The sequence below is a fragment of the Francisella frigiditurris genome (assembly GCF_001880225.1).
GTDB classification, from domain to species: domain Bacteria; phylum Pseudomonadota; class Gammaproteobacteria; order Francisellales; family Francisellaceae; genus Francisella; species Francisella frigiditurris.
Genome location: NZ_CP009654.1, coordinates 288358 through 403700, shown reverse-complemented (window position 1 = coordinate 403700; position 115343 = coordinate 288358). Strand labels below are relative to the sequence as shown.

Below are 115343 nucleotides of genomic sequence, written 5' to 3'. Positions count from 1 at the left end.
CTAAAACGTAGTGATATTTCAGAGATTATATTTAATGCTTGTGGAAATATGGATGTAAGGTTTGGTTGTTATATTAGTTCTATAGAAAAAGCTAAAGATGGAGTTGTTGCACATTTGTCAAATGGCGAAAAAGAAAAATTTGATCTTATAATTGGAGCCGATGGATTACATTCACAAATTAGAACATTAGCTTTTAAAAACAGCTCATATGAAGAGTTTGATTTAGATACATATGTTGTAGCATTAACCCTACCAGATTATGAGCCTAGAGAAGAGAATGCTTATGTTGTCTCCATAGATTCTAAAAAACAAGTAGCAAAAGCTGCGATAGAAGATAATAAAACTTTATTTTTATTTACATTCAGATCTGAGTTAGTTGAAAAAATACCAACCTCATTAGAGGAAAGAAAAGAAGTTCTTCGTTCGGTATTTAAGGATATGGAGTGGGAAGTTCCTAATATATTGGAGCGTCTTGATGATGCTGAAGATATTTATTTTGATAAAGTTTGTCAAATACGTATGGAAAGTTGGAGCTCCGATAGAGTTGCTCTTATAGGAGATGCAGCAGCGTGTCCTTCGCTTCTAGCCGGTCAAGGAAGTATGTTTGCCATAATGGAAGCATATGTATTAGCAGGAGAGTTATATAAGGCTAAAGGAGACTATAAAGTAGCTTTTGAGAATTATGAACAGATATTGAAAAAGTTTATAGAGAATAAGCAAAAAGCTGCTTTAACCAATTTGGCATTTTTTGCACCTAGAAATAATTTTCATAAATATTTAGCTAGTATATTTCTAAAAATGACTAAGGTACCAATATTATCAAAATTTATAATAGGAAGTATGTTTAAAGAAGATATAAAATTACCTAGTTATGATAACTAGGAGATATTTTAGTAGAAACCCATTTTAATAAATAGCTAGCCTATCTATAATAAAACTAACAATTCAAATTATAATTTATCTATGTCTAAACTTAAGTTTATTTTAAATAAAAACCTTATTTATTTATCTTTATTTAGTTTGATACTTATACTTTCAATTTTTTTAAGATTTTGGCATCTAGATACTATCTCAGGACCTGTTTTTGATGAGGTATATTTTCCGTTGTATGGATATGATTATCTTGTTGGTAAAACATTTTTTCATGTACATCCACCTTTGGCTAATTATATTTTTGCTAGTAGTATTTGGCTGTACTATCATTTCCCTTGGGTCTCGACAACAGATTTTCATACTATTCCTTATGAGCAAATTCCAGCAATGAGTTATCGCTGGATCAATGCATTTATGGGAGTTATTTTGACCTTAGTTGCTTGGTTAACAGCTTATATAATAAGCCAAAAGAAATGGTTTGCATTGATAGTTTTTTTCCTGATAAGTATAGATGGATCACTATTAGTAGACTCTCGTCATGGGATGAATAATATATACATAGTCTTATTTGGGCTCTGTTCAATCTTATTTTTGTCAAAAGCATTGCAAGCTAAAAATAGACATATTTGGCTTATTCTATGTGGGATATTTATTGGTTTAACTATTTCCGTAAAGTGGAATGGTTCAGGCTATTTATTAGCTATATTAATGTTTTTAACCCTATATAAAGTGCTTTTTTTATGTGATAAATATCGTCCAGTTTTACAACAATCATCAACTCATAATTCTGTTTTAAAATTTAATGTAGCGATTTGGGAAATGTTGGTTTATTTATTAGTTTTACCTTTTATCGTCTACTGTTTGGTTTGGATTCCTGATCGATTATTTAATACAGAATATAGTTTTGTAGGTATACATCAACAAATTATGATGTATCATCAAAACCTTGTTACCGCAGATGAGCATCCATATTGTTCAAAGTGGTATACTTGGCCATTTATGATTAGACCAATTGGCTATAGTTTTAGTACTGAAACTATCTATAATGCACTTGGGCAAAAGAGTATTATTTATACAGATGTTCATTTATTTCCTAATCCTGCTATTGCTTGGTTTTCAGCTATTGCTATTATTTGTATGGTGATACATTGGCTTGTGCTATTTAGAAATTGGTTTTTAAATGGTGTTATAACACGAGCATTTATGGTAATGTCACTTTTACTAGCTGGATATTTTGCTAATTTTTTACCTTGGGTGTTAGTGAAACGGTGTCTCTTTCTTTATCATTATCAATCAGCAGCGACATTTGGAATATTTATTTTAGCTTGGTATATCGCTTACTTATCATCTGCAAAAGCTAAAGGTTTAAAACTCATCGCCATATTTATCTTTGTTTGTATATTAGCCTCTTTTATTTATTGGTTACCTATTCAATTAGGTATTCCACTAGAGCAATCACAATTTAACCAACGAATGTGGCTAAGTTCATGGATATAGTTGATTAATTTATCTTTTTAATTAACTCAAGCACATATTTTAGGTATCATAAGTTTATACTTAAGCTGTGAATAGGCATAATGTTAAATTTTTTAAAATCATTGGCAGTAAGATTTGGTCTACTTAAAGTAGAGCCAGCTCCTATTAACGAAGTTGATAGCTTAGCAAAAAAAGCACGTGAAGCATGTGAAATTTCTAAGAGAGAAGAGAAAGAAACTTTAAAAGCTAAACCAACAAAAAGTGTAGAAGAATTTATTGAGTTAATGCCTACAATAGATGTAAAAAAGGAAATAGACAGCTTAGGCTTTTTTAAAGCACTTTATCCTGATACTAAAAAGAGAATAAAGAAAGGTGATGGTAAATTACTTACTGTGGATCAAAAGAAAAAATTTGAGCTAAATGTCAGAAAGAAATATGGCTGGGATTTTATAAATCTTATAAAAGATGAGCATATAAATAGAGCTGATGAAATTGATGAATCAATTAGTAACTTATACTCATCTAGTGATTATATGAAGAAGAGAAAGGCTAGCATAAAACAGCTTTTAGCCTCTTCTGAAGAGTTAATATGTGTGTCAACAAGTAAAGATTCTTGCTCTTGTGCTAAAAAGTTAGAAGGGCAGAATTTCAAACTAGCGGAGCTTCCTATACTACCATTAGCAAACTGTGACAAACCAGTTTGTAAGTGTAAGTATGATATACCTTCAAATGCGCAATAAGAAAACTATCTTACTAAACTTTAATATCGCATTCATTTTTTGCAAAGTATATACCTCTATTTTCTACTTAATAAAATCATTATCAAATATATTGCCATTGAAGTAAAAAGAGCTTTCTCTTGATAGTTTATAAAAATTACTGCGCCAACTATTGATCCAAGTAAGAAAGATAAGATAAGTAATATATATAATCTTATTTTCCAAATAGCTATATTCTTTCGCTTTATCCAATGAGCTAGTAATATACCAAGATCAGTAGCTGTTCCTGTCATATGGGTTGTTCTTATAAGTGTAGAACCATAATGTGTAGTCATGGCATTTTGTAACCCCATAGTCATAGCAAGAAAGTATTCACAATATTTAGAGTTGTTGCTAAGTAGGTAAAAAGCGATGCTAATAAGTACAAGTTGAAGAAATAAATTTGTTCTATAGCGATAATCCTTATTATAAAAACCATTCTTTATTATTAAGCCACTAATTATAGAACCTATTACGAATGCTACTACTAGCATTAACATATCAATAAACATAATATAGTCATGCTTAGCAAAATAAGTCCCAGCATAAGTAATATTTCCTGTTACATATCCAACAGGGTTATGTAGGAAACTAATTAACATAGCAGCGTTAATATATCCTCCATTGAAGGATAATAGAATCACAGCTAGATAAATCCATAAAGAGGATTGGGGTATAGAGTTTTTCATAAATACCAGGCCTTAAACAAAACCAAAAGAAGACTGGATTTAAACAATATATGCAAAAATCTCAATGTATTTTAAAAAAGATTTATTGCACTATCAAGGTTTAATAGATCTAGATATTTAAGTTTATTGCCCCTGAGCTCTAAAATATTACTATATAACATTTTGGATGAGTTGGGGTTTAAGTTTGGTGGGGTACCTACTTTCTATAGCCTTAGTAGCTAGGTTTAAGAATATATACTCATCTTGATATTTTTGTTTCTCTCTTTCTATCTTAGGGTCTTTACCATTGGATAGTAGTTGTTTAGCTCTAAATGCTTCTTCTCTAGCAGCTTTAAAAGATATTGTAGGATAACTACCTAGAGGCTCCCATTTATTCTTATATCTAAATTGCCAAATCTTGTTTCCTTTAGTATCGACTCTAATATATAAGCCATTACCATCACATAATTTATAATCTTTACCAGTTGCTTTTAAGCTCTATAACTTTGATGTAGTAAGTTTTCCAGCCATGTAGGTGTATACGAGAGTGAGAAATTAACTAAATTTTCTATCTCGTATACAGTTTTGTATACACTTTTATGCGGGATTTTATGACATGATTTAGGACTACTTGGGACAACAAATCTTCTGAAACGTTCTATTTTATTGGCTTTGTGGGTCTATTTGGGATGAGTTGGGATTTAAGTTTGGTGGAGGCGGCGGGATTTGAACCCGCGTCCATAAACTCTCTATCTTTGGATCTACATGCTTAGACTAACTTATTTAAAAGTTTGACTTGACCTATCCCCAGTTAGTCAGGGTAGAGGTAAGCGAGTCTGATATATACAGCTCTTACTCTCAGACGGAAGCAAAAACCGTCTTATGCAAAATATGAACAGATGTATAGATAAGTCCATAAGATAACTTATCATATCTGTGCGTATCTAGGTTATTAAGCTAGATTAAGCAGCTTTTGCAACAGCAGCAAAGTTGCTGTCGTTAGCTACTACGCGATTTGCTTTTTTATTGCCAGTTATTATTGGCATTTGTACTGTTATTTACGAGGTACTGTACTTCCTCGACATGCACCTAGGACTTTGACATTCATGTCGAAACCATATTCGCCCCCAGTTAGGGTGTATATAATCTATAGATAATAATTATAGTTGTCAATATTTTGTGTATTTGCTAGTGATTAATTGTTACTATATTTTTTAGAATTCTTTAATAAAAATAATAGCTGATGATTGAAGATATAAGTGTGACGATCTTAACTAAAAATTCTTCTTTACACATAAGAGAATGCTTGCTTGCTTTGAAAGAATTCTCTGAAATAATAGTTTTAGATAATGGCTCTACAGATAAGACTTTAGATATAGTCAAGAGTTTTAAAAATGTTAAACTTTTTGAGTATGATTTTATAGGTTTTGGTCCTTTGAAAAGACTAGCTACAGGATATGCGACAAATGATTGGATACTTTCTGTAGATAGTGATGAAATAATAACAGAAGAGTTACTTAATAAGCTTAAAAAATTAGAAAAAAATAAAGAAACTGTTTATAGCTTTAAAAGATTAAACCATTATAATGGCAGACCTATAAAAGGGTGTGGATGGTATCCAGATGAAGTGAAAAGACTTTTTAATAAAAAGTTTACCAACTTTAATACTAATATGGTTCATGAATCAGTAGAGTCAAAACATGTAGAGTTAATACAAGGAGATATAAAACATTATTCATTCAGAAATATATCAGATTTACTGCAAAAATTAGATAAATATACTGAGCTATATGCTAATGCAAATATCGGTAAAAAAATATCTCTTTCAAAACCTTTTCTTAGTATGTTTACAATGTTTATAAAATCATACTTTTTAAAAAAGGGTTTTAAATATGGTTTAGATGGATTTTCTATAAGCCTATGTAATGCCTTAGGTGCTTTTTTTAAACATTATAAATTGATCGAGAAAAATAAAAATATAACGATTTCTTTAGTTATAACAACCTATAACTCTCCTCAGTATCTGAAAAAGGTTTTAGAGTCGGTTTTATATCAAACCTTACCTCCTATGGAAATAATAATAGCAGATGATGGTTCGACAGATGATACTAAAAAAGTAATAGAGGAGTTTGCAAAACAAACTAAGATACCAGTTATTCATTCTTGGCAAGAGGATAAAGGTTTTAGAGCTGCAAAGTCAAGAAATGAAGCATTTATAAAAGCTACAGGCGAATATTTAATTTATATAGATGGAGATATTATTTTAAGTAAGAATTTTATTAAAGATCATAAAATCTTGAGTGAGAGAAATACTGTCTTATATGGTAGACGAGTATTTTTAACAAAAAAATTAACTGATTTAATTCTCTTTAGTAAGAAAAGGATAAAAATTAACCTATTTACTAATGGTATAAAAAATAGGCTAAAAGTTATTAGAAGTATTTTTTTGGCTAAAAAAATATCTAAAAGTGTAAGAAACTCTAGAGGGTTTCAAACATGTAATTTTTCCTTTTTTAGAAATGATTTTATTAATATAAATGGCTTTAATGAAGATTTTGAAGGGTGGGGTCTTGAAGATACAGAGCTTTGTGAGAGGTTTTTAAACTCAAATATTAAATTAAAAAAAGTTAGATTCTCTATAATAAATTATCATCTATGGCATAAAGAAAATTCTAGAGACGCATTACAAAGAAATAAAAATATCTTAAATAATACTATTAAAAATAAAACAAAAAGATGCTGTAATGGACTAGTTAAAGATGAGCTTAATTAATCGTTATTAATTTTGTTAAGCTAATGATATTATAATAAATAATAGTTAATTTATTAATAATATTGGTGAATAAGTTTTATTTAAGAGCCTATTTTATAGTAATGTACTCTTATATGTTAGCAATTGTTGCTATACCTATCGCTACAAGTATTAGTGTAGTTTCATTATTAATCCTGTTTTTATTAAGCAGTGATTATAAAGCTAAGCTATTAGTAATCAAGGAAGAGCCTGTTATATGGGCTTTATTTTTATTAGTAATGATAAGTGTTTTTAGTTTATTTTATGGAGAGGGTAATCCTAAATACATTTTTTCTTTAATAAAACTTTTAATTTTTTTTACAGTTATTTTATATTTTATAAAAAAATATTTTATCGCAAAAGAACTACTTATCATATTCGTCAGCTCGGTTATACTATTAGCGCTTTTTAGCGTTTTAAATCATCTATTTTTAACTAAGGATTTTTTTATACATTTTGCTAAAGAGGACGCATACCCTATGGCCTCATCACAAAATGAGATGGCGATAGCTCTAGTTACAGCAAGTATTTTACTTATTGTTGAGTCTCAAAAGCATTTAGGTTATAAAAAATATGTATATATATTACTATCTATGTTTTTAGTTTATTGTGAATATTTTCTTAATCAAAGTAGAACTGGATACTTAATGGAGTTTGTTGTAATTCTATATTACTGTTTTATATTTTGTTTTCCTTTAAATAGTCCTTTAAATAATAGAAAAATTAATTTTAAAAGAACTTTTATAGTTATATTAGTATTAATTGTTTTGCCTTTAATTATATATGAGAAATCATATACGTTTAAATTTAGAGTTGATGCATCTATTAAAGAAGTTAAACAGTTTTTTTATGAAAAAACTGATATAGATAAAAATATAACTAGTTCAGGAATTAGGCTTGGATGGTATTATGCTAGTTATAAGACTATAACTAGTTCTCCAGAGAAGTTTGTTTTTGGCTGTGGAACAGGATATTTTAAAGATTGTGTGCAGAAGGTTATTAATAAATCTCCAAAAAATCAACAGTTAAAAATGGCAGCACCAGATCAAAATCCACATAATCAATTTATATTTTTCCTTCTGCAATCAGGAATGATTGGCCTTATAGTATTTTTGTATTTTCTAATTTCTATAGTCTTGCAGGCAAAACAGACTAATTATAAAAATACGTTGTGGATGCTTGTTACTGTTTTTTGTATAGGGTGTATGTTTAATAGTTATATGCTTGATTTAAGGACTGGGCCAATAACCTTTTTACCTATTATTTTAATTTTAGCAACAAAATATAAAAGGATTAACTAAGTTAATTTGATAGTGAAAATTGCACTAGATTTTATAAAGAGTTATATGATATAAGTATATTAGTTAAAGCACTCATTTATTTCATCAAAATTAAATCCGTTATAGGCAAGATAATTAATAGCCCTTTGTCTAAGCTTTAGATCTTTCTGAAGTTTAGGGACATCTTTATATTTTTTATTTAAACATTTTTGACATTGATCATACCAGTCAATCTCAAGAGTGTTTAAATATTCCTCTACTAGCTCTGCAGATAGCCCTTTTTGATATATTGCAGTATTTACTATTCTTTTTTTTCCTCTGAGTTTTGCTACTTCACTTTGGATAAAGGAGTGAATAAATCTTTCATCAGAAAGCCATTTTCTATTTTCAAAATCATTTAATAAATCCTCTATTTCTTGATTTGAAATACTAGCTCTTTTATAGAGTTTATCAGTGAGTTGCTTTCGAGAATAATCTTGTTTAGATAGGAGATAAAGTATATATTGTCTTTCTTTAGATAAGCTCATCTTGAGAGTTATTTTCTTTTTTATTTGAGTCTTTTTTTGCATACTTTTGAGGTAAAAGTAGTTCAAGGACTGCTTTCTCTATCTCATCTCTTTCATCAGTATGCTCTTTTAGATAGTCTTTAGTTTTTTCTTTACCCTGACCGATCTTTTTACCTTTATAACTATACCAGGCGCCAGATTTTTCAATAATATCGTGTTTTGCACCAAGGTCAACAAGCTCTGCTTCTAGAGATATGCCCTCTCCATAAACTAACTCAAATTCAGCTTGTTTGAATGGAGGAGCAACTTTATTTTTTACTACTTTGACCTTTATTTCATTTCCAGATACTTCAGTACCATCTTTGATAGGGCTGCCTTTTCTTACCTCTAATCTTACAGAAGAGTAGAATTTTAGAGCATTACCACCAGTAGTTGTTTCAGGGTTTCCAAACATTACTCCTATTTTCATTCTTATTTGGTTAATAAACATAACCAAAGTGTTTGAGCGTTTGATATTAGCTGTTAGCTTTCTTAAAGCTTGAGACATAAGCCTAGCTTGTAAGCCCATATGAGAATCTCCCATATCACCCTCTATTTCAGCCTTGGGAGTAAGTGCTGCTACAGAGTCTATAACAACTACATCAACACCACCAGAACGAACTAACATATCAGCTATTTCTAAAGCTTGTTCTCCAGTATCTGGTTGAGAAACAATAAGATTTTCAATATCAACACCAAGTAAAGCAGCATATTTAGGATCTAAAGCATGTTCAGCATCTATAAAAGCAGCTGTTCCACCTTGTTTCTGACATTGGGCAATAGCTAATAATGTTAAAGTAGTTTTTCCAGATGATTCATGACCGTAAATCTCTATAATACGCCCTTTAGGATAACCACCAATACCAAGAGCAACATCAAGGCTAATTATTCCAGAAGGAATTACTTCTACATCCGTGCTAGCCTCTTGATCACCAAGTCTCATTACTGAGCCTTTACCAAATTGCTTTTCTATTTGCGATAATGCTGATTTTAAAGCTTGTTCTTTACTCATTCTTAAACCTTATTAATGCTGTTTATTATCAGCTGTTTTTTTTAATGAATCTTGATACATAGCATCAAAGTTAACAGGAGAAAGACAAAGTTGAGGAAATCCTCCGCTAATGACTAAGTCAGAAATAGCTTCTCTTGCATAGTGATATAAAATATTTGGACAGAAAGCATTTTTTGCATGTTCTATTTGCTCATCAGTCATATTCTGAACTGTAAAAATACCGGCTTGTTTTACTTCGCAGTTAAAAGCTTCTATTCCATTACTTTCTACTTTAATATCTAAAGTTATTACTGTTTCATAAGTGTTATCCTCAGGAAGTTTTGACGCAGAAACATTTAAATCTGTTTTTAACTGAGGTTTCCATTCAGACATCCAAATTTTATCAGCATTTGGAACTGAAAAAGAAGCATCTTTAACGTAAACTTTTTGTATTTGAAATTGAGGTAAATTATTTTCATTACTCATAGTTTAATCCTTATTTATTTGAATCTTCAGATTTCACAGGATAACCAGCTTGTAACCAAGCACTAAAGCCACCTTTTAAAGAATATGCTTTTTCGAAACCATCTTTACGAAGAATATTTCTTGTTTTATCTGAATGGCTATTTCCATAAATAACCACAGGCTTATCTTTATGTTTGTGTAATTTTTTTAAGTTTTCTTCAATTTTTTCAGAAGGTATATTTATAGCGCCAATAACGTGAGCTTTTTTATACTCTTCTTGATCTCTAATGTCTAGATATATCCCTTTATGTCTATTAACTTCTGCCACGGCATTTTGCACGGTTAAGCTAGTTTGGCTCTGCTTTGACTGAGTTAATTCAAAAACAATATAAATGGCTAAAAGCAGGATAAATGACAGACAAAAAACTAAGTTTTGTGAAACAAAATAAGATAAATTTTCCATGTTTTTATATTATTACATATTTAAAGCTATGTAGATTATACATAGCTTTAGGAATAAAAAAAAGTTAAAAGGGATTGTAGAAAAAAAGAAAAGATTTAGATTATTTCATTTTAGCAATGATGTCATTAGTAACATCTAAGCTGTCTGCGTTATATAGGCTCATTTCAGTAGGTAAGATAGCATCTAAGTTTTTATCTTTAGCTACATCTTGAGAAGCTTTAGTTAAAGAGTCTTTAAACGCATCAGCATCATCACTAGCCATTTGTTGTACTTGACCCATTAAGTCTTGGTAGTCCTTCATAGCTTGTTGTAAGTCTGCTTTAGCTTGAGCTTTATCAGCAGCTTCTTTTTGGTCAGCAGCTTGAGCATCTTTTGTATCGCCTTTAGCATTATCAGCTTCTACCGCATCTTTATCAGACTCATAAGCATTAATTTTTTCTTGAAGAGCTGTAATATTTTTCTTAAGAGTGTCCATTTGAGGCTTAAGCTTTTGCTCATCAGCAGTTACTTTAGCTTTACCTAAAGAAGATTTTTCGAAAATATCTTGAACGTTAGCAAAACCTACGCCACCAGCAAGAGCTGAAGTTGCAGATAACATTAAACCACCAGCGATTATTGTACCTAGGATAGTTTTTTTCATAATTAAATTCCTTATTTGTTTATTAATTAGTGAAACTATATTACTATCGATTATAGCGATGTTTTTCTGTGTTTCAATAGAATTTACCCTATTATTTTAAGCTAACACCACTTTCAGACAAAGCTTTATAATATACACCATTACCTATTTTATTTGATAAGTTAGTGAAAAAATCTAAAGTCTGAGTGTAATCAATAATAGGCAAATCATCAAGCTTATTTCTTTTTAGTTCTGAAACAGAAGCAAAGCCATCAATAAGTCCTAAATCTTTAGCTTCTATACCACTGAAAGGCTCACCAGAGAAAGTTGTTTCTAGAGATCTATCTTTTAATCTATCACCTCTAGATTTTTCAACAGCATCCATAAAGACACGATGAGTTTGTTTTAATATTTTTTCAAACTCTTTCTTTTGTTCGGGATTTTGAGGAGCAAATGGGTCTAAAAAACCTTTATTTTTTCCAGCGGTATAAGTTCTTCTTTCTACACCAATTTTGTCCATAAGACCTGTAAACCCAAAACCGCTTCCAATAACACCAATAGAGCCGGTTATAGTCATTTTATTTGCATAAATCTCTTTAGCACCAGTTGCGATATAGTAACCGCCACTAGCACATAGATCAGTACAGACTGCATATAAAGGGATGTCAGGATGTTTTTCTTGTAAGTATCTCATATGAGAATATATATCATCAGATTCAACAGGAGATCCTCCTGGACTATTTATTTGAACGATAACTCCTTTTACATTACTGTTTTTATAAGCATTATCTAGGCTTTCTATAATTCTAGATGAATTAGCTTCTGAGTCTTCAGCAATTATTCCAGAAACTTTTATTAGGGCTATATGTGGAGATAGGTCATCCGATTTGCTTAAAAAAGCCGATATTATAAAAAATATAACTACTAAAACTATAATAATACGAGATATCAATCTCCATCGTCTTTTGCTTTTTACATCTCTTATATGAACTTTAGCTAATTCCTCTAAAGTTTCTTTGCTTATGTTATCTGCCATTATTTATGAGTTTTTGTTATGATATTTCTAAAAGATATTTTAATATTTTAATCAGTTAAAAACACCAAAATATTTCGGAGATTTTTGCAATGAGTAAGTCACTAGATGAAAAAGCTGAAAAGCTTGGATTAAATAATATAAAAAGGCATATTTTTATTTGTTGCGACCAAGAGAGACAAAAGTGCTGTAAAGGTAAAGAGTCTTTAGAGTCTTGGGAATATTTGAAAAAAAGACTACAAGAATTAAAACTTTCTCAGAATGGTGATGTATATCGTTCAAAAACTTATTGTTTAAGAGTTTGTCAAGATGGGCCTATAGCTGTAGTTCATCCTGATAATGTTTGGTATCATTCTTGTACACCGAAGGTTTTGGAAAAAATAATACAAAAGCACCTAATCGGCGGTGAAATTGTAGAAAAATACGTTTTTAGTAAGCCTAAATAAATTTAATTTACTATTCATTTCCTAATAGATTAATACAAAATTCCGGTTGTTCATTTGAATAATATCTGTTTATATATAATAAAAATATTTTAGATGGAAGTTTTTATGAAAAATATAAATGGTAAAAAAATTTTTAATACAGCAAGTAATGCTTCAAATACTGCTGAATATGTAGTTTCTAGATTAGTGGATTTAGGAATAGATCATTCTTTTTCAGTACCTGGAGATTTTGCCTTTGCATTAGATCATGCTCTTATTAATAATCCAAAACTTAATAATATAGTAAATGCTAATGAGCTTAATGCTAGTTATGCTGCAGATGGATATGCAAGAGTTAATGGAGCAGCTATTTTATGTACTACTTATGCAGTTGGTGAGCTAAGTGCATTAAATGGAGTTATGGGGTCAAAAGCTGAAAACTTAGTTGTTTTTCACTTAGTTGGTAGTCCTAACGATGCGGCTGTAGGAAAGAAGAAACAAGTTCATCATACCTTGGGTGATGGGGTTTTTGGAAATTTTTTTGAATTATCAGCCTCAGCTGCTTGTGTTTCAGCTGTTATTACACCAGAAAATGCTCGTAGAGAGATGAACAGGGTTATAGCTGAAGCATTTAAATATCGTAAGCCAGCTTATATAAGTGTATCTTTAGATGGTGGAAATCGTCCTGTAACGGATATAACACCAGATGATATAGATTGTAGTTACTTAAAGAGCAACTCTCATCAGCTTGAATTGGCTGTGAACCTAGTATTAGAGCGCTTAAGTAAGGCTAAAAAAATTGTAGCTATTCCAGCTGTGAAATTAGACAGGTTTGGAGTGACTGAAAAGGCAATTAAGCTTATAGAAAAGCTAAATATACCTTTTGCTATCATGCCTCATGATAAAAGTGTTATATCTGAAACACACCCTAACTATATAGGTTTTTATGCAGGCTTATTATCAGCCCCAAATACTGCTGAGATAATTGAGGGAGCAGACCTTGTAATTAATTTAGGTGATGCTTTATGGTCAGATTTTAACACGTCTGGGTTTACTAATAATTTAGATATAAACAAAGTATTAAATTTAGGACCTTTATTTGTTGAGGATAAAAAGACTTATCTGGTAGATGTTTATTTATCAGAACTACTTGAGGCTTTATTAGAAAAGGTTGAAAGTATAAATTATCGTCCTGATTCTTCTAGAGTGAAGATACAAGATTTGCCAGTAACGAAAGAGAGCTTAACCTTAAGAGTTTTTTATAATCAAGTTTTAAAATTCCTAAAAAATACAGATAGTCTTGTAGTAGAAACAGGCTCATCGTCACTTAATATGCCTAAGTTACCATTACCTGAAGGTGTAAAGTATTATAATCAAACCTTATGGGGATCTATCGGTTGGGCTACTCCTGCTACTCTAGGGGTGGCATTAGCTAATCCAGAGACTAGGACTATATTAATCACAGGTGAAGGATCTCATCAATTAACGCTTAATGAGCTAGGTGTAATGGGAAGATATAAGATAAATCCTATTATATTTTGTATAAATAATGATGGCTTTATGGTTGAAAGGGCATTAGAGCTAGACCCTGATCCAAGCTATGATGATCTTGCTCAGCTAAATTATAAAGATTTGCCAAAAGCCTTTGGGTGCAATGACTGGCTAACTATAAAAGTTAAAACAGGTGAAGAATTAGCTGAAGCATTGAAAAAAGCTAGAGAGCATACAAGTGGTGTTTATATAGAGGTTATAACTGGGAAATATGATTATTCTGATACATTAGAATTCTTTAATAAACATCTTAAAGAAATGTATGGTTAATATAAATATGATCTATTAAATACTATCTCATAAAAACTAATATGTTATAATTATCGATAATCTTCAGGGCAGGGCGAAACTCCCTACCGGCGGTAACTATTCTTATAGAAGCCCGCGAGCGCTTTTTGTTAATTCAAAAAGGTCAGCAGATTTGGTGAGAATCCAAAGCCGACAGTATAGTCTGGATGGAAGAAGGTTATTTAAATGATATTTTTTGGATTTTGCTATAGGGTAAAATCCGCTTATTATTTGCTGCTCTTCCCTATTTTCCTGAGCTAATTAATAGTTAAGAAAAACTAGATGAAAAATATTGATCATTATTACATGCAACAAGCTTTAATCCTAGCTAATAGAGGTAGGCTGACAGTATCGCCTAATCCTATGGTTGGTTGTATTATTGTTAAAAATGGTCAAATAGTTGGTGAAGGCTGGCATCAAAAAGCAGGGCAGCCGCATGCTGAGATTTACGCTATCAAGATGGCAGGAGAAAAAGTCCATGGTGCAACAGTTTATGTAACATTAGAGCCGTGTTGCCATACTGGTAGAACTGGTCCATGTACTGATGCTTTAATTGCTGCAAAAGTTAAAAGAATAGTTATAGCAACTTTTGACCCCAATCCTAAAGTTGCAGGAAAGGGTATTGCTAAACTTCAAGAGGCTGGATTAAAAGTAGAAGTAGGTATCCTTGAGAAACAGGCAAAACAGTTAAATAAAATATTCTTTCACTATCAGCAAACTAGAAAACCATATGTTTTTGCTAAATGGGCTATGTCTTTAGATGGTAAGATATCTGTTAATAATAGTGACAGTAAGCAGATAAGTTCAGAAGCGTCTAGAGAATATACTCATCAGACTCGTAATATCTGTGATGCCATAGTAATAGGTAAGAATACTTTATTAAGAGATAACCCTAAGCTTGATGTAAGAGTTGGAGTTTCAGAAATTGTAAACCCTATAAGATTTGTAGTTTTCTCCAAATTAACAAAAATAGACTCTAATTGGCATATATTAGATCAAAAAATAGCTAAGACTATATTCGTATGTACTGATATTTCTAGTGAAGCAGAGGAAAAGCTAAATTCTTTAAATATTGATTTCTGGCTATTGCCAGCAGCCGGGGATGGTAGGAAAGTATTTTTAGAAAAATTTTTGGAAAAAGCTGGATCTGTACGAATCTCAAGTGTTTTGATAGAAGGCGGCAAAGGACTTCTAAATGATTTTATAAACCAAAAATTAGTTGATGAATTTATGGTATACATATCACCGGTTTTGATAGCAGATTTTGAAAATAAGCAAAAGTTGATTTTTAATTCTGTTGGTAGGCTTGATAAAGATATTTTAGTAAGTGCTAAAGTGAAGGGAGATAATTAATGTTTAGTGGTATTGTTCAGGGATTAGGAGCAGTAAAAAAAATAAATATTAAGAATAAGGTTAAGACTTTTTATATAGCTTTTGAAAACTGTCATAAGTGTAGTATTGGTGATAGTGTGTCTATAAATGGTACATGTCTTACAGTAACTGACTTTAATGCAGATCATTCAATGGCAAGCTTTGATGCTGTGCCAGAAACGTTAATAAAAACAAATTTAGATAGTTTAGAGATTGGTAGTTTAGTAAATACAGAAACAGCTATTAGATACGGAGACCTTGTTGGTGGGCATATGATGCAAGGCCATGTTGATGAAAAAGGTATTATAAGAAATATACAAGATGTTGGCGGTGCATGGATAGTTGAGATATCTGCTTCCAAAGACTTTATAAACTATCTTATACCTAAAGGCTTTGTAAGTATTGATGGTATGAGTATTACAGTTGTAGAGGTATTGGAAGATAGCTTTACTGTGACCTTAATTCCTCATACTGTTGAGGTAACCATAGCAAAAAACTATAAGAAAGATTCAGCTGTGAATTTGGAAGCAGATGCGACAGGTAAATATATTTATAAATATGTTAAAGGATTAAAAAATGTTTAATCAAATAAAACAAAATGTAGAAACAGCGATAGAAGCGTTAAAAGTAGGTAAGCCTGTAGTTGTGCTAGATGACTATGATAGAGAAAATGAAGGGGATATGATATTTCCTGGGCAAATGGCAACAGCTGAAAATATTGCTTTCATGTTGGAGCATACTAGCGGTATTGTTTGCTTAGCAATGGACTCTACTCATGCAAAGAAATTAAACTTAACTCCTATGGTTGCGGCAGATCAAAACAATAGTACTTTTACTACACCATTTACGGTTACTATAGAGGCTAAAGAAGGAGTTACAACGGGAGTTTCTGCTAAAGATAGAGCTCATACTATACAAGTAGCTTCGAAAATAGATGCTAAAGCAGAAGAGCTAGCAAGACCTGGTCATATTTTTCCTCTCATTGCTAATGATAAAGGGGTTATTGGACGTAATGGACATACTGAGGCAACTGTAGATTTAATGAGACTAAGTGGCTTTAATAGTGCTGGCGTTCTATGTGAGCTAATGAATAGAGATGGTACTATGATGAAGGGCGATCAACTAATAGAGTTTGCTAAAAAGTATGATCTATCACTATTAACTATAGAAGAGCTATATCAGTACAGATTAGCAACAGAGATTTTTGTTGAAAAAGAAGCTTCATCAATAATTCCTTTGAAAGATGTTGGTGATTTAGAGATGTCTGTTTATAAAGATAAATATACTAAAGAAGAAGTAGTGGTTTTATCTAAAGAGTATAAAGGAAATAATCCTTTAGTTAGAATGCATTCATCTTGTATCACAGGAGATTTATTTGGTTCTTTAAGATGTGATTGTCAGTCACAGCTTCACCATGCTTTAAAAAGAATAAGTAATGAGGGTGGTTTTTTAATATATCTTGAGCAAGAGGGAAGAGGTATTGGTTTAATCAATAAATTAAAAGCATATAACTTACAAATGCATGAGAACTTAGATACGATAGATGCAAATCTTGCATTGGGTCTTCCTATAGATTCTAGAAAGTATGATTTAGCTGTCCAAGTTTTAAAATTTAATAATGTGGACAGATGCCGTTTGCTTTCTAACAATCCCAAAAAGAAAGAAGCTTTAGAATCGGCTGGTATAACGGTAGAGCTTACAGAAAGTGAATCTTTTATTAATAAGCATAATGAAAATTATTTAAAAACTAAAATAGATAGAATGCAGCATAAAATTAAGGGTCTTTAATATGAATAAATTAGCAATAGTAGTAAGTGAGTTTAATTCTTTAATTACAGATAAAATGTTAGAAGGTGCTTTAGAAGAAGCAAAGGCTCAGGGCTTAGCAGATAGCCAAATTGAAGTTAGAAAAGTTCCTGGTGCAGTAGAGTTACCTTTTGTTGCAAACCTTTTAGCAAAAACAGGTAAATATGATGCGGTTGTACTACTTGGTTGTGTAATTCGTGGTGAAACAGACCATTATGATTATGTCTGTGATCAAGTTAGTTATGGTACTCAAGAGGTTATGCTCAAGTATGATCTGCCAGTTATATTTGGTATTTTAACAACTCATAATAAAGAGCAAGCTTTAGAAAGAGTGGGAGGTAAAAAAGGACATAAGGGTAAATACTGTGTACAAGCAGCTATTACAATGGCTAAAATAAAAGAAGAGATAATAAAAAAATAGAGGAAAAAGATGGCTTTAGAAATTTTAGAGTATCCTCATCCTTTTTTGAAAGAGGTTGCAGAACCTGTATCAAAAGAAGAAATAAATGATTCATTGAGAGAAATTTTTAATGAAATGGCTGGATTGATGGATGATGCTAGAGGCGTTGGGTTAGCGGCTATTCAGGTTGGTATAAAGAAAAGATTTTTTATAATGCTTGATAATATAGAAACAGATTCTCCAAATATTGTTGTGGCTATAAATCCAGAAATTATAGAAAAAGAAGGAACAATAATTGATGAAGAAGGTTGTTTATCATTCCCTGGCGTTTCAGCAAAAGTTAAAAGAGCTACTAAAGTAAAGATGAAAGCTTTAAATGAGTTCGGTGAAGAATATATTATGGAACAAGAGGGCTATTTAGCTCGTTGCATTCAACATGAAATAGATCATTTAAATGGCATTACATATTTTGATCATCTAGGTCCTTTAAAGAGGCAAATGATAGAAAAAAAATATAAGAAACTAATGGTAACTAACTCTTCACTATAAATAATAGAAATTCTTTATCCTAAAATTGGTTTTTTACTTTACTTTTGCTTTTTACTAGGCAAAAATTATGGGGCGCGTCTCACTTTTTGTAAGAGGAGAATTTTATGAGAAAAATGCTCAGAGGTTTATTTATATTATCCTTAATGTTAGGGCTAACCTCTTGTGGAAATTTATTAACCAAAGATAAGTTTGTATATCTTGGTCATGGGGTTAATACTCCTAATTATCAATTGTATTATGACAAAACAAGAAAAATGTTTATGTTAGTTGATAAGAGACATGGATGTTTTGAGAAGGATTATTCAGGTACTTGTATTGCCTTTACACTAGAAGAGGCTGAGCAATTTAGAGAGCAAGCTTTAGCTAAGATGATAGATATAGATACTAAACTGTCTCAAGATAATTATGGTAATAATAGGATAGGTGATCTTGATAAAGCTGGTATTACAACTATCAGAAAATCTATAGATATAGGAACAATTAAAGCAACTCCTATTAAACAAGTTGTTGTAGATAGAGAGAAAGAATATGCTTTAGTTAAAGATAAATATAAGCTAGCTGCAGACTTGGTTGGTACAATAGTTTCAAGTAACGGACATAGAGAAATTAAAGTATTCTATGTTGTGAGTTTCCCAGCTATTGCTGAAAGTAGTAATGCTAACACTATTCTTGAGCCATTTATAGTTGATCCAGAATATTTATATTTACATATGACTAACTCAGCGGTTAAGCAAGTTAAAAAACTTCAGACAAAAATAGAGAAGAAAAATACTGTTGTGAAAAAAGAAGTTACTAACTATTTAGGAGAAATCGTAGATGGTAAGCCAGCAAATACTAATGAAACAGAGTCGGAGAAAGCTGCAGCTAACCCTTAAGGTTTCAACTGCGCAAGCAAAAGTAGTTTCGAGTGGAAGTAGTGAAGAGGTTGTTCAATCTTAATTTTTTTAACTCTTTTCTGAATTAGTCAGTTATTATTCCACCACCTAAGCAAATATCTTTATCATAAAATACTATAGATTGACCTGGTGTAATAGCCCTTTGAGGTTCATTAAATTGAACGTTTACAGAATTATCATCATTTAATATAACAGAACATTTTTGATCTTTTTGTCTATATCTAATTTTTGCAGAACATTCGAAGCTTTTTGCTGGAGGATGACCAGCTACCCAGTTTAAGTTAATAGCATGTAAATTTTGTTTAAATAGTAAAGGATGATTATGTCCTTGAACAGCTATAAGAATATTGTTTTTTAAATCTTTACTTGCTGCAAACCAAGGTATCTCTGGACGATTCTTGACTCCACCAATACCTAAACCTTGTCTTTGACCTATGGTGTAGTACATAAGCCCATCATGCGAGCCTATTTTGATACCGTTTTCATCATGTATTTCACCAGGTTGCGCAGGAAGGTATTTAGACAAGAATTCTTTAAACTTTCTCTCACCTATAAAACAGATGCCAGTACTATCTTTTTTGTCGAAAGTAACTAGGTTATTCTCTTTAGCAATTTCTCTAACTTTATCCTTACATATCTCGCCAATAGGAAATAATGTTTGAGAAAGTTGCTCTTGTCCTAGAGTGTATAAAAAGTAGGTTTGATCCTTATTATCATCAAGCCCTTTTACTAATTGATAAGTTCCATCTTCTGCTTTTTGACATCTTGCGTAATGTCCAGTAGCAATATAGTCTCCACCAAGTAGTTTCACGTAACTTAAAAATGCTTTAAATTTAATTTCTTTATTGCATAAGATATCTGGATTTGGAGTTCTACCAGCTTTGTATTCAGTTAGGAAATGCTCAAATACATTATCCCAGTATTCTGCAGCAAAATTTATTTTCTTAAAAGGAATGCCAATAGAATTACAAACAGCTTCAGCATCTTTTATATCTTCTGATGCAGAACAGAATTCATCTGTATCATCTTCTTCCCAGTTCTTCATGAAAACACCAGTTACATCGTAACCTTGCTGTTTTAATAAAAGTGCTGAAACGGAAGAATCTACGCCTCCAGAAATTCCTACTATTACTTTTTTTGTCACAATAATAGTCCTATTATTTTTTTAGTACAGATAAGAAAGCCTCTTGAGGAATTTCTACTGAACCAATATTTTTCATTCTCTTTTTACCTGCTTTTTGCTTCTCTAAAAGTTTTCTTTTACGAGAAACATCTCCACCATAGCATTTTGCAAGTACGTTTTTTCTAAGCGCTTTTACAGTACTTCTTGCGACAACTGTGCCTCCGATGGCAGCTTGTATAGCAACTTCAAACATTTGCCTTGGGATTAGCTCTTTAAGCCTCTCTACTAATTCTCTACCTTTATATTTAGCTTGATCTTTATGAACAATACTAGCCAAAGCATCAACCTTATCTCCATTAATAAGTACATCTAGCCTCACCATGTTTGCCGGTTCATAACGATGTAATTCATAATCTAAAGAGCCATAACCTTTTGTTACAGACTTTAAAGTATCAAAAAAGTCTGAAACTACTTCAATCATAGGGAGGTCATAAGTAATAGATACTTGGCTACCTACATAATTCATATCAACTTGTATACCTCTTTTCTCTATACAAAGAGTTATAACGCTTCCTACTTGATCTTTAGGCACAAGTATATTTGCTCTAACAATAGGCTCTTGAATTTCATCAATTGAACCAGGATCAGGGAGCTTTGATGGATTATCAACTTGGATAACTTCACCATCTTTCTTAACAGCTTTATAAACGACTGTAGGTGCAGATGTTATAAGGTCTAAATCATATTCTCTTTCAAGTCTTTCTTGGATAATCTCCATATGAAGCATTCCTAAGAAGCCACATCTAAATCCAAAACCTAACGCTTGAGATGTTTCTGGTTCAAAAAATAAAGAAGCATCATTTAAGCTAAGTTTCTCTAAAGCTTCACGGAAAGCCGGATAGTCATCTGAACTTATAGTAAACATCCCAGCATATACTTGAGGTTGAACTTTTTTAAATCCTGGTACAGGTTTATCTGTTGGGTTATGTGTTAAAGTCAAAGTATCTCCAACTGGCGCGCCATGAATATCTTTTATTCCAGCTACTATAAAACCAACTTCACCAGCCTTTAAATGATCTAAATCTTTCATTTTAGGGGTGAAAACACCGAGTCTATCAACTTGATGAGAAACACCTGTTGACATGACCTTTATCTTGTCACCAGCTTTTAATGTACCATTTTTAATTCTAACTAATGATACTACTCCTAAGTAGTTATCGAACCATGAGTCGATAATAAGAGCCTGTAATTTTGCATTTACATCACCTTGAGGTGGGGGCACTTTTGCAACAATAGTTTCTAAAACATCCTCAACACCAAGTCCTGTTTTAGCACTACATGTTGTAGCACCAGTCGCTTCAATACCTATTATTTCTTCTATTTCTTCAGAAACTTTGTCAGGATCTGCTGATGGGAGGTCTATTTTATTTAATATAGGAATGACTTCTAAATTTTGTTCTATAGCTGTATAACAGTTAGCAACTGTTTGAGCCTCTACACCTTGAGCGGCATCGACTACTAGCAGAGCTCCTTCACACGCAGCCAAAGATCTAGATACTTCATAGGAGAAATCTACATGCCCGGGAGTGTCAATAAAGTTTAATTGGTATGTTTCACCATTTTTTGCAAGGTAATCCAAGGTCACTGACTGAGCTTTTATTGTAATCCCTCTTTCTCTTTCTATATCCATAGAGTCAAGAACTTGCTCTTTCATCTCTCTTTCTGAAAGTCCATTACATACCTGTATAAACCTATCAGAAAGTGTAGATTTGCCATGGTCAATATGTGCAATAATTGAGAAGTTTCTAATATTTTTCATTATGTATAATTTTATATGTAGCCTAATAACTAATTAGTTATCTATTATGCTATAAATCGTAATTAAAATGTAGGTGCTAAGCTTTAATAAAATAAAGTGATTAATGAATTAGGATAAATATATATGAACTAAGTTTTACAAGTTGTCTGGATTTCTATAGCAAAATGATTACTTTCCTGCTGTTTGGAGAGAGAAATACCAAGCTTTAGAAAAAAGTTATATAATAATCAGATGTGTTTTTAATTTGTAAAAAAATAATGTTAAATTTTTTTAATCAGCCAAAAGCTTTCTATACTATTTTTATGCTAGAAATATGGGAAAGATTTGGTTACCAAGCTTTAATCTCTATATTAGTAGTGTATCTTCAAACTGGCAACATTCAGTTAAGTGAAAGCCATGCAATAGCGACTTATGCAACGTTTGCTGCTTTAGTGTATGCATTTATTGTAATAGGCGGTTATATAGGTGATTTAGTACTTGGAGCCAAAAGGACTATAGTTTTTGGACTTATTCTACTTTTATGTGGTTACCTTTTATTAATATTACAAACTCAAGAAGCAACTTTTTGGGGATTATCATTTATTTGTATTGGTACAGGACTTTTTAAATCTAACCCAACAAGTTTGTTATCAAAGTGTTATGAAGGCTATGACTATGGCATGATTAGCAATGCTTTTACTCTATTTTATATGTCTATTAATATAGGTTCATTGCTTGGGATAATATTTATTCCAAACTTAGCTAAGAGCTTTGGCTATTCAGCAAGTTTTATTGTTATAGCATTGGCTCTTGTTCTTGCTATTACTACATTTGTGGGTTTTTATTTTACAATGAAGAATCTTTCCACTTATGCGGGCAGTAAAAAGTTAAATTATAAATATCTATTTTGGGTTATAGTGGGCGTGGTAATAATGATATGTATTACTAAGTATTTATTAGGCTATTTAATTATTGCTAAGTTAATAGTAACGGTAACATTCCTTATATGTTTGTTAGTTTATTTATATATAGCCTTTTTATATAAGAAAGAAGGCTTCTTCTATAAGATGATGTTGGCTTTGATATTAATGGGAGAGGCTATCGTTTATAAGATTTCATATATACAAATGGCTTCATCTATAAATCTATTTACGATTAAAAATGCTAGTCATTCTGTTTTTGGTGTTTCTATTGCTCCAGAGACATTTCAGGCACTTAACCCTTTATGGATATTTATATTAAGTCCATTATTGGCTTTTTACTATGTTCGCTCAAATGAAACTAAATTTAGCTTAACTTTATATAGTAAGTTTTCTACGGGATTATTTCTGATAGGATTTTCATATGTTTTATTGTATGCTTCAAAATTTGCAGCTGTAGACGGCATTGTATCAGCTTACTGGTTGATTGCAAGCTATGGCTTTCAATCTTTAGGAGAGCTTTTAATATCTGCAATAGGACTATCTATGTTTGCAAGATTGGCTCCTGCAAAATTTAATGGTTTTATGATAGGCGTATGGTGGGTTTTCTTAGCGTTTGCTTCAATACTTGGTGGATTAATAGCTCAATTAACAGCAGTAGATAAAAGTAAGGTTGCTGTAATGACACAACAAATGTCTTTGATAAATTATACAAACTTTTTTCTTTATATTGGTTTGGCAATTATTATTTTCTCACTTGTTTCATTTAAGCTTTCTCCTATAAAAAGAAAACTTATGACTCTGTAGAGGCTTTAACTTATACACATTTGAGTATTTATTGTTGACAAAAAAAAAGATTATATGCAAAATAGTGGAGCTATTTATAATAAAAAATTAGTTTCTTGTTATATATTTCCCAAGAAACGATATATAGAATTAAATATTTAAGAATAAATTGGAGAAGAAAATTGGCTAACTCAAAACAAGCAAAAAAAAGAATAGTTCAAGCTGAAAAAAACCGTCAGCATAATGTTGCTCGTCGTTCTATGATGAGAACTTTTTTAAAGAAAACAGCATATGCTATTGAGAGTGGAAACTTAGAAGTAGCAAAAGAGAACTTTGCAAAAGCAGTTCCTTTATTAGATAGATATGCAGCTAAAGGTCTTATTCATAAAAATAAAGCTGCTAGACATAAAGCTCGTCTAAATGCTAAGATCAAAGCTCTTTCTGCAGCAGCTTAATTTATTTATATTTTCAATTAGAATACTGGCTCTTTCGTAGGAGGAGCATAGTTTCCTGAAATTCCAACTAGTCTATCTTCATTATTGAAAGTTAGAACAAGCTTTAATTCATTAAATTCAGAATACTGCATGCGTTCTTTATATGTATTAACATATATAAATTGATTTGGGTTGAAGCTATCAACAATATCTGGTGATCCAAGTAAATATTTGACTTCATCCTTAGTCATATTTGGCTTAATTTCTAGCATTTTATCATTGTCTATGTCTTTGCCTTGAGGAACAGGTGCTGTATAAGCAGGAACCCATGAGCAACTACTTAATGTCAGTGATGAAAATCCTGTTAAAAGGCATAAAATGAAGAGCTTTCTTTTCATAATCTGTTTATTAATCTTCTAAGCCAGCAAATAGCTTTTGGTCGATAATATCACAAAGGCAGTGAATTATTAGTATATGGTTTTCTTGAATTCTCGCAGTAACATCAGAAGGAACTCTTAGTTCAATATCTCCATCTTTATACATAGTGCGCATAACTCCACCATCTTTTCCTGTCATAGCTACTATTTGCATATCTAAGTCATGGGCTTCTTCTATTGCTTTAACAATATTGCTTGAGTTTCCACTAGTTGAAATAGCAAATAAAATGTCACCTTCATTACCAAGAGCAGCTACTTGTTTAGAAAATATTTGTGAATAGTCATAGTCATTACCAATTGATGTAATCGTTGATGTATCAGTGGTTAAGGCAATAGCTGGAAGAGGAGGTCTCTCCATTTCGAAGCGGTTTAGTAATTCTGCAGAAAAGTGTTGAGCATCAGCAGCTGATCCACCATTTCCACAAACAAGAATTTTACCGCCATTCTCTAAGCAAGAAACCATGGCTTTAGCTGCTTGTACAATTGCTGGAGGTAATATATTGGCAGTTTCAATTTTAGCTTGGATGCTATCTTCAAAGTGTTGATTTATTCTATCTAAAGAGCTCATTTTTTTAAAACAACCTAAACGAATTTTAAGAAAATTTTACTACATCTGAAAATCAATATCTAATCTTTATTATTGGGGAGTATGTCTAAAGATAAGTTAATATTTGTGATTTATAGGAATTGGATATATCTATTTTGGAGCATATAGTTAGCTACTAGCTTAGAAAAATGATTATAATTTACTAAAGTCTAGATAAAAGTTTAGTGAGAATGTCAGTAAATAAAAACTCTAAAGTTTTAGTAACGGAGATCCTTAGTAAAAATTGTTATTGTTTAGATCGACATGGAGGACTTAAGGATGTTGATATTAGTATTGGTGCGAACTTTACTAAAACTAAAGATTTAATATGGATAAGATTAACTCCTAGAGAGGTGAAACCGTTCTTTGAAAAATTTCTTCCAGATGAGCCAGACTTTGTAAAAGATTCATTGTCAGCACTTGAAACAAGGCCTAGGGTATTAGTTTATAAAGATGCTTTATTGGCGACTTTTCGAGGCATAAATTTAAATAAAAAATCTGCACCAGAAGATATGATCTCAGTGAGATTGTGGATGAAAGATAATATTATTATAAGTGTTCAGAGAAGAAGCCTATCAAGTATTAATAATATTCTAGATAATTTGAAGCAAGGTGCTGGTCCAGTTAGCTCGGCAGATTTTTTAGAAGATCTTTTGGCAGAGTTAATAGATAAAACTTCTGAAACAATAAAAGAGTTAGACGATCAGTTGGATAAGATAGAAGATCATATCTTGAGCATCAAAAATGCTGATCGCATAAATCTTAATGTTATTCGTCGCAGAGTTATTGTATTAAGGCGCTATCTAATACCTCAGCGAGATGCTATTAACCGAATCCCAGTAGATAAAATAAGTTGGTTAGATGAGAAAAATTTAGCACATCTTCGAGAAATAGCAGATAGTTGTACTAGAGTTGTTGAGTATCTTAATGCTGAGTATGAAAGAGCTAATATTATTCATGAAGAGCTCTTTGCTTTAGTGCAGGAGAATATAAATAAGAAAATGTATATTTTATCTATAGTGGCAATAATTTTTATGCCTTTAACTTTTATTACTGGTTTGTTGGGAATAAATGTAAATGGTATTCCGGGAGCTGGTTATAAATATGCTTTTTTAATAGTGTGTTTAATAATTTTTATAATAAGCTGTTGTCAGATTGTTTATTTTAGAATAAAAAAATGGCTATAACCTAATATTTGAAAAATAGCTAAAATAAGGAGAAAAGTATGAAGTTTATTGTAAGAATGATAAGCGTATCTTTAGTGTCATTAATATTAATTAATATATCTATGGCTAATGATACTGAAGGAGCACAGACGCAACCGAGTACTATTAATGAGGCTACTCAAAAAGTCACAGGAGAAACTCATAAAAGTCAAAGAGATTATGTATTACCTTTTAAGGAAGATAGAGTTGAACATAGAAAGGATAGAAGAGATAGAAAAGAAAATAAAAGGAGTAATGCTAACACTACAGAAAACAATAGTTAATTTTGAGAAGCTAAAAGGTATAGTAAAGACATTCTTATAGGAATACTGTACTTCACCTGATCAAAATGTTTTGCGCATGGAAGATTATCTATTGATCTATCCATTTCATCTACACGAGGTAGTGGGTGAAGGATTATTAATTTACTCGGGTCAGATATGTGTTTTCTATCTAAAAAGCACAGATCTTTATTTTTTAGATAATCTTCATAGTATGTAAATCTTTCCTGCTGGACTCTAGTTACATATAGAACATCTAAGCTGTTAATAACTTTTGGATCTATTTTTTCATGCTCATTAAATTCATTACCATTTCTTTCTATGAGCTCTTTAATATCATTTGGAATCTTAAGATCTTCTGAAGAAATGAACTCAAAAGAACAGTTATAGTTTGATAATATTTTTACTAAAGAATGTACTGTACGACCATATTTAAGGTCTCCTAATACGCCGACCTTAAGATTATCAAGAGTATTTATTTCAGAATATATAGTATATAGATCAACAAGTGATTGAGTAGGGTGCTCATTTTCTCCATCTCCCGCATTTATAACAGGGGAGTTAACATATTTAGAAAATTCTTCAACGCTATTTGGCTGAGGATGTCTCATTACTATAATGTCAGCATATTGATCTATAACTCTGCCAGTATCATCCAAGGTTTCCCCTTTTTTGATTGAGCTTGAAGCACCATTTTCTAAAGATATTACATTCCCACCAAGTCTATACATCGCTGATTCAAAAGAGAATCTTGTTCTTGTACTAGGCTCAAAGAATAAAGAGGCTAAAATTTTTCCATCTAAATCTTTAATTCTTTCTGAGTTGGCTAATTTGTCTTTATATATATCTGCTTGGTTAAAGAGTTTTTTTAAATCTTCTTTGCTGATTTGTTCACCTTTTAAAAGCTTTTGAAATGATAACATTGTTTGTCCTCAATAGATTTATTAAATACTAATCCATTCATCAACAGTTTTTACATTGAAAGAATTTCCTATCTCTTTCATGTCTTTCACTGCAGTTGTAAAAGCTTCAAATCCACCAATAGTAGTTATATATGGCACTCTATTCATTACCGCAGCTCTTCTTAAGGCTAAGCTTATTTTTAGCTCCTCTCTTAGAGATGTATTTATTAGTAAATCGACTTCTCCAGACTCAATAGCTTTAACAGTGTTTTTTAGAGAGCTATTAGCTATATTGTCAGATGCTTTATCAAACAATTTACATTCTATTCCATTATTTTTTAAGAAAGCTTCAGTTCCTTTAGTCGCAAAGATATTGAAGCCATATCCTATTAATTCTTTTATAGGTTCAATTATTCTAGATTTATCCTGGTCTTTTACAGAAATTAGGATGTTACCTTTTAGTGGTAGTTTATTAAAAGCCATTTCTTGAGCTTTGTAAAAAGCTACTCCAAAAGTCTTATCAATCCCCATAGCTTCACCAGTGGATTTCATTTCTGGTCCTAAATAACAGTCTACGTCCTCAAATCTTCCGAAAGGAAACACAGCTTCTTTTACAGAGAAATGTTTTGGTATAGGACTGTTTAATTTAAATTCAGATAGTTTTCTTCCAACCATTAGTTTCGTAGCTATATTTGCTACGCTATTTCCTGTTGATTTAGCAACAAAAGGAACAGTTCTAGATGCTCTTGGGTTGACCTCAATTATATAAAGCTGCCCGTTTTGATAAGCAAATTGAACATTCATTAGTCCAACTACTTCAAGTTCTTTAGCAAGTTTTATTGTACTTTGTACAACTTCATCTATTTGTTCTTTGCTTAAAGAACGAGTAGGTATAGAACATGCAGAGTCTCCAGAGTGGATACCTGCCTCTTCTATGTGTTCCATAATTCCAGCCACAAACACCTCTTCACCATCTGCTAAAGCATCAACATCTAGTTCAATAGCATTCTCAAGGAATTTATCTATTAATATAGGGCCTTCTAATATGCACTTACCATTATTTTTAATATAAGCATCAAGCTCTTCTTTAGAGTGGACTATTTCCATTGCCCTACCACCCAATACGTTTGATGGTCTAACTACAACAGGATAGCCAACTTTACTTATATTTTTTTCAAGCTCATTGATGCTATATGCGATAGCATTTACAGGCTGTCTTAGCTCTACTTTTTCAAGCAACTCTTTAAATCTTTCTCTGTCTTCTGCTAAGTCAATCTTGTCTGGATCAGTACCTAATATAGGAATATTATTTTCATATAGTGCTGAAACTAATTTTAAAGGAGTTTGTCCACCAAACTGAACAATAACACCTAAAAGCTCGCCTTTTCTCATTTCATTCTTGATAATGTTTATTACATTTTCAGCACATAGAGGCTCAAAATATAACTTATCGGAAGTATCATAATCTGTAGAAACTGTTTCGGGATTACAGTTAATCATGATTGTTTCAATATTTTCTTCTTTTAGAGCCTTAGCTGCATGTACACAAGCATAGTCAAACTCAATACCTTGACCAATACGGTTAGGACCACCGCCAAGGATTACAACTTTTTTGTTATCTGTGACGTCAGATTCACATTCGCGAACTATTTCTTCATAGCTGTAGTGTTCATAAGTTGAATACATATAAGAAGATTTTGATTCAAATTCGGATGCACATGTATCAACTTTTTTGTAAACAGGATATATCTCTTTTCCAAATCTAAAGTTTCTTATGTACTTTTCAGTTCTTCCTACTAGTTCAGCAATTTTTGCATCCGAGAATCCAAGGTTTTTGTATACAGAAAACTCTTCTTTACTATTTGGTAACCCAGATCTCTTAAGTCTTTTCTCTGCAAGTACAATTTCTTTTATTTGCTCAATAAACCAAGGATCTATTTTAGTAGCTTCATATATTTCTTCTTCTTTTAATCCATATCTTATAGCTTGAGCAACTCTTAGTAGTCTTAGAGGAGATAGCTCTTTTAAAGCTTCTATGATGGACTCTTTATTTTCTTCTTTAGATTTCTTACGATCATATCCAGGTATTTCTATTTCATCTAAGCCTTTCAGCCCAGTTTCTAGAGAGACAAGCCCTTTTTGTAAACTCTCAGCAAATGATCTGCCGATAGACATAGCTTCACCAACAGATTTCATTTGTGATGATAATTTTGTAGAAGTAGCTGGGAATTTCTCAAATGTGAAGCGAGGGATTTTTGTAACAATATAATCTATTGTAGGTTCAAAAGATGCTGGCGTAACTTTTGTTATATCGTTATCAATCTCATCAAGAGTATATCCTACAGCAAGTTTAGCTGCCACTTTAGCAATAGGGTAACCAGTTGCTTTTGATGCTAAAGCAGATGATCTTGATACTCTAGGATTCATCTCAATAACTACTAATTTACCTGTTTCTGGATTTACTGCGAACTGAACATTTGAGCCGCCTGTTTCAACACCTATTTCTCTTAGAACGGCGATAGAAGCATCTCTCATTATTTGATACTCTTTATCTGTAAGAGTTAGAGCTGGCGCTACTGTAATACTATCACCTGTATGGACACCCATAGGGTCTATGTTTTCTATAGAACAAACTATTATAGAGTTATCTGCTTTATCACGGATTACTTCCATCTCATACTCTTTCCAACCTAGGATAGATTCATCAATAAGCACTTCATTCGTAGGTGATAACTTTAATCCATTTTTTACAATTTTTTCAAACTCTTCTTTAGTGTTAGCAATTCCACCACCACTACCACCTAGCGTAAAAGAAGGTCTAATAATAGCAGGCAATCCAATATCGTCTAATGCTTTATAAGCTTGTTCCATTGTTTGAACGACGACGTTTCTAGGGACATCTAAGCCTATTTTTGCCATTGCTTTATTAAATCTTTCTCTATTTTCAGCTTTGTCTATAGAGTCAGCATTCGCACCAAGCATTTTCACATTGTATTTTTCTAGGATGCCTGACTTATTAAGATCTAGAGCACAGTTAAGAGCAGTTTGACCGCCAACAGTGGGTAAAATAGCGTCAGGTCTTTCTCTTTCTATTATTTTTCCAACGCTTTCTACCGTTATAGGTTCTATAAATATTTTATCTGCAGTAGTCGGATCAGTCATGATAGTAGCAGGATTTGAGTTTACAAGGAAAACCTCATAACCATCTTCTTTTAATATTTTACATGCCTGAGTTCCTGAGTAGTCGAACTCACATGCTTGACCTATAACTATCGGCCCAGCACCTAGGACTAAAATACTTTTTATATCTGTTCTTTTTGGCATATCTATTAAATTCCTTTCTTACTATCTTTAATCATGTCAGCAAATTCTTTAAATAGGTATTTACAGTCATGTGGACCTGGTGAACTTTCTGGATGGTACTGTACGGCAAAAGCGGGTCTATCTTTAAATCTAATTCCTTCAACACTACCGTCAAATAATGAGCTCATATTAACTTCCATATTATCAGGAACAGCTCCATCAGTTACGCAGAAACCATGGTTTTGGCTTGTTATATATACTTTTTTAGTATTAGCATCTTGTACTGGTTGGTTAGCTCCTCTATGCCCTTTATGCATTTTTTCTGTAGTTAAGCCGCCCGCAATAGCCATGAGCTGATGCCCTAGGCAAATACCAAACACAGGCATTTTATCTTCTAATAATTTTTTAATAACAGGTACAGCGTAGTCAGCTGTAGCAAATGGATCTCCAGGACCATTGGATAAGAAGACTCCATCTGGATTGTGTTTCATAATGTCTTGATAGGTACTATCTGCTGGAACTACTATAACTTTAAAACCAGCATCAACAAGATTTCTCAAAATATTGTATTTAACTCCATAGTCAACAACTACAACTGTATAGTCATAACTTTCTTGTTTTTTATATACTTCTTGTCCTAGTGAGAATGTATGCTCATTCCACTCGTATTCTCTGTTTGTGGTTACGCTTATTGCTAAATCTCTACCACCTAGAGTTGATTTGTTTTTTATACGGATTTTTGCATAGTTAGCATCAAGGAATTCTCCAGGTTTTACTGATAGAATCGCAACCCTTACAGCCCCTTCTTTGCGAATCTTTCTAACTATAGCTCTCGTATCTACACCACATATTCCTACGATGTGTCTATTTCTTAGCCAAGCATTTATGCTTTTCTTTGCTCTAAAGTTTGATGGGCTTGTTAGATCTTCTCTAACAATTAAACCTTTTGCAAATACACCTAATGATTCATTGTCCTCATTGTTTATTCCTACATTTCCGATGTGAGGAAAGGTAAATGTAATAATCTGTCCAGCATAGGAAGGGTCAGTTAAAGTTTCTTGATAGCCTGTCATGCTTGTGTTAAAGCATATTTCGCCATCTGTCCAGCCGCGTACGCCTATGGATCTACCTAGATAATATGTTCCGTCAGGGAAAACCAATATCGCGTTAGTCATATCGTTAGCTAATATCATAAAAACAACCTTATTAATGTAGTAAAAGAGATTTTGAGAAAGAGTGTGTGAGATAGTTTTTTTATCATTGCCTTCTTGTAAAGCTAATGGACAAATTGAAAGTATTGTAGGCTTTTGATCTCTCCCTGTAAAGGGTGATTACTTAAGTTTTATATAAATTATGTTTTAGGGTAGTTTTGATAGCATTTTTATAATAAAATTACTTCCTTAGTCCTTAATTTTTAGAATGATCTTTTTATCGGTTCTGTTGCAAACTTTGACTAATTTTAAGAATTTTCCTACACTTTGATTATATTGTATCTGATTTTATCTCTTTATGAACGAATTTAAATATAAGCATTTTAATGGTGTAGTAATTTTATGGGCAATAAGATGGTATTTAAAATATGGCATAAGCTATAGAGATTTAGAAGAGATGTTAAAAGAACGAGGTGTAAATGTTGATCACACCACTATCTATAGATGGGTTATTCAATATGCTCCAAAACTAAAGCAAAAGCTAAGCTGGTATCGTGGTAAATTCTTTTATCAATCACTAAGAGTAGATGAGACCTATATCAAAGTAAAAGGTAAGTGGAAATACCTATATAGAGCAATAGCTAAAGATGGTTCTACAGTAGACTTTTATTTATCACATACTAGAAATACTAAGGCAGCTAAACGTTTTCTATCAAAGACATTGAAGAGTTATTATAAATATGATTCACCTAGCAAAATCAATACAGATAAGAATCCTGCTTATAATGATGCTATAGCCCAACTTAAAAATGAGAATAGTAACTATAAAAATATTGAACATCGTAAAGTCAAATATCTCAACAATATAATTGAACAAGACCATGGAAAAATAAAACGGCTAATAAAACCAATGCTTGGCTTTAAGTCTATGAAAACAGCTAATGCTACTACACAGGTTATGAATGGATGAGAATGTTCAAAAAAGGTCAATTTAATATTTGGACTAAAATGAGAAATAAATCTGAAGCTATTTTGATAAATGAATTATTTGATGTTTACTGCCCTAAATTTATCTAATGAATAGCAGAAATAGCTTTTCTGTAAATTATTGAATAGTTGCAACAGAGCCTTTTTATCTAATAAAAGGTATAGAGAATGGGATCTTACCAAGATTTTGTGTTTTTCAAATATTTAAAAATAAATAATTTTACTACTCTCTAATTTTTTAACAAATTTTATAAAAGTGCTAATATTACAGAAATTAAATGCTTATCAAGTAACTATATAATGAGAAAGTTTATCGCCATATTTATGATATGGGTATTTTTGGTGCCTATAATAGGCTATTCGCAGGGTAAGTTAGTTTTTGTATCAATGATAACTCGTCATGGAGATAGAGCTCCTTTTACTAATATTCAGAACGCTAATTATGATTGGGGCACATCTTTGTCAGAGCTTACTCCTATAGGTATGAATGAGGAGTATAACCTTGGCCAGAAGCTTAGAAAAAGATATGTGGAAGATCTTGAACTATTGCCAGAAAATTATGAGAACCAAAGTATCTATGTATTATCAAGCCATACGAATAGAACTGTAACTAGTGCACAAAGTCTTTTGATGGGGCTTTATCCGTCTGGAACTGGCCCGGTTTTAGAAAATGGTGAGGCTGCTATAAAAGGAAGATTTCAGCCGATACCTATTATGACTCTATCAGAAGATTCTAAACTTATAGGTTTTCCATATGAGCAGTATTTGGGCATTTTGAAAAAGTATGTTTACAATTCACCAGTTTGGATTGAAAAAACAAAAGAAGTGCAGCCAAACTTTGAAAAATGGCAAAAAATTCTAGGAAATAAAATAACAGGATTAGATGATGTTCTTACAATTGGGGATGTCCTTATTGTGGCTAAAGCTCATAATAAACCTTTACCAGAGGGCTTATCTCAAGAGGATGCTGATAAAATAATTCATTTAACAGACTGGGGACTCGCTCAGCAATTCAAATCTCAACAAGTTTCTTACATAATGGGTGGACAACTGACTAATATGATGATTCAAGACCTAGCAGATGTGGTTACAGGTAAGTCAAAATATAAAATGACATATTACTCTGGCCATGATCTTACATTGCTAGAAGTTATGGGAACATTAGGTGTACCGTTAGAAGAGGCGCCAGGCTATGCAAGTAATTTACAAATAGAGCTTTATAAAGATGATGATATGTATAAAGTTAAGCTTAGATATGATGGTAAATATATTAGATTGCCTATAATGGGCGAAGATAAGACGTGTACTTTAGATGAGCTAGTGAGATACATACATGGTATAAATCATAAGTTTAAAGAGTAGGTTATCTCATGTCTAATCACCATCTTTGTTTAACTTATAGATATTGTTATACTCTCTAATAGGAAAAGAATAGGAGAAAACTGGATATGTCTAATCAAAGTATACTTATAAAAAATGCTACTGTTGTGAATGAGGGCAAAACGTTCAAATCTGATGTTTTAGTAGAGAATGGCAAGATTGCTCAAGTTGCTGCAAATATAGATAAATTAGCAGATAAAACTATCGATGCAACGGGCTTGCATTTATTGCCGGGTATGATAGATGATCAAGTGCATTTTAGAGAGCCTGGATTAATGCATAAAGGAGATATCGAGTCAGAATCTCGTGCTGCTGTAATGGGTGGTATCACATCATATATGGAGATGCCAAATGTAAATCCAGCTACTACAGTAGTTGAACGTTTAGATGAGAAAAAAGAGCGCGCTGCTGCTAGATCACATGCAAACTATGCTTTTTATTTAGGTGCGACAAATGATAATGTCGAAGAACTAAAGCGACTAAAGCCAAATGATGCTTGTGCTATCAAGATCTTTATGGGTGCTTCAACTGGTAATATGTTGGTAAATAATAAAGAAACTCTTGAAGGCTTCTTTAAAAACAGTCCATTACTTATAGTAACTCATTGTGAAGATACTCCAGTGATCACCGAGAATGAAAACAAAGCTCGTGAGAAATATGGTGAAAATGTACCTTTTGATTTACATCCAGAGATTCGCTCGCGTGAGGCTTGCTTTAAATCATCTGAGCTTGCAGTAGGCTTGGCAAAGAAATATAACTCAAGATTGCATGTACTTCATCTAACTACAGCTGAAGAGATGGTGCATTTTGATAATACTATTCCACTTGAAGAAAAGCGTATTACAGCAGAAGTTTGCGCCCATCATTTATTTTTCTCACGTAAAGACTACGCTGATAAAGGTTCACGTATTAAGTGTAATCCAGCAGTTAAAGAAGAGAGCGATCGCTTAAAACTTCTAGAGTGTGTCGCAAATGATACTATTGATGTAATCGCTACAGATCATGCACCACATACTTGGGAAGAAAAACAAGGTACTTACTTTAAAGCGCCAGCGGGTCTTCCACTTGTTGAACAGGCTCTTATCTCAGTATTGGAGCATTATCACAAAGGTTTTTTAACTCTCGAGCAGGTCGTGCAAAAGACAGCTCATGCTCCAGCGATTGTATACAAAGTTAAAGACCGTGGCTTTATCCGTGAAGGATATCATGCTGATTTAGTGCTTGTAGATTTAAACAGTCCTCATACTGTTACAGATGAATGTTGTCACTATAAGTGTGGCTGGACTCCATTTAACAATGTTACTTTCCAATCAAAGGTTCAGACTACAATTGTAAATGGCATAGTGAAATATCACAAAGGTAAAGTTGTTAGTGATCAAAGAGGACAGTGTTTAGAGTTTAATCATGAGTTTTAAGTAGTTTTATACTTCATATATATTTTTATTAAATCTAAGCTCAGTAACGTTCCTATTATTAACAAACTTAACTTCATAAATCTCTATAATTTTGTCAACTGGACAGTAATTATGGCGTACTATAATTTCTATTAATGAATTAAAAAGAACTGTTTGTTTAATATGTTTATTGATACCAGAATAAGTTTTTGTATAATCAGGGTTGTTTTTGTAGTCCTCATAGTTTTTTAAAAAGTGAGCCATATAGTTTAAGAAAGCTTCATTTTTAAAATTTGGAGATGTTAAGGAAATAGTAAGTTGATCTATAAAATTGTTAGATAGTTTATATTTTGGAAGAACTTCGTTATCCTGAAATTGAGAGTTTCTAAATAAATCATAGAAACTAAACCCTCTGCCAAGAATAGAGGAAATGTTACGCTCCCTTTTTTTATCAAGCAAAAATTTATAATCAAATAGACAGTTTTTGATATATGATTCTCTACTTGTGCAGTATAGGCGTGCTTTCTCATCTAACTCTTCAAGCTGCTCTATATTAAACCTAATGGTTGTTTTTGTAATTTCTAAATCTTCTTTAGAGGGTAGCTTGTTGCTTTTGCATTTTTCTTCAATATAAGCTTTTAAAGACTCTTCATCCCCAGCAGTAAGTTTAAGAACTTCAAGAATCTTTTTAGGAGGTGATCCTAATTTATATAAATACTTAATATTATTGAAATCATTATCATAATAGCTTTCCATAAAGCCTCCTTTTTAATTTTAGATTATACGGCAATATGACAGCAATTTGGAGAATCAATACTAAAAATTAGCATCTTAAAAACAGCCATAAAATAAATTTACTATTAATTTAAAAGGAGAGATTAGATGTTTAAGATGGTAATAACTATACTACTAACATTAGGTTTAGTGATGACTATAGCAAAAAGCGATATCAAAAATGTAAACATTGATAACTTTAATATTATTAAGTTATAAAATGTAATAATTTTCGCCACTTACTATGCAAAACTGCCGCTATCGTAACTTAAAACAAATGGAAAATAAAACAACAATGAAGGCTATGCCTATGAAGATATTTTATCTCCATCTAGCATTTCTATAATATATTAAAGTCTTTATCGTATAAAAGTTGCTGATAAAAAAGAAATTCTTAAACTATTTTCCCAAAAGTAATGCAACAGCATTAGAAGAGCCAAATATTTGGCTCACAGTAGAAAAAAGCCATATAAAAATCTTAATAATATTGCATTTCTAATAAAAATTAATAATTATAGATTTATAAACTATTTTTCTTTGAATGAAAATTTATGAAAAAATTATTAGTCCTTTTAGCGAGTTCTGCTGAGTGGTATGAATTTACAGTATATTCTTTTTGCGCAACTTATATAGGGGCGACATTTTTTCCTTTTCATACCCCATTTGCTAACTTTTTAGCGGCTTTCGGCGCTTTTGCTGCAGGTTTTTTAGCAAGACCTTTTGGTGGCATTATCTTTGGCTATATAGGTGATAAAAAATCTAGATCATCAGCACTTGCATGGGCAGCATTTTTTATGGGTGCCCCAACTGTTGGGATAGCATTTTTACCATCTTATATGACTATAGGCATTTTAGCTCCTTTGATGTTAGTTGCTCTTAGGATTATACAAGGGATTGCCATTGGTGGTCAGTATAGTGGCTCGGCTGTTATACTTGTGGAAGCTGAAAGCACTATTTTTGGTAAAGCTAAAGCTTCTGCAAATGTTATCACCAGTGCTTTTGGTGGGATATTGCTAGCTATAGTGAGCTTCCAAGTTATCAGATTTTTTATCCCAGAAGAGTTTATGGCAAACGGTGGTTGGAGAATCCTATTTGCAATAGCTATTTTATTAGTTATTTTATCTTTCTTTATCAAACACTCAGGCGAAGAAGAAGAGAAAAAGCCTAGTAGTAATATTAAGCTAGCATCATTGATTATGCAGAATAAGGCTAACATTCTATTTGTTGTTCTACTTTGCTTCCCAGGTGTAGTTGTTGCATATTTCCAAATAACTATTTTGCCAAATATTATTAAGAAAATCTTACACCAAGATGTTAATGTGGCCATTCTTACGACTATCAGTTTAATTATATTTATAGGATCATGTATTCTTTCAGCAAGGCTGACTAAATACTTTAGTATTAAAACTGTAACTTCTGTTGGTCTTATTTTAATGATTATTCTGCCATTGCCGATGTATGCTATTTATAAAGCAAATCATGAGTTATTGATTTTATTCTTTGTTGTTATGGGTGCTATTTTTGGAATATTCTATGGTTCAATTATGGTTATCTTTGCAGAGAGTTTTCCAAAAGAGATGAGGTATAGTGGCTTTGCTCTAGCTTATAATATAGGTTTTGGAGTGTTTGGGGGCTTGCTACCTTTCTTATGTTTTTACTTGGCTCAGGAAATTTCTGATTACATGGCCGTCTTGATTATTTGTATTAGTGCTGTTGTTGGGCTTTTTGCTTTGTATAAATTTGAACCAAATTGTTATAAAGAGTTTACTTCAAGAGAAGAAGTCTTGTAAAATATAGCTAGAGTTTGAAAAAAAACCTCTTATGAATAATTATTTTTTAAGCACTTCGTGTTTTGTTTGTAATTTTAGCGATAAGCTATCTATTGAGGATAATTCTAAAGTCTTAGCAATATATAGAAGTATCCTGTCAGATAAAGATTTTCTAAATAAGCATAGTATCTACGATGTTGTTCCAACTTATAACTCTATAGCTTTTCATTTTGATAACTTTGATTATCAAAGCATCGAAAAAGCAGTTTTAGAAAAAGTTAGTCAAATTGATTTTAATCAGGCTTTTGAAAGCAAAACTCATTATATAGAAGTTCAGTACAATGGTATGGATTTAGAAGAAGTCTCAAAAAATATTCAATTAAGTGTTCCTGAGATAGTTAGTTTACATACAAAGAATACGTATCACATAGCTATGCTAGGGTTTAAGCCATATTTTCCATATTTATTAGGTATGGATAAGAAGCTAGAGGTTCCAAGGTTAGCTAAGCCAAGAAATAGGGTGGGTGTTGGTTCCATAGGAATTGGTGGCGCTCAAACAGCTATATTTACAACTGAGACGCCAAGTGGGTGGAATATTATTGGAAATACTGATTTCAGAGATTTTAGTCAGTTTAGCGCTGGTGATAAAATAATTTTTAAGGAAGTTAGATAATATGCTTTTGATAAACTGTGACTTAGGTGAAAGAGGGGTTGCTAACGTTATAGATGATCAGCTGGTCAAATATATAGATATGGCTAACATTGCCTGTGGAGGTCATGCAGGATCTAAAGAAAGCGTTGATTATTATCGAAATCTTTGTAAAAAAAATAATGTGAAAATAACGGCGCATATTTCTTATCCTGATAAAGAAAACTTTGGAAGAAAAGTTATATCAATAGAGGATTCTAAATTATTAAAATCATTTGATGAGCAATTTGCTCTTTTTGATGATGTCAAAGCTATTAAGCCGCATGGAGCTTTTTATAATGAGCTTAATGTTAATCAACCTTTAGCCAAGCTTTTCATAAACTGGTGTGTTAAAAATAATATTAAAGAGCTTGTGCTTAGTCCTTTTGGTATAGTTAAGAAAATAGCTGTTGAGAATGATATTCAGGTGCTTGGGGAGAGTTTTGCTGAAAGGGGCTATATGCTTGATAATTACGGTAATCCAACCCTTATCCCAAGAGGGCAACCTCAAGCGGAAATTCATGATGTTGGTCTAGCAGCTATGCAGTATGATCAGCTTAAAGAGGGATTTTTAAATATAAATAGTAAAAAAATTGAATTTATTTCTGATACTATATGTATACATTCTGATAGCAAGATATCTTTGGAACTTGCTAAAGAGTTAAAAAGGCGAAATAAAAAAGATGACAAGTAATTTATTTTCAGTATCGGGAGGATTGTTTTTTCCTGTTTACCTTAGAAATTACGGTTATCAAGATAAAGGTATCTCTTTAATGGGAGCCCAAGATCAAACTAGTTTTATCACTGCATATAATTTATTTAATAAACCTGAGACTTTTGAAGCCATAGAGATGCTCTATAGTGGTAAGGTAGTTGCTAATAAAGATATACTATATGTTTTGTGTGGAGCTAGCTATCAAGAAACTATTAGAAATGTTTCAGAGAGTATTCAAGAAAAAGTTGAATACAATAAAATAAATATACTAAAAAAGGGTGAAAATTTAGAATTCAAAGGCGAGAAAAAGGGCTTTAGAACTATGGTTTTTGCTGTTGATAATCTAGAGTTTAATAGTGATTATCTTGATATTAAACGTCCAAAAAAATTAGCTGAATTTATTCAAGAAAATTCAAAAACTAAAACTATAAGAGTCATAAAGGGACCAGAATTTAATGTTCTCGAAGATGACGCTTTCTTCAATCAGGTGTGGCAACTATCTTTGCAGTCAAGCCAGATGGGGATATCCTTAGATGGAGAGTCTATAAATTCAAGAAAAATGCAAATGATATCTCAACCTGTTGCGGATGGCTGTATTCAGTTGTCGCCATCGGGACCTATTGTTCTTATGAGGCATAGGCAAACTGTTGGAGGATATCCAAGAATCGCTACAGTAGTTGAACCGGATGTAGACAAATTAGCTCAAATGCCTTTGGGATCTAGAGTGAAATTTAAATTAATAACGTTAGAAGAGAGTTTTGAAATAATAAAAGTTTATAAAGAATTGTTAGATAGTATTTGTTTAGATAGAGGGAGATAGGATAGATGTTAAGAAAAATCGTGAAGACATTAATACCCAATAATGATGATATATTTTTTGATTTGTTGGTAGAGGCTTCAGAGAATGTTGAAAAATCTGCTATGACATTAGATAAGTTGATGAAAGAAAGAGATAAGTTAACAATAGCTGAGCTTGTGGAAGATTTAAGATCTATGAGACATTTCGCAATAGAAAATGCATCAAATATGGATTTTCAATTAAATAAACATTTTGTCACGCCTATAGATAGAGGAGAGCTTCATAATATTTCGACACAAATTCTTAAGTTAAATAAGAAGATAGTGAAAATTTATAGATATATCCAAATTCTTTTAGAAGAAGAAAGAGATAATGTTAGTCTGTATCTAACAAATTGTGTAGAAACTCTTAGAAAAATGACTAGAGTTTTGAATGAAATGATCAAGGCACTTAGAGATGGCGACCATAAAGAGCTTAAAAAACTGAACGTTAAAATAAATGAACTAGATGAGAATGTCTTAGAAGATTTGGGACATGCGCTGAAGAAGTTCTCGGACTATGAAGGCGATATCTTGTTGATTATGAAAATAAAGGATATATATAAAGCTATAGAGAGTGCTATAGGGAATTGTAGCTCTGCTGGCGAGTCTATAATGAGAGTACATGTAAAAGAAGTTTAAGAGGACTTTTATTATGGTAACAACAGTTTTAGTAATGATAATATTGGTAGCTCTATTCTTTGAGTTTACTAATGGGTTTCATGACGCTGCCAATGTTGTAGCAACACCAATAGCCACAAAATCATTAACAGCTATTCAAGCAATTGGGTTAGCCGCTTTCTTTAACTTCTTAGGAGCTTTCTTTGGAACAGCCGTTGCTGCAACCATAAGTAAAGGTTTGGTAGATGCTAATGTTGTTACAGATATTATTTTAGTATCAGCACTTCTAGGAGCAATTAGTTGGAACTTCTTTACATGGAGTTTTGGAATACCTTCCAGTTCTTCTCATGCACTTATAGGTTCCTTAGTTGGTGCAGTTGTAATAGGAAGTAGTTATAAAGATGTTAACTATATGACTCTTATTCAAAAGGTTCTTATTCCAATGGTCACTTCACCATTAGTTGCATTTTTTCTGGCTCTGTTTATCTGTATTATTCTTATAAACATTTTTATAAGAATAAAAAATGTTAGAACGACTAATAGGTATTTGAGAGAAGTTCAAATATTATCTATGGGTCTATTATCATTTTCTCATGGTTCTAATGATGCACAAAAAACAATGTCGATCATAACTTTGGCTTTATTAAGTGCGGGATTGGTCGATTCTACTAATGTCCCAACATGGGTTATCATAATCTGTGCCACTGCTATGGGGTTAGGTACCTTATCTGGCGGTAAGAAGATTATAAAAACGTTAAGCTCTAAAGTTGCAAACTTGCAACCAGCTAATGCCGTGTCTGCTGAACTTAGTTCTGGGATATTGGTGCTTGGAGCTTCTCATATAGGTCTACCTGTGAGTACTACTCAAGTTGCTTCCGGCTCGATCATGGGTGCTGGTTATACAAATTCAGGAGTAAACTGGAAGGTGGTTAAAAGAATGGTTACTGCTTGGCTCTTGACTGTGCCAGCATGTATAATTTTGACATTTATGATCTATACTGTGTTGCTTCATACTGTTGGCGCTTTTTAATATAATAAGAAAATGCAAAGAAATAAATTTGCCATCATTATTGTTTATATACACTGGTTAGTGGTGTTGCTTATTTTATTTTCTTTTTTTTCTATAGAAACAAGAAGCTTCTTTGGGAAAGCTTGTTTGTATCATGATCTGATGAAAAACTCTCATTTCTATGCAGGGGTTTGCATTCTATTTTTAACTATCTTAAGATTAGGAATTAAGCCTTTTGCGAGTTTTTTGAGTGTGAGTGTAAAGATTGATAAGTTTCATATATATATAGAAAAAATTGCTCATTGGTGTCTATATGTATGGCTTATCGTTATGCCAGTGTTGGGTTGGCTGATTTTAAGTGCTAAAGGCTCTGGTATTCCTTTTGGATTGCCGCACCTTATGGCGCCAACATCTAAGGGTGTGATAATTATTTTAGAGCAGATTCATGAAATATTAGCATATATTGGTTTATTTATTATTTTTATCCATGCTTCAGGTGCGTTATATAGCCACTATATTTTAGATAGAAAAAGCTTCAAAAAAATGAGTTTAAAGTTTTAAATGTTAGTCCTAATAAAAAAACCTAAAAAAACTAAAAAAAGGTATTGCAAAAGGTTAATTGAGGGCGTATTATATGTTTTCACCGGCTGACGGATGATGTTAGTTGGGAGGTCCTGAGGGGCTAGATATTTAAGAGATATATTATATACAAACACTCTTTAATAAATTTGAGTAAATATCAGTAGTTAGAGTCAGAATAGATTAAAACTGAAGAGTTTGATCCTGGCTCAGATTGAACGCTGGTGGCATGCTTAACACATGCAAGTCGAACGGTAACAGGACTAGCTTGCTAGTTGCTGACGAGTGGCGGACGGGTGAGTAACGCGTAGGAATCTACCTATGGGAGGGGGATACCAACTGGAAACGGTTGTTAATACCGCATAATACCTAAGGGTTAAAGGTGGCTTTCGGGCTGCCGCTCATGGATGAGCCTGCGTTGGATTAGCTAGTTGGCGGGGTAAGGGCCCACCAAGGCTACGATCCATAGCTGATTTGAGAGGATGATCAGCCACATTGGGACTGAGACACGGCCCAAACTCCTACGGGAGGCAGCAGTGGGGAATATTGGACAATGGGGGAAACCCTGATCCAGCAATGCCATGTGTGTGAAGAAGGCTCTAGGGTTGTAAAGCACTTTAGTTGGGGAGGAAGGTCAATATGTTAATAGCATTTTGAATTGACGTTACCCAAAGAATAAGCACCGGCTAACTCCGTGCCAGCAGCCGCGGTAATACGGGGGGTGCAAGCGTTAATCGGAATTACTGGGCGTAAAGGGTCTGTAGGTGGTATGTTAAGTCAGATGTGAAAGCCCAGGGCTCAACCTTGGAACTGCATTTGATACTGGCAAACTAGAGTACGGTAGAGGAATGGGGAATTTCTGGTGTAGCGGTGAAATGCGTAGAGATCAGAAGGAACACCAATGGCGAAGGCAACATTCTGGACCGATACTGACACTGAGGGACGAAAGCGTGGGGATCAAACAGGATTAGATACCCTGGTAGTCCACGCTGTAAACGATGAGTACTAGCTGTTGGGTTCGGTGTAAAGGGCCTAGTGGCGCAGCTAACGCGTTAAGTACTCCGCCTGGGGACTACGGCCGCAAGGCTAAAACTCAAAGGAATTGACGGGGACCCGCACAAGCGGTGGAGCATGTGGTTTAATTCGATGCAACGCGAAGAACCTTACCTGGTCTTGACATCCTGCGAACTTTCTAGAGATAGATTGGTGCCTTCGGGAACGCAGTGACAGGTGCTGCACGGCTGTCGTCAGCTCGTGTTGTGAAATGTTGGGTTAAGTCCCGCAACGAGCGCAACCCCTATTGATAGTTACCATCATTAAGTTGGGTACTCTATTGAGACTGCCGCTGACAAGGCGGAGGAAGGTGGGGACGACGTCAAGTCATCATGGCCCTTACGACCAGGGCTACACACGTGCTACAATGGGTATTACAGAGGGCTGCGAAGGGGCGACCTGGAGCGAAACTCACAAAGGTACTCTTAGTCCGGATTGCAGTCTGCAACTCGACTGCATGAAGTCGGAATCGCTAGTAATCGCGAATCAGAATGTCGCGGTGAATACGTTCCCGGGTCTTGTACACACCGCCCGTCACACCATGGGAGTGGGTTGCACCAGAAGTAGTTAGGCTAACCGCAAGGAGGCCGATTACCACGGTGTGATTCATGACTGGGGTGAAGTCGTAACAAGGTAGCCGTAGGGGAACCTGCGGCTGGATCACCTCCTTAAAGGAAATACGAAAATAAAAAATTATCTAATTACTGATTTTAAGTTTGTTTTTGAGTGTTTGTAGCTAATATATTTTAGTGTAAATAAGATACGGGTCTGTAGCTCAGTTGGTTAGAGCGCACCCCTGATAAGGGTGAGGTCGGTAGTTCAAGTCTACTCAGACCCACCATTTTTTTGGGGCCATAGCTCAGCTGGGAGAGCACCTGCTTTGCACGCAGGGGGTCAGCGGTTCGATCCCGCTTGGCTCCACCAATATTTTATTTATGCGAATAGAGATATTTAACAATTTAGTATAGAGATAGACTTAAGAGAATAAGTGCAAGCGGTGGATGCCTTGGCATTCAGAGGCGATGAAGGACGTGGTAGTCTGCGAAAAGCTGCGGGTAGTTGACAAACAAACATTGATCCGCAGATGTCCGAATGGGGGAACCCAGCTAGAGTAGTCTAGTTACCTGCTCGATATAGAGTTAGGAGCGAACGAGGGGAACTGAAACATCTAAGTACCCTTAGGAAGAGAAATCAATTGAGATTCCCATAGTAGTGGCGAGCGAAGTGGGAAGAGCCTGGTATGATTTAGCATGATATATAGTAGAACAAGTTGGGAAGCTTGACGATAGAGGGTGATAGTCCCGTATACGAAATACATCATGTGGAACTAAGCATACGAACAAGTAGGACGGGGCACGTGGAACCTTGTCTGAACATGGGGGGACCATCCTCCAAGGCTAAATACTACTGAATGACCGATAGTGAACTAGTACCGTGAGGGAAAGGTGAAAAGAACCCTTATAAAGGGAGTGAAATAGAATCTGAAACCGCTTGCATACAAGCAGTAGGAGCATGATTTAGTCATGTGACTGCGTACCTTTTGTATAATGGGTCAGCGAGTTACTTTTAGTGGCGAGGATAACTGAATAAGGGATCCGTAGCGAAAGCGAGTCTTAATAGGGCGATAAGTCGCTAGGAGTAGACCCGAAACCGGCGCGATCTATCCATGTCCAGGTTGAAGGTTGGGTAATACCAACTGGAGGACCGAACCCAATACTGTTGCAAAAGTATGGGATGAGGTGTGGATAGGAGTGAAAGGCTAATCAAGCACGGAGATAGCTGGTTCTCCCCGAAAACTATTTAGGTAGTGCCTTGTGTATAACTCATTGGGGTAAAGCACTGTTTCGACTAGGGGGCTTTTACGAGCTTACCGACTCGATGCAAACTCAGAATACGATGAAGTTCGAGCACAGGAGACACACTGCGGGTGCTAAGGTCCGTAGTGGAGAGGGAAACAGCCCAGACCGCCAACTAAGGTCCCCAAGTCATAGCTAAGTGGGAAACGAAGTGGGAAGGCCCAGACAGCCAGGAGGTTGGCTTAGAAGCAGCCACCCTTTAAAGAAAGCGTAATAGCTCACTGGTCGAGTCGGCCTGCACGTAAGATTTAACGGGGCTAAGCTATGCACCGAAGTTGCGGAATATATATAGTATATTGGTAGGGGAGCGTTCTGTAAGCCGATGAAGGTGTGTTGAGAAGCATGCTGGAGGTATCAGAAGTGCGAATGCTGACATGAGTAACGTAAAATAAGTGAGATTCTTATTGGCCGAAAACCCAAGGATTCCTACGCAATGTTAATCAACGTAGGGTAAGCCGGCCCCTAAGGCGTAGCTGAAGAGTGAAGTCGATGGGAAACAGGTTAATATTCCTGTGCCGCTTATATAAACGAAGGAGGGACGGAGAAGGCTAGGTAGGCCCGGCGAATGGTTGTCCGGGTGAAAGTATGTAGGTAGAGTTATTAGGTAAATCCGGTAATTTGTTAATCTGAGATACGAGACGAAGTCAAATTTATTTGACAAAGCTATTGATGCCAAGCTTCCAGGAAAAGCTTCTAAGTATATTGTATAAGTGACCGTACTGTAAACCGACACTGGTGGGTAGGTAGAGAATACTAAGGCTATGAGATAACTCTGGTGAAGGAACTAGGCAAAATGACACCGTAACTTTGGAAGAAGGTGTGCCCTTGATGGTGAAGTACTTGCTACGTAAGCTGTTGAGGGTTGCAGATACCAGGTGGCTGCGACTGTTTATCAAAAACACAGCACTCTGCGAACTCGAAAGAGGAAGTATAGGGTGTGACGCCTGCCCGGTGCTGGAAGGTTAATTGAAGGGGTTAGCGCAAGCGAAGCTCTGGATCGAAGCCCCAGTAAACGGCGGCCGTAACTATAACGGTCCTAAGGTAGCGAAATTCCTTGTCGGGTAAGTTCCGACCTGCACGAATGGCGTAACGATGGCCACACTGTCTCCACCAGAGACTCAGTGAAATTGAAATCGCTGTGAAGATGCAGCGTACCCGCGGTTAGACGGAAAGACCCCGTGAACCTTTACTATAGCTTTGCACTGGACTTTGAATATTTATGTGTAGGATAGGTGGGAGACTTTGAAGCATGGTCGCTAGATCATGTGGAGTCGACCTTGAAATACCACCCTTGAATGTTTGAAGTTCTAACTCAGCCGGAAGGCGAGGACAGTGTATGGTGGGTAGTTTGACTGGGGCGGTCTCCTCCTAAAGAGTAACGGAGGAGTACGAAGGTGCACTCGGCACGGTCGGAAATCGTGCCAAGAGTATAAAGGCAAAAGTGCGCTTGACTGCGAGAGTGACGGCTCGAGCAGGTACGAAAGTAGGTCTTAGTGATCCGGTGGTCCCGTATGGAAGGGCCATCGCTCAACGGATAAAAGGTACTCCGGGGATAACAGGCTGATTCCTCCCAAGAGTTCATATCGACGGGGGAGTTTGGCACCTCGATGTCGGCTCATCACATCCTGGGGCTGAAGCAGGTCCCAAGGGTATGGCTGTTCGCCATTTAAAGTGGTACGCGAGCTGGGTTCAGAACGTCGTGAGACAGTTCGGTCCCTATCTGCCGTGGGCGTTAGAGATTTGAGAAGAGTTGCTCCTAGTACGAGAGGACCGGAGTGAACGAACCACTGGTGTTCCGGTTGTTTCGCCAGAAGCATTGCCGGGTAGCTACGTTCGGAAGGGATAACCGCTGAAAGCATCTAAGCGGGAAGCCTCCTTCAAGATTAGATCTCTCTAGCTTTGAGCTAGTAAGGAACGTTGGAGACTACGACGTTGATAGGCTGGATGTGGAAGCGCAGTAATGCGTGTAGCTTACCAGTACTAATGATCCGAGAGACTTAAGTCTATTTCTATGCTAAATTGTTAAATATTTTTATAAAAGATATATAACCCAAAACACAGTTTTGGCGATGATAGCTTGTAGGAACCACCTGATCCCATTCCGAACTCAGAAGTGAAACTATAACACGCCGATGATAGTCTAGCATTCGCTAGGTGAAAGTAGGTAGTCGCCATCTTTTTCCATTTAAAGCCCCTCTAAGTAATCCTTAGCGGGGCTTTCTTCGTTCTAAAAGACTCTTAAATTATTGTTTGTGTTTGCTTTTAATATAAAATTAAGTTTTATGTTTAATAAAAGGATATTTTATATGAGTAATTATAAGAGTATGGATGAGTCTACTACAAGTGATATTGAGAATGTTTTAGAAGGTTTGAATAAGTATTGTGACTCAGACTATTTAGTTGGAATATATTAAAATCTTTTATTAAAGTTGAAGGATTTAAAAGAAGGTTTTCCAGTAAATAGGTTTGAGCATTCTTTACAGTCAACAACATTAGCTTATAAAGATGGAAGAGAGTTGGATTATGTTATCTCAGCTCTTTTGCATGATGTAGATGAGATATTTGATCCTTTCAATCATGATCATATCATAGCAGAACTTTTAAGAAACTATATTTCAGATAAGTGTTATTTTATATTAAAATATCATACAATTTTTCAAGGTTATAATTATTGATAAGGTTGTTTTAAACAAAAATCTTAGAGATGAATTTAAAGATAACCAGTATTATTATGATGCTGTTGATTTTATAGCTAAATATGATGATAAAGCATTTAGCGCGACTTACCAAAACACGACTCTTGATGAATTTAAGCCGTTGATAAAAATGCAAATATATTTAATGTTAATCAATAGAGAGTTAAATAAATTTTATTTTAAATTTTTATATATTCAGATGTATATTAGATAGCTAGTTACTAATAGTAAGATGTATGCTAAAGGGAATAAATATCTAAAAATATTATCTATTTTAATTGCTAGCTGTTTTTTATTATTACGTATTAATCTTGAAACTATTAGGCTTTCTAAGATTGTTGAAAATAGTATTATGAAAGAGATTAATAAGAAGCTATCAGTAAAAGTAAAATAATCTATTCTAGGCATTTCTCCTTCAACTAGAAATTGATAAGCAATGACAGATAGTATCCCTATAAAAGAAATGTTTAGACGATCTGATAGAGCTTCTTTATCCATCCAAAATATTGCCCACATCCCTAAAACTAGTAAGGTTAGAGGTAGTAATACTTTCCACAATATATTGCTCGGTTTGCGGTCTAGGCTAATCTCTAGGATTAGCCTAGAGATTTCTTTTGCGGGTCCATAATATTCTTTTATTGGCTTATCTATGATTAGTTTATAGTCTTTAAGGTTCCATTCAGCAATATTAATGTTGGGATTATTTTTCACATATTCTTTAACCATCATTTTTGCATTAGGGCTAACAGATAGCTTAACTTCATCAATATCGTATCCAAAAGGGATCATATATATTTTTAATTTTTGCTTGTCAAAAGGAAACTTATCTAATTTCATAGGAGTTTCAAGTGTGAGAGATCTATGTTCTTTTAATGTAACATCACCATCATAATTTACTCTTAATTGTATGGCTTTAATTTGAGGACTGCCTATCTCATTAATTATTGAAACTTGAGGTCGCCATCCTTGGAATACTTCAGCAAGTTGAAACTCACCTTGATAAAGTTTATAGTTAGCATTTTCTTTTTGCGGGTCAAATTTTAAACGTTGATCGTTCCATTCATATTTAAATATTGCATCAATTTGTAATTGTTCATTTAACTCATCAACGTTTATTATGTCAGTAACGAATGCTGTAGTTTGTACATTTGTAGGGCTTGAAGGTGGCGTGTTTGCATATGTTTTGATGAAGCATATACTGCTACTTAGGATAAGAAAAAATATTAGCTTTTTAAACATAGGGTTCATTATAAAAAATTATAGTATTTTAAAGATTTTACTGAATTAGTGTAGATTCATCAAATTTTAAGATAGTTTTATAGATTTATATTATTTAGAAAAAATAAATTAAGATTATAGATTACGACTAGTCTCTCCTATGTATAGCTGTCTTGGTCTACCAATTTTCTGAGAAGGATCATTTCTTAGCTCAATCCATTGCGATATCCATCCTGAAGTTCTAGCAAGAGCAAAGATCGCAGTAAACATTTCTTCAGGAATTCCCATCGCTTTTAATATTATTCCAGAATAGAAATCTACATTAGGGAATAACTTTCTTTCAATAAAATATTCATCACTTAGAGCTATTTGCTCAAGTTTCTTAGCAATAGAAAGTAGAGGGTTTTCATTGTCACCAAGCTTTGCCAAAATTTCTTCGCAGTTTTCTTTCATTGCTGTAGCTCTTGGATCCATGTTTTTATAAACTCTATGACCAAATCCCATTAGCCTAAATGGATCATCTTTATCTTTTGCTTTATCAATAAATTTTTCAATATTGTCAACACTTCCAATTTGGGAAAGCATCTTTAGTACAGCTTCATTTGCTCCACCATGAGCTGGTCCCCATAAGGCTGTGATGCCTGCTATAATAGCAGCATAAGCAGAAGTTCCAGTTGATCCTGATAATCTAACAGTAGATGTAGAAGCATTTTGCTCATGATCTGCATGTAGTATGAATATTGTATCCATAGCTTTCACTTCTAGAGGGTTGGGCTTATAATTTTCATCTTCGGCAAAAGTCATGTATAAAAAGTTTTCTGTATACCCAAATTCTTTTTTTGGCTCTAAGAATTTTAGCCCATTGTTATGTCTATACGCCATAGCTGCAATAGTAGCTATTTTAGCAATTATATTTTTAGCAATTTCTTCTTGAGATTCTTTTTTACCATTTTTAACATGTTCAGCAGCAATAATATTTACTCCTGCTATCAAAGAAGACATGGGATGAGCAAAACTTGGTAAAGCGTTTATGGAGTCTTTTATGTGGTTACAAACGCTCATTTTTTCAGTTATTTCTGCTTGGAATGCTTTGTTTTCTTCTTTAGATGGTAGTTTGTCATATATTAAAGCTTGGCAAAGAGTTATATAATCAGATTTTTTTGTCCACTCTTGTATAGGATATCCTCTATGTAAAAGGACACCCTCATCTCCATCAATATAGGTAATAGTTGATTTACAAGCAGCTGTAGACATAAAGCCAGGGTCGTAAGTAAACACACCATGTTTTACGAGTGACGAAACATCAATACAATCATTTCCTAAACTTGGAGAATAAACAGGTAAATCAATTTCAATATTTTTGTCAGAATATTTAAGAGTAGCGAACTTGGACATTATATAAAGCCTCCAGATATTAATTAAAAATTTAAATACAATTAAAAATCATAGGTGTTTTTACAAAAAAGATACCTTAACTAGTTAAATAGCTAGCATCTGATAAAATAATAAGCTAAGAGAGTTATTTTTGCAAACAAAAAGAATTCTTATTCGTTGTTTAAATATGTTAAAAATAGGTGTAAAAGATGTATTAAGTTTGAATTTCATTTTGCAAAAATATATCATTACAACGGTTATATACTATCAAAAATTATTTATATAAGTTGCTTCGGAGGACAAAGAAGTGAAAAGTATTAGAAATATTGGCTTAATGTCTATAATATCCTATAAATTTCCGATAACAGCGATAAGTTCTATACTACATCGTATAACAGGGGTGGTTTTGTTAATAGCGACACCTTTGTTGGTTATAGGACTTGGATATTCTTTAGCAGGCCCTCATGGCTATGATGAAATTGTGAGTTTATTTACTTCTACATGGGTAAGTTTCTTTTTTTGGGTGTTTTTATCATCTATAACCTATCATATATTTGCTGGTGTAAGGCATATGATTATGGATATGGGTTTTGGAGAAGGTATGGGTGTTGCTAAAGCTACATCACTTTTAACTTTAGTTTTAGGAATTTTATTTGCAGTTCTTTGGGGGTGTTATTTATGGCTGTAATATCATTAACGTCAACAGGGCTTAAAGACTTTTTTGTACAAAGAGTTACAGCAGTAATAATAGCTCTATATTTTGCATTTGTTTTGATAAAAGCGGTTATGTTATCTTACCAAGGCGAACTGAATTATATGAGTTGGCATGACTTATTTATAGGGGGCTCTGCAATATCCTTTTTTAAAGTGGCTACGCTTATAACTTACTTGGCAATGTTTTTACATGCTTGGGTTGGTATATGGATTATCTGTGGAGACTACGTTAAGTGCGCTTGGATATCTGCGACAATAATGCTTAGTTTTATACTGGTATATGTTGGGTGTTTCTTTTGGTTATTCGCTATTTTATTTTTTTATTAAGAGGTTGGTTTTATGAGTATAGCTAAACAAGAGTTTGATGCTATTGTAGTCGGAGCTGGAGGGGCTGGTCTTAGAGCAGCATTTCAATTATCTCAATCTGGATTCAAAACAGCTGTTGTATCAAAGGTTTTTCCTACAAGATCTCATACTGTTGCAGCACAAGGCGGTATTGCAGCGGCTTTAGGTAATATTAAGTTTGATGATGATTTACCTTCAGATGATTGGAAATGGCATATGTATGATACCGTGAAGGGTTCTGATTATCTTGGAGATCAGGATGCTATTGAGTATATGTGTGAACATGCGCCACAGTCTATTATTGAATTAGAGCATATGGGTATGCCTTTTTCTCGTTTGGAAGATGGTAAAATTTATCAAAGAGCTTTTGGTGGAATGTCTAGAAATTATGATCCAGCAAATCAAGCTAAAAGAACTTGTGCAGCATCAGATAGAACGGGACATGCTCTTTTGCATACGCTTTATCAAGGTAATTTAGCTCATGATACAAACTTCTATACTGAATGGTATGCGGTTGATTTAGTAAAGGCTGATGATGGTAGCATCGCTGGTGTTATAGCTCTTTGCATAGAGACTGGAGAAACAGTTTTTCTGCAAGCAAAAATTACAATTTTAGCAACTGGTGGAGCTGGACGTATTTATGAGTCTAGTACAAATGCTTATATCAATACGGGTGATGGTTTAGGTCTTGCCTTAAGAGCAGATATACCTCTTCAAGATATGGAGTTTTGGCAATTTCACCCAACGGGTATTGCTGGAGCTGGTGTGCTTGTTACTGAAGGATGTCGTGGAGAAGGTGGGATCCTTAGAAATAAAGATGGTGAGAGATTTATGGAGAGATATGCTCCAATGGCTAAAGATCTTGCTTGTCGTGATGTGGTTTCTCGTGCTTCTCAACAAGAAATTATGGAAGGAAGAGGAGATACTTTTAGTGGTTCTAGCTGTGTATGGTTAGATCTTACTCACTTAGGTGAAGATGTTATTGATGAAAGATTGCCAACAGTTAGAGAGTTAGCTAAAACATTCGCTGGCGTTGATCCTGTTGAGAAGCCTATTCCAGTTGTACCAACATGTCATTATCAGATGGGCGGTGTACCAACTAATAAGTATGGTCAAGTTATAACTCAAATAAATGGCGAAGATAAAATTATTGGTGGATTATATGCTGTTGGCGAGTGTGCGTCTGTATCTGTTCATGGTGCAAATAGGCTAGGAAGTAACTCGTTACTTGATCTTGTTGTGTTTGGTAGAGCTGCGGGAATGCATGCGGAAGAAAGCTTGAAGCATGGTATGAAGCGAAAGGATGCTTCAGAAGAGAATGTGCAGAAAGCTTTAGAAAGATTAAATAGATGGGACTCTTCTGAACAGAGAGGTTGTAAAGAAAAAATAGTTGATCTTAGAAAAGAATTGCAACAAATAATGCAAAAATATTTTTCTGTATTTAGACAAGAAAGTACTATGAAAGAAGGTTTAGAAGAGCTTCTTAAGTTAAGAGAAAGATTAGAAAATGCTGTATTAGAAGATAATAGTAGAATCTTCAATATGACAAGAATTGAAGCTTTAGAGCTTGATAATCTAATGTTAACAGCAGTTGCAACAGCTAAATTAGCTTTAGAAAGAAAAGAGTCTCGTGGAGCTCACTCAAGAGTGGATTATCCAAATAGAGATGATGAAAATTGGATGAAACATACTTTATACTTCCTAGATGGAGATAAAACTTCTTCAAGAAGTGTTAATATGTCGCCTACAAAAGTTAAAGCATTCCAACCAGCTGAACGTAAATACTAATAAGGGATTTTTATCATGGAAGTAAAATTTAAAATTTATAGATACAATCCAGAAGTAGATACAAAGCCATATTACGATGACTATACAGTTAAAGTAGAAAATGAAGGGGTAAAAGTATTAACTGCTTTGGAATTAATTAAAGAGCAAGATCCTACTTTAGCGATGAGAAGGTCTTGTCGTGAGGGTGTTTGCGGTTCTGATGGAATGAATATAAATGGTAAAAACCGTTTGGCTTGTGTTACATCTATAGGAGAGCTTAGACAGCCTATTAAAGTAAATCCTTTACCAGGTCTTCCTGTTGTTAGAGATTTGATTGTAGATATGAAACAGTTCTACAAAAACTATGAAAAAGTTAAGCCGTATTTAATTAATAATGATGAAGCTCCTATAAAAGAGAGATTACAATCTCCAGAAGAGAGAGCTAAATTAGATGGTTTATATGAGTGTATTCTTTGTGCGTGTTGTACTACCTCTTGCCCATCTTTCTGGTGGAATCCTGATAAATTTATTGGACCATCAGGATTGTTGCAAGCATATAGGTTTATAGCAGATTCAAGAGACACTGCGACTGATGAGAGACTAGAAGCTCTTAAAGATCCATTTAGCTTGTTTAGATGTAGAACTATCATGAACTGTGTTACTGTTTGCCCTAAAGGCTTAAATCCTACTGAAGCTATTGGTAAGATCAGATCAGCTATGCTTAAGAAGAGTGTGTAAAAAGCAAAAAAATGGAAAATCATAAGTTATGACAAAAAAACACAATGATTTTGAAGAATGGTTAGAAAGTACTCAGTTTTCTGGAGGAAATCTAGAATACCTTGAGTCGATATATGATGACTATTTAAAAGGCAATTATGATGGAATAGATCCAGAATGGTTGTCTTTTTTTGATTCAGTGGCTGAAAATACAGATACAGTACATGCTGATATTGTTGATGAATTTAAGTATCTTGCTCAAAATAGAGTGGGTTCAGTCGTTGCTTCTGGAAGTAGTGATATAGAGCTTAAAATTAAGAACTTAGTAGGTGCATATAGGTCTCATGCTTATAAATCAGCAAAGATAGATCCTCTAAAGCTATTTAAATTACCACAAGATCCTGAGCTTAGCTTAACATATCACGGATTAACAGATTCTGATTTACAAGAAGAAGTCAATTTAGGGGCTTTAACAAATAATCAGCCAAAAAAACTACAAGATATTATAAACAAACTCAAAGCTATTTATGAAACAAATATTGGTTTTGAGTTTATGTATATAAATAATAAAGAAGAAAAAAAATGGCTACAAGATACGATTGAGTCACAATCTCTTTTAACTAAAGAAGAGAAAAAATGGACTTTAGAACAATTAGTAGCTGCTGAAGGTTTAGAAAAATACCTTGCTTTAAGGTATGTTGGTCAAAAAAGATTCGGTTTAGAGGGTGGGGAATCTATGATTCCTTCTCTTCAATATGTTATAGAAAAATCTATTTCTAAATATTCTACTAATTTTATTCAATTAGGAATGGCACATAGAGGCCGTTTAAATGTTTTAGTAAACGTGCTTGGTAAAAATCCAAAGGACTTATTTGAAGAGTTTGAGGGTAAGCAAAGCGAAAAGAGTTTATCTGGTGATGTTAAATATCATATGGGGTATTCTAATTATCGTGGGGTTGATGGTAAAGAAGCTAAGATTGCATTAGCATTTAATCCATCTCATTTAGAAGCTGTAGATCCTGTCGTCGAAGGAGCTGCTAGAGCTATCCAAGATAAGCTTGATGATAAAAATGCGCTTAACAGAGTTTTACCTATACTTATCCACGGAGACTCAGCATTCTGTGGTCAAGGTGTTGTTATGGAAACCTTTGGACTTTCTTTAACAGAGTATTATGGCACTGGTGGTACAGTTCACATAGTTGTAAATAACCAAGTTGGCTTTACGACAAGTAGTAAATTCGGAGTTAATAGAAGTAGCATATACTCAACTGACGTTGCTAAAATGATAGATGCTCCAATTTTCCATGTTAATGGAGATGATCCTGAAGCGGTTGTAAGAGTTTCTGAGATTGCTTTAGAGTATAGAATGAAGTTTAACAAAGATGTTGTTATAGATATAGTCTGCTATCGTAGAAATGGTCATAATGAAACAGATGAGCCATCGGGAACTCAGCCTGAGATGTATGAGGTTATCAAAAAACTTCCATCAACTTTGACAGTCTATTCTAAGCAGTTAGAAGCAGAAGGTGTTGTAACAGCAGAGCAGTTAAATGATCTTAATGCAAAATATCGTTCTAAGTTAGATAAAGGTGAGTCTACAGTAGAGGTATTAACTAAATCTTCAATATGTAATAAGTTGGGTGTTTGTGATTGGAAACCTTATATAAAAGGTAAGCCTCAAGGGGACTATAGCTATGATGTTATTCCAGAGACAAAGTTACAAGAATTAGCTTTAGAAATGTGTAAAGCACATGATGAAATAAAAATGCAGAACCAAGTTAAAAAGGCTATTACTGATAGAGAGAAAATGGCTAATGGTGAGCTTGCTATTAATTGGGGTTTTGCGGAAATGTTGGCTTATGCAACCCTTTTAGATAAGGGGCATGATATAAGAATATCTGGTGAAGATAGTGGAAGAGGTACTTTCTCACATAGACATGCTGTCCTTAAAAATATGGATGTAGACAATAAATTAAAAGAATACATCCCATTAAAACATATTAATGAAAATGCAAGATTTGATGTTATAGATTCAACATTATCAGAATATGCAGTACTTGGTTTTGAGTATGGCTATAGTTGTTATAGTCCTGAGTCTTTAGTTATTTGGGAAGCTCAATTTGGAGACTTCGTAAATACTGCTCAAGTTGTGATAGATCAATTCTTAGTTTCAGCAGAAGAAAAGTGGGGCATATTATCAGGACTTACTCTACTTTTACCTCATGGACAAGAAGGGGCTGGAGCAGAGCATTCATCTGCAAGATTGGAAAGATTTTTAAACTCATGTGCAAATAATAATATGCAAGTTTGTACTCCAACGACACCTGCCCAGATTTATCATTTGTTGAGAAGACAAGTTATAAGACCATTGAGAAAGCCACTTATAGTGATGACGCCTAAAAGCTTGTTAAGAAATCCATTAGCTGTATCAACTATGGAAGAGCTTTCAAAAGGTGAGTTTCAGGTGGTTATTGATGATAAGAGTGTACAGGCAGATAAAGTTAAAAAACTTATTATTTGTAATGGTAAAGTATATTATGATTTGATGTTGAAAAAAGAAGATAAACATCAAGATACTGCTGTTGTAAGGATTGAAGAACTTTATCCTTTCCCTAAAAAAGAATTATCAAAAATACTAACTAAATATAATAAAGCAACTGATGTTGTCTGGCTTCAAGAAGAACCTGCAAATAAAGGCGCTTGGTATAATATAAGACACTCTTTAGAAGAGTTAGTTAGTGATAAACAAAAATTAAGATACGTTGGTAGAGATAGATCTTCAGCTCCAGCTGTGGGATATCATGCAAGGTATGTAGAACAACAAGAAGAGATTATTAAAAAAGCTTTAGATATAAAATAAGAAGATTAAAAATAACTAGGAGTAGTTAGCAATGGTAGAATTAAAAGTTCCTATGTTTCCTGAGTCTGTTGCCGATGGTACTTTGTCTGAATGGCATAAACAGGAAGGTGATTTTGTTAATGAGGGTGATATTGTAGCAGAGATAGAAACCGATAAAGTTGTTTTAGAAGTTCCTGCTGTTGCAAGTGGTGTTTTAACAGGAGTTAAAAAACAGGCTGGCGATATAGTTCTTTCAGAAGAGAGTCTAGCTTTTATATCGGAAGATGGTAAAGCACCATCTGTAGAGTCAAAGCCAGAAGAATCTGAAGCACCTAAAGCTAAATCTGGTGCAGAGATAGATGTGAAAGCTCCTGTGTTTCCTGAGTCCGTTGCTGATGGTACAGTTTCTGAATGGCATAAGAAAGAAGGTGATTCTGTTGCTGAAGGCGATGTTATAGCAGAAATAGAAACAGATAAAGTTGTTTTAGAAGTTCCTGCTACTACAAATGGTGTGATCTCAAAAATTCTTAAGACAGAAGGTTCTACAGTAGTTTCAGCTGAATTGATTGCTAAGATTACAGAAGGTGCTGTTGCGACTGCTAATAAGGCTGAGGAGAAATCAGAAGTAGCACAAGCGGCATCTGGTACAGAGCCACACTTAATCCCTTCAGCTAGAAAAGCTTTCAATGCAAGTGGTTTAGACAGTGCTAAAGGAATTGAAGGAACAGGTAAAAAAGGTCGTATTACTTCTGGTGATGTGAAAGCTGCTCAAAAACCTCAACAAGCTATCCAGCCACAAGGCGCTAGATATGAAAAAAGAGTTAAAATGACAAGACTTCGTCAGACTATTGCTAATAGACTAGTTGAAGTACAACATACTAATGCTATTTTAACTACCTTTAACGAAGTTGATATGACAGCTGTAATGGAGCTAAGAAAGAAATATAAAGATCTTTTTGCTAAAGAGCATGATACTAAACTTGGCTTTATGTCTTTCTTTATTAAAGCGGCTACTGAAGCACTTAAAAAATTCCCAGATGTTAATGCATCTATTGATGGTGATGAAATTGTTTATCATAACTATTTTGATATTGGTATTGCTGTTGGAACAGATAGAGGTCTTGTTGTACCAGTTTTAAGAGATACAGATACTAAAGGTCTTGCTCAAATAGAAAAAGATGTTTTAGAAATGGCTCTAAAAGGCAGAGATGGTAAGTTAAGTTTAGAGGATATGAAAGGCGGTACTTTTACTATCACAAATGGTGGTACTTATGGCTCTATGCTTTCTACACCAATTATAAACTCTCCCCAAAGTGCTATTTTAGGAATGCACAACATAGTCGATAGACCTATGGTTGTAAATGGTGAAATTAAAATAAGACCGATTATGTATTTAGCAATGTCTTATGACCATAGAATTATAGATGGTAGTACATCTGTGAAGTTCTTAAAAATGATTAAAGAACTTTTAGAAGATCCTGCAAGAATTTTACTTCAAGTATAATTTTTTCCTCCTTTTTAATACTCATTTTCTTTTAGGGAGATTTATCAATGAGTTTAGATTTTATATCAAGTAAAATAGCGGCCGTCCAAGACTTTCCTAAAAAAGGAATAGTGTTTAGAGATATTACTCCTTTATTGGCTGATCCTAATGGTCTCAAAGAAGTTTCTCTTTGTTTGGTTGGAGAGATAAAAAAGAGAGGTCTTCAACCAACGATTATTGCGGGTGCTGAAAGTAGAGGCTTTATATTTGGGGTAGCTTTAGCAGAGATGTTAGGGTTAGGATTTGTTCCAATTAGAAAGCCTGGGAAACTACCTAGAGAAACTTATAGTGTTAGCTATGAGTTAGAATATGGTAAAGATACTTTAGAAATTCATAAAGATGCTTTTAAAAAAGATGATAGAGTATTAATAGTAGATGATTTACTAGCTACTGGTGGAACCGCAAAAGCAGCAGCTGAACTTGTTGAAAAAGCACAAGCTAAAGTTGAAGCGCTGATGTTTGTTATAGAGCTAGATGGACTAAATGGAAGAAAAAAATTAGAAAACTATAACATTGCTTCATTATTAAGCTTTTAGAATAAATCTAGTAGGAGATCTATTGTGAGAAAATACTTTGGAACAGATGGTATTAGAGGTTTAGTTGGTAAATTCCCCATAACAGCAGAGTTTGCTCAAAAATTAGGTAATGCTGTTGGTCAAATTATTGATGAGTACAAAGAGCATAATCTTGTCATTGTAGGTCAAGATACTAGAGGGTCATCGGATTTTATAAAGTATGCTTTAGTTTCAGGTCTTACAGCCGCAGGCGTAGATGTGATAGATTTAGGGGTTGTGCCGACTCCTATAGTTGCATTTATGGCGGTTGAAAAGCAGGCTGGAGCAGGTTTCGTTGTTACAGCATCTCATAACAAATTTACTGATAATGGCATAAAGCTTTTTTCATCTAAAGGGTTTAAATTAAGAGATGAAATAGAGCTTGAAGTTGAGGAAAAGATAGATGGACCGTTTTTTTACAATAAAGATTGTAAATTTGGAACTTATACAAAATTAGAAAATCCATTAAATGATTATATAAAAGACTGTAAGGCTAAGTTTTTAAACCTTATTAAGTATAATGGAAAAGTTGTTGTTGATTGCGCTAATGGTGCAGGATCTAATAACTTAGAAAAATTATTAGCAGAATTTAATATAAATACTATAACGATTGCATCAAAGCCAAATGGGCTAAATATTAATGAAAAGTGTGGCGCTACTTATATTAAAAATATTAGCGAAGCTGTGTTAAAAAATAAGGCTGATCTAGGGATAGCTTTAGATGGTGATGGCGATAGGATAATTATAGTAGATGAAAAAGGTCAAGAAATAGATGGTGATGCTATTTTATATATCCTTTCAAATTATACTAAGGTCTCTGGAAGTACAGCTGGTGTTGTGGGAACAGCTATGACTAATATGTCATATGAAAATGAGTATAAGAAACAAAATATTCCTTTTATTCGCGCTAAAGTTGGTGATAGATATGTTATCGAAGAGCTAGTTAAGAATAATTATAAGCTAGGAGGAGAGTCTTCTGGCCATATTATTAATTTAAACTATGGGACAACTGGAGATGGCTTACTTACAGCTTTACAGTTGCTAGCAATTCTGTCATTGGAAAATAAAGCAGTTTCTGAACTTTACTCAGGTGTAGAGTTGATGCAACAGACTATGATAAATGTTCCTTTAAAAAGTAAAGTTGGAGCGGATGAGCTAAGTACTCTTATAGAAGATGTATCAACAGTTGAAAAAAGATTAGGTGATAATGGAAGAGTCTTGTTAAGACCATCTGGAACTGAGCCTGTATTAAGAGTAATGGTAGAAGCTACTGACAAAGAAACTGCTACTAAAGAAGCAGAATTTTTAGTAGAAAAAGTAAAATCAAAATTGGCGGTGTAGTATGAAAAAACTAATAATGGGTAATTGGAAGATGAATGGTAATAGTGCTTCAATAAAAGCTTTATGCCAAGAAATCTCTAAAGCTAAATATGACAATGTTGATGTTGCTGTTTTTCCTACAAGTGTTTATGTGAAAGAAGTTAGAGCTCAACTGCCATCGAAAGTCGGTGTTGGTTTACAAAACATTACTTTTTATGATGATGGTGCGTATACTGGCGAAATCTCTAAGGCAATGCTAGAAGATGTCGGTTGTGATTATGTTCTTATTGGACATTCTGAAAGAAGATCGTTGTTTGGTGAAACAAACCAAGATGTGTTTAAAAAGTTAAAAAAAGTAATTGATACAAATGTTGTTCCAGTTGTGTGTATTGGCGAATCTTTAGCAGATAGAAATGGTGGTAAACTCCAATCAGTATTATCTGGACAACTAGAGCTAATATTAAATGGTTTATCTAAAGAGCAATTGGCAAAGATTGTGTTAGCATATGAGCCTGTGTGGGCGATAGGTACTGGAGTTGTAGCAACTCTTGATCAGGTACAAGAAACTCATAGCTTTGTTAGATCATTAGTAGCAAAAGTAGATGCTGAAATAGCTAAAAATATAAAAATAGTTTACGGCGGTAGTTTAAAGGCGAGTAATGCTGAAGAAATACTAAAACTTCCGGACGTTGATGGTGGTCTTATTGGTGGAGCATCACTTGTTGGAGAAGAGTTTAATAAAATAATTAAGTACGCCTCAGCTTGTTAGTTGTAGAGCTTCAACAAGGCTGAAACTACTCCATTAGTCCAGCCAAATCCATCTTGAATGATATATTCTCCACCAGAAGCATCAATATGAGCATTTGAAACATTATATTTTTCTTTTAACTTTCCTGTTTCTTTATACTTAAGTTTAATTGTATTGAGAAATCTATCAGCTATATCTTTAGCTATATCACTATAACCATAGTTTCTTAAACCAATAATTACCTGCCAATGAAGAGGAGCCCAGCCATTAGGATAATCCCATTGTTGAGATGTGTCCACGAGAGTTGTTGATAGGCCGCCTTCAAAAACAAACTTACTTAGAGTATTAACCAGTTTACTTGCTTGCTCTTTAGTGGCTATATTAAAGAATAAGGGAGTAGCTCCAGCTAAGCTGAGAGCATTCGTATGACTTTTTTCTTTATGATTAATGTCACAAAAGAAATTTTGCTCCTCTGACCAGAAATCTTTTTGGATTTTACTTTTCCTTTTATTAGCGAGATCTCTATATTTAGATGACTTTTCTAAATCACTAGAGTCTTTAAACCAAGTAGATAATCTTTCTTCAAGGCCAAATAGATAGCAATTTAGATCTATTGGTAGAATATCTGTAGTACAAATTGTTTCAAATTTGTTTACATCATGAAACCAGCGGCTGCTAAAGTCCCAACCAGATTCACAAGCTGCTCGAATATTACGATAAAAATCAGCTCTGTTTGATGCATCTTTAGCGCTATGGATATCTTCCCTATATGACTCTGGTCTTGGTTCAGAAGCTTCATCCCAGTATCTATTTAACCCACCAATATTCCTATTTGTATTCATCCAGAAAGAATATTCTTTTTCAAGCACAGGTAGATATTTGCTGATTCTGCTTATTCCATAATGTTTATATAGAATATCAACTATTAAAAAGAATAGAGGAGGCTGTGATCTTGTTAAATAATAAGTTCTATTTCCATTAGGAATAAACCCAAATTGCTCTACTAAGTATTTGAAGTTATCAGCGATATTTTCTACCATATCTAGCTTATTATAAGCGGCTAAGCCTTCTGCTGTAAAGTAGCAATCCCAGTAATAAATCTCTCTAAAACGACCTCCTGGAATAACGTAAGAATTCGGTAGTTCTAATAAAGAACTTTGAGGATTTTCTTCATCAGCACTCTTTGTTAGAAAATCCCACATTTGTATTATGTGTTCATGGAGACTTAGACCATTCTCTATATCGCTATACTCCTCAGCTTTAGGTAGATCAAAGTTCTCTAAAATAAAATCTTTTAAGTTAAAGTTGTTTTGATTTTTTAAAGCTTTGAAGTCTTTTAGTATTTCTTGAGAATCCCTTTTAGGAGTCATGTCGACAAAAGTTTTAGAGTCAGAAAAACATGGTGCTAATTGCACTGCTTCAAAAAGCTCTCCAGATGTCTGGATTAAATCATTGTTTTTAATTGGCATTTGCTTTTTTATGTAGTCTTGCATAAGGAATAACTAATAAAATTAATAAGCTGATAGGTACTAATATTATATAGAAAGCTACCTCTCCGCCAAGTATAGTAAACAATTCACTTACAACTCTTGAGCCAATAGTACCTCCAAGGGCCGAGAAAATAATAATTAATCCAGCCATAGAGCTTTGTAAATGTGCAGGCTGACTACTTAGAATACTTGAGCATAGAGTAGGATATATTGGAGCTATAAAAAAGCCTATCAATGGTAGTAGGGATGCAGTTAATATAGATAGATATGACCAGCTATCGCCAGAGATATTTTGTGCCATTGGCAAAATGATTAATATTAAAACAGCACAACAGATAAGACCTATGATCACTACTTTTTCCCAGTAAACTTTTTTCATAATAAAACCTGAAGCTATTCTTCCTGTAGCAATACTAAGTGCAAAAATACTAGCAAATATAACACTAGCATAATCTGAGAGGTGTAAAACAGAGTTGTTAAAAGTTGGCAGCCAAGACTGTATACCTTGTTCTATAAATACATAAATAAATATACTTAAGATAAAGACTAATACGATAGGAAGTTTTACTAAACCTAACATATGTAAGAAGTCTCTAGTGATTTTGGGTTCTATGGAGGCTTCAACTCTGGATTCATCAAGTTTTGTAAAAATAAGTAATACTATAGTTAATAGAGAAATAGCAGCTATGATCCAGTATGTGGTTAACCAAGTGCCACGCTCTATAAAAAAGCTAAAAACAAAATAGCACAGGACAACACCAATTTGAAAAGTACCTTCACCAGCTTATTAGACTAGCATGTTCTTGGGGGCTATTTGTGATAATACCAACTGTAGAGTAGACAGAGACTTTTATTAAAGCAAAAGCTATACCTACGCAGACAAACATTAGTTTTGTCATCCAGAAGCTGTCTAGTAAAGGCATGGCAATACAAGCTAGAGTTATAAGAGTTAATCCAATAATCATTGATTTCTTATACCCAAAATGGGGAATGAGAGAAGCTACAAAGAATGAAACTATAGCAATGGTTAGGTCTTTACAGGCTTCTAAAATACTTGCTGATACATTTGTGATTCCGTAGTTGTTTATCGACTGTAATATAACTATGCCTACGCTATTAAGAAGGATTGCACAAATGAAAAAACATAGGAATAAAGAGAGTTTTATTTGGAAAAATTTCATATTCAAAAAACTTACTAAATAAATTAAGAATAATTCAAAGTGAGCTGGAAATAAACTTTAGCTTATAAATAATAGGTATTTAATAACAAATATATATGGCTGATTTGAAGACTATATTGTTCTGTCTAAGTTAAGTAGTCTATTTCTTTTTGAGTATAATATTTTTTATTTTTCTAAGTGATAAACCGTTGCTTAAGAACAGAGAAATAAGTAGTACGAATAAGGCTATGAATGTAGATGGCTCTAGCTTATCATCTAAGAAAGTGACGCCTAAAAACAATCCAACAGCAGGAATTAGGAAATTACTAAAAGAAGTAAATACAGTACCAGCTTTTTTGATTAGCTCTATATAGAGTAAGTAAACTATCCCAGCAGCAAAAATTCCTAGAGCTAAAATGGCTAAAATGCTCTTTAGTGATAAGTTGACATTGCTATATACAAAATCATGTTTTATCAAAGCTAGTATAGCGAGCTGGATAGATGCTGAAGTTAGGATTATTTTAGAGCTTCTGATTGGTGGGATGTGAGAGATATTTTTAATAAGGATGAGAGCTATAGCAAAGCTAAAAGCACCTGATAATACAGCTAGATTAGATATCAGATTCATATTTCCTATATCAACATTAGCAAGTTTGGGTCCAAGTAGTATTACAATAGCTATAAAGCCAAGAATAACTCCAAAAACTTTATTTATAGACATTTCTTCTAATTTTAGAATAGCGACTAATACAATCACAAATAAAGGAACAGTTGAGGTTAGAATAGCGGCTATGCTGCTATCTACTTCTTGTTGTCCCCAGATTATAAGGAAAAGAGGGATAGTGGCTTCAAAAAGACCAACTAAAAACAAAATAAAATAGGTTTTGAAATCTATAGAGGTTTTCTCTTCTTTAGAGAAATACAAAATTATAGAAAGAGTTATTGCTCCAATAATAGATCTAGACATGGCGATTATCACAGGGCTAATATTACTCTCAAGAGCAATATCATTAAACATAAACTGAGAGCCCCATATTAAAGCTATACTAAATAAGAGAATATAATTAGTTATACTTTTAGATTTCAATTTTTATAATCCTCTTTCTATCATTTAAGTAGCAGTATATAACCATTATAAAAGAGATAAAGCAATAAATAACAGCGTGTTATATGTTAAAATTAATATATAAAGCTTATAGGTAATGTCTAGTCGTATGCATGAATTTTCTTTATGTCAGAATATAGCAAATATAGTTATAGATAATGCTCAAAAAGAAGATAGGCTAGTTAAAGAAATAGTTTTAAAAGTTGGTGAGCTTGCTGGTGTAGATGTAGAGTCTTTAAGTTTTTGGTTTCCTGTAGCTGTAAAAGATACTGATATAAAGGATGCTAAATTAAGACTAGTGCATCAGAAAGGCGAAGCGCAGTGTAATAATTGTTCAGAAATATATGGTTTATCTCAGCTATATCAGTCGTGTCCTAAATGTGAAAGTTATGATAAAAAAATCTTAAAAGGGCAAGAGCTATTAGTTGAGTCAATAATTTATAAATAAGAGGGGTGTAATATGTGTACAACTTGTGGTTGCGGTACGAATGATACTCATCATGATCACGATCATCACCATCATAATCATGATCATCATCATGGGCATGATATAGCAAAGCTAGAAAAATCAATACTTGATGAAAATGATAAGTATGCACAGAGTAATAGAGAGTATTTAGCTAATTACAATAGTCTAGCAATTAACTTTGTTTCTAGTCCTGGGTCAGGTAAAACATCTCTACTAGAGAAAACAATCGTAAAATTAAAAGATAGCTTCCCCGTGGTGGTTATAGAGGGAGATCAGCATACACAGATTGATGCAGATAGGATAAGAAAAGCTGGAGCTCAGGCATATCAGATAAATACGGGCAAAGCATGCCACCTTGATGCGCATATGGTTGGTCATGCATTTGAGCATTTGGATATTGCAGATAATGGGTTTGTGATGATTGAAAATGTTGGGAATCTGATTTGCCCAGCGATGTTTGATTTAGGTGAAAAGCATCGTGTGGCTATTATCTCCACTACTGAAGGGGCTGATAAGCCTTTAAAATATCCAGATATGTTCTTTTATGCGGATACGGTAATAATAAATAAGATTGATCTATCGCCGTATGTTGATTTTGATATTGATGCATGTGAGGCAAATATAAGAAAGATTCGACTAGATGCAAAGATCTTTAAACTTTCTGTGAAAACAGAAGAGGGTTTTGATAGCTGGTTGGATTGGTTGAAGTCTTTAAAATAGAAATAAGTAGGTGAAATATGAAAACACTAGAACAAGGACAATTAGCTCCAAATTTTAAACTAGAAAATCAAAATAATGAAGAAGTGTCTCTAAGCGACTTTAAAGGTAAAAAGAATGTATTAATTTACTTCTACCCTAAAGCGATGACTCCTGGTTGTACAGTCCAATCTATAGGTTTAAGTGGTATCAGTAAAAAGCTAGAAAAGCTTAATACTGTAGTTCTTGGCATTAGTCCAGATGCACCAAAGCGTTTAAAAAAGTTTGAAGAAAGAGATAACTTGTCAATACAACTACTAAGTGATGAAGATCATAAAGTAGCAGAGCTATATGGTGTATGGGGTGAGAAGAAGTTTATGGGTAAAGTATATGATGGTATCCATAGAATCAGCTTTTTTATTAATAAAGAAGGCAAAATACAACATGTGTTTGATAAGTTTAAAACGAAAGATCATCATGAGATTGTATTAGACTATATTGAAAATTTATAAAGGTTTGTAGTCTTAAAATTAAAGAAAATACTTAATGAGCTATGTAACAAAAATTCTCGTCAATGGTACAGTCCAAGGGGTTGGATTTAGACCCTTTATATATGCTTTAGCTAAAGAGTTGGGTTTATATGGCTCGGTGCAGAACACTCCAAATGGTGTCGAGATAATTCTACAATGTGATGAGAGTATTGCAGATGTTTTCATAACTGAGATGAAAGCTAAACTACCACCTCTAGCTAATATAGAAACTGTTGAGAAGATAGTTTGCCAAACTGAAAGTAATTTTACAGATTTTAATATTTTAGAAACTCAACAAGGTGGCGCTAATACTAAAATTCCAGCCGATACAGCTATTTGTGATTCGTGTTTAGATGATGTTTTTAATCCGCAAAGTCGCTATTACTTATATCCATATACAAGCTGTACTCATTGTGGTCCAAGATATAGTGTTATCGAAGATTTACCATATGATAGAGTAAATACTACTTATATTGATTTTCCACTTTGTAATGACTGTCAAAAAGCTTATGGAGATCCTGCAGATAGAAGGTTTCATGCTCAAGCTATAGCATGTGAAAAGTGTGGTCCTGAATTATCAAGCTCATTTGCTGATATTGCACTGGCGATGAACTCATCAAAAATAGTAGCTCTAAAAAGTCAAAATGGTTTTCGCTTAGTAGTGAATGCTTTTGATAATGAGGCTGTACAAAATTTAAGGTTGAGAAAACATCGACCAAATAAGCCTTTTGCTCTGATGTCTTTAAATACTGAGAGTATAAAGAAATATGCTTCTATGAATGATGTTGAGCAGAATTTACTAGAATCTCAAGAAAGACCTATTGTTATATTAGAAGATAAAAAGAATTCTAAACTTAGTGAGCAAATAGCGCCAAATTTAAATAAACTAGGGTTTATGCTTCCAACAACAGGGATGGATTATTTACTTTTTTATAATCTTCTAGGTAGACCAAAGGGAATTGATTGGTTAAAAGAGGCAAATAATATAGTCCTTGTGGTTACTAGTGCAAACATTTCAGGCGATAGTATTATTGCTGAAAATGAAGAAGCTATGCAAAAGCTTAAAGGTATTGCGGATATTGTAATTACAGATAACCGTAGAATAGCTATGAAAAGTGATGATAGCGTATTACATGTAGTAGCTAATAAACCGTTGATGATTAGAAGAGCGAGAGGATTTGTTCCAAAGGCTATAAAGCTATCAGAAAACTTAGATAATGTTTTAGCAACTGGGACATTCTTAAAAAATACTTTTTGTTTAGTTAATGGTTCACAAGCTTATTTATCGCAATATATCGGAAATATGGCTAGCCAAGACAATATAGATTATTATCATCAAGTTTTAACTCATTATCAGAAGCTATTTAATACAGATATAAAGGCTGTAGCTTGTGATATGCATCCAGATATTTATACTACGCAATTTGCTCAAAGCTTTGATTTACCAATATATAAAATACAGCATCATCAAGCTCATTTAGCAGCAGTAATAGCAGAGCATAATATTCAAGGTCAGGCAATAGGTTTAGTTTTAGATGGTTTTGGCTTGGGTGAGGATGGTGTTGCTAGAGGCGGAGAGTTATATTCTTGTGATATCGATAATATAAGTTTCAAAAGAGTGGGTGAGTTAGCTCCTGTACCATATTTAGGTGGAGATAATGTAGCAAAAGAGCCGTGGAGAATAGCTTTAGCATTGTGTAAGTTTTATAATATAAGTATACCCACTAGCATTAAAAAGTATAAAGGTTCAGAAGCCTTGGAAAAAGCCCTTGTTAGTAATCATGATAGCTTACCAGTAACTACGAGTATGGGACGTATTTTTGATGCTGTATCTAGCTTATTAGATATTTGTCATATAAATACTTATGAAGCAGAGGCGGCAATGCGCTTGGAAGCATTAGCATCAGAGCCTGTATGTAAAAAAGAGTTAGTTAGTATAACTAAGGATAATAAACTGGATTTATCCCTTTTAATAAAAGAAGTTTTACAGGTAGGAGACAAAGCTCAGGCGAGTAATTTATGGCATGGGACATTGGCGCTTGCTATGGCTGAATGGATAGCTAGAGCTAGTAACGAGCAGAGAACATCTACAGTAATTTTAAGTGGTGGATGTTTTCAAAATAAAATATTGTTGAGCCAAGTAATGAAATATCTAGAGCTACTGAATTTAAAGGTCTACATATCTGAAAAAGTACCAGTTAATGACGGTGGAGTTAGTTTAGGGCAAGCATGGTTGGCAGCTAAACTTTTACAAAAGGAAAACAAATTATGTGCTTAGCGATTCCAGCAAAGATTATAGAGCTTAAAGAAGATAACAAAGCTATGGTGAACGTTGGTGGGGTGCATAAAGAAATCTCTTTAGCCATAATGCCAGATAAAGTAGATATAGGCGACTTTGTGATTATGCATGTCGGTTTTGCTTTAAGTAAATTAGACCAAGAAGTTGCAAGACAAACATTGGCGGATTTTGAAGAAATGCTTGCTAAGGAGTAGGTATAATATGGATTATATTAAAGAGTTTCGAGATCCTAAAGTTGCTGCAAGTTTATTGGCACAAATAAAAGTAGAGGTTAATCCAGAAACTAATTATAATCTTATGGAATTTTGTGGTGGGCATACTCATGCTTTACACCGTTATGGAATACCTGGTTTATTACCAAAAAATATCAAAATGATACATGGACCTGGTTGTCCAGTTTGTGTATTACCTATAGCAAGAGTCGATCAAGCAATATTCTTAGCTAGTCAAGAGGATGTTATATTTTGCAGTTATGCTGATATGCTAAGAGTTCCAGGAAGTCATCAAGATAGTTTGATAAAGGCCAAAGCAAGAGGCGCTGATATCAGAATGATTTATTCTGTAGAGGATGCCTTAAAATTAGCAGAAGAGAATAAAACTAAGAAAGTGATATTTTTTGCTATAGGCTTTGAAACTACAACTCCACCTACTGCAGTAGCAATAGATGTGGCGATTAAGAAAAATTTAGATAATTTTTATATATTTTGTAATCATGTACTAACTCCAGTTGCGATGGAGGCAATACTAACAGAAGACGTAAAAATAGATGGTTTTATAGGACCGTCTCATGTGAGTGTTGTCATAGGAAGTAATGCCTATCATAAAGTAGCTAAGCAATATAATAAACCAATAGTTATCGCAGGTTTTGAGCCTCTAGATGTTTTACAATCAATCTTAATGCTTGTAAAAATGATTAACAAAAATGAAATAGGTGTTGAAAACCAGTATACAAGAGCAGTTGTTCCTGATGGAAATATATTAGCTCAAGCTTTGATATCTAAATACTTACAAGTTAGAAAAGATTTTGAATGGCGAGGGTTGGGTAGTATTGCTAATAGTGCTATGGAGCTAAAGCCAGAATTTTCTAGATTTGATACAGAAATTGTCTTTGATATTCCTAAGGTTGCGGGGCTAGAGCATAAAGAGTGTGCCTGTCCAGATATTATCAGAGGCTTAAAAGAGCCAAAAGATTGTAAGCTATTTGGTGTAGTTTGTACGCCAGAGCAGCCTATGGGGGCTTGTATGGTGTCATCAGAGGGTGCTTGTGCAGCACATTATCAATATGGAGGATAGTTGTGGCTGTAAAGTTGAATTTTAAAAGTGGAGTTGTAGATCTATCAATGGGATCTGGTGGGAGATCTACTCATAAATTGATTGAGCAGTTGATGAAAAAATATTTTGATAATGAGTATTTGGGTCAATCAGAAGATCAGGCTATATTGCCACAGATAAATGGTAGAGTTGCAATGACTACAGATAGCTATGTAATAACTCCATATATCTTCCCTGGTGGTAATATAGGCGAGCTAGCTGTGAATGGAACTATAAATGATCTTGCAGTTGGTGGGGCTAAGCCTTTATATATATCTGTTGGATTGATTTTAGAAGAGGGATTGCCTCTAAAAGATTTAAAAGAGATTGTTATCTCTATGGCAAAAGCTGCAGAAAATGCTGGAGTATTTCTAGTAACAGGAGATACAAAAGTAGTAGAGAAAGGTAAGGGAGATGGGATTTTTATAAATACTACAGGTATAGGTGTGGTAAATGAGAATTTCGTTACACGAGAAATATTGGCTCCTGGGGATAAAATAATTATAAATGGATCAATTGGTGATCATGGTGTAGCAGTTATGTCAAAAAGACCAGGATTGAGCTTTGATTGTGATGTTAAAAGTGATACAGCTTCGCTAAGTGATCTTATAGATTCATTATATAAAAATGACTGTAGTATAAAAGCTATGCGTGATCCTACACGCGGTGGGATTGGAGCTACACTAAATGAGTGGGCTGATAAATATAAGATTGGTATAAATATACAAGAAGAATTATTGCCTATTTCAGAAGAGGTGAGTTCAGCTTGTGAATTGTTGGGGTTAGATCCTCTATTTATCGCTAATGAGGGTAAAGTTTTGATTGCTTGTAAATCAGACCAAGCAGAGAGGATTTTAAATTGTCTTAAGAAGCACCCTTTGGGTAGGCAAGCACAAATTATAGCGACTGTTGAAGAGGCGGACTCTCAAGTAGTTATGACGACAGCTTTTGGTGGAAGAAGACGAGTGGATTGGTTAAGTGGCGAACAGCTACCTAGGATTTGTTAGGAGGAAATTATGAGTCACTATTATTTTTTAGCACATGAGAAGCTAGATGACTTAATAGGCTATTTTAATAAACAAGGGTATCAGGTGAAGGCACCAGCCGTAAGGGATGATGCTATTGTTTATGATGATATTGATAGCGCTAAAGAGCTACCGTGGGGATATGTTGATGAACAATCACCGGCTCACTACAAGGTGAGTAAAACAGATAGAAAAGAGGCTTTTGCTTGGAGTGTGCCAGTACAATCAGTCAAGCCAATGCTTTTTGAAGAGAAAGAGCCTCTATGGAAAGTGACGCGTGATGATAATGGAAAGTTAGCTTTTAAGCAGTGTTTGAGTAATAAAAAATATGCTGTACTGGGTGTAAGACCTTGTGATTTAAGAGCTATAGAAATTCAAGATAGAGTATTTATAGAGAATGCTTATCAAGATGTGCGCTATAAAGCTAGAAGAGAAGAGATGTTTATAGTTGCTGCAAATTGTACAACAGCTCACAGTAACTGTTTTTGTATCTCTTTAGGCGATGGACCCTATGCAGATAAAGGTTTTGACTTGGCAATGATAGAAGTTGAGGGCGGTTTTGTTGTTGAGTCTGGCAGTGATAAGGGTAGAGATGCTGTTCTAAACTTACAGTTGTTACCAGCTACAGGAGCTCAGACTTATAAAGCAGAACAAAGGGTAAAAGCCGTATACTCAATGCAGGAAAAAAGTATCCCACCTATTGCTACAGTTGAAAAAGCTTTATTCGAAGCACATGACCATCCTCAGTGGGATGATGTTGCAGAAAGATGTTTATCTTGTGGTAGTTGCACTCAGGCTTGTCCAACATGTTTCTGTCATACAGAAAAAGAAGCTCCATCATTAGATGGTAAAGAAAGTGTACATACTAGAGAGTGGGATTCTTGTTTTGGTTTAGATCATAGTTATACTCATGGAGAGCTATATAGAGAAGAGCCAAAGCATCGTTATCGCCAATGGTTAACGCATAAGTTCTCTACGTGGCAAGAACAGTTTAGAACAAAAGGATGTGTTGGTTGTGGTCGCTGTATAACTTGGTGTCCTGTCAAAATTGATGTGACTGAAGAAATTAACACTATCTGTGGAGGGAAATAATCATGATTTATCCGCAAGATGCATATCTACCACATGAGGCAGAAATTATAGAATTTATCCAAGATGCGCCAGATATTTTTACATTAAGGTTGCAGTTTGTTGATGAAGATTTGCGTAAAACTTATCAGTTTCAACCAGGTCAATTTAATATGCTCTATTTGTATGGGGTAGGAGAAGTAGCGATCTCAATAGTAAATGATAGAGATTTTAAAACTGATGTCTTTGAACATACTATACAGGTTGTTGGTCGAGTTACAAAAGGCATGGCTAAGCTAAAAGCTGGTGAAAGGATTGGTGTGAGAGGCCCTTATGGTAGCTCTTGGCCAGTTGAACAAGCAAAAGGTAAAGATGTAGTGATAATGACTGGAGGCTTGGGAAATGCTCCACTAGTTGCTGCTACTGAAGAGATATTAAAAGATCGTAATGCTTATGGTAAAGTCTATGTGGTGCAAGGGATTCGCCATTCGGATGGACTAATTTATCAAGATAAATATACACGCTGGAATAATCAGCCAAATACAGAAGTTCTATTAGTAGCAACAGAGGGCGAAGCTCATGGTCCATGGAAATGGTATAAGGGTTTTGTTACAGCAGCAGTAGAGGATCTAAATCTAGATTATAAAAACACTTATGTTATGAGTGTTGGTCCTGAGATTATGATGAAAAATGTAGCCAAATCATTCGCTGATGTAGGGGTTCCTGAGGAGCAAATATTTGTTAGTTTAGAAAGAAGTATGAAATGTGCTATAGGTCATTGTGGTCATTGCCAAATGGGTAAAGAGTTTGTGTGTAAGGATGGCGCGGTATATGCATATCCTGCTGTTAAAGAATTATTATCGATAAAAGGAGTGTAGTCATGTCAGCTCAAGATAAATTAGCAACGATATCTCCTAGACCAAAAATTGCGGTACATAAATTTAGCTCATGTGATGGTTGTCAATTAGCATTGCTAAATGATGCTGGTTCAGTATTGATTTTGTCACAAATGGTCGATATCGTGCATTTTGCAGAGGCTGGACCGCTAGATGAATTTGCAGACGTCGACATAGCATTTATTGAAGGTAGTGTTAATACAAAGCATGACATTCATCGTCTAGAAAAAATTAGAGAGAAATCTAAATATTTGGTTTGTATAGGTGCTTGTGCTTTAACAGGAGGTGTTCAGTCTCTAAGAAACTATACTGACGCAAAAGAGTTACTTAGATGGCAGCATGATGTTTATCCTCAAGCAACTCAAGTAATCATAGATGAAGATTTACCAACTGCGAAAGCTATCAAAGAATATGTTAACGTTGATTTTGAAATTTCAGGGTGCCCAATCAATACGGCTCAAATTTTAAAAGCAATTAGACAATTGCTATTTGGCGTAGAGCCTGAAAAAGTGGTTGATCCTGTTTGTACTACTTGTAAACATGCGGGGGTTGCATGTGTTATGGTTACAAAAGGTGAGCCTTGTCTTGGACCTGTAACGGCAGATGGCTGTGATGCAATTTGCCCTAAACTTGGTAGAGCATGTTATGGTTGTTATGGAACTTCTAAGTATGGAAACCTTAAAGCTATGACTAGTAAGTTAAAAGAATTAGGTTTATCAGATAAGCAAATTCAAGATAAATACAGATTTATAAATAGCCAAGCTGAGCTATTTAAAGGAGTATAGTTATGTCACAAGAAACTATAATTGAAGTCCCTATATTGGCTCGTGTAGAGGGAGAAGGTGCTTTAGATCTAAGAATTAAAGACGGTAAAGTTGATAAATGTGAATTGAGAGTTTATGAGCCACCTCGTTATTTTGAGAAATTCCTAGAAGGAAGAGAGCCAAATGCTGTGATCGATGCGGTGGCTCGTATATGTGGTATATGCCCTTTAGCATACCAAGCAGGGTTTTCTAGAGCTTATGAAAGAGCTTTTGATATTACATTGACTCCGTGGATTGAGGAAATGAGGCTTTTAATGTTTTTAGGTGAATGGATAGAGTCGCACTACTTACATGTTCACCTTTTAGCAGCTCCTGATTTTTTAGGATATAGATCAGCAATTGAAATGGCTAAAGACTATCCATTAGAGGTTACACGAGGTGTGAAACTACAACATTTAGGTAATGAAATTCTTAAACTTTTAGGTGGACGTTCTGTACATCCAAATGGTATGAAAGTGGGTGGATTTTATAAAGCTCCATTAGTTAAAGATGTAAAGGCTTTAATACCAAAATTACAAGATGCTTTAAAAGATGCTAAGGATATTATTAATTGGGTTTCTACACTAGATTTTCCAGAGCAAGAGATACCTTTTAAAATGGTAAGTCTAAGACATGAGTCAGAGTATCCAGTATTTTCTAATTATGTGACAACAAGTGATGGTGAATATTTCCATATAGATGATTATGATGATCATTTTAGAGAGTTTCATGCGCCTCAATCTACAGCATTACACTCAACGACTCATGATGGTCAGCCAATATTGCTTGGCCCACTGTCTAGATTAAATCTGAATTTTGATAGACTTCCAAAAGAGATACAAGACATAGCAAATGCAACAGGTGTGAAATGGCCAAGTAGAAATATGTTTCATTCTGTAATCGCAAGATCTATAGAGGGGTATTGGGCTATCCAAAGAGCGCTTAAGATCTGTGAGAATTATACATATCCAGAAAAGCCAGATGTTGAGTATACTACAAAAGCAGCTGATGCATGGGGCGCTGTTGAAGCTCCTAGAGGAATACAAATAGATCATATAAAAGTTGATGAAAATGGCTTAGCTGAGAAGATTAGAATTTCTGCGCCAACTTCACAGAACTTGCCTTGTATGGAAGCAAATTTAGTTATGTCTCTAGAAGCTTTTGGTTTAGATAAGCCAAAAGATGAGTTAAGGCTACATGCTGAAATGGTTGTACGAAATTATGACCCTTGTATTTCTTGTTCAGCACATTTTCTAACTTTAAATCTTGAAGAGGTTTAAGTTTTCTTATGATTTCTAAGGTGTCGACAAAGCTATTTTTTGTTTTAATATCTTTAATAGGGGTGGTTTTCTTATTTACTGTTTCTAGTAATGTAGGTATTTTAGGAACAATAGCTATCGCTTTTATGCTAGGTCTAAGGCACGGGTTTGATGCAGATCACATAGTGGCTATAGATAATGTGACTAGGCAGTTAGTTAATGAGAATAAAGCTAGTTTTAAGACGGGATTATTTTTTGCTCTTGGTCATTCAACAATAGTTTTTTTGTTAACACTATTTATAGCTTTAGGTTTTAGTTTTTCTCATATGGAAAATGCTAGCTTTTTAAATATTGGGGCTGTGTTTGGTACCCTTATGTCTGTTTGCTTTTTATTTATAACAGGCAGTATGAGCCTTATTTCTTTGACAAAATTGATTTCTGCAGACTCATCAGAAGTTCACGGACATCAGCATCAAGCAACATCTTTATTATCTAAATTATTTAGACCAATTGTCAAAACTATTGATAGACCGTATAAGATGTATTTTGTTGGGTTTTTATTTGGTTTGGGGTTTGATACTGCAACAGAGGTTGCTCTTTTAGGAATGGCAGCTGTTAGCGCGATTAATAATTTATCTATATGGTATATTATGCTTTTACCTATAGCTTTTGCTACGGGAATGATTATTGTTGATTCAGTGGATGCAGCAATGATGTCAAAAGTTTTGAACTTAAATATCAAAGAGAATAAATATAAGAACTATAACATTATCGTTCTATGTATAGTTGTTGTGGCAGCTTATATTATTGCATTGGTAGAAATGTTTAGCCTATTTAGTGTTGATTCTGTCAAAGTGAATGAAATCTTAGGTTTCTTTGATGAAAACTCTTCAGCTATAGGTTTATCAATAGTAATTATATTCTTGATCTTGTTCTTTATGAAAATAAGTTATCAAAAGGTTAAGCACTAGTTAGATGATGTTTTTTGCTTTTATATTAATATTTATCTTAGTAAGTATAGTAAGTTTAAAAACACAGAGAAAAACAAGCTCATCACAAACATACTTTGTTGCAAATAAAGAGATTGGGATGTTTGCACTTATTGCCACACTTGTGATGACTGAATTAAATACATCAACGCTATTGGGCTTTACATCCTTAGGTGCTCTTTATGGTAGTTCAGCAGTCTCTTTAGTGTTAGTATTTTTAGTAGGTTTACTGTTTTATGCTATTAGTGTTGCAAAAAAGTGGAAAGGGTTTGATGGGGTATCAGTAACTACTTTCTTTAAAAGAAGATATAACGATACTATAGGCTATATTGCAGCTAGTATTTTACTTGTGGCGATGATTGGCTTTAGTGCTAATTATATAAAGTCACTGACACTTATTTTTATGCCTCTTTTACCTAGTTTAAATGAATGGGTCTTGAGTGGTATTTTTTGTATTGTAATGTTGGTTATTAGCCTAAGAGGCGGTATTAGAACAATTATTCGTTTAGATGTATTAAGCTTTTTAATAACTATAATTGTGGTGCCGTTATGGTTATATTATGCGGTATCTTTTGAGCAGACATCAGATGCTATTGTTCATACAGAGAGTTTTTCTACTTCGGTGTTAATATCTTTAGTTATCATAACAATGTTTACTTATATTCTTGCACCGTGGTATGGTCAGAAAATGTTTACAGCTAAAACCACAAAGGTAGCATTTCTATCAGTTATAGTTGCCGCTATATTAATAACTGTAATCTATGGGATAGCTATTTTATCGGTTAGTTTAGTGGCTAAGAAGATTGCTATAAACATTCAGCCGCAAGAAGTTTTTCCTTATTTGATTAATCATCAATTACCAAAATTCTTACAAGGCATAACTTACGCAGTTTTATTCTTTATAGCTACTACTACGATTGTGGGAATATGGAATACTATCAGTTCTATTGTTATTGCACATAACCATAAGGCTATTCACAACACCTCGCTAAAAAGGAGTATATTTATTACTCTTGGAGTAGCTTTATTAACATATCTTTTAGCAAATCTTTTTATTGATCAAATCTTTGAGAAAATGGTTTTGATGAATATTCCTATTTCAGCTTTAGCCTTTTCATTATTAGGAGGATTCTTTTGGAAGAGGGTTAATGTATTAGCAAGCTTGATTAGTATTGTGGTAGGTCTAGCTGGAGGAGTTTTTTGCTATTTCTATTTTGGCGAGCAAAATTATATGTGGTACTGGGCGATGTATGTTATCCCAAGTAGTTTTCTAAGTGGAGTTGTTTTTACATTTATAGGACAGCCCTTTTTTAATAAGGAGCATATTTAATGGGTAGGGTACTTATTTTAGGGATAGGCTCACCATTTGCAGATGACCAATTTGGTTGGCTAGTAGCAGATCAGTTGGTACAAGAGTTAGAATCTTGTAATGATTTGGTTATTGAAAGTGTAGATAGGCCCGGTTTAAATTTGTTGAACTATCTAAATAATGACTATGAAAGAATTCTTTTAGTAGATGCGGTATATGCAAAAACAAAGCCTGGAACTTTTTATCATTTTAAAGCGGAGCAAATATTGAGTTTTGATGGGTTTCTATCATCTCATAGCATTGGTGTTGCACCATCATTAGCTTTAGCACAGGCTTTAAGTATGAATATTAATAACGTTGAGTTTTTTGGGGTAGAAATAGAGAGGATTCATCAAAAAGATGAGGAGATTTCTGAGGTAGTAAAAGAAGCTATACCATCTATGGCTACTCTTATTAAAGAGAAGCTTGGCAAATAAAGTCTTAGGCGATGAAGACCTTGCCAAAAATATAAAAATAGTGTATTTTCTTAGCTTACAGTTTAGTATTCTAAATGTATCTTACTTGGTAATAAAGTAAGATGTTTTATAAAAAAAGAATTAATTAGGCAAATAAATTATGTACAAAATTGTTTTAACTATAGACATTATTGCTGCAATTGCGATTGTTGCGCTAGTATTATTACAACAAGGAAAGGGCGCGAATATGGGCGTTTCTTTTGGCGCTGGTTCATCAAATACTGTATTTGGTAGTAAAGGTGCAGCATCGTTTTTATTTAAACTAACAATATTTTTCACAGCTTTATTTTTTGTATGTAGTCTTGGGTTAGGTTATTTAGGGAAAAGCTCTAAAGCAGAAGCACCTGTAGATGATGCTGGTCAAATAGCTTCACAATATGACTATAGCCAATATCAAGACAAATATGGTCAACAGGATGCAACAAAAGCTCCTGCTGCAAAAGCTTCAGACAAAAAGGCTGACTCATCATCTAAATAATTTTCTGCACTGGTGGTGGAATTGGTAGACACGCCATCTTGAGGGGGTGGTGTCCGCAGGACGTGCGAGTTCGAGTCTCGCTCAGTGCACCAGACATATGTTTTATCTAATTTCATATTGTCTCATTAACCCCTGAAAATAAAGGCTTTCATAAATATTTTGTTGTCATGTAGTCTTACTGTGTTTCATATAATCTCTTGATAATTTACATACCTATTTACATACTTTTTTATATGATTAGGTGGCTTTGTATAATATGGGTATGTAAATTATGGCTAAAACCATTGTAAATTCTAAGGTTAGAGGTCTTTAAATTTGGGAGTTGTCAGTTTGATCCCCGCTTATGCAAAGTTATTCAGTCTCAACAATAAACGGACAATCGACATGTTCAGTGAACTGGCATTGGAAGTTTTTTAGATAAGCATTTATATTTTCATTGATTATGAACTTGGTTTGATTAGGTTTATGATTTGAACTAGCTTCAATAGTATGATCTTCTACATTTGAGTAGTAGACACAAATCAAATCACAAGTACCATCTTTACAATTTGCTAATGTGGCCCCTTTGAATAGTTGAGGAGATTCTGGAAATCCAGATGGATTTTTATCAAAGCCTACCCATGTATGTTTAATATTATAATAATTAGTAGTTGCTACAAGCTGATTATTTTCTTGTTTGAAATCTTCTGATGCAGGACAGAAATATCTACTAGCAAAAGCACTAGCTTGTGAAATTGTAAGCAATAGAATAATTGCTGTAAAAAGTCTTGACATAGCGTGCAAAATTATTGTTTAAATTTGAATAAAAATTATATACCATTTAGTTTAATTTTGTTTTAAGAAAATTAAAATTATGCATAGTGGAATATATTCATTTTGCCAGATTGCTAACTTCAATAAAATAGCAGTAGACCCCAAGCAAATAATCCACGAATATGCAGAGCCAGATGGCAATATTTCACAAGTAAATCTCTTAAGGGCAATCAAGGCTCAAGGCTTTAGAGCAAAGGCGGTTGACTTAAAGACTGAGTATTTTAATCCAAGAACTTTCCCTGTGATTTTGCAAGATAAACAAGGTGAGTATTTTATCTTAGCAGCTATTAATAAAGGTCAATATCTTGTGTTAGTGCAAGGTCAACAAAATGTCAAACCTTTGACACAAGAAGAGTTCAATGAAGTTTATGCAGGTAAAGCAATTTTAGTTACCCATAAAGGTAATGAAACATCTCAGGAAGATTCATTTAATATTAAGTGGTTTATTCCAGCATTATGGAAATATAAACATATATTCAGAGATGTATTAATAGCATCTTTGTTTTTACAGTTATTTGGACTAGTAACCCCATTCTTCTTTCAGGTAGTTATGGATAAAGTAATTATGCATAATGGTCTGACAACACTTAATACATTAGCAATAGTATTTTTTGTTGTGGCAATATTTGAAGTTATATTTGGTGGTATTAGAACATATCTATTTAGTCATACTACATCAAGAGTTGATGTGGTCTTAGGTTCTAAGCTATTTAGCCATTTACTTAAGTTACCATTATCTTACTTTGAAACACGTCAAGTAGGACAGAATGTAGCAAGAGTAAAAGAACTAGATAAGATAAGAAGCTTTATTACAAGTACAGCACTTACTTTAATAATAGATCTATCATTTACATTTATATTCATAGCAGTGTTATTTATGTATAGCTGGCAACTAACATTAATAGTATTAGCAACTATCCCAATCTACTTTATATTATCAGTATTTATAACACCTATATTAAAACATCGCTTAGATAAGGTTTTCTATACTGGAGCAAAGAACCAATCTTTCTTAACAGAATCTATAACAGGTATTCAAACAGTAAAATCTAGTGCTATTGAACCACAGATGCAAAGAAAGTGGGAAGATAACCTAACAGAGTATGTTAAGGCATCTTTCAGATCTCAGAACTTAGGTAATGTAGCAGGACAGATAGCAGAGTTAGTTAATAAGTTAACAACTATAGCAATCATCTTTGTTGGGGCACATATGGTTATAGCTGGTCACCTTACAGTTGGTCAGCTAATAGCATTTAATATGTTAGCAGGAAGAGTAACTCAACCAATCCTTAAGCTTGTAAACATCTGGCAAGAATTCCAACAGGCTGGAGTTTCATTAAAGAGACTAGGAGATATATTAAACACTCCTACAGAGACTAGTAACAAATCAAGTAAGAGTGCATTACCTACATTTAAGGGTCAGGTTAGTTTTGTAGATGTTAAGTTTAGATACTCTGCTGATACTAGACTTATATTAGATGGAGTTAATCTTAATGTAAAAGCTGGAGAGTCTATAGGTATAGTAGGACGCTCTGGTAGTGGTAAGAGTACTTTGACAAAACTTATTCAAAGATTGTATCAACCAGAAGCTGGTAAAGTGTTAGTAGATGGAGCAGATTTATCTACTATAGATACAGTATGGTTAAGACAAAACATAGGGGTTGTTCTACAAGAGAGCTTTATGTTTAACCGTAGTATTCGAGAGAATATTGCCTTAACTAATCCAAGTGCGAGTATGGAGAGTGTAGTAGCTGCTGCTAAGTATGCAGGGGCACATGACTTTATCTTAGAGTTAAAGGATGGTTATGACACAGTTATCGAAGAAGGTGGAGCAAACTTCTCAGGTGGACAGAAACAAAGATTATCTATAGCTAGAGCATTAATCAATAATCCTAAGATTCTAATATTAGATGAAGCAACATCAGCACTTGATTATGAATCAGAGAAAATCATTCAAAAGAATATGGCTAAGATAGCTAAAGATAGAACAGTGTTTATCATTGCTCATAGACTTACAACAGTACAAGACTGTGATCGTATTATCTATATGGATAAGGGTACAGTTGTAGAAGATGGATCTCATAGTGAGCTATTAGCTAGAGGTGGACATTATGCTGAACTTTATAATGCTCAACATAGAGGAGAGGTGTAATGTCTAAGCTATTGGATTTTTGGAAGAATCGTAAGACCTTAGCAGAAGAAGATAATGCTAAGAAAGATGCATATAGCTTTTTACCTGGAGTATTAGAAGTTACAGATAAGCCACCACATCCTTTGATGAGGAAAGTTCTATATTGTCTAATATTCTTAATAGTATTTGTAATACTATGGGCAGCTGTTTCTAATATAGATATTATCACCTCAGGTCAGGGTAAGATTATTCCAAGTGGAGATGTTAAGACAATCCAATCATCAGAGAAAGGAACTGTTATAGGAGTGAATGTTGAGAATGGTCAGTTAGTTAAGAAGGGTGATATCTTAATGACATTGGAATCTGACTATACAGAAGCTGATATTAATAAACTACAAGAAGATGTTGAGTTTTATAAACTAAGAATAGCCAGAGAACAGACTTTTTATGAAATGATAAAGAGTAATCTTAGAGAACAAATTCCATACGATAAGATTAAGTTTGATGTACCAGAGGGTGTTACAGATCAATTAGATATTGAACAATCAAAGAGATTGTTATGGCAACAATGGCAATCTGGTATTGCTAAGCTTATGACATTAGAAGCAACCCTTGATTCAAAGAAGACAGAACAAGAGATAAGTATGAATAGGACTGCTCAACTAGAGCAGACTGTGAAGATTATCAAAGAGAAGACAGATGCCTATGCAAACCTGCTAAAGAAGAAAGCTGTATCAAGGATGGATTATTTAGAGACTAGAGAGAAGTATCTAAATACTTATTATGAACTTGAGACAGAGAGAAAGAGAGATAAACAATTAGAAGCAGAGATAGCTGAAGCTAGAAGTAATCTAGAGTCATTCAAATCAGAAACATATCTAGAGACATTAAAATCAATCAGACAAGATACAAAAGATCTATATACATCAGAACAAGAATTACATAAAGCCACTACATTAAATGGTAAGAATCAAATTAAGTCACCGATAGATGGCATAGTGCATGAATTAAAGATACATACTATAGGGGCAGTAGTTAGTCCGGCAGAGGTATTAATGCAGATAGTACCATTAGATCAGAAGCTACAAGCTGAGGTGTATGTTAAGAATGAAGATATTGGATATCTAAAGAGTGGTCAAGAGGCTGAGGTTAAGGTCAATACATTCCCATTTGCTGAGTATGGAGTACTACATGGGACAGTGGAGAAGATCTCTGGAGATGCTATAGAAGATGAGAGATTGGGCTTAGTGTATAAGCTAATAGTTTCCTTAAATGATAATACCTTACACAAAGATGGTGAGAGCTATAAGATAGTACCTGGAATGGCAGTAGTAGCAGAGGTTAAGACAGGAACCAGAAGAGTGATAGATTTCTTCACAGAGCCACTTACAAGAGGTATCGATAACAGCCTTAGAGAAAGATAATATAAAAGAGATTTCGTATAAGTTAGAAGGATATGAAAATGAATTTAAGAAAAGTATTAATAAGTCTGTTGCTATTGTTGCTGACAATAGAGTTTAGTTATAGTCTTGGAAATAGCTATAAATCTCAGATGGCAGATATGGCTAAAAATTATGCAGAGAAGAAATATGATAGAAAGTACAAAGTAGAAAGAAGTTATGATAATGGGTTATCTGTTGTATTAGAAGAGTATGAAGGTACAAGTTGGTTTACGAGTAGAAAAGTAAATGAATGTACTGTATATCTAACAAATGTAGTCGGTACAAGTGCAATAAATGCAAATCCAACGGTGCCAAATATAGCAGGTGAATATAATGTTAATGATGATAGTTGTGGTGAATCAATAATAATATCAAAGATAAAAAAATATATACAAGATAGCCTTATATCTAAATACTATACATCCGATAAAATAGATTTTTCTTTAAAAATTAGAAGTGAGGGTGAAAAGTTTGATACATCTAACACAAGATATCCCCATTCGGAGAGATATTTTCAATTATACAATGTAGGGGGAGATTGGAATTTAAATGGAGAAGAATGGCTAGAGAAATATAAAGCTAAAATACAAGTAAATAATATGAGTATAAATATCTACGAACAACCAGAAAATGCTGAGAATATAGCCAAGGCAATCGAGTTTAGCTATGAGCTGGACAAATATTTAAAAGGCTTAACAGATAGCCATAAGATAGAAAATATATATGTATACATGACAGATCTAACTCCTAAAGAGTTTGAAAAAGAAGGTGGGTTTGGTTCAAATAGGAATAAAGATAGAAAAGAATACCCTAGAGGAAAATTTAATTTCTATTTTGCATTTATTGATGCGCGTTTTTTACGATATGTTCCACAGAGTGTCAAAGATTTAGATAAGATATATGAATATAAACAAATAACAAGCTCAAATATATTTGAATTTGTTAGGTTAGCTAATTCAAATAGAAGTGATATGTCTTTTATTAAAGATACAAAATACTATCAACCAGTCAAAGAAATATTAGCTTCAAAATTAAATAGTAAATAAAAAAAGGGTATACAAATGAGCATATATAGTTTAACAGATAAAGATGCAGCGATATTAAGTGAAATTTCTTATGCAGTAGAGCTTTTTTATAAAGATAGTGCTAGTAGCCTTAAAGATCAAACATTAGATAGTATTTTTTATAATAGCGATGATAGTTTAAAAAATGAGAGAAGTGTACAGAAGTTAAAAGAAGTTTTAAATTAAGAAAGGAATTAGAAATAATGAATTTAAGAAAAGTATTAATAAGTCTGTTGCTATTGTTGCTGACAATAGAGTTTAGTTATAGTCTTGGAAATAGCTATAAATCTCAGATGGAAGAGATGGCTAAAAATTATGCAGAGAAGAAATATGATAGAAAGTACAAAGTAAAAAGAAGTTATGATAATGGGTTATCTGTTGTATTAGAAGAGTATGAAGGTACAAGTTGGTTTACGAGTAGAAAAGTAAATGAATGTACTGTATATCTAACAAATGTAGTCGGTACAAGTGCAATAAATGCAAATCCAACGGTGCCAAATATAGCAGGTGAATATAATGTTAATGATGATAGTTGTGGTGAATCAATAATAATACCAAAGATAAAAAAATATATACAAGATAGCCTTATATCTAAATACTATACATCCGATAAAATAGATTTTTCTTTAAAAATTAGAAGTGAGGGTGAAAAGTTTGATACATCTAACACAAGATATCCCCATTCGGAGAGATATTTTCAATTATACAATGTAGGGGGAGATTGGAATTTAAATGGAGAAGAATGGCTAGAGAAATATAAAGCTAAAATACAAGTAAATAATATGAGTATAAATATCTACGAACAACCAGAAAATGCTGAGAATATAGCTAAGGCAATGGAGTTTGGTTATGCTTTAGATAAATATTTACATAATTTGACAACTAGCCATAAGATAAATGGTATGTATATATACTTGTATACATATAACAAAGATTATGTTGTTAAGCATGGTGGAACAATATGTTATACACGATTAACTGGTGATAAGTATTATAAATATTTACGTAATTATTTTTTTACACTAGGAGATGGCGGCTATAAAGGTTATGTACCTATAACAAGTTCAAATATATTTGAACTTGCTTATATAACAAGTTCAAATAGAGAAGATAATATTTTGATTAAAGATACAAAATACTATCAACCAATTAAAGAAATATTAGATTCAAAATTAAATAAGTAAAAAAAGGGATATATAAAATGAGCATATATAGTTTAACAGATAAAGATGCAGCGATATTAAGTGAAATTTCCTATGCGGTAGAGCTTTTTTATAAAGATAGTGCTAGTAGCCTTAAAGATCAAACATTAGATAGTATTTTTTATAATAGCGATGGTAGTTTAAAAAATGAAAGTCTAATGGTAGATAGAAATGGTGGAGCTAAAACAAATCTTATAGAAGGAATGCAAAATAACCCTGAGTTATATCGAGAGGTATTGAAAAAATATACTTTAGTTGAGACCACAGCAACTACTGGTGGTAATTATGAAACTTATCAAGGCATAGTAGTTTTAAATAATCACACTAATGCGATCACATTTGTAAGCAAAGGAACAGATACTGCTATTATTGGTAATGAAAGCATTTCTCCTGATGTGCAAACAGATATAACCTTAGCTAGTGGTATAGTGCCAGACTATATGTTAGAGGCTAAGGAATTTTATCATGATGTTTTAAAACAACAGAAAAATCCTAATGTTTTTAAAGTTCCGCTACAGCCTGAAAGTATTAATAATATAAACACAACAGGACACTCTTTAGGGGCAACAGGGGCAGATGTAATTGCCTTAGAGGCAGCAGCTGGAAGAGCTACAGTACATTCAGATATTAAGTTTGAGGGTTATGGAGTTAAGCAGCTTCTACAAGGGCCTAATGCGCATATTAATAATATTTTTGAGAGTTTATATAATGATACTGCAAGTGTTTTAGATGTTAAGAACCATTTAGATAGCTTAGCAGATTTATCTAGCTTATTGTCAGAGACTGAACTTGCAGATATGCCATCAACATTAGTTGATAGTATTCAGGATTTTGCAAATTCAGCATTAGAAAATTTAAATAATTACGCTCATGAATCTGGTTTAACAGTATCAGAAGCTATCGATCAAGGTTTGAAGATAACAGCCTTAAATTCAGATATTCAGTCAATATTTAATGATAGTGTAGCTGAGCTAAAAGCGGGTTATGCTAAGTATCAAGATGTTTTGGACAAGTCACGTACTTATGTCCGTGGTAATGATATAGTGGCTGAGGGAAATCTTGTGTCTACACATAATGGTCAAGTAATAGAGCTTAAATCAAATTACTCATGGACAGAGGGTTTTGCTGATTTAGGAGGAGATGTTAATTTGCATAGTATGCATAACTATATTTACGATAGTTATAATGCAGAAGGGATGCTTAAGTACACAGGAAATATAGGTTATTTGGACGTTGAAGTTGTCAATAATCATTTTAAGCTAGAATATGTTGATAAAATAGCTAGTTTGGGAGAACAATTAAATGAAGGTGATTCATCACAATCATCTGAAATTACTATATCAGATACGCTTGAAAAACTTGAGACTACAGTAGAGGCTATACAGTTACGAGACTCTTTTGAAAAGAATATTTCAGATTTTAATAAGGTTTTTGGCCCTTATCAAAATGAGACTAATATCATTGATGGAATTCAAGAATCATTTAATAATAACTATGAAGAAATAACAACTTATCAAGATAAACTATTAGAAGATTACTTCAAGCAAGATTTATTTAATAAGCAACAGGATATATCAGATATAGATATAGCCTTGCAGGATGGTTCTAATTTAACAATATTAGAGCAGCTTAATCAAAATAAAGATAAATATGATTTAATTAAAGAATTAGAAATATCTAAAGATGATTTCAATACAAATCTAGAGCAAGAAATAGCTGAATTTGATGCTGCTATAGATATTCACTTTGATTCTCAGTTACAAATTGATGGAGCAGATGCCCTAGTTATTGACGTTAAGAGAACAACTTTAAAAGGGATATTAAATAATAGTGATGCTAATTTTAGAGATATTAGTGATATTGCAAGTTATGAACCAGCAGTTATTGAAGCAACTATAGATAATTTATCGGATCATTATTTACAACCTTTGGAAGATTTGGCTCAGGAGTTAAGTGATCAAGTAGAAGGATTAAATGAAGAAATTATTAGCCTATCTCAACAGATTGACATAGCAGAACAAGAAAATCCTGAAGCTGATATGAGAAGCTTAAAATTAGAGCTTTTACAAAAAAATAGTAATAGACAAAAGATAATTAATCAACTTAAAGAAAATACAGCAGAATTTAAATCAGAGCATAGCAAAGTAGCTAGCATATTAGGTGTAGATGATTTTGCCACAGTAATATTAAATAATCGTAAACAAGAATATTTAGATGCTGCAAGAGTTGATAATGCAGGAGCTCCAGAATTAAGTCAAGAACAACAAGCTTTAGAGAAAATAGCTGATGATTTAGCAGATATAAACCGCACTTCACAACAGGGTCAAGCATTTAGAGGAGATCCGTTAACTTTTGATTTAGATGGTGATGGTATTGAAACAGTATCAGTAAATAATGGTGTACTTTTTGATCATGAAGCTAAGCAGGTAAGAGAAGGAACTGGTTGGGTAAGTGCAGATGATGGGCTCCTAGTTCGTGATTTAGACGGCAATGGTACTATAGACAGTGGTAGAGAATTATTTGGAGATAATACTCTTAAAGCAGATGGTACAAAAGCAGCTCATGGTTTTGAAGCATTGGCAGAATTAGATAGTAATAATGATAGTACATTTAGCTCAAGTGATGCAGCATTTAATGATCTGAAAATATGGCAGGATAAAAACCAAGATGGTATTTCTCAAGCGAGTGAATTAAAAAGTTTATCAGAAGCTGGTATAGCGAGTATTGATTTAGGACATGAGAGCATTAACAGAGCTACTGATGGAGGAGTAATATCTGATATAAGTACATTTACTAAAACAGATGGAACTACTGGAGAAATTGGAAATTTATTTTTAGATAAAGAGCCAGCAAGAAGTGAGTTTACAGATGAAGTTGCTATTTCTGATGAAGTGTTAAGTACAGGGATAGATATTAGAGGTATAGGAGCTGTTAGAAACTTAAGCCATGCAGCTAGCTTAAATCCAGATTTGGCAGAAATATTAGCTCAGGTTTCGGAAAACCCTACAAGTGGATTGAAAACACGAAGTATAGTTAGAGAATGGACAAAGTCAGCAAATTTTTCTGATACGTTAAATTTAGAGAGCTTAGTTTTAGAAGATGGAACAAGCTTTAAATTTGAAATATCTGATGAAACTAGAATTAAGCTTGAAAGTATTCAAACTTTAGAAACATTTACCGGTAACAAAATTATTCAAGCGAGTGTTGATGGTGATCAACTTACAATGACTTATGGTAGTGTAACTATGAATTATGCTATTACACTAGGACAAAAGAATATCATTAGTGATAGAGTTTTTTCTAATGGTTGGATTCCGATTGATAGAACACAAGCTTTAAATATAGATCAAATAGGAAGTGGTTATGACACTATATTTAAAAGTGTTGAGCAATCAATATTTAACCAAGCTATTTATCCACATTTATTAGAGCAACTACAATTTAATGATGATGTATCAGTTAATTTTGATGGGGTTAATGAGTTTATTAATCAATCAATATCACAAGAACCCGTTGAAGGGTTGCATTTATTGTTAAGAATAGAAGAGTTAGCTAATGGGTTAACTAAAGAAGGCTGGAAGTTCAATAAAGACTATAAGTCTATATTAGAGAGTGTAATGGATACAGCTACAGATCAGCAGATAATAGAACTAAATGCTGCTAATTTACAGTTAGAAGGGCAAACTCTTTTGGTTGGAAATAATAGTAATAATGATTTATTCGTAGATAGTATTAACATCTCTAGAGATAATATTATTTTTGGAGGAGCTGGTGATGATAAGCTTAGAGGCATTGGAACATTAATTGGTGGAGAAGGAAATGACGAGTTAAATACGCAAAACTCTAATAGTACATTAATTGGTGGAAAGGGTGATGATACTATTAATATTACTCATTTAGGAGGAGGAATATCTAACAATGTAATTAAATATGACCTTGGTGATGGTTTTGATACGATAAATAGTTGGACAATTAAGGAAACAGCAACAGAAAAAATAGTTTTTGGAGAAGGAATTTCTAAAGAAGACTTAAACTTAAGTTTTTCAAAACAAAGTACTGATCCTACGAGGTGTGATTTACTTATAACTATAAAGGGTGATCCAACACAAGGGATGTTATTAAAGGATTTCTATAGTCTTGGAGTTACCTTTGGAGTAGGAACTTTTGAGTTTGCAGATGGTACTGTCTTAAGTAGGGATGATGAAATATTTAAGCCTACAATAGTTGGTACTGATGGAAATGATAGGATAGCTTTAACAGGATTTAATGAGGTTGTTACAGCTGGCGTAGGACATGATTTCATAACTAATATTGCCTGGAATGATACATCAAAAGATACTATTAAATATAATCTAGGAGATGGTTTTGATACGATTATTCTAGAAACATTTGGCTCTCCAACGGATGTTATAGAATTTGGAGCAGGGATATCAGCATCTGACTTAAGTTTTAGAAAAAATAGTAATAGCTTAATTATTCAAGTTGGAGATGATCCTTTTCAGGGTATGGAGATTAAAAGTTTCTATGCAAATACCAATAAAATAAAAGAATTTCAATTCTCAGATGGTACAGTATTAGCAACAGATTCAGATGTTTTTGATTTAGATATAGTTGGTACAGATGGCAATGATATTCTTAATGCATCATCTAGTGGAGGTGATGTTATTATGGGTGGAGAAGGTAATGATCGTATTAATTTGGATTGGAGCTCGAGAAATACTATAAAATATAATTTAGGAGATGGTTTTGATACTATCTATAGCTCTAGTTCTAGTTCTTCACAAGGAAATATTATAGAGCTTGGAGCAGGGATATCAGCATCTGATTTAAGTTTTAGAAAGAAAGGTCCTGACTTAATTGTTCAAGTAGGAGATAGCCCTTCTCAGGGAATGGAGGTTAAAAATTTTTATGATAGTAAAAAGTTAAAAGAATTTCAATTCTCAGATGGTACAGTATTAGCAACAGATTCAGATGTTTTTGATTTAGATGTTGTTGGTACAGATGGTAATGACACTCTTAGTACATTATCTGGTGTAGATAATATTGTTATAGGTGGTAAAGGTGATGATAGTATTAATTTAGCTAGCAGTTCTACTAATGTTATTAAATATAATTTAGGAGATGGTTTTGATACTATAAGCACTAGCTGGACTTCAGAGCCAACAGATACTATAGATTTTGGTTCAGGAATATCAGCATCAGATTTAAGCTTTAGAAGAAATGGCTCTAGCTTAATTGTTCAAATAGGAGATGATCCTTCTCAAGGTATGACAATTAAAGATTTTTATACAACTCGTAAAAGAATAAAAGAATTTAGCTTTTCAGATGGTGAAATATTAACAACTGATTCAAATATTTTTGATCTAAAAGAAGTTGTTGGTACAGATGGGGATGATACCCTTAGTACATTATCTGATAGTGATGATGTGGTTATAGGTGGAAAAGGAAATGATCGAATAAGCCTTAAGGGTTCTTCGACACATCTTGTTAAATATAATTTGGGAGATGGCTTTGATACTATAAGTACTGGTTGGACATCTCAATCAACAGACGCTATAGAGTTTGGTGAAGGAATATCTGTATCTGATTTAAGTTTTAGAAAGAATGGTTCTAACTTAATTGTTCAAGTAGGAGATAGCCCTTCTCAGGGAATGGAAGTTAAAAGTTTTTATGATAGTAAAAAGTTAAAAGAGTTTCAATTTTTAGATGGCACGGTATTAACAAGAGATTCAGATATCTTTGATTTAGATGTTGTTGGTACAGATGGTAATGACACTCTTAGTACATTATCTGGTGTAGATAATATTGTTATAGGTGGTAAAGGTGATGATAGTATTAATTTAGCTAGCAGTTCTACTAATGTTATTAAATATAATTTAGGAGATGGTTTTGATACTATAAGCACTAGCAGTACTTCAGAGCCAACAGATACTATAGATTTTGGTTCAGGAATATCAGCATCAGATTTAAGCTTTAGAAGAAACGCCTCTAGCTTAATTGTTCAAATAGGAGATGATCCTTCTCAAGGTATGACAATTAAAGATTTTTATACAACTCGTAAAAGAATAAAAGAATTTAGCTTTTCAGATGGTGAAATATTAACAACTGATTCAAATATTTTTGATCTAAAAGAAGTTGTTGGTACAGATGGAGATGATACCCTTAGTACATTATCTGATAGTGATGATGTGGTTATAGGTGGAAAAGGAAATGATCGAATAAGCCTTAAGGGTTCTTCGACACATCTTGTTAAATATAATTTGGGAGATGGTTTCGACACTATTTCTGGAAAATGGGATGTAGCTCGTTCAGATATCATAGAATTTGGTGAAGGAATAAATCTATCAGACTTAAAATTTACTAGGGTTGCATATGATTTGAGGATTCAAGTGGGAGATGATCCTTCTCAAGGCTTAGGAATTGACTATTTTTATAGTGGTTCAGCTAAGTTAAAAGAGTTTAAGTTTTCAGATGGAAGTACTTTGGCCGCAGATTCAGAAGTTTTAAATATTAAAACTATATTAGGTACAGATGATAGTGATGTTCTATTTGTTAATGGCGAGGATAATACGATTGAATCTGGAGCAGGTGATGATTATATAGACCTAGGAAATGCTAACAGTAGTACAGTAAGATATAGTTTAGGAGATGATAAAAATATTATCATTGATTATTCTAAGAAAGCATTGTCTGATTTTGTGGAGTTTGGAGAGGGAATATCTCCATCTGATTTAACTCTTAGTAGAAATGTCGATAACTTATTTATTCAAGTTGGAGATAACATTACTCAAGGAGTTGAAATTTGGGGCTTTTATACAGATGTGAGTGAGCAAGGTTTTAAGTCAAACGTAAAAAGTTTGAAATTTTCAGATGGAACAGTTGTATCACTAGAAGAGATTTATTCGAAAGGGATAGATCAAATTAATGAAGAGCTTCAAAATATGGGGCAGCAGGAAGTTATACCTGAACCGACATTTATAGGCACAGATGCTAGTGAGACAATAAATGGAACTAATGATGCAGTAGATGTTGTATATGCTGGAGCAGGAGATGATACGGTTTATTTAGGCTCAGGAGATGACATAGCAGATGCTGGTGATGGTGATGATGTAGTTAAAGCTCTAAATGGAGGTAATAACACTATAGAAGGCGGAGCTGGCAATGACACTATAGAGGTAGGAGCTGGAGATGACATATTATCTGGAGGTTCAGGTAATGATACTATCAAAGCTGGAGAAGGTGATGATGTTATAACTGGTGGTAAGGGAGATGATATTATCCATGGGGAATTAGGTAATAATACAATCCATTATGATCTAGGTGATGGCTTTGACACTATAGCAGGAGCTAAACAAAATATTACAAATCAATCAGATAGAATAGTATTTGGTGAAAATGTCTCTCAAGATGATGTTCAATATCTTCAAAGAAATGAAGACTTGTTTGTACAAGTTGGTTCAGATCCGGAACAAGGTCTATTAATTAAGAAGTTTTATGCTACAGATGGAAATCAAACTAAAGTAACAGGTTTTGAATTTTCAGATGGTAGCTTTAAATCTATAGATGATGTTCAGCCAATAACTCTAGGCACAGATGCTAGTGAGACGATAAATGGAACAAATGATGCGGTGGATGTTGTATATGCAGGAGCTGGAGATGATACAGTTTATTTAGGTTCAGGAGATGACATAGCAGATGCTGGCGATGGGGATGATATAGTTAAAGCTCTAAATGGTGGTAATAACACTATAGAAGGTGGAGCAGGTAATGACACTATAGAAGTAGGAGCTGGAGATGACATATTATCTGGAGGCACTGGTAATGATACTATCAAGGCTGGAGAAGGCGATGATGTTATAACTGGTGGTAAGGGAGATGATATTATCCATGGGGAATTAGGTAATAATACAATCCATTATGATCTAGGTGATGGCTTTGACACTATAGCAGGAGCTAAACAAAATATTACAAATCAATCAGATAGAATAGTATTTGGTGAAAATGTCTCTCAAGATGATGTTCAATATCTTCAAAGAAATGAAGACTTGTTTGTACAAGTTGGTTCAGATCCGGAACAAGGTCTATTAATTAAGAAGTTTTATGCTACAGATGGAAATCAAACTAAAGTAACAGGTTTTGAATTTTCAGATGGTAGCTTTAAATCTATAGATGATGTTCAGCCAATAACTCTAGGCACAGATGCTAGTGAGACGATAAATGGAACAAATGATGCGGTGGATGTTGTATATGCAGGAGCTGGAGATGATACAGTTTATTTAGGTTCAGGAGATGACATAGCAGATGCTGGCGATGGGGATGATATAGTTAAAGCTCTAAATGGTGGTAATAACACTATAGAAGGTGGAGCAGGTAATGACACTATAGAAGTAGGAGCTGGAGATGACATATTATCTGGAGGCACTGGTAATGATACTATCAAGGCTGGAGAAGGCGATGATGTTATAACTGGTGGTAAGGGAGATGATATTATCCATGGGGAATTAGGTAATAATACAATCCATTATGATCTAGGTGATGGCTTTGACACTATAGCAGGAGCTAAACAAAATATTACAAATCAATCAGATAGAATAGTATTTGGTGAAAATGTCTCTCAAGATGATGTTCAATATCTTCAAAGAAATGAAGACTTGTTTGTACAAGTTGGTTCAGATCCGGAACAAGGTCTATTAATTAAGAAGTTTTATGCTACAGATGGAAATCAAACTAAAGTAACAGGTTTTGAATTTTCAGATGGTAGCTTTAAATCTATAGATGATGTTCAGCCAATAACTCTAGGCACAGATGCTAGTGAGACGATAAATGGAACAAATGATGCGGTGGATGTTGTATATGCAGGAGCTGGAGATGATACAGTTTATTTAGGTTCAGGAGATGACATAGCAGATGCTGGCGATGGGGATGATATAGTTAAAGCTCTAAATGGTGGTAATAACACTATAGAAGGTGGAGCAGGTAATGACACTATAGAAGTAGGAGCTGGAGATGACATATTATCTGGAGGCACTGGTAATGATACTATCAAGGCTGGAGAAGGCGATGATGTTATAACTGGTGGTAAGGGAGATGATATTATCCATGGGGAATTAGGTAATAATACAATCCATTATGATCTAGGTGATGGCTTTGACACTATAGCAGGAGCTAAACAAAATATTACAAATCAATCAGATAGAATAGTATTTGGTGAAAATGTCTCTCAAGATGATGTTCAATATCTTCAAAGAAATGAAGACTTGTTTGTACAAGTTGGTTCAGATCCGGAACAAGGTCTATTAATTAAGAAGTTTTATGCTACAGATGGAAATCAAACTAAAGTAACAGGTTTTGAGTTCTCAGATGGTAGCTTTAAATCTATAGATGATGTTCAGCCAATAACTCTAGGTACAGATTCTAGTGAGACGATAAATGGAACAAATGATGCAGTAGATGTTGTATATGCAGGAGCTGGAGATGATACAGTTTATTTAGGTTCAGGAGATGACATAGCAGATGCTGGCGATGGGGATGATATAGTTAAAGCTCTAAATGGTGGTAATAACACTATAGAAGGTGGAGCAGGTAATGACACTATAGAAGTAGGAGCTGGAGATGACATATTATCTGGAGGCACTGGTAATGATACTATCAAGGCTGGAGAAGGTGATGATGTTATAACTGGAGGTCAGGGAGATGATGCAATCTCTGGAGGCGAAGGCTCAGATACTTATAGATATTCTCAAGGAGATGGTAATGATACTTTAAATGTATCATCTAATGATGGAACTATGGACACATTAGAGTTAACAAATATTGATCATGACGCTATTAATTTAAGTAGAGATGGGGAAGATTTACTAATTAGTTTTGATAGTGATCCATTAGGCTCAGTAATAGTAGATGATTATTTTTCTAGTCAATATACAAATCAAGGTTTAGAGATAGATGCTAATGATGGATTTGCATTAGATTTATCAGCTAACTCAAATAAGATAGCAGAGCTATTAGCAGCCTCTGGAGCAGATGATATAGATATGGATGGAGGAAGTGTAGATGGAGTTCAAACTACTACTAAACTAAGTTCATCTGAATTAGCTGATCTATGGTTACCTAAAGAGAGTGCTTGATAAAAATCTTATAATTAATCAACTATGTTATTATAAATACAATATCGACTATTTTGATAAAATATAGTTTTGATTTGTACGACTTTTTGTACGACTGACTAATTTATAAAAAATAGAAGTGTTGATATATAAATGCTATGAGAGATTGGTTAGGAGTTGGCCACGGGCACCATATTGGTATTTTATATATCTCATAACAAATCTTCAGAGCTTTACATATTAATGTTTTCATTAAGTTACAGTTTTATGTAGTCTCATAAGGTTCTACTGAAACTCACTATTTATTTGCATGATTTCTGATTTTTTACTTAAACTAAAATTGTAAATCCTCAGAAATTAGTTCTTAATTATATTAAATAAAAGAGTCTGAAAAATTATATGAAAAATTATATTATTTCTGGTGGTTCTACAGGTATAGGTAGAGAGGTTATAAAAGAACTAAGTCAAAAAGGCTATAAGATCATTAATTTAGATATTAATCCACCTGCTGAAATGCTAAAAAATGAAGATTATATAGAGGTTGATTTATCTAACTATAAAATGATAGATAAATATATTCCTTTAGATAGAAATTATGAAGGCATTTTTTTAAATGTAGGGATTCATCGTGCTGGATCTATATTTACTCAAACGCTAGAAGAAATAGAGAAACTAATAAATACTAATTTACTATCTAATATATCTATTATTAAGGCTTTAGAAAATAACTTGAATAAAGGAGCATCTATTGTATTTAATGGTTCAGATCAATGTTTTGTTGGTAAGTATAATAGTTTTGCATATGGTTTAACTAAAGGAGCTATAGCTCAAATAACTAAATCATTAGCATTAGATTTATCTTCTCAAGGAATTAGAGTTAACACTGTTTGTCCAGGGACTACGGATACACCTTTATATAGACAGGCAATAGATAAATACTCTAAAGAATCTAGGATACCTCTAGAGATAGTAGAAAAAGAAGAGGCTACTGAGTTCCCCATTGGCAGGATTGCTAACGCTAAAGAAATAGCAAAAGTTGTATTATTTCTGTTAAGTGACGACTCTTCTTATATGACGGGTTCATTAATTCCTGTTGATGGAGGATATACTGCTAAATGATAAAAATAATAGATTCACATATTCATTTCTGGGATGTAGATAATGGCTATAACAAGTGGGTAGAAAACACTAATTTACCTAGAAAAGTTTTACCATCTGACTTTGAAATAGATAATTTTGTACATATAGAGGCACATAGTGAGAACATTAATCACTTATGCGAGTATAAATGGCTAGCTAATAATTTTAATAATAAAAATATAAAAGTTATTGCTTTTATTGACTTTACTCAAAATATAGAGGTTTTTGAGAAAAAAATAACTGATTTATCAAAGTATGAGAATATTGTTGGAGTTCGACAAATAATGTCTAAAAATTCTAGCTCAAAGTATAATCCTTTTGATAAAGAAATTCCTTTGGATTTATTAGATAAGCTAAAGATTCTGAAAGCGTATAATATGATTTTTGAGTGTCAAATGTATCCTGATCAGTTAATTAATTCTATGCCAGATATTATTAAGTCAAATGTGATTTGTTGTATTGAGCATTTAGGATTACCAATTAAGACAAGTGAAGAAAACTTTGATTATTGGAGAGCAATATTTCTAGAGATTATAAATAATAAAAATATATTCCTAAAGCTTTCAGGTGGTGATTTAAATAATAGTGATAATCATATTTACGAAATTTTATATGAGATAAGAGGCAATGTTGATTCATCAAAGCTTTGTTATGGCTCAAATTACCCAGTATCAAATAAAGAAGATTATAATAAGTGGCTTAATATGATTTGCAGTGTATTTATTGATCCGAAAGAACAAGAAAATATATTCTTTAATACGGCTAATAGCTTGTATCAATTTAATTTTTAGCTGCTACTTTTGCTGAGGTATAGATATTTTTAAAGAATATTAAATATATACTTGTATAAGCTGTTATAAATATCATATTGATTGTAAAGTTTGACCAGTAGATAGTCCATATAACATTTTTATCTTTTATCATAATTGGAAGCATTATTATGTTATTTATAAGTATAACTATTGCGACACTAATTATTGTTGAAAAGAAAATGTTATTTTTTAATATTTTTCTATAAGTCCAACTAAAGATAGAAACCTCTGCTAAATTTGTGATAAACGTACTTAACATTCCTGATAGAAATAATAATATTGTAGGTTCGGCAATTTGATGTATGGCATTTGACCTTATATAGTTATTATCGCCTATTATAGAGACTTCTGCTAAATGAAAGAATGATGACGAATATACACCAAAAGAATATATTCCATCCATTATCATCGCTAAGATTATTAGCTTATATGTGTTTTTTAGTCCATAGATAATTGAACAAACATCCAGAACTACAAAGATTCCTGCATAAACTAGAGATGATTGAGTTATCACTAAATGGATATTCAGAAAGTCTATACTTATGGTATTAAGAAATAGCGGGTCACATAGTATTTTTAACGTTATAAAAAGAGCGGCAGGAGTTATATATTTTAAGAAGTCCTTTGATGATAAGTTATTCAATTTACAAAATTATTACATTAAGATTTGATTATTAGATTTTAACTTAACTTATAAATTTTTATAAGATTTATTTATAAGGCTTAGACTAAAATTATTCCTATTTATGTAGCTAATCTAACTTTATTTTTCACATGATTTTATATTGCTTCATAAAACCAAAGATATATCTTATGTTTTATTTCTATAATCTTTAAAGTCCATTTATTGCTTATTTTCTATATAAAGAGCATAATCAATTATACAAGATTCTTTTTATCTTCTTATCGTTTAGTATTTATCTTTAACAAAGTTGGATCTATAAGTCTTTAAAATGTTTCTAGAAATACTTTGTTTAAATTATTTAAATGGTAAAAAATTACATGAAAATACAAATTGGTTACGAAATCGTTTATGATTGCGCTAAAACAACTCCAATGATTTTAGCCTTACACCCTTATCCTAACCTAGAAACTCCAGATTGTTTGATAACGATACCAGCAATATCTCAAATAACTAATTATATCGATAATTACGGGAATAAATTAAGCAGACTAGTCCTTCCAGAAGGAGAGACTAAAATTTTCTCAAATTTGATAGTTAATGATTCTGGAATTTCTGATCTAGAGAATGTTTCAGCTGGTCAGGTTCCTGTAGAAGAGTTACCAGATGAAATATTGATTTATTTGTTAGGAAGTAGATATTGTGAAACAGATTTATTTTATGATTTGGCATGGGATCTGTTTGGGAAATTACCAGCCGGTTGGGAGTGCGTTCAAGGCATATGTGACTTTGTAAATAAGCAAATTAAGTTTGACTATTATGAGGCTTGTGCAACAAGGACAGCATGGGATGCATACAATGAAAAAATTGGTGTTTGTCGTGATTATGCTCATCTTGCTATAGCTTTTTGTCGAGCTTTAAATATTCCAGCACGCTATTGTACTGGCTATTTAAGTGACATAGGTGAGCCTAAACCTCATGGAATTATGGATTTTGCCGCATGGATTGAAGTATATCTTGATGGTGGTTGGTATATTTTTGATCCCAGAAATAATAAAAGACGAATAGGAAGAATACCTCTTGCAAAAGGTAGAGATGCTGCAGATGTTCCAATAAGCAATTCTTTTGGGCTAAATAAGCTTAAAGAATTTAAGGTATGGGCGGATGAGTATATCGAAAATTAGTTATATAAAAAAATATGGAGTTATATATGCGTAATTTTAAAAAACAAAATAGTTGGTATGGTATGCAACATAGCTCATATGGTGATGTTATAGTTGTATACGACAAAAGAATTATTCCTAAAAATCCATCAAGAATCTATTTATATCATACGCAAAGAGATATGTTTATAGAATATGATGAAATAATAGTTATGAAAACTTTATTAGAATTAAGTTTAGATGACACTTTAAAAGCCGAAAAAGATTATAAAGAAAAATTAACGGCAGCTGCAATTAAACAAAGTTTGATTTTTACTAAAAAAACTATGAAAAAGTAAATCTTAATCTAACTCTAAAGAACTAATATATAAACTCTTCACCTTCTGGTCTAGTTTTATATCTTCTATGTTGCCATAGATATTGTTCAGGATTTTTTCTAATAAAGCCTTCTAAAATTTCATTAGTATATCTAGCTCCTTCTACCTCATCAGTAGGGAAGTTTTCTATAGGATCAGAAACAATAATTTTATACCCTGATAAGTCTTCATTTCTTGTATAATAAATTGGGACGACTACAGCATCAGTATTTTTTACTAACCATGGTGTTACTACTAGTGTTGAACATGCCTTGTCAAAAAAGGGAACAAAAGTAGAATGTAAGCCTTCAAAATCTTGATCCGGAGCATACCATAAAGTAATTTTCTTCTTTAGGCTTCTTATAATTGGAAGTAAATTTGTCCTTTCATAACATTCTGTAATATTCTTTTTCCTGCTTGAAGTAACAACCTGTTCCATTAACTCATTATTATGCTTCTGATAAACTAATGTGAAAGGCTTATATTGACTCCCCACATATCTTCCAGCTATTTCTAAGCAGTGAAAATGAAAACCTAGAAATAATAATGCTTTGTCGGGATCATTGTGAATTCTATCAAAGACCTCTTTATTTTCGATCTCAAACTTAATTTTATTAAATTCTTTTGCAGGCATAAACCAAGCTATTAAAGTTTCAGCAGCAGCCATATAAGCTGAGTCAAAAGATTTAGAAACAAGCTCTTTTAGTTCCTTCTCATTCTTTTCTGGAAATGCAATTCTTAGATTAATTATGGTTATATCTCTTCGCCTTTTCAAAAAAGGCTTAAGCATTTTGCCTATAACTACAGCTGTTTTCATTTGGGTTTTATAAGGTAAACGAGTATATAATCTACCAAAACCTACGATAAACCAAACGGGCCAATATTTTGGCTTTAAAAAAGTATTCAAAATTAACTTATAACCTTAACTTTAATAGCTGATTTTCTTCCTCTATTCTCTTCAGTATCAAATGTTACTTTTTCACCTTCTTGTAGAGTTGATCCAGAACCTTCTACATTATTGATATGAACAAATATCTCTTTGCCACCATCTTGAGGTTCTATAAAGCCAAATCCTCTCTCAGCATTAAAAAATTTTATTTTTCCTTGTCTCATATTATATTTCCTTTAAGTTTATTAATATATAAATAATTTATATTTATTTTAAGCTTAGCGATCTGCTTTAATAATGAACAAGGATATGTGAATAAACTGTTTAAATATTTAGGTCTGATATCAGATTATAAAATAAGTTTAATTATAAATGTAGTTTTAGTAAGTATAAGTTAAAAACACGGGCCTTACAAGAATGTTGATTATTTTAATCGTTGATTTACTATCCCTTTAGGATTTAGTTACTTAACTTCTTCTGACTCTTTTGGGTTACAGCATCCAGAATCATTGCAGTCACAATTGTTACAACAAGACTTTTTAAAATGTCTACGAGTAGCAACTAAAACAATAATAGAAGCAGTTACTACTAGGGCAGTATTTTCAGCTATATTTCCAGGGAATATGCATAAAATAATGGTTACAAGCTTAAGAGCTACAGCTATACCAGCTATAGCTAAAATTCCACAAAGAATACATAAGCTTATTTTTTTATTACAATTTTCAGAATTTTTGAAAGGGCAGTTCATAAGCATTCTCCTATAGGTATTGTTAATTTTTACACTATTCTAAGATAATTATATAAGTTGATTTATATAGTGTGAATATTTTTTTATATTATGATATCAAAATTTAATAAGGATTTAATATTAATCTTTTAGATAAATAAAGCTTTTATTGGGTTTTATATGGTACGTATTAATAAATATCTCTTGTAAAAAAGTGAGAAGATATTATAATTTCCTCAAATGAAATTGATAATGGTTATCATTTACAGAATGTCTGTTTATAAATCAAATACTAAGTATAAAATAAAAGGCTACCGTGAAGAGTGCCCCATTTCTTATAAGAACAAACTCCTTTCTCTAGGTTTATTGCCTGGCAAGGTGTTAGAGATAAAACGTAAAGCTCTTTTTGGAGGGCCTTGCCAAGTTAGTGTAAGAAATGCAGATATTTCTATACGCATCAAAGAATTAAACTTACTAGAGCTAGAGGAGATAAATTAATGAGATATGCATTAGTAGGTAATCCAAACTGTGGTAAAACAACTATTTTTAATGTTCTCACAGGGCTTAATCAAAAAGTTGGTAACTGGTCAGGTGTTACAGTTGATAAGAAAACTGGTACTTTTAATGTCGATGGAGAGACTATTGAAATTGTTGATATCCCTGGAATATATAGCCTTTCAGCTTCAGATAATAGTTCGATAGATGAGCAAATTGCTTATAATTATGTAATACAGGAAAAGCCTGACGCAATAATTAATGTTTTAGATGCTTCAAACCTTGAAAGAAGCATGTATCTAACTATTCAGCTTTTAGAGCTTAATGTCCCAATGGTTTTAGCAGTTAATATGATAGATGTTGCTAATAGTAGTGGGGTAATAATAGACTTTGACAAGCTTTCAAAAGTGCTTGGTATCAATGTATTTCCTGTAATAGCAGCCAAAGGAATTGGGATAAAAGAATTAAAGCAGTCTTTAGCCTCTGCGCAAAAAGAGCCTTCATATAATATAGCTAATTTCTATCCGAATGAAGTTTTACAAATACAAGAGCAGTTGAAAGAAATTCGTAAATCTTCCGTAGCAAATCTATGGTTGGCAGCTGAGGTTTATGAGGGTCGCACTTTACAGTTAGAGCAAGATACTAAAGATATAAATATTGAAGAATTAATGGAGAAAAATGCTTCGCTATTAAATCATTCGGGGCATAAAATACCAGAGGTTCGTTACCATGTGGTAGATGAAATTCTTAAAGAAGCTGTTAAATATACAGTGTCAGAATCTAAGAAAAGTGTAACTCATATATTGGATGCTGTTTGTATGAATCGCTTTTTAGGGGTACCTATATTTTTAATGATGATGTATCTAATGTTCTTTTTCTCTATAACATTTGGATCAGCTGTTCAGCCTGTATTTGATGATTTTACAGCATCAGTATTTATTGATGGGGTTGCTTATTATACAAATATGCTTGGCTTCCCTCATCAGCTAGTAATGATACTTTCTCAAGGTTTTGGAACAGGTATTAATACGGTATTGGCATTTATTCCACAGATAGGGTTTTTATTCATATTTTTATCCATCCTTGAAGATTCGGGTTATATGGCAAGAGCTGCTTTCGTAATCGATCGTTTTATGCAATCAATAGGTTTATCAGGTAAGGCTTTTGTTCCTATGATAGTTGGCTTTGGTTGTAATGTAGCTTCTGTGATGGCAGCTAGAACCTTAGAAACGAGGGAAGACCGCTTAATGACAATCATGATGTCTCCATTTATGTCATGTGGAGCGAGATTGGCAATATTCTCTGTATTCGCTACGGCATTCTTCCCAAGTAATGGAGCTTCGGTCATATTCCTACTTTATATAATTGGTATTTTAGGTGCTATTTTAACTGGATATGTAATCAAGTTTACATTCTTAAGAAGAGAGGCAACTCCGTTTGTATTAGATATTCCTAAATATCACTTGCCACGCTTTAGCAATATTATGTTGTACAGTTGGAATCGTCTAAAGTCATTCCTACTTAAAGCAGGTAAGATAATTGTTCCTATAGCAGTTATTATAGGTAGTATGAACAGTATTAATATAACTAAAGATGAGTCTATTCTTAGTTATGCGGGTAAAGAAATCACACCTGTGTTTTCTCCTATCGGTATTGAGCAGGATAACTGGCAGGCTACAGTAGGGTTGATTACGGGAGTTCTAGCAAAAGAAGTTGTTGTTGGGACTCTAAATACTCTTTATACCCAAGATGACAGTACAGGAATACCGGAAAGCTATAGTATTGTAGAAAACTTTAAGAATGCGATGAGTAGCACATGGGAAAATTTACATAATATGGATTTTAATCCAATAACTTCTAATGAGGCTGATGCTAGCATGGACTCATCTGCTATGGGTAATATGGTTAGTAAGTTTAGTACTGGTGTTTCGGCTTTTGCATATATGCTATTTGTTTTATTATATATACCATGCATTTCAGTGATTGGTGCGATGGTCAGAGAGTCTACTCGTGGCTGGGCGATATTGTCTATAGTTTGGAGTTCAACTATGGCTTATGTTTCAGCTCTAATAGTGTATCAAACAGGTAATATACTAAATACCCCAATGAGGTCAGTAGCTTATATTGTTATAGCATTGATAGCTTTGGCTATCGTTATTTATATTATGAGATATCTTTCAACTAAGATTAGATTTGTTGCTAATTTAACAGGCTGTAGTACTTGTGAGATTAAGCATTAAGCTTTTAGTAATAAAATAAAAATTATGGATAATTGATAGTTATGGAAGATCAGAAAAATACAAACCTTAAAGAATTTGGTTTTAAAATCACACAGCCACGCATAGAGATATTACAACTATTTGAAGAAAATAAAGATAAGCATTTAAGCCCTGATGATGTATACACTAGGTTAAAGTTAGATGGTAGTAGTATTGGGATAGCAACTGTATACAGAATTCTAAGCCAGTTTGAGTCAGCTGGACTAATTAATCGCTTAAAATTTAATAATGATCAAGTTATGTATGAGCTAAATCAAGGCGACCATCATGATCATGTGATCTGTGTTAAATGTAATGTAATACAAGAGTTTTATGATGAAGAGCTTGAGAAGATACAGAATCAAATAGTAAAAGCTATGGGAGCTAAAATGGTTGATCATAGTTTAAATATTTATGTCGAATGTAAATCTTGCCTTACTATGAAAAATGACCGCTAATTGTAAGTGCTTGAGAATATGAAACCTTGAATGTTCACAAGAAATGAGAGTATAAATATAATCTATTTTTAAACATAATTAATGTATATCAGATGCTGGAGTCAGCGATAGAGAGTGGATATAGATATTCCTAAATGTTCTGCACTGTGGGTGAAACTCCCTAAAGTAATAATTGTTTGGCAGACTCAATTTTCTTTTATCATTTTTCTTGGTATACCGCCTCTTTGGCAACCTCATTGTTTTAATATATTAATTTGGGAATCTAGACTTTGGTATTTTATTGAAACTGAAACATATCCTACTAACATAAAAATATTCTTTATTAAAATTTATAAAAATGCTAGCATTTTTATATTTAGTTTCAAGGGCTATTAGTCTCTTTGCAAATAGACCTTTATCTAAAAAAACTGTATTACCAACTTGCCAACTAGGTGAGTTAAAGATAAATATAGAAATAGCTAAATTTTGTATACGGATATTAAGACCATTCAATCGAAATTAGCTCGAAATGATTATTGCGAAGATAATCTATGTGAAATTTTAAATATTTCAAAAAAAAAAAGAAATAAGACTACTTTTTGAGAATAGATTACTTAAAGAATTAGGTCTAAATATCAAATAAAAATTAAAGCAGTTAAAGGTTGAAATTAATGAACGATGTTTGGATATCGTATACTATTGACTATACATGTACACACCCTAAGGATAGTGAATTTAGATTGTATGTATATGAAGTACAACATACTTTATCAAATCACTTCAAATTAGATATGTATCAGCCTGATAAAGAAGAAGATATGCTGTTCAAACTTGAACCATTTAAAACATTTATTAGGAGTAATCTGAAAAGGAGTGTGTTAGATTTACCTATAACTTTGGAAGAAAACAAAGTTAATCAGCGTATTATATTAAGTGATGTAAATACAAAAAAATATTTGCCGCATTTTCTAATCTATAAAACAGAAGATTTTCTAAAAACTCCAATCCCAGAGTATCATCAGTTAGAAAATTTTATTAAACAATCCAACTATAATGTAGTTGTTAAAGCAACAGGTTTATTAGGTTCAGGGAATTATTTTATAAATGAAAGGCGAACTTCTGATCCTGAATTTAATATAGTATCAGAAATAAAAAGATTTATAAAAAATAGAGATATACAGAAAAGTCCTTTCTTCTTAATTGAAGAGGCTATAATGTGCCCATATTTAAAGAACTATAAAAAAAATAAGCATCTTAACTACTCTAATCCTAATACCCAAAGGGATATTAATGCATTGGAAAGATTAAAAGCAAAATATAATTATTCTTCCAGAGGAATATTCAGGAGAGATGTTATTTTTTATAATTGTAATTCTGATGATGTAATAATATGGCCTATATATAAACAAATCTTAAACACAGGCCTAAGTACAGATAATCACTCTGATTATACTTTATACGATAAGCAGTATACTTCTGAATATTATGATATTAAATATAATCCCTTAATTTATTTAAATAGAAAACTAAATTCTGCTGACGTTGTAAAGTCTGAACACTACCGAAAAAAGTCTAATGCTATGAGAGACATTTCTAGAGTTTTATCAAACTATATCCATAAATTCGATTTTGAAAGAAACTATAGCATGTCAGCAAAAAACTATATAACAAATTTCTATGAAGTTAAACAAGGGATAAGCCTATCACAAATACAAGGTCATCACTTTGCAGATTACCAAGAATTAATAAGAAGAATAACTATAGATAAACCAATTTTATTACCTAATGTTATTGTTAATTTACAAGAAAATATAAATCAAATTTTAAATAATCTTAGAATAACTCATGAAGATATTATATAAATCTAACGATCATGTTAATTTATATTTAATTTTTGTGTGTTTGATGAGCCTTTTTGTTTTAAATATGAACAAAGTATCAAATAAACAGAAGCTAAAAAATGAATAAGCGTAATTTTAATTTATTTATTTGCTATATAACTGTCTGGTTGCATGTTACTACGAATTTTACGACTATCTGCGTAGGTTAGATGACATAAGATTGGTGATATATCAGTGTCATTAATATACAAAATATTTGGGATATCAAACCCTAATTTTGACATATATTTTTCTCTATAATTATTATATCCTTTAACATGCTTACTAAATTTATCTAAATTATTTTGATATTGAGATATATTTCCAGATGATACATTTATATTTTTCATATAGTGTTCTTCTGCCTCTCTTATTAACCTATTTTTAAACTCCTTACTTCTTATGTGTGTTGCCATAAGTTCAGCTATAAATTTAGCTATTTCTATATTTATCTTTAACTCACCTAGTTGGCAAGTTGATAATACAGTTTTTTTAGATAAAGGTCTATTTGCAAAGAGACTAATAGCCCTTGAAACTAAATATAAAAATGCTGCATTTTTATAAATTTTAATAAAGAATATTTTTATGTTAGTAGGATATGTTTCAGTTTCAATAAAATACCAAAGTCTAGATTCCCAAATTAATATATTAAAACAATGAGGTTGCCAAAGAGGCGGTATACCAAGAAAAATGATAAAAGAAAATTGAGTCTGCCAAACAATTATTACTTTAGGGAGTTTCACCCACAGTGCAGAACATTTAGGAATATCTATATCCACTCTCTATCGCTGAATTCAATAAACAGAGATATATTAGCCATGATTAGAAATAAATTTTTTATACTCTCTTTTTTGCGAGCATACCTACAAATAAAGTATTTAAAACTCTATTTTAAGTTGCTAGAGTTATATTAAGCCACAAATATATGAAAAAAGCTAATGAACAATATAGAGGAATATATTTTTAAGAATTTTTATCAGCAGGCTAGAATAAGAACTGGAGATATAGTGCAAGATGCCCCAGATAAAAATGTCAACCCAGCATTTCAAAGAACTAACAATGAAGATGGATTTAAATTTTATCCATTAGATGATGGCGAATATAGGATCTTTGTTCTGACAGAGACATTTTCTTTAAATGTGGGTATAAAAAATCAGGTAAATGATCAATTTGAGAAAACTTTTATTGAACTTGGTCTTTATACTGAAGACAATTTAAAAGGGCTCTTTGGATTTGATCCTAATAGTCGGGGCCCAGCTTTTAGAACTGGACATCCGAGTATTGTCTTTGGTGAAGATTTATTCTGTGCGGGTTATTTATTACAAAGGCCTACTCATTTAGAGGTCTTTTTTAACTCCGGAAGATTTAGAAATCGTGAATTAGATAATAGTATTTTAAAATATCTAGCATACTTATTACAAAAAAAATATTCGTTACAAGATATATACCTATATATATTTAGGGAAGGTAGGTACCATCCAAACATTGTTCGTGATTTTAATGAGGATTTACGAATGTGGGATTCGATTAAAGATGATCCTCAAGTTTTTTTAGTAAAAGAATTTAGCGTCGTTAATTATTTTGTAATGTCTATAATTATTAATTCTAAAATTAGCCTTGATGTTTCGACATTTGAAAAAGTATATTTATACCTTGAAGATTTTGTTACAACAACTTTAAGAGATGATCCGGAGCTTCAAAAAGCATGTTCATCCTGGAAATATATTGTTTCAGAAAAATTATTAGAAGATGATCCCTTTTTCACGAAAGATTTAAAAAATATGGAAGCGATTTGCGCTAAGAAAGCTGATATTTTAAATAAACATCGTGACCCTTCTTATAAGACAGATACAGAAAAGGTTTTTGAACAACTTATTAAGACTGATTCTAAGCTTAAATCAAGGGCGTTTAGGGCTTTGAGAAAATATCCTCTTCAGAAAAAACTTACTAAAACGATAACGGAGATATTAAGCAAAGCAGTAAATCGTGAATTAAGTCCCCACTTCAGTCTTTTAAGAGAACAAGTTAAAGAGATTTGCGCTATTAAAAGAGGAATAGATGCACAGAACGAAGCTCTTGCCCGCGAAAAGAAGATTATAGAGATTAGGGCAAGAGTTAATGAAGAGAATAAGGCTAAACAATTAGATTTAGAGAAGCTCAAAGAAGCTGAAGAGAAAGATAGGCTAGAAAGATTAATAGCACAAAAAAAGAAAAAAAATAGTAACACAATAAAGATTAAAATAGATCAACTACTTACTAAAAAGATCTTAGATAAAATCAACGAGATATTTCTAGGAGAAAATTTTAAATCAGGTATATTTCGTCCTTCGACAGAAGAGCATTATGGAAATTTATATAAACTGCTTCAACAATCTAATAGTTTTGATAATTCTATAGGATTACTTAAAAGATTTTTATCTGGAAATATGAAGTTTGATTATTATGCTGACAAGTTAATAAAGGAAAATGATAAAAATAAAAGATTTTTTTTATTTTGTAAAGAGTTGAATGCTTTTGTTGAAGATCTGCTAACTTTAATAACACTAGATTACGAAGATATGTTGGAGATAGAAAAAGAAGTTGAAGCAAGAAGGTTTTATAGGTCTATCTCTGAACTGGCAATTAAAAAGGAATCTCTAACATATCCTAAGAAAATTGAAGAAGAACATTCTCTAATGCGTGAGCCAAGAATTAATTATAAAATTGAAGAAGAGCGTGAGTCTAGAACTAATCAAAAATTTGAATGGAATTATAAAGAAGTTCAAGAAAGAAATTTATATAAAGAATTGGAAATTGAAACTTTTAATGAAATGAGAAAATTTATTATAGAGGAGTGCCTTGAAGAAATTTTGAAAAATTATGAAGAAATTAAAGAAACCAAGCAATTAAACCTCTCTAATATTGAAGCTTTTTATATACCTGACAAAAAAGATGAGGAGCTAGTAGTAGAGAAGGGAAAAATATATATTAGGTGTTATTTTTATACATCACAAGATTTAATATATCTGAGCTAATTTATATAAACTTAGTAGATTATAGTTTAAATATTTATGTCGAATGTAAGTCTTGTTTAAGTAAAAATATATAAAAAATAATTTAATTTTAATAAAATTATTAATTAATTATAAATTTAGACATCTATTTCTTGTGGATAAAAAAATAAATTCAAATTTATTCTCAATGTTTACAACGAGGAGCGCTATTTAGACAAATTTTCAAGATGTTTATTTTTGATTTTTACATATAAAATTACTTTCATATCTTCCATGGAAGGTATTTTGTATGACAAATTTTTTAAACTAAATAGTTTTATGTGTATGGGAGGAATAAACAAATGATGAACTCAAGTGTAGCCTCTACATACTGTTTTAATAACTGTGTAAAAAGGAGTTAATAATATGTCTAGAAAATACTGTGTACTTAAAGATGATAATATAACTAAAACATTAGTAGAGCTTATTAATAAAAGTTATAAGGCTGATAATGTTAACTCTATACAAGAAGTTAATTTAGGTCATGTATTAAATCATATAGATAATGATGATGCAAAAGCCGTGATTAAAAGCTTATGGTGTGACTTGGAAATATTAGTGGGACATCCAGTGATGCTATTAGATAACAGCTCACAGAAAGGTATTATAGGTAAACTTTATAAGAAAACTGGTGATAGAAATTTAATCTTAAACTTAAGAACTGATGATTCAGAAGCTATTTTTCAATCAATATATAATGCTTCAGGCATAAGAGTAGAAATTAAAGATCTATCTATCTAACTATCTTATCTATTAATTTTCTTGTTAAAGTAATATTTAAATTTTTAAACTTTTTATTTAATATATTAAAAATGTTCCCGTAGCTCAGCAGGATAGAGCGATTGCCTCCTAAGCGATAGGTCGGATGTTCGAATCATCTCGGGAACGCCAGATTAATATTCTTAATATTTATTATAAATAAAGCTTTAAAAAATTGACTCTAGTTCATCCACTCTAAATTTGCTTAGTACTATTTTTTAAAATATTCAATTACTGCGTTTCTAACATCTTTTATCTCTTCAAAACGATTGCCAAATACACAAAAACAATGCATCCAACCTTCTCCAACTTCAAAAGAAAGGTTGTGTATATCATCAGGATTACAATAGCCAAATTTTTTTAAAATTTCCTTTTGAGCATTGAGATTTCTATCTCTCATACTCGAATCATTTAAAAAAGGGAACTGTCCTTCAAATAATATTTCATTTTGTTCTAACTCTTCAACAGCTTCTTTAAATATTTCAGTATCAAACATAGATATTATTTCATCCGCATTAATTAGATTACTTTTCAATTATCATTTCCCTATCTGTAAAATAGTTACCAATAAAACTCTCACAATTTATATAGTCAACTTTATTTACAGTTTTGATTACAAGTTTACCAACTATCGCAAAAGTTATATTTTCAATAAATCCATCATTTTCTAAACCCAGTAATCTAGCAACATACTCTCCTAAAAGGAGAGAAAAAGCTATTTTGTCATTTTTATTATAAAAAACTACCCTTTTATTTTTAAATTCTTGGGTAGTACTTTTTTTTATAAGTGTGGAGACATTTATTTTTACAATTCCATGAATACATACTAATCTATCAAAACAATCTCCATCATAATTTATCTTATTGATAGATACTTTCTCTATATAGTCTTTTTTCCTACCTTTATTTACGCCTTTTTTATGAGATTTTTGCGTACCTTTTCCATCCGCATTATTTTCATCACAACTTTCTTTATCTTCACTTTCTAAAGATGACTTATTTTGTCTAATTGCAACAAGTAAATTTTGCTCAATTAAATTGTTCATCTTGTTTAAATCATCTTCAGATGGTGATTCTAATTGAAATAGTTCTACTATTTCAGTATCTGTAAATTTCTCATAAAATCTACATTTTTTATGATGAGATGATTTTGGATTTGTTGCATAAAAATATGTTATGCCAGATTCTTTTTTTCTTCTTTTCAGATGTAGTTTTGCAGGATTATCAATCTTTAAATTTCGACATTCAATACATTCTAAATCACCAACGCTATGTATACCTATTTTACTATACTCAAATGGTGCAATCTCTTTATCAAGCTTTATGCTAAAAGCGTTTTCAAATTTAGCCATTATAGTTTTCCACTCTTAGACATCATTTCATAATGAGCATCATGTTTCATTTTATAAAAAATATCTTTAAAAACTTTTTTATAATTCTCAATAGTTCTATCTTGAAGCTCTATATACAAATCATCGTTCATACTATGAGACCCATCATTTACCCAAGATATTAAAGAGCGACAAATTTCTCGTTCTTCTTTAGTTTCAAATTTGGAAATTAAATCATCATCTCTATACTTACCGAGTAATTTAAAATAATTCTCTATTATTCTACGCATTATGTTTTGAATTGTTAAAGTTGAGCTATATTCACTACTATTTAGCTCACACCATAAAAGTTCATATGATGACTGAATAGGATTAGATTCTCCAAAAGCCTGCAAGGTTGTTATTGTATTATTTTTCCTTAAAATCCAAAAATTAGTTTCATTACACTCTTTTATTCTACTATTTATAAATGATATCTCTTTATGAAAATAAACATTATGTGTTAGTAAAATTATTTGTTTAACACTACCTTTTCCAGTTTTTACATTTTGAATAATATCTTTTATCAATGTACTAACTACAAACAGAACATTACTATCCAAACTTGAGATAGGGTCATCAATAATCAAAACTCTCTCGTTATTAACATCTTCCTTAGATGTACTACCTTTTGTAAGTTGTAGATAATATAAGAAAGTTATAAAAGTAACCTCTCCCTCACTTAACGTAGCTTCTGCACTTGTTCCATCTTCACGTTGAATCTGATAGAACCCATCATCTTTAGTAGGAACAATTTCGAAGTTTAAAAAGCCATAGTATTTCAAGAGTCTATTTATTTCATCAATAGTCGGCTGAATGCTTGTAACATTTTTATTTAGCCCCTCTATACAACTCTTTAGATTCTTATACATCTTTCTTTCATTTTCAAGCTGATCCTGTAAGTTAGAGATTCCTGTTTTTAAACCTTTTTGTTCCTTATTAAAAGCATCAATTTTATCTTTATATTCACTTGACAAAAATTGCCAAATGCCTGAAAGTAACTCTTTTTTTTCTTTCTGAAAATTATCTACAATACTATTATGCTTACTTATCTCAAAATTAGCTTTTTCAATCAAGCCGATAATTAGCTCAAACTGCTGACTAATTGAGGTCAGATTTATACTTCTACTTGGCTCTTTTACCTTATTATTTAAATATTCATAATTTGTAGTAATTTGACTTGTAAGAGTTTTTAAATAGGATGAAAACTTTTCAAGATCTAATTTTGAATTACCTAAGTTCTTTTGATATTGCTCAATCTCATTTAACTGGTTAATTATATTTTGTGTCAGAGTATTATAATTATCTTTTAAACTACTCACTTCATTAACATCATGGAGATATGTATCATCAAAAAATTCTTCAAGTTGACTACTAAATTCATCTGTAATAGTTTCTTTTTGACAAAATGGACAAGTTTTGTCCTGAATATAATCCTTACCTTGACTTACCCAGTCACTGATATTTAATTTTTGGATCAATTTAGCAATATCCACATCCGCTTTACCAATTATAGTTTTATTCCAAATTTTATTTTTTTCAATTTCTATAACTCTATTAGATGAAATAATGCTTATTGGATCAATTTTTTGCAGTTGCTTTCCAAATATTGTTCTAGCTTTTTCTTTTAATTTTTCATATATTTCTAATGTTTTTGTGTTATTTTTTGACTCTAATAGAAGTTTGTTTTTAAATGATTCTTTTTGCATCGTACCCCTAAACGCTTCTTTAAAATCACTCTCATACTTTTTATAAACATCTGCCCAAACATCATCTCTGAATTTATTTTCTGAGTCTTGTCTCTTTTCTTTTTGCTTTTGAAGTGTTTCTTTTTTCTTTATACCAGTACTTTTAAGGTCTTCTAGTTCTTTTTGCTTTCTATCAATCTCTTCTAAATCTTCTTTTGTTGCTTCTCCAAGAGTAAAAACTCCAGCAATTTTACCTTTACCAAAATTTCTATCTCTAAAGGCTTTGTTGTAAACTAAGGTTTGTAACTCCAAGCCATTAGTCCATTCAATAGCACAAGCATTGTATTTAGGTTCTTGAGGATTATAAATAAAATTAGATATTGTTGTTTTTCCACATCCATTCGCTCCATAAATAAAATTTACTTTTTTCAAGTCTGCTAGCTGTATACCATGCTCATCATAAGTAGCTACATATTTTATATCTAATGATTTAATCACACTCTCACCCCTTTCATAACTTCTATTTCTGAAAATATAATTCTTCAATATTTAAGAAATATTAGTACCAGAATTTGTTTTTTTGACTTAGGTTTATAAGCATTTAGATAAAATTATTTTAAGGTCTATACAAAGATTATATTTAATTGATTTGACTATTACGAGAAGTATTGATTTATATTCTTAAGCTTTCAACTCTCGCTTTAAGACTTCCATATCTAGCTTACCTTGCCATTTAGATATCACTATTGTACCGACAGTATTCCCTATCATATTTGTGATAGCGCGACCTTCTGACATAAATCTATCAATACCTAGTATTATGACTATCCCTGCAACTGGAACTGTTCCTAAAGCACTTAGTGTACTTGCTAGGATAATAAATCCACTACCTGTAACACCTGCTGCACCTTTTGAGCTAATCACCATAATAGCTAACATAAATATCTGTTGCTGGATTGTTAGATCTACATTTAAAGCCTGAGCTATAAATATAGCTGCTAATGATAAGTAAATAGCAGTTCCATCTAGGTTGAATGAGTAGCCTGTTGGTATTACTAGACCAACCACGGATTCATCACAGCCGAGATTCTCAAGTTTTTCTATCAAGTTGGGTAAAACAGTTTCAGAAGATGAAGTCCCAAGTACAATAAATATCTCAGTCTTGATATATCCAAGTAGTTTAAAGATACTAATACCGCAGAATAGGCGTAAAACTATTCCTAGAAGAACTAATATAAATATAAGGCAAGTAATGTAAAAACATAATAATAGCCCAACTAATCCGAGCAATGTTCCTGCTCCATACATCCCTACTGTATATCCCATAGCAGCACAGGCAGCTAAAGGTGAATAGTACATAATCACATGAATTATTTTAAAAAATACTTTTGATAAACTCTGTATCCCAGTAAGTATTGGTTTACCTTGAGCTCCATACATCACAAGACCAACAGCAAATAGTATTGCTACAAATAGAACCTGTAATATATCTCCCTTTGTGAAAGCCCCTACAAATGTATTAGGAATAATGTTCATGAAGAAATCTTGGATATTTTCAACATGTTCGACATTTCCCATATAGGCTTTTGCAGAGTCTATGTTTAAAGAGTTTGGATCTATATTTAAACCATGTCCAGGAGTAAATAAATTTGCTACAACCATCCCGACAATTAGAGCCATAATTGTCATTATAAAGAAGTAGATTAGGGCGATACCACCGATTTTACCGACTGCTTTTAGGTCACTCATAGCAGCTATACCAGAAACCAGAGTTAAAAATATAATCGGAGCGATCAGTAACTTTATGAGTTTGACAAAAACATCAGCAAAAGGCTTAAGGGAGATAGCTATATGCGGTGCAAGGAAACCTAATATAATACCTAT

At 32.9% G+C, this 115343-nt stretch carries 99 protein-coding genes, 4 tRNA genes, 3 rRNA genes, 1 other RNA gene, 1 pseudogene and 1 riboswitch (2 of these 109 only partly in view); of the genes and pseudogenes, 75 read left to right on the top strand and 33 right to left on the bottom strand.

The window, feature by feature from the left end:
• From KX01_RS02085 to KX01_RS02075, 3 genes are all read left to right on the top strand, one after another.
• Positions 1 to 882 carry the 3' portion of an FAD-binding domain gene (locus tag KX01_RS02085; protein ID WP_071663414.1) on the top strand. 297 nt of this gene lie to the left of the window's left edge, so 882 of the gene's 1179 nt are visible here — the last part of the coding sequence; its start codon lies beyond the left edge, outside the window; its stop codon occupies positions 880 to 882.
• A gap of 81 nt (positions 883 to 963) precedes the next feature.
• A complete protein-coding gene (locus KX01_RS02080) occupies positions 964 to 2370 on the top strand; it encodes a phospholipid carrier-dependent glycosyltransferase (RefSeq protein WP_071663413.1) in 1407 nt (468 codons plus the stop codon).
• An 80-nt stretch (positions 2371 to 2450) separates the two neighbouring features.
• The gene (locus tag KX01_RS02075; protein ID WP_071663412.1) at positions 2451 to 3089 is read left to right on the top strand and encodes a hypothetical protein; all 639 of its coding nucleotides are present in this window, start codon (positions 2451 to 2453) and stop codon (positions 3087 to 3089) included.
• Positions 3090 to 3145: 56 nt separating this feature from the next.
• Here the strand turns inward: KX01_RS02075 and KX01_RS02070 are convergent, their stop codons facing one another.
• From KX01_RS02070 to ssrA, 3 genes are all read right to left on the bottom strand, one after another.
• Positions 3146 to 3796 carry a YoaK family protein gene (locus KX01_RS02070; RefSeq protein ID WP_071663411.1) on the bottom strand — a complete coding sequence of 217 codons (651 nt, stop codon included), beginning with the start codon at positions 3794 to 3796 and terminating at the stop codon, positions 3146 to 3148.
• Positions 3797 to 3946: 150 nt separating this feature from the next.
• Positions 3947 to 4219, bottom strand: coding sequence for an Arm DNA-binding domain-containing protein (locus tag KX01_RS09290; protein WP_083578933.1), 273 nt, complete (start codon positions 4217 to 4219; stop codon positions 3947 to 3949).
• A gap of 264 nt (positions 4220 to 4483) precedes the next feature.
• Positions 4484 to 4904: a transfer-messenger RNA gene (ssrA, locus tag KX01_RS02060) on the bottom strand.
• A 114-nt stretch (positions 4905 to 5018) separates the two neighbouring features.
• On the opposite strand from ssrA, the gene KX01_RS02055 reads away from it, so the two are divergent.
• Entirely contained in the window at positions 5019 to 6548 is a 1530-nt protein-coding gene (locus KX01_RS02055; RefSeq protein WP_071663410.1) for a glycosyltransferase family 2 protein, read from the top strand.
• Positions 6549 to 6649: 101 nt separating this feature from the next.
• A complete protein-coding gene (locus KX01_RS02050; protein WP_083578885.1) occupies positions 6650 to 7867 on the top strand; it encodes an O-antigen ligase family protein in 1218 nt (405 codons plus the stop codon).
• 59 nt (positions 7868 to 7926) lie between these two features.
• On the opposite strand, the gene KX01_RS02045 is transcribed toward KX01_RS02050, so the two are convergent.
• From KX01_RS02045 to KX01_RS02020, 6 genes are all read right to left on the bottom strand, one after another.
• Positions 7927 to 8373 carry a regulatory protein RecX gene (locus KX01_RS02045; protein WP_071664726.1) on the bottom strand — a complete coding sequence of 149 codons (447 nt, stop codon included), beginning with the start codon at positions 8371 to 8373 and terminating at the stop codon, positions 7927 to 7929.
• On the bottom strand, positions 8360 to 9403 hold the full coding sequence (gene recA / locus KX01_RS02040; protein WP_071663408.1) for a recombinase RecA: 1044 nt from the start codon (positions 9401 to 9403) through the stop codon (positions 8360 to 8362). The genes KX01_RS02045 and recA overlap by 14 nt, the downstream gene beginning before the upstream one ends.
• 12 nt (positions 9404 to 9415) lie before the next feature.
• Positions 9416 to 9868, bottom strand: a complete 453-nt coding sequence (gene secB / locus KX01_RS02035; protein ID WP_071663407.1) for a protein-export chaperone SecB — start codon at positions 9866 to 9868, stop codon at positions 9416 to 9418.
• Between the two features lie 10 nt (positions 9869 to 9878).
• Positions 9879 to 10310, bottom strand: coding sequence for a rhodanese-like domain-containing protein (locus tag KX01_RS02030; RefSeq protein WP_071663406.1), 432 nt, complete (start codon positions 10308 to 10310; stop codon positions 9879 to 9881).
• 100 nt (positions 10311 to 10410) lie between these two features.
• The gene (locus KX01_RS02025) at positions 10411 to 10950 is read right to left on the bottom strand and encodes an OmpH family outer membrane protein (protein ID WP_071663405.1); all 540 of its coding nucleotides are present in this window, start codon (positions 10948 to 10950) and stop codon (positions 10411 to 10413) included.
• Positions 10951 to 11041: 91 nt separating this feature from the next.
• A complete protein-coding gene (locus KX01_RS02020) occupies positions 11042 to 11965 on the bottom strand; it encodes a S49 family peptidase (protein WP_071663404.1) in 924 nt (307 codons plus the stop codon).
• A gap of 89 nt (positions 11966 to 12054) precedes the next feature.
• Here KX01_RS02020 and KX01_RS02015 point away from each other — a divergent pair, with 89 nt between their 5' ends.
• The 8 genes from KX01_RS02015 to KX01_RS01980 all read left to right on the top strand — a co-directional run bounded on the left by KX01_RS02015 (position 12055) and on the right by KX01_RS01980 (position 19227).
• Positions 12055 to 12408 carry a (2Fe-2S) ferredoxin domain-containing protein gene (locus tag KX01_RS02015; protein ID WP_071663403.1) on the top strand — a complete coding sequence of 118 codons (354 nt, stop codon included), beginning with the start codon at positions 12055 to 12057 and terminating at the stop codon, positions 12406 to 12408.
• Between the two features lie 105 nt (positions 12409 to 12513).
• The gene (locus KX01_RS02010) at positions 12514 to 14208 is read left to right on the top strand and encodes an alpha-keto acid decarboxylase family protein (protein WP_071664725.1); all 1695 of its coding nucleotides are present in this window, start codon (positions 12514 to 12516) and stop codon (positions 14206 to 14208) included.
• Positions 14209 to 14263: 55 nt separating this feature from the next.
• A riboswitch (FMN riboswitch) is annotated at positions 14264 to 14409 on the top strand.
• 99 nt (positions 14410 to 14508) lie between these two features.
• Positions 14509 to 15579 carry a bifunctional diaminohydroxyphosphoribosylaminopyrimidine deaminase/5-amino-6-(5-phosphoribosylamino)uracil reductase RibD gene (ribD, locus tag KX01_RS02005; protein WP_071663402.1) on the top strand — a complete coding sequence of 357 codons (1071 nt, stop codon included), beginning with the start codon at positions 14509 to 14511 and terminating at the stop codon, positions 15577 to 15579.
• Positions 15579 to 16181, top strand: coding sequence for a riboflavin synthase (locus KX01_RS02000; RefSeq protein ID WP_071663401.1), 603 nt, complete (start codon positions 15579 to 15581; stop codon positions 16179 to 16181). The genes ribD and KX01_RS02000 overlap by 1 nt, the downstream gene beginning before the upstream one ends.
• On the top strand, positions 16174 to 17385 hold the full coding sequence (gene ribB / locus KX01_RS01995; protein WP_071663400.1) for a 3,4-dihydroxy-2-butanone-4-phosphate synthase: 1212 nt from the start codon (positions 16174 to 16176) through the stop codon (positions 17383 to 17385). Before KX01_RS02000 ends, ribB begins: the two co-directional genes overlap by 8 nt.
• A gap of 1 nt (position 17386) precedes the next feature.
• Positions 17387 to 17824 (top strand): 6,7-dimethyl-8-ribityllumazine synthase, encoded by a 438-nt coding sequence (gene ribH, locus KX01_RS01990; protein WP_071663399.1) that lies wholly within the window; start codon positions 17387 to 17389, stop codon positions 17822 to 17824.
• Positions 17825 to 17833: 9 nt separating this feature from the next.
• Entirely contained in the window at positions 17834 to 18352 is a 519-nt protein-coding gene (gene def, locus KX01_RS01985) for a peptide deformylase (RefSeq protein WP_071663398.1), read from the top strand.
• Between the two features lie 104 nt (positions 18353 to 18456).
• The gene (locus tag KX01_RS01980; protein WP_071663397.1) at positions 18457 to 19227 is read left to right on the top strand and encodes an FTN_0109 family protein; all 771 of its coding nucleotides are present in this window, start codon (positions 18457 to 18459) and stop codon (positions 19225 to 19227) included.
• 85 nt (positions 19228 to 19312) lie between these two features.
• On the opposite strand, the gene mnmA is transcribed toward KX01_RS01980, so the two are convergent.
• Positions 19313 to 20395: a tRNA 2-thiouridine(34) synthase MnmA gene (gene mnmA / locus KX01_RS01975; protein ID WP_071663396.1), complete on the bottom strand. Its 1083-nt coding sequence runs from the start codon at positions 20393 to 20395 to the stop codon at positions 19313 to 19315.
• Positions 20396 to 20405: 10 nt separating this feature from the next.
• A complete protein-coding gene (lepA, locus tag KX01_RS01970) occupies positions 20406 to 22190 on the bottom strand; it encodes a translation elongation factor 4 (RefSeq protein ID WP_071663395.1) in 1785 nt (594 codons plus the stop codon).
• A 302-nt stretch (positions 22191 to 22492) separates the two neighbouring features.
• On the opposite strand from lepA, the gene KX01_RS01965 reads away from it, so the two are divergent.
• Both KX01_RS01965 and rpsT read left to right on the top strand, forming a co-directional pair.
• Positions 22493 to 23896 carry an oligopeptide:H+ symporter gene (locus KX01_RS01965; protein WP_232223347.1) on the top strand — a complete coding sequence of 468 codons (1404 nt, stop codon included), beginning with the start codon at positions 22493 to 22495 and terminating at the stop codon, positions 23894 to 23896.
• A 161-nt stretch (positions 23897 to 24057) separates the two neighbouring features.
• On the top strand, positions 24058 to 24330 hold the full coding sequence (rpsT, locus tag KX01_RS01960) for a 30S ribosomal protein S20 (protein ID WP_071663393.1): 273 nt from the start codon (positions 24058 to 24060) through the stop codon (positions 24328 to 24330).
• A gap of 17 nt (positions 24331 to 24347) precedes the next feature.
• Here rpsT and KX01_RS01955 read toward each other — a convergent pair whose 3' ends face one another.
• Together KX01_RS01955 and KX01_RS01950 are read right to left on the bottom strand one after the other, a co-directional pair.
• Positions 24348 to 24707, bottom strand: coding sequence for an outer membrane protein assembly factor BamE (locus KX01_RS01955; protein WP_071663392.1), 360 nt, complete (start codon positions 24705 to 24707; stop codon positions 24348 to 24350).
• 10 nt (positions 24708 to 24717) lie between these two features.
• Complete coding sequence (locus KX01_RS01950; protein ID WP_071663391.1) at positions 24718 to 25314, bottom strand: phosphoheptose isomerase; 597 nt, start codon at positions 25312 to 25314, stop codon at positions 24718 to 24720.
• A gap of 209 nt (positions 25315 to 25523) precedes the next feature.
• On the opposite strand from KX01_RS01950, the gene KX01_RS01945 reads away from it, so the two are divergent.
• Positions 25524 to 26519: a CorA family divalent cation transporter gene (locus KX01_RS01945; RefSeq protein WP_071663390.1), complete on the top strand. Its 996-nt coding sequence runs from the start codon at positions 25524 to 25526 to the stop codon at positions 26517 to 26519.
• 38 nt (positions 26520 to 26557) lie between these two features.
• A complete protein-coding gene (locus tag KX01_RS01940; RefSeq protein ID WP_071663389.1) occupies positions 26558 to 26821 on the top strand; it encodes a hypothetical protein in 264 nt (87 codons plus the stop codon).
• On the opposite strand, the gene pyrB is transcribed toward KX01_RS01940, so the two are convergent.
• Genes pyrB through carA form a run of 3 tightly spaced genes read right to left on the bottom strand, consistent with a single transcriptional unit; the run spans position 26818 to position 32216 of the window.
• Positions 26818 to 27741: an aspartate carbamoyltransferase gene (gene pyrB / locus KX01_RS01935; protein ID WP_071663388.1), complete on the bottom strand. Its 924-nt coding sequence runs from the start codon at positions 27739 to 27741 to the stop codon at positions 26818 to 26820. The two genes, KX01_RS01940 and pyrB, sit on opposite strands and share 4 nt — an antisense overlap.
• 21 nt (positions 27742 to 27762) lie before the next feature.
• The gene (gene carB / locus KX01_RS01930; protein ID WP_071663387.1) at positions 27763 to 31044 is read right to left on the bottom strand and encodes a carbamoyl-phosphate synthase large subunit; all 3282 of its coding nucleotides are present in this window, start codon (positions 31042 to 31044) and stop codon (positions 27763 to 27765) included.
• 5 nt (positions 31045 to 31049) lie between these two features.
• Entirely contained in the window at positions 31050 to 32216 is a 1167-nt protein-coding gene (gene carA, locus KX01_RS01925; RefSeq protein ID WP_071663386.1) for a glutamine-hydrolyzing carbamoyl-phosphate synthase small subunit, read from the bottom strand.
• 316 nt (positions 32217 to 32532) lie between these two features.
• Between carA and KX01_RS01920 the strand changes: the two are divergent.
• The 3 genes and pseudogenes from KX01_RS01920 (at position 32533) to KX01_RS01910 (ending at position 35956) form a co-directional block, all read left to right on the top strand.
• Positions 32533 to 33251 (top strand): annotated as a pseudogene (locus tag KX01_RS01920) (IS6 family transposase).
• Positions 33252 to 33461: 210 nt separating this feature from the next.
• Positions 33462 to 34523 (top strand): histidine phosphatase family protein, encoded by a 1062-nt coding sequence (locus KX01_RS01915; protein ID WP_071663384.1) that lies wholly within the window; start codon positions 33462 to 33464, stop codon positions 34521 to 34523.
• Between the two features lie 86 nt (positions 34524 to 34609).
• Positions 34610 to 35956, top strand: coding sequence for a dihydroorotase (locus tag KX01_RS01910; RefSeq protein WP_071663383.1), 1347 nt, complete (start codon positions 34610 to 34612; stop codon positions 35954 to 35956).
• Positions 35957 to 35962: 6 nt separating this feature from the next.
• Here the strand turns inward: KX01_RS01910 and KX01_RS01905 are convergent, their stop codons facing one another.
• Positions 35963 to 36691 carry a hypothetical protein gene (locus tag KX01_RS01905; RefSeq protein WP_071663382.1) on the bottom strand — a complete coding sequence of 243 codons (729 nt, stop codon included), beginning with the start codon at positions 36689 to 36691 and terminating at the stop codon, positions 35963 to 35965.
• A gap of 569 nt (positions 36692 to 37260) precedes the next feature.
• Between KX01_RS01905 and KX01_RS01900 the strand changes: the two genes are divergently transcribed.
• The 13 genes from KX01_RS01900 to KX01_RS09430 all read left to right on the top strand — a co-directional run bounded on the left by KX01_RS01900 (position 37261) and on the right by KX01_RS09430 (position 48511).
• Complete coding sequence (locus KX01_RS01900) at positions 37261 to 38499, top strand: MFS transporter (RefSeq protein ID WP_071663381.1); 1239 nt, start codon at positions 37261 to 37263, stop codon at positions 38497 to 38499.
• 31 nt (positions 38500 to 38530) lie between these two features.
• The gene (locus tag KX01_RS01895) at positions 38531 to 39151 is read left to right on the top strand and encodes a 5-oxoprolinase subunit B family protein (protein WP_071663380.1); all 621 of its coding nucleotides are present in this window, start codon (positions 38531 to 38533) and stop codon (positions 39149 to 39151) included.
• Position 39152: 1 nt separating this feature from the next.
• On the top strand, positions 39153 to 39860 hold the full coding sequence (locus KX01_RS01890) for a 5-oxoprolinase subunit PxpA (protein WP_071663379.1): 708 nt from the start codon (positions 39153 to 39155) through the stop codon (positions 39858 to 39860).
• Entirely contained in the window at positions 39850 to 40701 is an 852-nt protein-coding gene (locus tag KX01_RS01885) for a 5-oxoprolinase subunit C family protein (RefSeq protein ID WP_071663378.1), read from the top strand. The genes KX01_RS01890 and KX01_RS01885 overlap by 11 nt, the downstream gene beginning before the upstream one ends.
• 5 nt (positions 40702 to 40706) lie before the next feature.
• Positions 40707 to 41360, top strand: a complete 654-nt coding sequence (locus KX01_RS01880; RefSeq protein ID WP_071663377.1) for a DUF47 domain-containing protein — start codon at positions 40707 to 40709, stop codon at positions 41358 to 41360.
• A gap of 13 nt (positions 41361 to 41373) precedes the next feature.
• A complete protein-coding gene (locus KX01_RS01875; protein WP_071663376.1) occupies positions 41374 to 42369 on the top strand; it encodes an inorganic phosphate transporter in 996 nt (331 codons plus the stop codon).
• Between the two features lie 12 nt (positions 42370 to 42381).
• Positions 42382 to 42909, top strand: a complete 528-nt coding sequence (locus tag KX01_RS01870) for a cytochrome b (RefSeq protein WP_071663375.1) — start codon at positions 42382 to 42384, stop codon at positions 42907 to 42909.
• Positions 42910 to 43113: 204 nt separating this feature from the next.
• Positions 43114 to 44651: ribosomal RNA gene (locus KX01_RS01865) — 16S ribosomal RNA — on the top strand.
• A 93-nt stretch (positions 44652 to 44744) separates the two neighbouring features.
• Positions 44745 to 44821: transfer RNA gene (locus KX01_RS01860), tRNA-Ile, on the top strand.
• 7 nt (positions 44822 to 44828) lie between these two features.
• Positions 44829 to 44904: transfer RNA gene (locus KX01_RS01855), tRNA-Ala, on the top strand.
• Positions 44905 to 44954: 50 nt separating this feature from the next.
• A 23S ribosomal RNA gene (locus KX01_RS01850) occupies positions 44955 to 47841 on the top strand.
• A gap of 57 nt (positions 47842 to 47898) precedes the next feature.
• Positions 47899 to 48013: ribosomal RNA gene (gene rrf / locus KX01_RS01845) — 5S ribosomal RNA — on the top strand.
• Together the 16S, 23S and 5S rRNA genes with 2 tRNA genes alongside form the textbook arrangement of a ribosomal RNA operon.
• A gap of 252 nt (positions 48014 to 48265) precedes the next feature.
• Positions 48266 to 48511, top strand: a complete 246-nt coding sequence (locus tag KX01_RS09430; RefSeq protein WP_071663374.1) for an HD domain-containing protein — start codon at positions 48266 to 48268, stop codon at positions 48509 to 48511.
• Between the two features lie 216 nt (positions 48512 to 48727).
• Here KX01_RS09430 and KX01_RS01835 read toward each other — a convergent pair whose 3' ends face one another.
• Both KX01_RS01835 and KX01_RS01830 read right to left on the bottom strand, forming a co-directional pair.
• A complete protein-coding gene (locus KX01_RS01835; RefSeq protein ID WP_071663373.1) occupies positions 48728 to 49780 on the bottom strand; it encodes a ligand-gated ion channel in 1053 nt (350 codons plus the stop codon).
• Between the two features lie 105 nt (positions 49781 to 49885).
• Positions 49886 to 51145: a citrate synthase gene (locus tag KX01_RS01830; RefSeq protein ID WP_071663372.1), complete on the bottom strand. Its 1260-nt coding sequence runs from the start codon at positions 51143 to 51145 to the stop codon at positions 49886 to 49888.
• A gap of 286 nt (positions 51146 to 51431) precedes the next feature.
• On the opposite strand from KX01_RS01830, the gene sdhC reads away from it, so the two are divergent.
• Genes sdhC through tpiA form a run of 9 tightly spaced genes read left to right on the top strand, consistent with a single transcriptional unit; the run spans position 51432 to position 61692 of the window.
• Positions 51432 to 51812 carry a succinate dehydrogenase, cytochrome b556 subunit gene (sdhC, locus tag KX01_RS01825; RefSeq protein WP_071663371.1) on the top strand — a complete coding sequence of 127 codons (381 nt, stop codon included), beginning with the start codon at positions 51432 to 51434 and terminating at the stop codon, positions 51810 to 51812.
• Positions 51788 to 52165, top strand: coding sequence for a succinate dehydrogenase, hydrophobic membrane anchor protein (sdhD, locus tag KX01_RS01820; RefSeq protein ID WP_198021101.1), 378 nt, complete (start codon positions 51788 to 51790; stop codon positions 52163 to 52165). Before sdhC ends, sdhD begins: the two co-directional genes overlap by 25 nt.
• A 12-nt stretch (positions 52166 to 52177) precedes the next feature.
• Positions 52178 to 53971, top strand: coding sequence for a succinate dehydrogenase flavoprotein subunit (sdhA, locus tag KX01_RS01815; protein WP_071663369.1), 1794 nt, complete (start codon positions 52178 to 52180; stop codon positions 53969 to 53971).
• A 15-nt stretch (positions 53972 to 53986) separates the two neighbouring features.
• Entirely contained in the window at positions 53987 to 54688 is a 702-nt protein-coding gene (locus KX01_RS01810) for a succinate dehydrogenase iron-sulfur subunit (RefSeq protein ID WP_071663368.1), read from the top strand.
• Positions 54689 to 54716: 28 nt separating this feature from the next.
• Complete coding sequence (locus KX01_RS01805; RefSeq protein WP_071663367.1) at positions 54717 to 57527, top strand: 2-oxoglutarate dehydrogenase E1 component; 2811 nt, start codon at positions 54717 to 54719, stop codon at positions 57525 to 57527.
• A gap of 31 nt (positions 57528 to 57558) precedes the next feature.
• Positions 57559 to 59010: a 2-oxoglutarate dehydrogenase complex dihydrolipoyllysine-residue succinyltransferase gene (gene odhB, locus KX01_RS01800; protein ID WP_071663366.1), complete on the top strand. Its 1452-nt coding sequence runs from the start codon at positions 57559 to 57561 to the stop codon at positions 59008 to 59010.
• A gap of 47 nt (positions 59011 to 59057) precedes the next feature.
• Complete coding sequence (locus KX01_RS01795) at positions 59058 to 59585, top strand: adenine phosphoribosyltransferase (protein WP_071663365.1); 528 nt, start codon at positions 59058 to 59060, stop codon at positions 59583 to 59585.
• A gap of 24 nt (positions 59586 to 59609) precedes the next feature.
• On the top strand, positions 59610 to 60944 hold the full coding sequence (gene glmM / locus KX01_RS01790; RefSeq protein ID WP_071663364.1) for a phosphoglucosamine mutase: 1335 nt from the start codon (positions 59610 to 59612) through the stop codon (positions 60942 to 60944).
• 1 nt (position 60945) lies between these two features.
• Complete coding sequence (gene tpiA / locus KX01_RS01785; protein ID WP_071663363.1) at positions 60946 to 61692, top strand: triose-phosphate isomerase; 747 nt, start codon at positions 60946 to 60948, stop codon at positions 61690 to 61692.
• On the opposite strand, the gene KX01_RS01780 is transcribed toward tpiA, so the two are convergent.
• From KX01_RS01780 to KX01_RS01770, 4 genes are all read right to left on the bottom strand, one after another.
• Positions 61689 to 63164 carry a trehalase family glycosidase gene (locus KX01_RS01780; protein WP_232223346.1) on the bottom strand — a complete coding sequence of 492 codons (1476 nt, stop codon included), beginning with the start codon at positions 63162 to 63164 and terminating at the stop codon, positions 61689 to 61691. The two genes, tpiA and KX01_RS01780, sit on opposite strands and share 4 nt — an antisense overlap.
• Positions 63130 to 63885 (bottom strand): MFS transporter, encoded by a 756-nt coding sequence (locus KX01_RS01775; RefSeq protein ID WP_232223358.1) that lies wholly within the window; start codon positions 63883 to 63885, stop codon positions 63130 to 63132. The genes KX01_RS01780 and KX01_RS01775 overlap by 35 nt, the downstream gene beginning before the upstream one ends.
• Before the next feature lie 52 nt (positions 63886 to 63937).
• Positions 63938 to 64342 (bottom strand): MFS transporter, encoded by a 405-nt coding sequence (locus tag KX01_RS09425; protein ID WP_198021100.1) that lies wholly within the window; start codon positions 64340 to 64342, stop codon positions 63938 to 63940.
• A 139-nt stretch (positions 64343 to 64481) separates the two neighbouring features.
• On the bottom strand, positions 64482 to 65408 hold the full coding sequence (locus KX01_RS01770) for a DMT family transporter (protein ID WP_071663362.1): 927 nt from the start codon (positions 65406 to 65408) through the stop codon (positions 64482 to 64484).
• Positions 65409 to 65523: 115 nt separating this feature from the next.
• Between KX01_RS01770 and hypA the strand changes: the two genes are divergently transcribed.
• The 16 genes from hypA to KX01_RS01690 all read left to right on the top strand — a co-directional run bounded on the left by hypA (position 65524) and on the right by KX01_RS01690 (position 79165).
• On the top strand, positions 65524 to 65874 hold the full coding sequence (hypA, locus tag KX01_RS01765; RefSeq protein ID WP_156860360.1) for a hydrogenase maturation nickel metallochaperone HypA: 351 nt from the start codon (positions 65524 to 65526) through the stop codon (positions 65872 to 65874).
• Positions 65875 to 65886: 12 nt separating this feature from the next.
• A complete protein-coding gene (hypB, locus tag KX01_RS01760; protein ID WP_071663361.1) occupies positions 65887 to 66615 on the top strand; it encodes a hydrogenase nickel incorporation protein HypB in 729 nt (242 codons plus the stop codon).
• 17 nt (positions 66616 to 66632) lie between these two features.
• Positions 66633 to 67103, top strand: a complete 471-nt coding sequence (gene bcp, locus KX01_RS01755) for a thioredoxin-dependent thiol peroxidase (RefSeq protein WP_071663360.1) — start codon at positions 66633 to 66635, stop codon at positions 67101 to 67103.
• 34 nt (positions 67104 to 67137) lie between these two features.
• Positions 67138 to 69399: a carbamoyltransferase HypF gene (gene hypF, locus KX01_RS01750; protein WP_071663359.1), complete on the top strand. Its 2262-nt coding sequence runs from the start codon at positions 67138 to 67140 to the stop codon at positions 69397 to 69399.
• Positions 69390 to 69614 carry a HypC/HybG/HupF family hydrogenase formation chaperone gene (locus tag KX01_RS01745; protein WP_071663358.1) on the top strand — a complete coding sequence of 75 codons (225 nt, stop codon included), beginning with the start codon at positions 69390 to 69392 and terminating at the stop codon, positions 69612 to 69614. Before hypF ends, KX01_RS01745 begins: the two co-directional genes overlap by 10 nt.
• A gap of 7 nt (positions 69615 to 69621) precedes the next feature.
• A complete protein-coding gene (hypD, locus tag KX01_RS01740; protein WP_071663357.1) occupies positions 69622 to 70713 on the top strand; it encodes a hydrogenase formation protein HypD in 1092 nt (363 codons plus the stop codon).
• 2 nt (positions 70714 to 70715) lie between these two features.
• A complete protein-coding gene (hypE, locus tag KX01_RS01735; protein ID WP_071663356.1) occupies positions 70716 to 71738 on the top strand; it encodes a hydrogenase expression/formation protein HypE in 1023 nt (340 codons plus the stop codon).
• A 9-nt stretch (positions 71739 to 71747) separates the two neighbouring features.
• Positions 71748 to 72848, top strand: coding sequence for a 4Fe-4S dicluster domain-containing protein (locus tag KX01_RS01730; protein WP_071663355.1), 1101 nt, complete (start codon positions 71748 to 71750; stop codon positions 72846 to 72848).
• A 2-nt stretch (positions 72849 to 72850) separates the two neighbouring features.
• Entirely contained in the window at positions 72851 to 73702 is an 852-nt protein-coding gene (locus tag KX01_RS01725; protein ID WP_071663354.1) for an FAD/NAD(P)-binding protein, read from the top strand.
• Between the two features lie 2 nt (positions 73703 to 73704).
• Positions 73705 to 74505 (top strand): NADH-quinone oxidoreductase subunit B family protein, encoded by an 801-nt coding sequence (locus tag KX01_RS01720; protein ID WP_071663353.1) that lies wholly within the window; start codon positions 73705 to 73707, stop codon positions 74503 to 74505.
• Positions 74506 to 74507: 2 nt separating this feature from the next.
• A complete protein-coding gene (locus KX01_RS01715) occupies positions 74508 to 75803 on the top strand; it encodes a Ni/Fe hydrogenase subunit alpha (RefSeq protein ID WP_071663352.1) in 1296 nt (431 codons plus the stop codon).
• Positions 75804 to 75811: 8 nt separating this feature from the next.
• Positions 75812 to 76753, top strand: a complete 942-nt coding sequence (locus KX01_RS01710) for a HoxN/HupN/NixA family nickel/cobalt transporter (RefSeq protein ID WP_071663351.1) — start codon at positions 75812 to 75814, stop codon at positions 76751 to 76753.
• 4 nt (positions 76754 to 76757) lie between these two features.
• Positions 76758 to 78101, top strand: a complete 1344-nt coding sequence (locus tag KX01_RS01705; RefSeq protein ID WP_083578883.1) for a sodium:solute symporter family protein — start codon at positions 76758 to 76760, stop codon at positions 78099 to 78101.
• Positions 78101 to 78556 (top strand): hydrogenase maturation protease, encoded by a 456-nt coding sequence (locus KX01_RS01700; RefSeq protein WP_071663350.1) that lies wholly within the window; start codon positions 78101 to 78103, stop codon positions 78554 to 78556. The genes KX01_RS01705 and KX01_RS01700 overlap by 1 nt, the downstream gene beginning before the upstream one ends.
• Before the next feature lie 139 nt (positions 78557 to 78695).
• Positions 78696 to 79073 (top strand): preprotein translocase subunit SecG, encoded by a 378-nt coding sequence (gene secG / locus KX01_RS09590; RefSeq protein ID WP_071663349.1) that lies wholly within the window; start codon positions 78696 to 78698, stop codon positions 79071 to 79073.
• 6 nt (positions 79074 to 79079) lie between these two features.
• A tRNA-Leu gene (locus tag KX01_RS01690) sits at positions 79080 to 79165 on the top strand.
• A gap of 259 nt (positions 79166 to 79424) precedes the next feature.
• Here KX01_RS01690 and KX01_RS01685 read toward each other — a convergent pair.
• Positions 79425 to 79847, bottom strand: a complete 423-nt coding sequence (locus tag KX01_RS01685) for a hypothetical protein (protein ID WP_071663348.1) — start codon at positions 79845 to 79847, stop codon at positions 79425 to 79427.
• 79 nt (positions 79848 to 79926) lie between these two features.
• On the opposite strand from KX01_RS01685, the gene KX01_RS01680 reads away from it, so the two are divergent.
• The 8 genes from KX01_RS01680 (at position 79927) to KX01_RS01645 (ending at position 97762) form a co-directional block, all read left to right on the top strand.
• Positions 79927 to 82038: a type I secretion system permease/ATPase gene (locus KX01_RS01680; protein WP_071663347.1), complete on the top strand. Its 2112-nt coding sequence runs from the start codon at positions 79927 to 79929 to the stop codon at positions 82036 to 82038.
• Complete coding sequence (locus tag KX01_RS01675) at positions 82038 to 83441, top strand: HlyD family type I secretion periplasmic adaptor subunit (RefSeq protein WP_071663346.1); 1404 nt, start codon at positions 82038 to 82040, stop codon at positions 83439 to 83441. Before KX01_RS01680 ends, KX01_RS01675 begins: the two co-directional genes overlap by 1 nt.
• Positions 83442 to 83479: 38 nt before the next feature.
• The gene (locus KX01_RS01670; RefSeq protein ID WP_071663345.1) at positions 83480 to 84505 is read left to right on the top strand and encodes a hypothetical protein; all 1026 of its coding nucleotides are present in this window, start codon (positions 83480 to 83482) and stop codon (positions 84503 to 84505) included.
• A 15-nt stretch (positions 84506 to 84520) separates the two neighbouring features.
• Positions 84521 to 84709, top strand: coding sequence for a hypothetical protein (locus KX01_RS01665; protein WP_071663344.1), 189 nt, complete (start codon positions 84521 to 84523; stop codon positions 84707 to 84709).
• Positions 84710 to 84726: 17 nt separating this feature from the next.
• Entirely contained in the window at positions 84727 to 85707 is a 981-nt protein-coding gene (locus tag KX01_RS01660; RefSeq protein WP_071663343.1) for a hypothetical protein, read from the top strand.
• A 17-nt stretch (positions 85708 to 85724) separates the two neighbouring features.
• Positions 85725 to 95852, top strand: coding sequence for a calcium-binding protein (locus KX01_RS01655; RefSeq protein WP_071663342.1), 10128 nt, complete (start codon positions 85725 to 85727; stop codon positions 95850 to 95852).
• Positions 95853 to 96230: 378 nt separating this feature from the next.
• Entirely contained in the window at positions 96231 to 96950 is a 720-nt protein-coding gene (locus KX01_RS01650; RefSeq protein WP_071663341.1) for an SDR family NAD(P)-dependent oxidoreductase, read from the top strand.
• Positions 96947 to 97762, top strand: coding sequence for an amidohydrolase family protein (locus KX01_RS01645; protein ID WP_083578882.1), 816 nt, complete (start codon positions 96947 to 96949; stop codon positions 97760 to 97762). Before KX01_RS01650 ends, KX01_RS01645 begins: the two co-directional genes overlap by 4 nt.
• Here KX01_RS01645 and KX01_RS01640 read toward each other — a convergent pair.
• On the bottom strand, positions 97752 to 98297 hold the full coding sequence (locus KX01_RS01640; protein ID WP_232223345.1) for a VUT family protein: 546 nt from the start codon (positions 98295 to 98297) through the stop codon (positions 97752 to 97754). The two genes, KX01_RS01645 and KX01_RS01640, sit on opposite strands and share 11 nt — an antisense overlap.
• 488 nt (positions 98298 to 98785) lie before the next feature.
• Here KX01_RS01640 and KX01_RS01635 point away from each other — a divergent pair, with 488 nt between their 5' ends.
• Positions 98786 to 99589, top strand: coding sequence for a transglutaminase-like domain-containing protein (locus KX01_RS01635; protein ID WP_071663339.1), 804 nt, complete (start codon positions 98786 to 98788; stop codon positions 99587 to 99589).
• Between the two features lie 26 nt (positions 99590 to 99615).
• The gene (locus KX01_RS01630; protein WP_071663338.1) at positions 99616 to 99906 is read left to right on the top strand and encodes a hypothetical protein; all 291 of its coding nucleotides are present in this window, start codon (positions 99616 to 99618) and stop codon (positions 99904 to 99906) included.
• A gap of 22 nt (positions 99907 to 99928) precedes the next feature.
• On the opposite strand, the gene KX01_RS01625 is transcribed toward KX01_RS01630, so the two are convergent.
• The 3 genes from KX01_RS01625 to KX01_RS01615 all read right to left on the bottom strand — a co-directional run bounded on the left by KX01_RS01625 (position 99929) and on the right by KX01_RS01615 (position 101561).
• Entirely contained in the window at positions 99929 to 100834 is a 906-nt protein-coding gene (locus KX01_RS01625) for an LpxL/LpxP family acyltransferase (RefSeq protein ID WP_071663337.1), read from the bottom strand.
• Positions 100834 to 101037 (bottom strand): cold-shock protein, encoded by a 204-nt coding sequence (locus tag KX01_RS01620; RefSeq protein WP_071663336.1) that lies wholly within the window; start codon positions 101035 to 101037, stop codon positions 100834 to 100836. Before KX01_RS01620 ends, KX01_RS01625 begins: the two co-directional genes overlap by 1 nt.
• 239 nt (positions 101038 to 101276) lie before the next feature.
• Entirely contained in the window at positions 101277 to 101561 is a 285-nt protein-coding gene (locus KX01_RS01615; RefSeq protein WP_071663335.1) for a hypothetical protein, read from the bottom strand.
• Between the two features lie 249 nt (positions 101562 to 101810).
• Between KX01_RS01615 and KX01_RS01610 the strand changes: the two genes are divergently transcribed.
• The 4 genes from KX01_RS01610 to KX01_RS01590 all read left to right on the top strand — a co-directional run bounded on the left by KX01_RS01610 (position 101811) and on the right by KX01_RS01590 (position 106592).
• Positions 101811 to 102038, top strand: coding sequence for a FeoA family protein (locus tag KX01_RS01610; RefSeq protein WP_071663334.1), 228 nt, complete (start codon positions 101811 to 101813; stop codon positions 102036 to 102038).
• Positions 102038 to 104275: a Fe(2+) transporter permease subunit FeoB gene (feoB, locus tag KX01_RS01605; protein ID WP_071663333.1), complete on the top strand. Its 2238-nt coding sequence runs from the start codon at positions 102038 to 102040 to the stop codon at positions 104273 to 104275. Before KX01_RS01610 ends, feoB begins: the two co-directional genes overlap by 1 nt.
• A 41-nt stretch (positions 104276 to 104316) precedes the next feature.
• Positions 104317 to 104751 carry a Fur family transcriptional regulator gene (locus KX01_RS01600; protein ID WP_071663332.1) on the top strand — a complete coding sequence of 145 codons (435 nt, stop codon included), beginning with the start codon at positions 104317 to 104319 and terminating at the stop codon, positions 104749 to 104751.
• 650 nt (positions 104752 to 105401) lie between these two features.
• Positions 105402 to 106592, top strand: a complete 1191-nt coding sequence (locus KX01_RS01590; RefSeq protein ID WP_071663330.1) for a hypothetical protein — start codon at positions 105402 to 105404, stop codon at positions 106590 to 106592.
• 119 nt (positions 106593 to 106711) lie between these two features.
• Here the strand turns inward: KX01_RS01590 and KX01_RS01585 are convergent, their stop codons facing one another.
• Positions 106712 to 107389 carry a hypothetical protein gene (locus KX01_RS01585; protein WP_071663329.1) on the bottom strand — a complete coding sequence of 226 codons (678 nt, stop codon included), beginning with the start codon at positions 107387 to 107389 and terminating at the stop codon, positions 106712 to 106714.
• Between the two features lie 159 nt (positions 107390 to 107548).
• Between KX01_RS01585 and KX01_RS01580 the strand changes: the two genes are divergently transcribed.
• The 3 genes from KX01_RS01580 (at position 107549) to KX01_RS01570 (ending at position 110533) form a co-directional block, all read left to right on the top strand.
• Complete coding sequence (locus KX01_RS01580) at positions 107549 to 109624, top strand: hypothetical protein (protein WP_071663328.1); 2076 nt, start codon at positions 107549 to 107551, stop codon at positions 109622 to 109624.
• Positions 109625 to 110008: 384 nt separating this feature from the next.
• Positions 110009 to 110383 carry a hypothetical protein gene (locus KX01_RS01575; protein ID WP_071663327.1) on the top strand — a complete coding sequence of 125 codons (375 nt, stop codon included), beginning with the start codon at positions 110009 to 110011 and terminating at the stop codon, positions 110381 to 110383.
• Between the two features lie 73 nt (positions 110384 to 110456).
• Positions 110457 to 110533 (top strand) — tRNA-Arg (locus tag KX01_RS01570).
• A gap of 79 nt (positions 110534 to 110612) precedes the next feature.
• Here KX01_RS01570 and KX01_RS01565 read toward each other — a convergent pair.
• From KX01_RS01565 to dctA, 4 genes are all read right to left on the bottom strand, one after another.
• Positions 110613 to 110936: a hypothetical protein gene (locus KX01_RS01565; RefSeq protein WP_071663326.1), complete on the bottom strand. Its 324-nt coding sequence runs from the start codon at positions 110934 to 110936 to the stop codon at positions 110613 to 110615.
• The gene (locus KX01_RS01560; RefSeq protein WP_071663325.1) at positions 110926 to 111753 is read right to left on the bottom strand and encodes a hypothetical protein; all 828 of its coding nucleotides are present in this window, start codon (positions 111751 to 111753) and stop codon (positions 110926 to 110928) included. Before KX01_RS01560 ends, KX01_RS01565 begins: the two co-directional genes overlap by 11 nt.
• Positions 111753 to 113957: an AAA family ATPase gene (locus KX01_RS01555; protein ID WP_198021099.1), complete on the bottom strand. Its 2205-nt coding sequence runs from the start codon at positions 113955 to 113957 to the stop codon at positions 111753 to 111755. The genes KX01_RS01560 and KX01_RS01555 overlap by 1 nt, the downstream gene beginning before the upstream one ends.
• Positions 113958 to 114140: 183 nt before the next feature.
• Positions 114141 to 115343: the 3' portion of a C4-dicarboxylate transporter DctA gene (gene dctA, locus KX01_RS01550; RefSeq protein WP_071663323.1), read on the bottom strand. 48 nt of this gene lie beyond the right edge of the window; 1203 of the gene's 1251 nt are visible here — the last part of the coding sequence; its start codon lies beyond the right edge, outside the window — the gene reads right to left on this strand; the stop codon is at positions 114141 to 114143.

What these genes read in the sequence shown, in the direction of transcription:
- KX01_RS01665 (WP_071663344.1), top strand. Translation starts at nt 84,521, where the DNA reads ATGAGCATATATAGTTTAACAGATAAAGATGCAGCGATATTAAGTGAA.
- KX01_RS01895 (WP_071663380.1), top strand. Translation starts at nt 38,531, where the DNA reads ATGAATAATTATTTTTTAAGCACTTCGTGTTTTGTTTGTAATTTTAGC.
- KX01_RS01615 (WP_071663335.1), bottom strand. Translation starts at nt 101,561, where the DNA reads ATGAACTGCCCTTTCAAAAATTCTGAAAATTGTAATAAAAAAATAAGC.
- KX01_RS09425 (WP_198021100.1), bottom strand. Translation starts at nt 64,342, where the DNA reads ATGAAATTTTTCCAAATAAAACTCTCTTTATTCCTATGTTTTTTCATT.
- KX01_RS01685 (WP_071663348.1), bottom strand. Translation starts at nt 79,847, where the DNA reads ATGTCAAGACTTTTTACAGCAATTATTCTATTGCTTACAATTTCACAA.
- pyrB (WP_071663388.1), bottom strand. Translation starts at nt 27,741, where the DNA reads ATGTTATCATTTCAAAAGCTTTTAAAAGGTGAACAAATCAGCAAAGAA.
- KX01_RS01795 (WP_071663365.1), top strand. Translation starts at nt 59,058, where the DNA reads ATGAGTTTAGATTTTATATCAAGTAAAATAGCGGCCGTCCAAGACTTT.
- KX01_RS02055 (WP_071663410.1), top strand. Translation starts at nt 5,019, where the DNA reads ATGATTGAAGATATAAGTGTGACGATCTTAACTAAAAATTCTTCTTTA.
- KX01_RS01715 (WP_071663352.1), top strand. Translation starts at nt 74,508, where the DNA reads ATGTCACAAGAAACTATAATTGAAGTCCCTATATTGGCTCGTGTAGAG.
- KX01_RS01710 (WP_071663351.1), top strand. Translation starts at nt 75,812, where the DNA reads ATGATTTCTAAGGTGTCGACAAAGCTATTTTTTGTTTTAATATCTTTA.
- KX01_RS01705 (WP_083578883.1), top strand. Translation starts at nt 76,758, where the DNA reads ATGATGTTTTTTGCTTTTATATTAATATTTATCTTAGTAAGTATAGTA.
- hypF (WP_071663359.1), top strand. Translation starts at nt 67,138, where the DNA reads ATGAGCTATGTAACAAAAATTCTCGTCAATGGTACAGTCCAAGGGGTT.
- recA (WP_071663408.1), bottom strand. Translation starts at nt 9,403, where the DNA reads ATGAGTAAAGAACAAGCTTTAAAATCAGCATTATCGCAAATAGAAAAG.
- KX01_RS01725 (WP_071663354.1), top strand. Translation starts at nt 72,851, where the DNA reads ATGATTTATCCGCAAGATGCATATCTACCACATGAGGCAGAAATTATA.
- KX01_RS01875 (WP_071663376.1), top strand. Translation starts at nt 41,374, where the DNA reads ATGGTAACAACAGTTTTAGTAATGATAATATTGGTAGCTCTATTCTTT.
- sdhA (WP_071663369.1), top strand. Translation starts at nt 52,178, where the DNA reads ATGAGTATAGCTAAACAAGAGTTTGATGCTATTGTAGTCGGAGCTGGA.
- KX01_RS01885 (WP_071663378.1), top strand. Translation starts at nt 39,850, where the DNA reads ATGACAAGTAATTTATTTTCAGTATCGGGAGGATTGTTTTTTCCTGTT.
- hypB (WP_071663361.1), top strand. Translation starts at nt 65,887, where the DNA reads ATGTGTACAACTTGTGGTTGCGGTACGAATGATACTCATCATGATCAC.
- KX01_RS01645 (WP_083578882.1), top strand. Translation starts at nt 96,947, where the DNA reads ATGATAAAAATAATAGATTCACATATTCATTTCTGGGATGTAGATAAT.
- secB (WP_071663407.1), bottom strand. Translation starts at nt 9,868, where the DNA reads ATGAGTAATGAAAATAATTTACCTCAATTTCAAATACAAAAAGTTTAC.
- tpiA (WP_071663363.1), top strand. Translation starts at nt 60,946, where the DNA reads ATGAAAAAACTAATAATGGGTAATTGGAAGATGAATGGTAATAGTGCT.
- KX01_RS01680 (WP_071663347.1), top strand. Translation starts at nt 79,927, where the DNA reads ATGCATAGTGGAATATATTCATTTTGCCAGATTGCTAACTTCAATAAA.
- KX01_RS01890 (WP_071663379.1), top strand. Translation starts at nt 39,153, where the DNA reads ATGCTTTTGATAAACTGTGACTTAGGTGAAAGAGGGGTTGCTAACGTT.
- KX01_RS01650 (WP_071663341.1), top strand. Translation starts at nt 96,231, where the DNA reads ATGAAAAATTATATTATTTCTGGTGGTTCTACAGGTATAGGTAGAGAG.
- KX01_RS01660 (WP_071663343.1), top strand. Translation starts at nt 84,727, where the DNA reads ATGAATTTAAGAAAAGTATTAATAAGTCTGTTGCTATTGTTGCTGACA.
- ribB (WP_071663400.1), top strand. Translation starts at nt 16,174, where the DNA reads ATGTTTAATCAAATAAAACAAAATGTAGAAACAGCGATAGAAGCGTTA.
- ribH (WP_071663399.1), top strand. Translation starts at nt 17,387, where the DNA reads ATGAATAAATTAGCAATAGTAGTAAGTGAGTTTAATTCTTTAATTACA.
- carB (WP_071663387.1), bottom strand. Translation starts at nt 31,044, where the DNA reads ATGCCAAAAAGAACAGATATAAAAAGTATTTTAGTCCTAGGTGCTGGG.
- KX01_RS01955 (WP_071663392.1), bottom strand. Translation starts at nt 24,707, where the DNA reads ATGAAAAGAAAGCTCTTCATTTTATGCCTTTTAACAGGATTTTCATCA.
- secG (WP_071663349.1), top strand. Translation starts at nt 78,696, where the DNA reads ATGTACAAAATTGTTTTAACTATAGACATTATTGCTGCAATTGCGATT.
- KX01_RS01910 (WP_071663383.1), top strand. Translation starts at nt 34,610, where the DNA reads ATGTCTAATCAAAGTATACTTATAAAAAATGCTACTGTTGTGAATGAG.
- KX01_RS02030 (WP_071663406.1), bottom strand. Translation starts at nt 10,310, where the DNA reads ATGGAAAATTTATCTTATTTTGTTTCACAAAACTTAGTTTTTTGTCTG.
- KX01_RS01635 (WP_071663339.1), top strand. Translation starts at nt 98,786, where the DNA reads ATGAAAATACAAATTGGTTACGAAATCGTTTATGATTGCGCTAAAACA.
- KX01_RS01830 (WP_071663372.1), bottom strand. Translation starts at nt 51,145, where the DNA reads ATGTCCAAGTTCGCTACTCTTAAATATTCTGACAAAAATATTGAAATT.
- KX01_RS01600 (WP_071663332.1), top strand. Translation starts at nt 104,317, where the DNA reads ATGGAAGATCAGAAAAATACAAACCTTAAAGAATTTGGTTTTAAAATC.
- KX01_RS01880 (WP_071663377.1), top strand. Translation starts at nt 40,707, where the DNA reads ATGTTAAGAAAAATCGTGAAGACATTAATACCCAATAATGATGATATA.
- KX01_RS01675 (WP_071663346.1), top strand. Translation starts at nt 82,038, where the DNA reads ATGTCTAAGCTATTGGATTTTTGGAAGAATCGTAAGACCTTAGCAGAA.
- KX01_RS01810 (WP_071663368.1), top strand. Translation starts at nt 53,987, where the DNA reads ATGGAAGTAAAATTTAAAATTTATAGATACAATCCAGAAGTAGATACA.
- KX01_RS01620 (WP_071663336.1), bottom strand. Translation starts at nt 101,037, where the DNA reads ATGAGACAAGGAAAAATAAAATTTTTTAATGCTGAGAGAGGATTTGGC.
- KX01_RS02025 (WP_071663405.1), bottom strand. Translation starts at nt 10,950, where the DNA reads ATGAAAAAAACTATCCTAGGTACAATAATCGCTGGTGGTTTAATGTTA.
- bcp (WP_071663360.1), top strand. Translation starts at nt 66,633, where the DNA reads ATGAAAACACTAGAACAAGGACAATTAGCTCCAAATTTTAAACTAGAA.
- KX01_RS02070 (WP_071663411.1), bottom strand. Translation starts at nt 3,796, where the DNA reads ATGAAAAACTCTATACCCCAATCCTCTTTATGGATTTATCTAGCTGTG.
- KX01_RS01700 (WP_071663350.1), top strand. Translation starts at nt 78,101, where the DNA reads ATGGGTAGGGTACTTATTTTAGGGATAGGCTCACCATTTGCAGATGAC.
- KX01_RS01720 (WP_071663353.1), top strand. Translation starts at nt 73,705, where the DNA reads ATGTCAGCTCAAGATAAATTAGCAACGATATCTCCTAGACCAAAAATT.
- KX01_RS01980 (WP_071663397.1), top strand. Translation starts at nt 18,457, where the DNA reads ATGAGAAAAATGCTCAGAGGTTTATTTATATTATCCTTAATGTTAGGG.
- KX01_RS02050 (WP_083578885.1), top strand. Translation starts at nt 6,650, where the DNA reads ATGTACTCTTATATGTTAGCAATTGTTGCTATACCTATCGCTACAAGT.
- def (WP_071663398.1), top strand. Translation starts at nt 17,834, where the DNA reads ATGGCTTTAGAAATTTTAGAGTATCCTCATCCTTTTTTGAAAGAGGTT.
- hypD (WP_071663357.1), top strand. Translation starts at nt 69,622, where the DNA reads ATGGATTATATTAAAGAGTTTCGAGATCCTAAAGTTGCTGCAAGTTTA.
- feoB (WP_071663333.1), top strand. Translation starts at nt 102,038, where the DNA reads ATGAGATATGCATTAGTAGGTAATCCAAACTGTGGTAAAACAACTATT.
- KX01_RS01835 (WP_071663373.1), bottom strand. Translation starts at nt 49,780, where the DNA reads ATGAACCCTATGTTTAAAAAGCTAATATTTTTTCTTATCCTAAGTAGC.
- KX01_RS01630 (WP_071663338.1), top strand. Translation starts at nt 99,616, where the DNA reads ATGCGTAATTTTAAAAAACAAAATAGTTGGTATGGTATGCAACATAGC.
- odhB (WP_071663366.1), top strand. Translation starts at nt 57,559, where the DNA reads ATGGTAGAATTAAAAGTTCCTATGTTTCCTGAGTCTGTTGCCGATGGT.
- KX01_RS01780 (WP_232223346.1), bottom strand. Translation starts at nt 63,164, where the DNA reads ATGCAAGACTACATAAAAAAGCAAATGCCAATTAAAAACAATGATTTA.
- KX01_RS01580 (WP_071663328.1), top strand. Translation starts at nt 107,549, where the DNA reads ATGAACAATATAGAGGAATATATTTTTAAGAATTTTTATCAGCAGGCT.
- KX01_RS01655 (WP_071663342.1), top strand. Translation starts at nt 85,725, where the DNA reads ATGAGCATATATAGTTTAACAGATAAAGATGCAGCGATATTAAGTGAA.
- KX01_RS02015 (WP_071663403.1), top strand. Translation starts at nt 12,055, where the DNA reads ATGAGTAAGTCACTAGATGAAAAAGCTGAAAAGCTTGGATTAAATAAT.
- KX01_RS01945 (WP_071663390.1), top strand. Translation starts at nt 25,524, where the DNA reads ATGTCAGTAAATAAAAACTCTAAAGTTTTAGTAACGGAGATCCTTAGT.
- hypA (WP_156860360.1), top strand. Translation starts at nt 65,524, where the DNA reads ATGTCTAGTCGTATGCATGAATTTTCTTTATGTCAGAATATAGCAAAT.
- KX01_RS01915 (WP_071663384.1), top strand. Translation starts at nt 33,462, where the DNA reads ATGAGAAAGTTTATCGCCATATTTATGATATGGGTATTTTTGGTGCCT.
- carA (WP_071663386.1), bottom strand. Translation starts at nt 32,216, where the DNA reads ATGATATTAGCTAACGATATGACTAACGCGATATTGGTTTTCCCTGAC.
- KX01_RS01950 (WP_071663391.1), bottom strand. Translation starts at nt 25,314, where the DNA reads ATGAGCTCTTTAGATAGAATAAATCAACACTTTGAAGATAGCATCCAA.
- KX01_RS01870 (WP_071663375.1), top strand. Translation starts at nt 42,382, where the DNA reads ATGCAAAGAAATAAATTTGCCATCATTATTGTTTATATACACTGGTTA.
- KX01_RS02010 (WP_071664725.1), top strand. Translation starts at nt 12,514, where the DNA reads ATGAAAAATATAAATGGTAAAAAAATTTTTAATACAGCAAGTAATGCT.
- KX01_RS01805 (WP_071663367.1), top strand. Translation starts at nt 54,717, where the DNA reads ATGACAAAAAAACACAATGATTTTGAAGAATGGTTAGAAAGTACTCAG.
- KX01_RS01730 (WP_071663355.1), top strand. Translation starts at nt 71,748, where the DNA reads ATGAGTCACTATTATTTTTTAGCACATGAGAAGCTAGATGACTTAATA.
- KX01_RS02020 (WP_071663404.1), bottom strand. Translation starts at nt 11,965, where the DNA reads ATGGCAGATAACATAAGCAAAGAAACTTTAGAGGAATTAGCTAAAGTT.
- KX01_RS01560 (WP_071663325.1), bottom strand. Translation starts at nt 111,753, where the DNA reads ATGGCTAAATTTGAAAACGCTTTTAGCATAAAGCTTGATAAAGAGATT.
- KX01_RS01610 (WP_071663334.1), top strand. Translation starts at nt 101,811, where the DNA reads ATGTCTGTTTATAAATCAAATACTAAGTATAAAATAAAAGGCTACCGT.
- KX01_RS01745 (WP_071663358.1), top strand. Translation starts at nt 69,390, where the DNA reads ATGTGCTTAGCGATTCCAGCAAAGATTATAGAGCTTAAAGAAGATAAC.
- KX01_RS01940 (WP_071663389.1), top strand. Translation starts at nt 26,558, where the DNA reads ATGAAGTTTATTGTAAGAATGATAAGCGTATCTTTAGTGTCATTAATA.
- KX01_RS01590 (WP_071663330.1), top strand. Translation starts at nt 105,402, where the DNA reads ATGAACGATGTTTGGATATCGTATACTATTGACTATACATGTACACAC.
- KX01_RS01670 (WP_071663345.1), top strand. Translation starts at nt 83,480, where the DNA reads ATGAATTTAAGAAAAGTATTAATAAGTCTGTTGCTATTGTTGCTGACA.
- KX01_RS02075 (WP_071663412.1), top strand. Translation starts at nt 2,451, where the DNA reads ATGTTAAATTTTTTAAAATCATTGGCAGTAAGATTTGGTCTACTTAAA.
- KX01_RS01900 (WP_071663381.1), top strand. Translation starts at nt 37,261, where the DNA reads ATGAAAAAATTATTAGTCCTTTTAGCGAGTTCTGCTGAGTGGTATGAA.
- KX01_RS02080 (WP_071663413.1), top strand. Translation starts at nt 964, where the DNA reads ATGTCTAAACTTAAGTTTATTTTAAATAAAAACCTTATTTATTTATCT.
- KX01_RS01575 (WP_071663327.1), top strand. Translation starts at nt 110,009, where the DNA reads ATGTCTAGAAAATACTGTGTACTTAAAGATGATAATATAACTAAAACA.
- KX01_RS01905 (WP_071663382.1), bottom strand. Translation starts at nt 36,691, where the DNA reads ATGGAAAGCTATTATGATAATGATTTCAATAATATTAAGTATTTATAT.
- KX01_RS02045 (WP_071664726.1), bottom strand. Translation starts at nt 8,373, where the DNA reads ATGAGCTTATCTAAAGAAAGACAATATATACTTTATCTCCTATCTAAA.
- ribD (WP_071663402.1), top strand. Translation starts at nt 14,509, where the DNA reads ATGAAAAATATTGATCATTATTACATGCAACAAGCTTTAATCCTAGCT.
- KX01_RS02000 (WP_071663401.1), top strand. Translation starts at nt 15,579, where the DNA reads ATGTTTAGTGGTATTGTTCAGGGATTAGGAGCAGTAAAAAAAATAAAT.
- lepA (WP_071663395.1), bottom strand. Translation starts at nt 22,190, where the DNA reads ATGAAAAATATTAGAAACTTCTCAATTATTGCACATATTGACCATGGC.
- KX01_RS01965 (WP_232223347.1), top strand. Translation starts at nt 22,493, where the DNA reads ATGCTAGAAATATGGGAAAGATTTGGTTACCAAGCTTTAATCTCTATA.